Raw genomic sequence first — 112,261 nt, 5'->3', positions numbered from 1 at the left:
TCGGCACCGTAGAGCAGGCCGATCACGGTGGATACGTTCGGGCGTAGCGGCGCCAGATCGATCGGTCGACCGTCGCCTCTGCGCGATGACGTTGCGTCGGCCGCCGTGAACCGTGCCTCGCCGTCGTCGACCTCGTATTGGTAGGAGATCGACATCCCGGGCTTTCCGGGCATGGGCCGGTTGAACAGTGCGTACTCGGGATACACGTTGAGGGTGTCGACCGAGGAGTCGCCGAACTCCCGCTGGATCTCGTCCAGCAGTCGGCCGAGCCCGGCGGCCGTGGTCAGGCGCGCGGACGTCGGGGAGGTCGCCGCACTGTCGGCGCCCGTCGAGCCGCCCCACGGATGGGTCGCGACCGTAAAGACCCCGGCCGCGGCGACGGCCGCCGCGGCGAACACCGCGATCCGGCGCACGTTCCGCTCCCGCGGTGGGGTCGGGGCCGAGCCCTCGAGGTCTCCGAGTTGGCGCGGAATCCCGCGACGAGGGTCCGCCACGGTCAGCCGTCCGCGCGCGACGGGGCCGAGGTGCCGGTGACGACCCCGTCGAACGTCGCGTAGAGGTGACCGGAGCGCAACGAAGTGTCCTCTACGTAGATCAGGATCTCGGGCTCGTCGGTGATCGGGTCGGGGCGGACGATGATGTAGTCGATCCGACCTCCCGGCAGTCCCACGGCCGACGGAGCGTCCCTGATGAGGTCTCCCAGCTTGTCGATCCGGATCCCGGCGAGGTCGACCGTCGCGTCGGTCGAACGGCGGCCCGGTGACCCGCTGGGATCGAAGCCGCGGTAGTAGTCCCAACGCTGGACGCGATGCGCCTGCTCGGGAAGCATCCGGTTGAAGGCGGCGTAGCTCTGCGCGAGGTACAGGTCGTCGACGATCCGATCCCCGAACTTCCCCTGGAACTGCCGCAGGAACTCCTCGATCCCCTCGGCGGTGGTCGTGTCGATCGGGTCGACCACGATCGCCTCGGGCTCGCCCGGAACCGGTGCCGGTGCGGGTTGCGCGGGGGCGGCGACCTCGCGAACGGAGTCCGGCTGCGGGCCCGGGTCGTCGCCGCGTGTGACGACGGCCACGAGACCGATCACGACGGCTACTGCCGCGACGGCCGCGGCGATCGCCGGACCACGTCGCTTCCGCGGGGGCACGGTGGCCTCCCGGACCGCCGTCTCGGCGAGATGCGCCGGAATCTGCAGATCGGATACCAGCGCATCGAGTTCGCCGAGCGTCTTCGCCTTCATCGCGGCGGCGGTACGGGCGTCGTACTCGGCCTTTTCGAGCTGGCCCTCGCTGTATCCGGCGTCGAGCAATCCACAGGTCTGCGCGCGATCGATGTCGCGCGCACGGGTACTGGAGGAGGGCTGCCCGGACACGGTTGTGAGTCTAGGTAACGGCCCGTGGCAGCCCCTTGCGCCGCCCCCTTCCCACCGCCCGTCGCATGTCAAGACCTTGTGTTCGTCCCCACGTGCGGTCACTCCCGACCCACCCCGCCGACGGTGGACGCACGTACTCTGGTCTCCGTGCGGATACAGCGGCAGGTCGTGGACTACGCGCTGCAGCGCCGGTCCCTGCTCGCAGAGGTTTTCTCGGGGCGGACCGGCGTCAGTGAGGTCTGCGATGCGAGCCCGTACCTGCTGCGTGCGGCCAAGTTCCACGGCCGTCGCAGCGAGGTGATGTGCCCGATCTGTCGTAAAGAAGAGTTGACCCTCGTATCTTGGGTGTTCGGCGACAAGCTGGGTCCGGTGTCGGGCTCGGCACGGACACCCGAGGAACTGGTTCGTCTGGCCGCGACCGAGGAGGAGTTCTCGGTTCACGTCGTCGAGGTGTGCCGCACATGCAGCTGGAACCACTTGGTCCAGTCCTACGTTCTCGGTGCGGTGCCTGCACCGAAGCGGCCGCGGAGGTCTTCGTCCCCGCGCCGCCGCACCGCGAGCGAGTAGGGATCCGACAGCTGTGCCCACCGACCGACGCAACCGAGGACTGCCCACAGTCACCCGATTACTGGAGATTCGTACGTGAGTTCCCCCAACAACCCTCAGGGTCGAGCCAACGGACCTAGACGTCCCAACGGCCCGCAGCAGAGTGGACGACCGGCCGGGCAGCAGCCCGGCCGACCTGTGGGTGGCCCCGCGCCGCGCCGCAATCCCGGCCCGCCGCCCGGGGGTCGCCCCGCACCGCGGCAGCCGCAGGGCGGACGTCCCCCGCAGGGCGGCCCGCGCCCGGCCCAGGGCGGTGGCCGTGGACCCGGTGGGCGTCCGCCGGTGGGACCGCCGCCGACGGCCCGCAAGTCGGGTGGGGGTTCCGGCGGCGAGCCGCCGAAGGGACCGAAGAAGACCAAGGCGAGCAAGTGGAAGATCGCGCGCCGTGTCACGGCCGCAGTGGTCGCCGTCGGCCTGATCGTGCCGATCCTCGGCTTCATGGTCGCGTACATCTTCGCGGACGTTCCCCGTCCCGGTGACATGAAGACCAACCAGGTCGCGACGATCCTCGCGTCGGACGGAACGACCGAGATCGCGCGCGTCGTGCCGCCCGAGGGCAACCGCACCGAGGTCGGCATCGACCAGATCCCGGTCCACGTGCGCAACGCGGTCCTCGCCGCGGAGGATCGGGACTTCTACTCGAACCCCGGCTTCTCCGTGACCGGTTTCGCACGCGCCGCGCGCGACAACGTCCTCGGCCGCGACAGCGCCGGTGGTGGTTCCACCATCACTCAGCAGTACGTCAAGAACGCGCTCGTCGGTTCGGAACGCTCGCTGACACGCAAGATGAAGGAACTGGTCATCTCGTCGAAGATGGCCAAGCAGTGGTCCAAGGACGAGATCCTGGCCGCGTACCTGAACACCATCTACTTCGGTCGCGGTGCGTACGGCATCGCCGCGGCGTCCCAGGCGTACTTCGGTAAGCCGGTCGAGGAGCTGACCGTCGCCGAGGGCGCGGTGCTGGCCGCGGTCATCCAGCAGCCTTCCGGGCTCGATCCGGAGTTCAACCCGACCGGCGCCCAGTCGCGCTGGAACTACGTCCTCGACGGCATGGTCGGGAGCGGCACGCTCAACGCCGCCGACCGCGCCGCAGCCCAGTTCCCGCAGGTGATTCCGTCCGCCGAGGTCGACAACGGCAACGGCGGCGGCGGCCCCGAGGGCCTCGTCAAGCAGCAGGTGCTGAAGGAGCTGTCGGCGTCCGGGATCAGCGAGCAGGACCTCAACACCGAGGGCCTGCAGATCACCACGACGATCGACCCGAAGGCCCAGCAGGCGGCGATCGACTCCGTCGAGACGTACATGGAGGGCGAGCCGTCCGAGCTGCGGACCGCCGTCGTGTCGGTCGATCCGCGCAGTGGCGCCGTCCGTGCGTACTACGGCGGCACCGACGGTACCGGCTACGACTTCGCCCAGGCCGGCCTGCAGACCGGCTCGTCGTTCAAGGTGTTCGGGCTCGCCGCGGCACTCGACCAGGGCGTCCCGCTGTCGCAGATGTACGACAGCGGCCCGCTCACCGTCAACGGCATCTCGATCGGCAACGTCGAGGGTGAGTCCTGCGGCACGTGCACCATCGCCGAGGCACTCAAGCGGTCGCTCAACACGAGCTTCTACCGGCAGATGCTGTCGATCGACAACGGCCCGCAGGCCATCGCCGACATGGCTCACAAGGCCGGTATCCCCGAGAACATCCCCGGCGTCGGCGAGTCGCTCACCGAGCCGGGCGGCGTCGGCCCCAACAACGGCATCGTGCTGGGTCAGTACCAGTCGCGGCCCCTCGACATGGCGTCCGCATACGCGACACTGGCCGCGTCGGGCGTGTACCACGAGCCGTACTTCGTGCAGAAGGTCGTCACCGCCGACGGCACCGTGCTGCTCGACCGCGGCACGCCCACCGGTGAGGAGCGCATCGACCCTGCCGTCGCCGACAACACCACGGCCGCGATGATTCCGATCGCCGCGTACTCCCGCGGACACGGTCTCGCAGGGGGACGTCCCTCGGCCTCGAAGACCGGCACCGCTCAGCTCGGTGACACCGGCGCCAACAAGGACGCGTGGATGGTCGGCTACACGCCGTCGCTGTCGACGGCCGTCTGGGTCGGCACCGAGCAGGGTCTGCCGCTCGAGAACAGCTACGGCGGCATGATCTACGGCTCGGGTCTGCCGTCGGACATCTGGAAGGGCACGATGGACGGCGCTCTCCAGGGCACCGACGTCGAGAAGTTCCCGACGCCCAAGCCGATCGCCGGTGTCGCGGGCGTGCCCGCGTACTCGGCCCCGGCAGCGCCGAAGACGACGACCGAGGCGCCGGCGAGCACCTCGGAGACGACGACCACGCGCCCGCCGCTCGAGATCACCACGAGCAACATCGAGATCCTGCCGGGCGTGACGATCCCGATCCCGGGTATCGCGCCGGGTCGGACGACGGAACCCACGCCGACGCAGTCGCCGGGCGAGTCGACTCCCGAGGAGCAGGAGCCGCCCGCCGCGGGTGGCAACGCTCCGCAGGGGCAGCAGCGACCCGTCCCCCAGCCCGCGGGATAGCGGTTTCCCGGTAGCCTCGCGGAGTGGCCGACAAAACCGCGGGCAGCACCGAGGACAGGATCGGCGGCGAGATGGTGTCTCCGGCACCACTCGCCGCCGATCGTCGTTCCGCCGACTGGCGGGACGTGCCCGGTCACACGGATCCGCTCACGTCGCGGCTGGCGTCGACGATCGGCGGCCCGGTGGGTCGGCACGCACTGATCGGTCGGACGCGCTTCTTCACCCCGATGCGGGTGATCCTGCTGCTGGCCGTGGTGTTCCTCAGCCTCGGCTGGTTCACCAAGGCCGGCTGCATCCAGCAGGCCCCGGTGGGCGAGAACGGTGTCCTGGGCCTGGACTGGAGCGGCAACCGTCAGTACGTCGCGATGTGTTACTCGGACACGGTCCCGCTGTACGGCGCCGAGCACCTCGACGAGGGCGCCTTCCCCTACAAGAAGTGGTGGGAGGAACCGAGATCCGACGGCTCGATACAGCAGCGGTACATGGAGTACCCGGTGCTGTCGGGTCTGTACCAGTACGGCTCGATGGTGGTCGCGAAGGCGTGGGACGCGACGCCGTGGCTGCCCGGCGGTCTGCAGGTGGCGATCTACTTCAACGTCGTCGCGTTCGGTCTGGCGATGGCGTGGCTGGTGACGGTGTGGGCGAGCGCCCTGCTGGCCGGCAGACGGGTGTGGGACGCCGCCCTCGTCGCGTGCTCACCACTGGTGATCGTGCACGCGTTCACCAACTTCGATCCACTCGCGACGGCGTTCGCGATGGGTGGCCTGCTGGCGTGGGCGCGTAAACGCCCGGTGCTCGCGGGCATCCTGCTCGGGTTGGGTGGCGCCGCCAAACTCTTCCCGCTGATGCTGCTCGGTCCCCTGCTGGTGTTGTGCCTGCGGTCCGGGCGCATGCGCGACTGGACGCGGGCGACGCTCGCCGCGGCCGCGGCGTGGCTGGTGGTGAATCTGCCGATCGCGCTGCTGTTCCCGCGTGGTTGGGCCGAGTTCTTCCGGCTCAACTCCGAGCGCGGCGCGGACCCCGACTCGATCTACAACGTCATCACGTCGTTCACCGGATGGACCGGATTCGACGGCCCGCTCGCGCCGGGTGAATCACCGTCGGTGCTCAACGCCGTGACGCTGCTGCTGTTCGCCGCGGTCTGCGTCGGTATCGGCTACGTCGCGCTCACCGCGCCGCGCCGCCCGCGCCTGGCGCAACTGTGCTTCCTGCTGGTCGCCGGGTTCCTGCTCACCAACAAGGTGTGGAGTCCGCAGTATTCGCTGTGGCTGGTGCCGCTCGCCGTCCTCGCCCTGCCGCATCGTCGGATCCTGTTGGCCTGGATGACGATCGACGCGCTCGTGTGGGTGCCGCGGATGATGTACTACCTCGGCGTCTCGAACAAGGGACTGCCCGAGGAATGGTTCACCGGCGCCGTCGTGGTGCGCGACCTGGCCGTCGTCGCCCTGTGCGTTCTGGTCCTGCGTCAGATCTACCGCCCGACGGAGGATCTCGTACGGTTCGGCTTCATCGACGACCCCGCGGGAGGCGTCCTCGACCAGGCCGAGGACGCGCCCCCGCGGTGGCTGCCGGCGTGGCTGCGGCCGCAGCCGGTGCCCGAGCGCATCGAGGAACCCGTTCCCCTGCGGTAGAGGGGTATCGGTTCCCGGGGGTCAGACGCGCAGACCGGTGAAGGGTTCGAACGGGAGATTCCTGATCACGAACCACACCGCGAGGATCGCGGCGGCGGCGAGGGGAGCCCATCGAAAACGCTGTCGGCGTCCGGTTCGGTGCCCGCGCGCCGACCGGAGCGTCCACGACGCGTACGCGGCCACGAGGAGCGCTGCCGCGACGACTCCGACGGCGTTGTACCGCAGTGCTCCCGGCAGATCGAAGTGCAGCAGCGCGTAGAGCATTCGCGAGGTGCCGCACAGGGGGCAGTCGATCCCGGACAGCGCCTTGGTCGGGCAGGTGGGGATCGGACCGCCGGGGGTGGTGGGATCTGCCCACACGACGAGGCCGCACACCGCACCCGCGGCGGCCGCGACCGCCGCGGGTGCGACGAGGCGGTGCAGCCGTTCGGGCGCGGGCGTGGCGGTCACGCGATCCAGTGCACCACAAGGTCGCACGGCGACGAGGTGCTCTGTCACCCGGAACCGGTGGAGGTGGCGACCGCGGACCGCTCCAGGACCGCGCCGACCGGGCCCGCCGGCGCGCGGGCTCCGCCGGTGTACCGGCGCAGCGGTACCCGCGCGAACAGAACGAAGAACACCGCCAGCAGCGCGGCCTGACTCCACACGCCGAGTTCGACGAGGAACCGCGCGGCCGCACCGTCCGAATCGGTGGCGAGGGCGTCGAACCAGCGGAACACCGCGATCCCGAGCACGGCGTCGGCGACCAGGAACGTGCCGACCAGGGACCACGGGATGCGGAGCAACACCAGGAACGGCAGCAGCCACAACGTGTACTGCGGTGAGTGCACCTTGTGCAGCAGGACGAAGGCGCAGAGCATCGACGCGCTGACGCCGATCCACGGGTAGACGCCCTCGCGCGCGTACCGGCGCCACCCCAGCCACAACGCCAGCGCCAGCGCGGCCGCGAGCAGCAGCGGCGACAGCGTGCCGACGAGTGCGTGGTACGACGGGCTCCCCCGCAGTCCGGCGCCCATGAGCGGGCGCAGCCCCCAGTACCAGATGCTGTTGCTGGTGAGGTCGGCCTCGCGCAACTGCTGGAACGTGAACGACGCCCGCCAGCCGGCGTAGTCGTGCACCGCGAACGGCAGATTGATCGCTGCCACCGTCGCCGCCGCCGACCCGAGCACCGCGACGGCGCCGCGGACGTCGAGATCGTGGCGCGGCCGTCCCCGGGTGAGGACGTACAGCGCGAGCGGCAGCACGAACAGCCCCGGATAGAGCTTGAGGCAGAAGCCCACGCCCAGCAGCACCGCGACCAGCACCCCGCGGGTGCGGACCGACCACCGGTTCGTGGCCATCACCGCGACCGCTGCCACCGTCGTCGCGACCACGGGCAGCTCCCAGTTGTGGAAGGCGTACAGCAGCAGCGGCGGGGTCGCGGCCCACAGCAGCGCGGCGCGCCCGGTGAGCCGGCTCAGCATCCACGCCGTCGCCAGTCCGAACGGCGCCAACAGCAGCACCGAATGCTGGAGGAACTCGGCGTCGGTGTGGGCGCCGGTCGCGCCGAGCCACATCAGCAGACCGCTCAGCACCGGGTATTCGACGGTGCCGCCGGTGAGCAGGCCGTCCGACGTGATGCCGCCGGTGTAGGGAAACAGGTGCTGGTCGATGCCGCGTCCGAGCCACAGGAGCTGGATGTCGGAGTAGCAGACGTCGCGGTCCTTGATCCGGTCGAAGATCAGGCTGCGGCCGTCGGCGCCGAACGGTGGGCCGATGCAGCGGGCCTTGTCGAGGTAGCCGAGCGCCAGGGTCAGCAGGCAGGCGGTGAGGACGGCGACGGTTGTTGCTCCGGCCCGGATGTTCCCCGTCGCCCGCATGAAATCCAGCGTAGGGCGATCTCGCGGGTTCGTGGGATCAGCGAGCCTCCGCCGGAGCCGACCGCGGGGTCAATTTCGCAGGTCAAAGGGCACTCGTGTACCCTGCAAAGGTTGCTGACGCAACGACCCTCCTGCCACGGACAGTCCGTGGCCGTTTCACAGTCCATAGGAGGTGATGAGGTCTTATGCGTCATTACGAATTGATGGTCATCCTCGACCCCAGCCTGGACGAGCGCACCGTCGCCCCGTCGCTGGATACGTTCCTCAATGTCGTCCGTAAGGACGGCGGCAGTGTCGACAAGGTCGATGTCTGGGGCAAGCGCCGTCTCGCGTTCGAGATCGCCAAGAACGCCGAAGGCATCTACGCGGTCATCGACATCACCGCCGAGCCGGCCACCGTCAAGGAGCTCGACCGTCAGCTGGGTCTGAACGAGTCGGTGCTTCGCACGAAGGTCCTGCGCCACGGCAAGTGATTCCCGTCTGATCCAGGCGCGGAGCCGGTAGTCAGTACCAGCACCTAGGCTCTGGACCAACAGGAACTCCACACACAGCAGGAGGAACCACATGGCAGGCGACACCGTAATCACCGTCATCGGAAACCTGACGGCTGATCCCGAGCTTCGTTTCACCCCTGCGGGTGCCGCGGTCGCGAACTTCACCGTCGCGTCCACGCCCCGCACCTTCGATCGTCAGTCCAACGAGTGGAAGGACGGCGAAGCGCTGTTCTTGCGCTGCAACATCTGGCGTGAGGCTGCGGAGAACGTTGCGGAGAGCTTGACCCGCGGCTCGCGAGTGATCGTGAGCGGTCGGCTCAAGCAGCGCTCGTACGAGACCCGTGAGGGCGAGAAGCGCACTGTCGTGGAGCTCGAGGTCGACGAGATCGGCCCCTCGCTCCGTTACGCCACTGCCAAGGTCAACAAGGCCAACCGCGGAGGCGGTGGCGGTGGTGGCTTCGGTGGTTCTTCCGGCGGATCCGGCGGCGGACGTCCGGCGTCCAACTACAACAGCAGCCCCGGCGGAGAAGATCCGTGGGGCAGCGCGCCGCAGGCGGGCTCCTTCGGGGGCTCCCGCGGCTCGGACGACGAACCGCCGTTCTGATCCGTACCCGATCGGAACATCCAGAAAACGGAGATAGACATGCCGAAGCCGCCGCTGCGCGACAAGGTTATGAAGAAGAAGGTCTGCACGTTCTGCAAGGAAAAGAACACGCAGATCGACTACAAGGACACGGCGCTGCTGCGTAAGTACGTCAGCGACCGCGGCAAGATCCGCGCCCGCCGCGTCACCGGCAACTGCGTCCAGCACCAGCGGGACATCGCAGTTGCCGTGAAGAACTCGCGTGAGGTCGCCCTGCTGCCTTACGTCTCGACGGCTCGCTAAGGAAAGGGAGGGACGACATGAAGCTGATTCTCACTGCTGACGTGGACAACCTCGGTGCGCCCGGCGACACCGTTGAGGTCAAGGACGGCTACGGCCGTAACTACCTGCTCCCCCGCGGCCTGGCCATCGTCGCCACCCGTGGCGCTCAGAAGCAGGTCGAGGGCATCCGTCGTGCGCAGGAAGCGCGCGCGGTCCGTGGTCTCGACCACGCCAAGGAGCTCAAGGCTGCCATCGAGGGTCTCGAGGGTGTGTCGCTGTCGGTGAAGACCGCCGGTGACTCGGGCAAGCTGTTCGGTTCCGTCACCGCGGCCGACGTTGCAGGCGCCATCAAGGCTGCCGGCGGCCCGGTCGTCGACAAGCGCAGCCTGGAGCTGCCGAAGGCCCACATCAAGGCCACCGGCAAGCACCAGATCGTGGTCAACCTGCACCCCGAGGTTGCTGCCAAGTTCCACCTGAACGTCGTCGCCGCCTAGTCGACACGTTCGGTCGAAGGGCCCCGCGGACTCCGGTCCGCGGGGCCCTTCGTGTTCCTGGGGACGGCTTGTGGATAGATTCGCCACCCAGTGCCGTTTTTATGACCTGAGTCATACTCCCGTTGGACGTTCGTTTACCCAACACGCCCGGGTTGTCAATTTGGCGACACGCCGTGGGATCCTCAATCCACAGGGCTGTGAAAACAAAAACCGCCTTCTAGCAGGGATTTGTCGAGTGTGATGTTCATCGATCCACAGGTTGTCCCCAGATTTCCCCAGCCGGTTAACACTCGAGGGTTTCGCGTCCCCAATTCATCCACAACCCTGTCCACAGCTCGGTTTGATATGGGCTCCTCGAGACCCCTAACGTCGCTGCGAGCATGTCTCTCGAGGCGCCCGCGGGGCGGCCGAGATTTGTCGGGGGACGCGGGTACAAAGAGAGTGCAGGACGCCGTTCGGGCATCGTTCCGGGCGGGCTGCAGGCTCGTCGTGGGGAAGGACGGTCGCGTTGGCGGTTGTAGATGATCGAGGCCATTCCGAGTACCCGGGACCCCCGGAGGAGCCCAGCGAGGAATTCGGCCGGCAGCCTCCGCACGACATGGTCGCCGAACAGTCGGTGCTCGGCGGCATGCTGCTGAGCAAGGACGCGATCGCCGACGTCCTCGAGGTGCTGCGCCCCGGCGACTTCTATCGCCCCGCCCACCAGTCCGTGTACGACGCGATCCTCGACCTCTACAGCCGCGGTGAGCCGGCCGACCCGGTGACGGTGTCCGCCGAACTCGACCGCCGCGGCGAACTGCGCCGCATCGGCGGCGCCCCCTACCTGGTGACGCTCACCCAGACCGTGCCCACGGCCGCGAACGCCGCGTACTACGCGGAGATCGTCGCCGAGAAGTCGATCCTGCGTCGCCTCGTCGACGCCGGCACCCGCATCGTCCAGTACGGCTACGCCGGCTCCGACGGCCAGGACGTCGCCGAGGTGGTCGACCGTGCGCAGGCCGAGATCTTCGAGGTCACCGAGCGGCGCACCACCGAGGACTTCATGCCGCTCGAGGAGCTGCTGCAGCCCACGATGGACGAGATCGACTCCATCGCCAGCCGCGGCGGTATCTCCCTCGGCGTGCCCACCGGGTTCAGCGAGCTCGACGAGATCACCAACGGCCTGCACGCAGGTCAGATGATCATCGTCGCGGCGCGCCCGGGTGTCGGTAAATCGACGATCGGGATGGATTTCATGCGCTCGTGCTCCATCAAGCACGGCATGGCCAGCGTCATCTTCTCGCTGGAAATGAGCAAAACCGAGATCGTGATGCGTCTGCTGTCGGCGGAGGCCAAGATCAAGCTCTCGGACATGCGCTCGGGCAAGATGACCGACGACGACTGGACGCGTCTCGCGCGGCGGATGAGCGAGATCAGCGAGGCCCCGCTGTTCATCGACGACTCCCCCAACCTGACGATGATGGAGATCCGCGCGAAGGCCCGCCGACTCAAGCAGAAGCACAACATCCGGTTGATCGTGATCGACTACCTGCAGCTGATGTCGTCGGGCAAGAAGGTCGAGTCCCGTCAGCAGGAAGTCTCGGAGTTCTCGCGAAGCCTCAAGCTGCTCGCGAAGGAACTCGAGGTTCCGGTGATCGCGATCTGTCAGCTCAACCGTGGCCCCGAGCAGCGAACGGACAAGCGCCCGCAGGTTTCCGACCTCCGCGAGTCCGGCTCGCTCGAGCAGGACGCCGACATGGTGATGCTGCTGCACCGCCCTGACGCCTTCGAGCGGGACGACCCGCGTGGCGGCGAAGCCGACATCATCCTCGGCAAGCACCGTGGTGGTCCGACAGCCACCATCACCGTCGCGCACCAGTTGCACTACTCGCGGTTCGTGGACATGGCGCGGGGGTAGTTCGCGGCGGCGGCCGTGTAGACAACCGATTATTAACGTCGTCGGCATGGTCGCCCGCCCGTCCGACTTCGGGCGGGACGCATTCGATCCCGCCCCACTGGCCTGTCTGGTTGCTCAGCGCTGGGCCGGGGATGATGGGGAGGTGCCGGACAGCGATGTGGACCGATATCTCGAAGCCGTCGTGGAGGCTGCGCGGGAGGTGCTCGGTACGGAGTTCGTCGGAGCGTACGCGGCCGGGTCGCTGGCTCTGGACGCCTTCCAGCCCGGCCGCAGCGACATCGACATCGTTCTGCTCTGCCGTAACCCCTTGAGCGAGGCTGTGAAGCGGGAGTTGATCGCTCGACTGCGGCACAGCGCCCTGCCGTGTCCGGCCCGAGGGTTGGAACTGGTGGTCTACACCGTGGCTACGGCGCAGTCGGGCACCGGGAAACCGGGATTCGAGCTCGAGCTGAACGACGGCCCGGGCATGGCCTTCCGGCAGACCCTTCGACCCGCGGACCGCCCGACGGCCGACGGGACGTTCTGGTACGGACTGGACCGCAGCATCCTGCACAAAAGCGGCCGGGTGTTGGCGGGACCGCCGGCCTCGGAGGCTTTCGCCGAGCTACCACCGGAGGAACTGCAGAGCCTGCTGGTCGACTCGCTGCACTGGTGGATGGCGCTGCCCAGCCAGGCCGACGACCGACCCGCAGCCGGAGCCGATGACGCGGTCCTGGGGGCCTGCCGCGCGCTGGTCCGATCCCGCTACGGGAGGTGGCTGTCCAAAGTCGACGCCGGCCGCCGGCTACTCGGGGTCGGCTACGAGCCGGCCGAGACGATCGAGCAGTCCATCGCAGCACGCTCCGGTGAGCCCCCACCCTCAGGTCGGCAAGCACGGACGTTCCAGGAAGGCGTTCTGCACGAGCTCCTGGCTGCGACCCAACGGCCCACATGACCTGCCGGTCACCGCTCATCCGACAGGGCTCCGACGAAGCGCTCCAATCGGATTCGAGGAGGGTGTCCGCAAGATGGTGGACGCAGTCGGCGACGGCGTCGGCGGGGTGAGGCGCGCTGGCCCAACTGCGAGACAACCTTGCGGCCGCACCCGAACAGGGCGTCGCGGCACTCGTCGAAGCCGACTTCGCAATATGTCGGAGGCCGCCGATCTCGCCGTCCACCAGGACCTTTCCGATCTGGCGAAACGGACGCCAGTCACGCGATCGGCCCCGCACGCTCGCCGTGACTGCAGCGCGTCTCCGGTGCGGAGGTGTTCGAAATCCGCTAGCGGGGATCGTTGGCCCGTGTTAGTTTGGGTCGTCCTTGATTGACCTGGAGTGCGAGAGAATGGGGGTGAGTTGATGTTTGCGGTGAAGACCGCTGCCGTGCGCAGCGCCCGGACCATCCTCATTTCCCGGGCCCCGGTCTAGACCCGATACCCCTTGCCGGTAGTTGCCGTGAGCTGCGCTCACGGTGTCGCTGCCGGGTGGTTCTCGCGTTCGAACGGGGCTCCTACACCAAGGGTCTCATCATGCATTCATCTCACCACTCTTCGTACTCTTCACCGTCCTCACGAGAGCTGTCCGCGCTCGGCTGGGACGAGACGTTCGCGGCGATGTTCGCCGAACACGCCGCCGCCGGGCTCCTACCGGCCCGCATCGTGCGGGTCGACCGCGGCCGATGTGACACCCTCACCGCGTCGGGGCCGGTGCGCGCCGACAGCAGTGCGCTCAGCGGCGCGGACCGTGAACAGATGGTGTGCACCGGCGACTGGGTCGCGCTACGCCCGGGACCGCAACCGCAGGTGGTGGCGTTGCTGCCGCGCCGTACCGCGATTGCGCGCGCGTCCTCGGACCGCACCTCCCACCGGCAGGTGCTCGCGGCCAACGTCGACACCGTCGTCATCGCGGTCTCGCTGGCGGCACCGGTCAACGCGGGCCGCATCGAGCGGTTGCTGGCGCTGACCTTCGACAGCGGCGCCCGCCCGGTCATCGTGCTGACCAAGGCCGATCTGGCCGAGCGCGCCGGCGCGGACGAGGCCGCGGTGGCCGCCCTGGCACCCGGCGTCGACATCCTCACTACCAGCGCCGCTACCGGTGTGGGCCTCGAGCAGATGGCCGCTGCCGTGACCGGGACCGCGGTGCTGCTGGGGCCGTCGGGGGCAGGCAAATCGAGTTTGGCCAACGCGTTGCTGGGCCGAGAACGCATGGACACCAACGAGGTTCGCGAGGTCGATGGCAAGGGCCGCCACACGACCGTGCATCGCGAGTTGTTGGCGTTGCCCGCTGGTGGGGTGCTCATCGATACTCCGGGTCTGCGGGGCATCGGCGTGCAGGATGTCGCCGACGGGGTCGAGCAGGTGTTCGCCGAGATCGAGGCCTATGCCCGCAACTGCGCCTTCGGCGACTGCGAACACCGCAGCGAACCCGGGTGTGCGGTGCAGGACGCGGTCGTGGCCGGCGAGTTGGACCTGGGCCGGCTCGAGCGGTATCGCAAACTGATGCGGGAAAGCCAGTGGGCGGCCACCCGCGGTGATGCCCGTCAGAGCGGCAAACGCAGCAAGACCGTCAAGGCGATCACGCGGGATCTGCGCGCCACCTACCGATTCCGCGACCGTCAGCGCTGATGCCGGCGTGCCCGGCCACGCGCCGGCGGGCGCACCGGAGACGCTGGATCGCCTGGCTGACAACATCATTCATCACAGAAGGACAACCATCATGAACTCCCGTACCGACTGGACCACTCGTGCCGAGACCAGCGCTGATATCCCCGCGATCCGCGAGATCAACCTCGCCGCGTTCGACACCGCCGAGGAGGCCGACCTCGTCGAGGCGTTGCGTCAGGACCCCGCGTGGATCGACGGTCTGTCGCTGGTCACTCTCGACGATGCCGGCGCCCTCGTGGGCTATGTACTGCTGACTCGCGCGCACATCGGTGATACCCCGGCGCTGTGCCTGGGACCGTGCGCGGTCCTGCCGCAGTATCAGAAGACCGGCGTCGGATCGGCCGCGATCCGTGCAGCCCTCGCCGCCGCCGAGGTGAGGGGTGAGCATTTCGTCACCGTCCTCGGACACCCGGAGTACTACCCGCGTTTCGGGTTCACCCGCGCCAGTACCCACGGCGTCACCATGAAAACGCCGGTCCCGGACGACGCGCTGATGGTGCTGAGCCTCGGCACCGAGCCCCTGCCCAGCGGCGTCATCCGTTACGCGGCAGCGTTCGGCGACATCTGAACACTCCCGTTCCGCTGGTAACCCCGGGGCTCGTCTGCGTACTCGCAGGCGAGCCCCTGCGGTATGCCGCGACATGAACCTGAGGGTCGTCCATCACCCACGTCCATAAACCCATGGGACTGTTCGATCAGGGAACCCGATGAATTCCGACTTCGCGACAGGTCTGTCTGTGGGAGCGGCCATGCGGGTCGGGCACTGCCCGGACGGTACAGACAGGATGCAGTCGCCATGATGAAGTACACGCTCGACTTCGGCAGTCCGTTGCCGCCCGGCTGGACGGCGCTGGACGACCAGCGTCGGTACTGGGACCGGTTCACCGGGCGGTTCGGGTTCCGTCCGGGCATCACCGAATCGACCTGGCCGGCCATCGCGGAACCGACGCCGTCGATCACATTCGATCTCACCGCGCCCGCCGGTGTCGCAGATCCTGGGCAAGCCGTTTCGATGCGGTGAACGCGGAGGCGTTGCGCTGTTTCGTGGGCGAGTTCGCAGATGACCCGACCTTCGTGGTGCTGGACTGGCAGCACCCGGGTTACCGACTCGATGCCGCGGTGCATGCCGCCACGCCCGACGCGGAGTGGCGAATTCCCGTCTGCCCGAACAGGGACTACTACATCTTCCTGCGCGACGACCTCAGTGCGAGCGCCGGGACAGTGCCTTGTTGTTGATGCCGCCCAACAGGACTCGGCCTGACAGCGGCGGCGTTCCTGTGTCACCGGGCATGCTCAGTCGGTGGTGCCCGCCGGGGGCTCAGCCTGGCTCGGATGGTGTTGCGCTTGGCGGAGTTCGGTGTTGATGCGTTGGGCTCCGGCGAGTTGGTCTTCGAGGATGATGATGCGGCAGGCGGCCTCGATGGGGGTGCCCTGGTCGATGAGTTCGCGGGCGCGGGCGGCGATGCGGAGCTGGTAGCGGGAGTAGCGGCGGTGGCCGCCTTCGGATCGCAGCGGGGTGATGAGTTTCGCGGTGTCGAGGCTGCGGAGGAAGGCTTGGGTGACACCGAGAAGTTCGGCAGCACGGCCCATGCTGTAGGCCGGGAAGTCCTCGTCGTCGAACCGGCCTCCTGGGCTGCTGGCTTTCGGGCTGCTGTTTTCTGGGGTCGGCGGAATGTGCGTGTCGCCTTTCGTATGCACGGACGTGGGCCCCGGCGCCTGTACGGCGCCGGGGCCCGAGGGGATTCACTTACCCGGACCGGCCGTCAGGCCGGCATCCTTACTTGTTTCCCGCCTCGGCGGACGGGACGCGATCGTGTTACAGCTGACCGTGCACCACCTCCCAGTCGGGGATCTTCCTTCGATTTTCCGGGACGGCGATCTCGCTACCACCCCGGGTGCGGCACCCAACTCGCCGGCGCCGCAGGTCCTGCAACTACCTATTCCCTGCACTTCTCTACCGAGGCGATCTAGCTGCCCGGTAGATGGCGGGACGCATCGAGTACTTCCGAAACACATCAACACACCTTCTCGACGCGTCCCGCCCTACTTACCAGCTCTTTCCTTCATGCAGGTAGTTCGTCCTCTACCTGCCTTCTCGGATCCTTCTGTATCGACAAGAGAAACAGTACAACGGGCAATCAGGATTGTCTACAGTCGCCACTACAGACTTTTCGTGACGGTGGTCACTCACGTGAATGTGTCAGGTCACGGCATCGAAACCGGTTCTGGCGGGTGGCGTATTCGCAGAGTTGGATGGACCGCAGATAACCCGCCTCCGGTTCGCTCTGATCAACCGCTCACTGACACAATGGAACCCATGTCACTCACCCTTGATGCAGCGTTCTGGCGCCGCGTAAATGCGGATCGACGACGCGTGCACGACGAGCGGGAGCGGGTTGCCCGGACAGGTAGACGCCGGCCGCTCGAGGAGGACGCGGTGCGGGCGGTCCCGCTCAGTCATGCCGCCGCAATGAACTCAGCGCGGGCGGAGTTGGCCGCCGTGGCGCGGGCCGTGGAGAACCTGCACGAGGTCGTTCACCCCTGAACGACGCTTCACCCCTCGAGGTTCGCGACGCCGCAATGGCCCGGGAGACAGTCCGCGCCTGGAGCCGGGCAGTCCGCGTGGGGGCCGTCTATCAAGCCGGGTGGCACGAGATGCTGCGTCGGTGGAGCGCGCGAGTCGCGGCGGGTGCGGCATCTCGGTTGCCGCGCAGCTGTCCGGGGTGGGCCTGCGGGCGATCCGGCTGTATCAGCGGCGGGCCTGATCTAGCCCACCCACACGGTGGGGGAACCCGCCGCTACAGGCTGAACGACCTGCGGCGACTGGAATGGATCAGCGAGCCCGTCGGCTCGGGGGTCACCTCACCGGCATCGCCCGCATCCTCGAACACGAAGACACCCACGCACGCCTAGTCGAGGAAGAACACGCACCTAGCGAATTCGGTTGCGCAGCTAGAGTGTTCCCGATTCTCGAAAACACGTCGGGCCCCGCCCCCTGTAAGGAGGGCGGGGCCCGACGCTGCCTCACATCCCCCAAGGGGGAACGCGGGGTGGATCAGATTACGGTGATGCCCGTCGCCTGGGGGCCCTTGGCGCCCTGGCCGATATCGAACCGCACCTGCTGGTTCTCTTCGAGGTTGCGGAATCCGCCGCTCTGGATCTCCGAGTAGTGCGCGAAGACGTCAGCGGACCCATCCGAAGGTGCGATGAAGCCGAACCCCTTCTCGGAGTTGAACCACTTCACGGTGCCTTCTGCCATGTGTATTTCCTCTTCTCATGCTCAACAGCTCTACCGAAGATGGGTAGGGCTGGGCCGGTATCGCACGACGAGAAGATTCCTGACAGGAGATCCATCCGCCCGCAACAAGGATTTGCGAGCGTGGCGAAACGCGAACAAAAACTACGACCAAACACAGTCAACCACACATGCGGCGGGAAGTCTCGCATTCGGCCGGAACGCCGCTGTGGTCGGACGCGAGAGAGGTGGCGACAAGTGTTGCCGCAGAGGGCTATCGGGTGCTGAAGAGTGCGCGATGGATCTCTGCGCTGCTTCTCGACACCGGGCTGGAAGCCGTGTCGACGATACTGGTGAGCTTTTCGGTGGCCGTGTGGTTCGCGTCGCTGTCGCCCTCCCCTTCGGCCCGCGGGTCGTAGAAGAGTCGTCCGTTGACCGGATCATGCTTGCTGTTCACGTGTGTCCTTGTCTGTGGGTATCGCACGAAGCGGGGGCGCCCGGTCGACCGGGCGCGGCTTCGCGCGAGGATGTCGATGGCCGCCGCCGACGCAGGTATACGTCGCGGCTGACTTCGTGTGCTCGATCACCCAGCTCACTGTCCTCCGCGCCACCTCGGAAGGCGGCCGGGATCCTCGCCGGACCTGCCGGCGCTTCCCGGCCCCGATCACTTCCTGCGGGTGAACCTGCGTGCTTTTGCGCGGGCCTCGGTGTGTGCACGCAGTGCCGAGGCCAGCCCGTGGAGGCGCCCGGTGTCGGCGTCGGTCCGCAGTGCCTCGGCGATCCGCGAACCGTTCGCGTGGAACTTGTGTTCCGACGACGTCTCCGGTGCGTCGTCGGGGGTCCGTGTGAGGAAGCGGTCCGGCAGTGCCAGCTTGTGGATCGTCCGGAGCGCCAGCAGGTACTGCCTGCTGAGCGGCCCGGTGGTGTAGGGCAGGTCGTATTTGGCGCAGAGCGCACGCACGCGCACCGCGATCTCGGGGTACCGGTTGGACGGCAGGTCCGGGAACAGGTGGTGCTCGATCTGGTAGCTGAGATTGCCGGTCAAAAATCCCATGACCGGGCCCGCGTCGATGTTGGCGCTGCCGAGCATCTGCCGCAGGTACCACTGCGCCCGCGTCTCGTTCTCGAACTGCTCGACGGTGAACTTCTCGGCCCCGTCCGGGAAGTGCCCGCAGAAGATCACCGCGTACGCCCACAGATTCCGCACGAGATTCGCGGTCGCGTTCGCGGCCAGCGTGTGCTTCCACGCCCGGCCCGTGAGGGCGGGGAACAGTACGAAGTCCTTGCCGACCTGACGGACGACCTTGAGTGCAAATTCCTTGTTGGGTGCCGAGTTCCACTGCATCGGGTCGACGCCCTCGCGCTTTTGCTGCGCCTCGAGGTCGTGCAGGGCGATGCCCCACTCGAACGTCGCGGCCAGGATCACGTTCGCGATCGGCTGCAGCAGATTGATCGGCTTCCACTTCTCGTCGCGGGTCATCCGGAGGATGCCGAATCCCACGTCGTCGTCCATGCCGACGATGTTGGTGTAGGTGTGGTGCGAGTAGTTGTGGGCGCGTTTCCAGTGCTCGGACGGGCCGGTCTGGTCCCATTCCCATGTCGTGGAGTGGATCTCCGGATCGTTCATCCAGTCCCACTGCCCGTGCATTACGTTGTGCCCGAGCTCCATGTTCTCGATGATCTTCGCCAGCGAGAGCATCACCGTCCCGGCGACCCACGCGGGCTTGCGTCGGCTGCCGAGGAGCACTGCGCGCCCGCCGAGTTCGAGGGAGCGTTGCAGGCGGATGACCCGCCGAATGTAGCGGGCGTCGCGTAGGCCCCGGGAATGCTCGACGTCGCGACGGATCGCATCCAACTCGCGTCCGAGGGCGTCGACGTCGGCGTCGGTGAGGTGAGCGAACGCGTTGATGTTGGTGATGGCCACCCAGGGGTCCTCCGTTGGGGTAGATCGGTTCACCGGCGTCAGCTGTCGACGCAGGTCACTAGGTTCCAGGGTATGAGAAGCCGGGCTGGGCTGCGGTGTGACCGAACCAACGTCACCCAAACGGCGTGCACCCGAGTAACATCCCAGAACGCAGCCGCGGCAGCAGAAAGGCACGTCCGGATGCACTCGCTCCTCGGGGCGGGCGCTGTTCCGCCGCCCACAGGTGGCGACAAATCGAAAGCGAGCGCAATCACATGCGGCAGGCGGCTCCTTGGCGGCTGCCGAACCGCATCCGAACACCGGTGGTCAGAGAGGTCGAGCCCGGAGCAGAACCGGAACGTTGCTGCGGGTGCGAACCCATTTTCGGATGCCGGGTGTCGATTCAACCGAAGACCGCTGCCGAGTGCAGCGTCCGGGCCATCCTCACTCCCGGGCCCCAGTCTATACCCGATGCCCCTTTCCGGTAGTACGGGTGGGGAGCCCGAGGGAGATCCGAAGGATGCAGTCGCCATGATGAAGTACACGCTCGACTTCGGCAGTCCGTTGCCGCCCGGCTGGACGGCGCTGGAAGACCAGCGTCGGTACTGGGACCGTTTCACCGGGCGGTTCGGGTTCCGTCCGGGCATCACCGAATCGACCTGGCCGGCCATCGCGGAACCGACGCCGTCGATCACGTTCGATCTCACCGCGCCCGCCGGTGTCGCAGGTTCCTGGGCAAGCCGTTTCGATGCGGTGAACGCGGAGGCGTTGCGCTGTTTCGTGGGCGAGTTCGCCGATGACCCGACCTTCGTGGTGCTGGACTGGCAGCACCCGGGTTACCGACTCGATGCCGCGGTGCACGCCGCCACGCCCGACGCGGAGTGGCGAATTCCCGTCTACCCGAACGGGGATTACTACATCTTCCTGCGCGACGACCTCAGTGAGGGAACGTTCGGGCACCCGTGGGAGCAAACCCTGTGCGTCTTCGGCGAACGACTTCTGGGCACACTCGGACGCACCCTCGCCACTTGGCTGCCGATCAAGCGCATCGACGGCCGACGACCGCCCCTCGCCTAGCGGCGCTGAATCTCGGTGCCCTCCCCGGCGCCGCGTGGGTGCCGCCGGGTCAGGGCACCCTGAACAACGTCGTCATCCGAATCGTGTCGATGTAGAAGCTGCTGAGTGTCCCGGTGGTGACGGTGAGGCCCGATCTGCCGGATCCGAGCGGGATCTGGGCCCGGTCGGTCCAGCGACCCGCCGGTGCGCCGAGGCCGCTGGACTCGTTCGTCAAGCGGATGGGAGTGACGCCGTGCCAGCCGGTGTCGTTGTTCCAGGCGCTGACGTTGGCCGTGACCGAGCAGGGGCTGGTGAAAAACGGTGTCCACGACAGCGTTACCCACGCGGTGCCCGGCTGGTCGTGCGGCGTCTCCAGGCTTCCGGTGATCTGACCGGCACACGGGAGCGAGTGACCCTCGCCGAGCGTGTACACGGTCGGGAGAGGTAGGCGCTCCGGATGGTGGGCAGCGGCGGTGGGGGTCGACAGTGCCAGCGTCGTTGCCGCCAGGGCCACCGGAACCATTGTTCTGCGAATCCATCTCGTCACCCGGCGAGAATACGGTGTCGTGGCCGGGGACGGTTCTACTCGCGGCTCAGCGTCGCCTCCTCGAGGTCGAGTTCGCGCAGCACCTGACGCAGCACGTCGTCGTCGATGCGTCCGGTGTCGCGTTCGGCGATGAAGACGCCGCGCTCGGTCTCGAGCATCTGCAGGCGCAGCGATCGGAATGCGGCGGACGGGCTCTCACCCAGCTCGGCGTCGCTGCGACCGAGGCGTTCCCACGCCGCGTGGGCGCGATGCTCGCTCCACGTGCGCAGGATTTCCGCCGCGCGCTGCCGGACGGCGGCGGGGTCCCCGTCGGTGTTCGCGACCAGTTCGTCGAGCACCTCCGTCGCGGCCCGTGCGGCCTTGTCCTGTGCGGCGGCCAACTCGACTGCATCCCTGCGACGTTCGTCCGAGTTGTCGACGCCCAGCCGCGTGATGAGCCACGGCAGCGTCAGCCCGTGCAGCAGCAGGGTGCCGACCACGACGACGAAGGTGATGAACAGGATCATGTCCCGTCCGGGGAAGGGTTCCCCCGAGTTGACGGTGAGCGGAATCGCGAAGGCCGCGGCCAGCGAGACCACACCGCGCATACCGGACCACGCGAGCACGAACACGGCCCGCCGACTCGGGGCCGCCTCCCGCTCGCGGATCCGTCCGGACATCAGTCGCGGCAGATAGGCCGCGGGGTAGACCCACACCACCCGGACGAGGATCACCGCGGCGAGCACGGCCGCGGATGCGCCGACGACCTCGGCCACGCTGCGGTCGTGCAACCCCCGTAGGACGCTCGGCAACTGCAACCCGATCAACAGGAAGACGAACGACTCGAGCACGACGTCGACGGCCTTCCACACCGCGGTGTCCTGCAGGCGGGTGGCGTAGCCGGCGCTGGTCGATCGCTGCCCCAGATACAGGCCGGCGACGACGACCGCGATCACTCCGGAGCTGTGCACCTCCTCGGCCGCCAGGTAGGCGACGAATGGGACGAGCAGCCCGATCCCGCTCTCCATCACCGGATCCGAGAGCCGGGACCGGATCGCGGCGACGGCGATTCCCACCGCGAAGCCGATCAGGGTGCCGCCGATCGCGGCGCCCAGGAAGGTGCGCACCCCCTCCGTGAGCGTCACACCGGTGCCGACCGCCGCGGCGAGCGCGACCCGGTAGGCGGTGAGCGCGGTCGCATCGTTGAGCAGACTCTCCCCGCCGAGCAGTGTCATGATGCGGCGGGGCAGGCCGAGACGCCGTCCGATTGCGCTGGCGGACACCGCATCCGGAGGGGCCACGACCGCGCCGAGCACCAACGCGGCGGCGAGCGGGAACTGGGGAATGGTGAGGTAGGCGACCAATCCGACGACTGCGGTGGTGGCCAGCGGTAGCCCGATCGCGAGCAGGCCGATGGGTCGGGCGTTGCGGCGCATCGCCAGCGAGGAACTGTCCAGGGCGGCCGAGTAGAGCAGCGGCGGCAGCACCGCGAACAACACGAGGTCCGGATCGAGCGCGGTGTCGGGCAGCCCGGGAATCTGAGATCCGACGAGGCCGACGAGAACCAGCAGCAGCGGCGCCGACCAGTTCATCCGGCGGGCGAGGGCGGCGGTGAGCAGCGCCACCACCGCGACGGCGAGCAGGGCCACGTTCACGGGCGGTCTCCGTCCGACGTTCCGGTATGGATATCGCTCTCTGAAGCATGCAGGATGGGAGGTGATGAAGAGAGCCTTCCGGCGCGCGGTCGATGCGATGCGAGTCGGATCCACGGATCCGGTCGCGACAGCGGCGTGTGCCGAGCTCGCGGAAACCGCCGGCCCGGACCCCGAAGCGCGGACGCCGGGTCGCTGCGAGGACTGCGAGGCCCTCGGTGAGCAGAACTGGGCGCATCTGCGCATGTGCCTGTCCTGCGGGCACGTCGGATGCTGTGACTCGAGCCCCCACCGGCACGCGACCGCGCACTTCGAGCAGACCGGGCATCCCGTGATGCGGTCGCACGAGCCGGGCGAGTCGTGGCGATGGTGCTACCGGCACGCCGAGATGGGCTGACCCGGGATTCGAGTGATCAGCAACCCGCAACCGATTGTCGAGGAGTGAGCGATGACCACGATCCATCTCCACGAGAAGACCACCGCGACGCCGGAGGAGTTCCTGGCCGGTCTCACCGATTTCGGGCCCGGTCGGGGGGAACTGTTCGGCAACAGCACCGACAACTACCTCGAGGTGCACAACCAGGGCCCGCACGATGCCGACGTCACCGAGGGCTCGAGCGGCATCTGGGAGCGCCTGCACTACGACTGGACCGACCCCCATCGCGTCGTGATGACGACGACGGACTCCAACCTGTGGGGTGGCGCCTCGGGTCACGTCTACACCCTCACCCAGGAGCCCAACGGCGAAACCGACGTGGACGTCGTCGTGGTCCGGGACGGCAAGAACCTGCGGGGGCGGCTGCTCGCGGGCGTGCTGGGTGCGTTCGGTTCCCGGGTCCTGGGCAAGCAGTTGAAGAAGTCGATCGAGGCCATCGAGGCACGCAACCACGGCGCGGGTGGGTCGGGCACGCCGCCGTCGGGCAGCTGAATCAGACGACCCGGCTGTCGCCGGTCGGCTCGCGTGTCTCCGTCCGCCCCGGCAGCAGGAGGGGGGTGGCGAGCAGTAGGATTCCGGACACCGTGATCGCGGTCAGCGGGCTGGTGACGGTGGCGAGAAGGCCCCCGGCCGCGACGAGGGCGGCCTGGACGAGTTTGCTGCTGACGCTCCACGCGGTGAGCACCCGAGCGGCGTGATCGGTCGGCGTGCGCTGCAGGCGTTCCGTCGCGCTGATCGGGTTGAAGATGCCCATGCAGACGATCAGCAGGCTCTCGACGACGATCACCGTGAGCAGTCCGCCGACACCGGGCTGGGTGAGGGCGAGGCCGAGCGGAAAGATCGAGCGTAGCCATCCGGAGGTGACCATCACACGGTGCCGGCCGTAGCGGGCGACGAGGCGCGTCGAGAGCCGGGCGCCGACGTATCCGCCCAGGGCCGGCAGGCCGAATGCGAGACCGTATTGCCAAGCCGGGAAACGGTATTCGCCGAGCAGCAGGACGGCCAGGAGCGGGACGGAGGCCATGATCAGGCCGCTGACCGTCACGGAGTTGAGGAACAGGCCGCGCAGGATGCGGTCGTGGAGGATGAGTCGCCAGCCGGCGAGCAGGTCGGTGGCCCGCAAACCTGCGCGGGCGCCGAGGGGAGTCGTGACGTCGTCGCCACGGATCCGGAGCACGGCGGACGCGGACAGCAGAAAACTGACGGCGTCGACGGCGACGGTGACGACCGGGCCGAACAGCCCGACGAGTGCGCCACCGAGGGGCGGCCCCGCCGCTGTCGCCACCCAGTTGGTGCTCTCGAACCTGCCGTTCGCGACCAGGAGACCATCGCCGCGCACGAGGTGTTTCAGGTAGGCGCCCGAGGCGGCGGAGAAGACGATCCCGGCCGTTCCGGAGACGATGGAGACGACCAGCAGTTGGCCGTAGGTGAGCAGGCCGAGGACATACGCGACCGGAGCACTCGCGGTCGCGACGAAGCGGCCCAGGTCCGCCGCGACCATCACGGGCCGCTTCGCCCGATGGTCGACCCACGGCCCGAGTGGGGCCGCTGCGAGCGCTGCCACGGTGAGCCCGGCCGCCTCGAGCAGCGAGACGGCGAACGCCGGCGAGTGCAGCGCCTGCACCGCGATCAGCGGGAACGCGCCGAACGCGATCCAGGAGCCGTAGGTGCTGACGGCGTACGCCGCCCACAAACGGCCGAAGTCGGGACCCAACTGCCCGCGCATTCTGCTCCTCCGCGACAACCGATGTTCGGGTCTCGCATCACAGCAGTCGCATCGGTCCAGCATCAAACAACCGGCCTCCCCGAGTGCCACAACTATCGGTTGCCCGGGCATAGGCTCTGCCGATGGACACCGAGGCACTGCGTTCGTTCGTCCGGGCCTCCGAGCTCGGGCAACTGCGGCACGCGGCGGACGAGTTGGGGGTGACGCAGCAGGCCGTCTCCAAGCGGATCGCGAGCCTGGAGCGGGAGCTGGGCGTCCGGTTGTTCGCCCGTACCTCCCGTGGTGTCGAGCTGACCCTCGACGGCCAGGCGTTCCTTCCGCACGCGCGCAGCGTCGTCACGGGTGCGGACCGGGCGGTCGCCGCGGTCAGGCCCGGGTCGCGCGCCCTCCGGATCGACGTGCTCGGTCTTCGATCGGCGCAGGCCGTTGTGCTGCACGACTATTGGCGGTCGCACCCCGAGCTGGACCTGGACGTGGTGACCCTCAAGGTCGACGATCCCCGGGCCGCGGTCGCGGCCGTCGAGGCGGGCGAGATAGACGCGTCCTTCCGGTCGGTCACCGACCCGGCGACGTTGCCGCGCGACGTGCAGATGATCCCCGCGTTCGACTCGCCACTGGAACTCCTCGTCGGACCGGGACATCCACTCGCATCGGCACGAGCACTGACGCCGACGCAGCTGCGACGGCATCGAATCTGGGTGCCCGGCATCGTGCCCCGCAGCGAATGGGCCGATTTCTACGACCAACTCGTCACCGAGTTCGACCTCCGCATCGACGCGGCCGGCCCCAACTTCGGCAACGAGGTGCTGCTCGACACCCTCGCGGATTCCGCGGACGTCGCGACCCTGATCGCCGCGCGCGACCGGTACCTGTGGCCGGTGCACTACGACCTACGGCGCATCCCCATCGTGAATCCGACTCTCGCGTACCCGATCTCGCTCCTCCTGCGGAGCTCGAATCCGCATCCGGGACTTCGCGGGATCATCGACCACCTGGGCACCCTGGCGGCGCTGCCGCAGGGGGCGTGGCGTCCGTCCTGGGCGTCGACCGGACCTCCGGGCTGATCAGGAGGGTCGGGTACGGCTGCGCAGGAGCGCCGTCGAACCCCGAAGCACGGACCTCGAGGACTACCTCCGCCCCTGCCGCCGCACCATTTCGTCGATCCAGATCGGCGCGTAGGGCGAGGTGCAGCCGGGCGATGTCGGGTAGTCCTTCAGGACCTCGAGTTCTTCGCCGATTCCGATCGCGCGGGCTCGGTGCTCGGGGTGATGGATGCCGATGGTGGCGAGGGATTCGTTCATCGCCCACTGCAGGCGATCCGGTGCGTCCTTCATCTGGGCCTCGATGGTGTCGAGAAGCCCGGAAAGATCGAGGCCGTCGGAGGATTTCGCGACGAGATCGCTGGTCAGTGCCCAGCCCGCGCCGGCGACGACCGGGTCGGGATCGGCGAGCCAGGCGGTGCGCAGTTCTTCGACGTGCGGGCTCTTCTTCACGATGTAGCTCACGAGCCAGGCATGCACCTTGGGGACACGGGCGTCGCGGAGCATGGCGTCGAGCTCCTCCGCGCTGTACGCCTTCGGCCGACTGATCAGGATCGCGACCAGACGCGCTGCGGTGTCGCCGGTCCCCCACAGCTGACCCGCGAGTTCGTGCTGCGTCTTCAGGCGCTTGGCGACCGCCCGCAGTTCGGTGAGGTTGACGCCGTGGTCGTCGCCGTGGCGTTCGTTGACCGCGCGGATCTTCGGGTCCTCCAGGGCCGCCAGTTCCGTCAGGACGTCGTCGACCGTCGCCTGGGATGTCGTCGCCACAGCTACCTCCTTCGCCTCGCCTCGAGCGTACGGGTCGGCATGCGGTGATTGCGGCGATTGCCTGGGCCACGGGCGCGACAGTCGATACCGTGGACACGGCGGGCGAACGGTATCCCCGACCGACAGGGAGGACCGACCGTGACCAGGCGCATTCTGCACGTCGTCAGCAACGTCGCGCACTACGACGATCCGTCCGAGCCGACCGGGCTGTGGCTGTCGGAGTTGACCCACGCCTACGAGGTGTTCGAGAAGCACGGGTTGGAGCAGCGCATCGTCAGCCCCAAGGGAGGCCGCTCGCCGCTCGAGCCGCGGTCGCTCGCGTGGCCGAACATCGATGCGACGGCGAAGGCGTGGCTGGCCGACGACGCCCGCATGGCGCTGCTGGCGAACACGGCGCGACCGGACGAGATCGACACCGCGGACTTCGACGCGATCTACCTCACCGGCGGCCACGCCGTCATGTGGGATTTCCCGGACAGCCTCGGCCTGCAGCGGCTCACGTGCGACATCTGGGAACACGGCGGGATCGTCTCGTCCGTCTGTCACGGCTACTGCGGTCTGCTGAACGCGAAGCTCTCCGACGGCACGCTGCTGGTCGACGGGCGTCGGCTCACGGGGTTCTCGTGGCGGGAGGAGGTTTTGGCCAGGGTCTCCAAGAAGGTCCCGTACAACGCGGAGGAGGAGATTCGGCAGCGCGGTGCGCTCTACGAGAGGGGCGTGCTGCCCTTCACCTCCAAGGTGGTGGTCGACGGGCGCCTTGTGACCGGTCAGAATCCGCAGTCGGCCAAGGCGACGGCCGAGCAGGTCGCTGCCCTGCTCTGACGCCCTGCTCTGACGCTCGGACGATAACGCCCGGACGGATGACGAGAGATCGGACTACCCTGCCCGACATGGCCATCGACCTCTGTGTGCTGCTGTGGGCGCGTCCGGGGCAGGAGGATGCCCTCGTCGCCTACGAGGACAAGGTGCTCGCGCTCGTCGCCGAGCACGGCGGCCGGGTGCTGCAACGCGCCCGCACCGACGGCACGGGGGACCGGCCGTTCGAGGTCCAGATGTTCAGTTTCGAGTCGCAGGCCGCGATGGACGGCTACCTGGGCGACGAGCGCCGGCTGGCTCTCGCCGACGAACGTGACCGTGCGGTCGCGCGCACCGAACTGATGCACGTCACGCTCGCCGAACCGGTTCCCGAAAAATAATTCTCCCGGCCTGTCGATCCGTCGTCTTCCCGTTCGACGTCGTGGATGAGAGGGTCGATTCGCGACCCTGGACGAAGGAGCGGACACATGAAGTACATGCTGATCATGCGCGTCACCGACGAGGCGATCGAGGCATCGAAGGACATCCCGTTCGAGCAGATCATCGAGGACATGGGCAAGTACAACGAGGCCATGATGAAGGCCGGGGTGCTGCTCGCCGGTGAGGGTCTCTCCGACGCCGCGGAGGGCTTCGTCGTCGACTTCACCAGCGAGACGCCGCTGGTCACCGATGGCCCGTACGGAGAGACGAAGGAACTGTTCAACGGCTTCTGGATCCTCGAGGTCGCGTCGAAGGAGGAGGCCGCCGAGTGGGCCAAGCGCGCCCCGCTCGGGCCGGGCACCAAGCTCGAGGTGCGCCGGGTCACCGGTCCCGAGGACTTCCCCCAGGACAACGAGTGGATCGAGAAGGAAGAGGGCTGGCGCGAGGAACTCGAGAACCGCAAGGCCTGACCGCGTGCCCGACATCCCGACGGAGCGTCGCCCGGATCCGACGGAATCCGCGCGCCGCTCCGTCGCGGCGGTGTGGCGCATCGAGTCCGCCCGCATCGTCGCGACGCTCACCCGGATGGTCGGTGACTTCGGCCGGGCCGAGGATCTCGCGCAGGAGGCGCTGGCCGACGCGCTCGCGCAGTGGCCCGGGTCGGGTGTCCCCGCCAACCCCGGCGCGTGGCTGACGGCGGTCGCCAAACGCAGGGCCATCGACGGCTGGCGCCGGCAGGAGCGGTACGACGAGCGTCTGGCCGCGATCGCCCATGACCTCGAGACCCGGGAGGACGCCGTCCCGGGCGAGTTGCCGTGGGATCCCGACCGGATCGACGACGACGTCCTGCGACTGGTGTTCGTCTCGTGTCACCCGGTGCTTTCCCGCGAGGCGCGGGTCGCGTTGACGCTCAAGGTGGTCGGTGGTCTGTCCAGCGAGGAGATCGCCCGCGCCTTCCTGGTCCCGACGTCCACCGTGCAGCAGCGCATCGTGCGGGCCAAGAAGACGCTCGCCGCCGCCAAGGTGCCGTTCGCGGTGCCGGACCGTGCCGAGTTCGGCGAACGACTCGGCGCGGTGCTGGGGGTGCTGTACCTGGTGTTCAACGAGGGGCATGCGGCGAGCGCCGGCGACGACTGGATGCGCCCCGAACTCAGCCGGGAGGCGCTTCGGTTGGGGCGCATCCTCGTCGAACTCGTGCCCCGGGAACCGGAACCGCACGGACTGGTCGCGCTCATGGAGCTCACCGCTGCCCGGTTCCCGGCGCGGCTCGACGCGAACGGCGACCCGGTGCTGCTCGCCGACCAGGATCGGCGCCGCTGGGACCGGGGTGCCGTCACGCGGGGACGCGAGGCGCTCGACCGCGCCGATGCGCTCGGCCGCGGACGGGGCGCCTACGCGCTGCAAGCCGCGATCGCGGAATGCCACGCCGTCGCGCCGTCCGTCGACGACACCGACTGGGAGCGGATCGTGCTGTTGTACGAGGCGCTGGGGCGGCTCGCCCCGTCCCCCGTCGTCGACCTGAACCGGGCGGCGGCGGTGGCGATGGCGTCGGGTCCCGGCGCGGCACTCGACATCATCGACGGTCTCGTCGCGGACGGACGGCTCGCGGGATACCGGTTCCTGCCCGCCACCCGGGGCGAGCTGCTCGCGCGCCTCGGCCGCACCGAGGAGGCGCGGGCCGAGTTCGAGGCGGCGGCCCGGTTGACGGCCAACATCCGGGAACGGAAGCGGCTGGAGGACAGGGCGTCCGAACTGCCGTCCCCGTGATTCGCCGCCGATCTGCACCCGGCGTGTAACGAGTCCGGTCGACTGCCCGACTTTCTCCATGATGTGACGCGCGGACCGGTGGGTTGTCCACGTGTCGTCCGTGAGTCGGGTTTGGGGAGTGGGCATGGCTAGTCACGGTTTTCTGGCGCGGCATCGGATCGCGCCCCGGGTGATCACCCCGATCGCGCTGGGGGCGGCGCTGCTGGTGGTTCTGGCATGGGCGCTGTGGTCCGCTCCGCCGCGCACGATCGACACCGCACTGACGGCGTCGACCACCGACTGTCACGACATGGTGACCTTGTCGATCGCCGGTCGCAGCGACACGCCGCGTCCGGGCACCACGAAGATGCTCGTCGACGCCGACGGCCGGGAGTTGCCTGCGGCCTCGGCCGACGACTACGTGAGCGCGTGGATCGATCAGGCGTCGAACGCGCCGCTGAAGGCGGTCGCGCCGGGTTCGTACGCCGCGATGTACATCGCGTACCCGGCGGACATGTCGAGCTACGAGAAGTCCGTGAACACCGGTGTCGCGAACACCGAATCGGTGATCAAGGCGATTCGAGCGTCGTGCCCGGACACCAAGTTCGCGATCGTCGGCTACAGCGAGGGTGCGGACGTGGCTCGTCGCGTCGCGATGAACGTCGGTCACCAGGAAGCGGATGCCACCGGCGGGTACGGCATCGTCGATCCGGCGAACGTCGTCGGGGTCGTGATCCTCGCCGACGCCGGCCGCGCCGCCGGACAGGGCCCGTTCCCGGGCGCGAAGAACCCCTTCACCAACCCCGACGGCTTCGATGTGAAGTACCAGAACGGTAAGAACCCGGTCCCCGGTCAGGGCGTGACGCCGGACACCGGCGGCTCCGACTTCGGCGCGCTGGCCGGCCGCATCGCGTCGTTCTGTTCGGACGGCGACATCACCTGCTCTGCGCCGCAGAACATCTCGCTGCTGCAGCTGGTGGTGAACGTCGGGCGGCAGTTGAACGTCGATGCGCTCGAACGGGAACAGCTGACTCTGGCGACCGGCATCGACGTCGCGACCGTCCTCTCCCGTATCGCGCTCGACGCGTTCGCGGACATCCGCTCGCAGCCGGACTGGATGCAGAGCGACGAGACCTTCCTCGACGTCCTGCTGAAGGTGTCGGACCCGTCGTACACGCCTCCCACCGCGACGCCGACGACGTCCCCGACCGGCGCCGCCGGCGCCACCGATGCGCAGTCGCCCTCGGACATCTCGACTCCCGCTTCGGGACAGAAGGATTCGATCGTGACGGAGAAGATGTCTCCGCTCGCGTACCTGCCGCAGAAGCTGTTCAGGGAAATCGTCGGTTTGATCGTGACGAACCAGAACACCATCCCGGTGATCATGAGCGATCCGTACCAGTTGACGCTGGCCAAGGACGTCGGGCATCACTTCGACTACTGGCGGGACGCCGACCAGGCGAACGGCAAGCCGCTCACGTCCGCCGACTACGCGGCCGCATGGTTGACGTATCTCGCGAAGCAGGCCCAGAACGGGCAGCAGGTGAATCCGGAGGCGAAGCCGAGCGCGGCGGAACTGTCGGCCGCCCTGAGCGAGGTCACGTCCTCGGCGGCGGCCCCGGCGGGCGCGTCCTCCACACCGGCGAGCGACCCGTCGACACAGCCCACGTCGGGCCCGGCCGGCGACTCGCCGGTGGCCGTCGAGCCCGCGTCGCCGAGCCCGCAGGCGCCCGCACCGGCTACGACACCGAACGCCGCGGCGACCGACGTTGCGACCGAGGTCACGACCGCGCCGACGGAAGCCGCGTCGCCGCAGACGAGTACGTCCACCACGGCGCCGCGGACCACGACCGCGGCCCCGACCACGACGTCCTCCGGCGCGGTGCCGACACCGAGCGGCTAGTCCGCCCCGCCACCGGACGACAGGCCCCGGCCGCTCACACCCGAGCGGCCGGGGCCTGCGTCGCGGTGACCAGCCCACCGTGCGTGGACTCGTCGAACGCCACGAGCGCCACCGACAGGTGCAGCGGCTTCCATTCGCCGTCGAGTCCGCGAACCCGGATCACGCCCTCGACGTTGCGACGTACGAGGTCCCTCGCCATCTCCCGGGCGATGGGCAGATCGTCCGGATGGATCGCCGGTTCGGGTTCGCCGACGGCGTTTCCCCAGGCGATTCCCGGCATCGGCTGATTGCGCCACTTGATCAGCGTCAAGCGCTTCAGATCTACGTACGCGTGATACTGGCCGGGGGCGAGCACCGCGTCGAGCACCCGGTGCTCGAGGATCACCGGCGGTGGCGCCGACGGGACATCGTCCGCCGGTCCGATGTCGTGGGTGACGCCGCGCAGGATCACCACGCGGTTGCCGGTCGGCTCCGGCCGCTCGTCGAGCATGCGGCACGAGAAGTGTGCGGCGCGTTCGGCGCCGTCGTCGCGCCGCACCTTCCAGACGGCCTGATGCTCGGTTCCGGGCGCGGATTGCACGATCTTGGCGAGCGCCTGGCCTTCGTCGTGGTTCGTCACCAGCCGGTTGAAGGCGCCGGACAGCGCCGCCTCGGATCGGCGATCCTCGGGCGCCACGCCGTACAGGTCGAACAGGTCCTCACTGCCGCTGGCCGTGCCTGCGGACAGATTGAAGTGCCACGCACCGACCGGATCGCGGCGGGGCGGCTCGACGGTGATCGGGCCCCGCCAGAGGTGGATGCCGTGCAGGCGGGTCTCGGAGTTGAGCAGCGGCACCGCCACTATCCGATGGAGGCCGTCGTCGGACTCCCGGTCGATCGGCCGGTGGTCCGGATCCGCCATCAGGTCCAACACCGCCGACCGGACGTCGTCGAGTGACCGGTTCCGTTGTCCGCGACGTGCTGTGAAGTACCGATCGAGCGCGACGAAGGATTTGGGTGTCGCACCCACACCGATCAACGAGGGCTCGGCTCCCCCGAATGTGGCGATCAGTAACCAGTCCGGTGCCATACGAATTCCACCCCCGAATGTGAACCCGCTCCGGACGGAGCGACGAATTGTTTCGGCTACCGCGAGGCGAGCCGCTTGGCCGCGGGCAGCAGCCACTGATATGCGGGCCCGAGGACACGGGTCGCGACGTCCACGACGCGCGCGTCGGGACCGACGAGAACTCGGGGCCGTCCGCGTTCGACGCCGCGCAGAATCGTCCTGGCCGCATCGGCAGGATCGGTTCGCGCGATCCGCTGCTCGAACGACTCGACGACGTCGGCTCGGTCGACACCCACTGCGGTCCGCGCCGTGCGGGCAATCGACGTTCGCACCCCACCCGGATAGACGCAGGTGACCTTGACCCGATTTCCGGCGCTCTCCATCTCCTGACGGAGCGATTCGGTGAAGCCACGCACCGCGAACTTCGCGGCGTTGTACGCGGAATATCCGGGTGCGGCCATCAGGCCGAACGCCGACGACAGGTTCACGATGCGTCCGCGGTCCGACTTCATGATGTGCGGAAGAAATTCCTTGGTGCCGTTGACAACACCCCAGAAATCGACATTCACGACGTGTTCGAGGTCCGCATAGTCCGAAGCGACCACGTCGCCGGAGAAGAGGACTCCCGCGTTGTTGACGACGCCGTCGACCCTGCCGAATCGAGCGACGGTGTCGGCGGCGAAGGCCGCGACCGCAGCCCGATCGGTCACGTCGAGTGCCGTGGCCGTCACGTCGGCGCCGAATCCGCGGCACTCGGCTGCGGTGACCTCGAGCGGATCGGACGAGATGTCGGCGAGTGCCAGGGCCGCTCCCGACTGCGCCAGTTGGATCGCCAACTCGCGGCCGATCCCGGATGCCGCGCCGGTCACGGCGAACACGCGACTATCGAAATACCCCAACGAACTCCCCCGTCCCGACGTGTCCTGCCCCTGGTTGATTACCAGACGGTCGTCGGCCCCGCACCTCGGGCGCTGCCCGTTCCGGGAAGTCGACCCACCGGACGAGCGATCCGCGTCGGGGTGTCGGATCGCTCGCCCGGCGGCCGGACGGCTCGATCAACCGCACGTGAATGCGGCACGAGCCGAGTCGGGTGGGCGTTCCGTTCGATTCGCGTGCACGGCGAGACCGGGAGAACGCCGGTACGGCGATGTGCCGACGGCTGAGTGCGCTACGAAAGCACTGTGTGCTCCGAAGGCGCTGTGCGCTACAAGCAGACCCGACGCGGACAAGGCTGCAGGAGACCCGGGAGGGTGCGCGCCTCGCACTGTAGGCGAGCGGCCGACGGTATGGCAACGACGAGCGGCGGCGTGTCGGTGACCCCGGGTTCGGGTAGTGGCGCCGAACGGGATCGGCGCCACCACCCGGCCACGGCCCGCCAGGTCGGGGGTCCGGGAGGCCGTGGTCCGTCCGACGAATCGGCCGGTACTTGTGAACGCTAGTGCGGTGTCGTCGCGGGGCGTAGGGGGATTTGCCCCGTGGCCGGAGGGGGAATCGTCGTGGGGGTCCCCGGCACCGCGTCAGCTCTTCGGGGTGGCGTCCGGCTCGGGCGCGAGGGCGAAGTAGTTCTCCTCCTCCTGCACGAAGTGCAGTCGCAGCAGTGCGTGCAGTCCGTACAGGCACGCGAGCAGGTCGTCGACCTGCTCCGCGGTGATGCCGCCGGCCCCATCGGCGCGGGCGAGGTGCGTGCGCAACCGCCGGGCGAGACGGTCGATCTCGGCGTGCATGCGACTCATGGTGGCGGTGGCCTCCGCGTTGCCGAGGGGCGTGGCGAGCGCCGGGTACAGCTCGCGGTCCTCGGCCTCCTCGTGCGGCAACAGGGTGTCGAACAGGAAGGCGTCGACGCGGCGCAGCGCCGCGTGGGCGGAGGTGAGCTCACCGGCCGCGAGCAGGCCCGCGGTGTCTCGCAGGATCGTGAGCTGGTCGCGCAGTTCGTCGTGCTCGGCGGAGAACCGGTGCAGCATCGCCTCGGTGTCGTCGGGTAGCGGGATCTCGTCGGCCCGGGCGCCGCGCAGGGCACGCAGCGCGTTGAGGATCACCGCCACGTCGATGCCCTCCTGCAGCAGCGCGCCGGCCGCGGGCGGTAACAGGCCGAACGCGGCAAACCCCATGGCCACCAACGACAGCCCCATCCCGACGGTGGCGCTCTGAACGGCGATCCGGCGAGAGCGGCGCGCGATCGCCATTGCGTCCGCGAGGTGGTCGAGACGGTCGGTGGTGAGCACGACGTCCGCCGCCTCGGACGTCGCCGTCGAGCCGCGGGCGCCCATCGCCACACCGACGGTCGCCGCCGCCAGCGCGGGTGCGTCGTTGACGCCGTCGCCGACCATCACGGTGACCGCTCGCTCCCGTTCGGCACGCACCCCCGCCACCTTGTCCGCGGGCGACTGCTCGGCCCGGACGGCGTCGAGACCGAGGACGGCCCCGATCTCCTGGGCCGGCTCGCGGCGGTCCCCGGTGAGCATCACCAGTCGGTTCAGGCCGGCCGCGCGGAGGCGTCGGAGGGTGCGGGAGGCGTCCCGGCGCACGGGGTCGATCAGCAGGATCGCGCCGGCGAGGGTGTCGTCGACGGTCACCCACGCGATCGCGGCGCCGTCGAGCACGGCTCGTCCGTGCGCCGACCGCGCCCATCCGGGAGCGTCGTCCGGCAGGTTCAGCGTGCCGACGCTCACCCGGTGGCCGTCCACAGTGGCGGTGACACCGGTGCCGGCCTCCTCGCCCACGTCGGTGGGCAGGGACAGGTCGAGTCCACGTATCTTCGCCTCCTGCACGATGGCCTCGGCGAGTACGTGCGGCGACAGTTGATCGGCCGACGCGGCCAGTCGCAGCACCTCGGTGGGGTCGCCGCCGGGCGCGGTGAGCACGTCGGTCCCGGTGGGGCGTCCGGTGGTGAGGGTGCCGGTTTTGTCCATCACCAACGTGGTTGCGTGGCCCAGGTTCTCGAGCGCGCCACCGTTGCGGATCACGACGCCCAGGCGCGACGCTCGGGACAGGCCCGACACGATCGCGACCGGCGCCGCCAGCAGTAGCGGGCACGGTGTGGCGACGACGAGGACGGCCACCGCACGGGTCGCGGAACCGCTGAAAACCCATGCGGCCCCGGCCACGGCGAGCGCAAGGGGAAGGAACCAGCCGGCAATGCGGTCCGCGACACGGACGACGGGAGCGCTCTCGGCCGCGGCGTCCTGCGCCAGTCGCACGATGCCCGCGTATGTGCTCTGCTCCGCGGTGGTGCGCGCCTGCATCTCGAAAGCGCTTCCGGCGTCGACTGTTCCACTGCGCACGGCCTCGCCGCGGCGGCGCTGCACAGCGAGTGGTTCACCGGTGAGCACGGACTCGTCGAGAACCGCCGCCTCCGACATCACCCAGCCGTCGACGGGCACCACCTCGCCGGGCCCGACGACGAGGACGTCACCGGCGGCGACATCGTCGAGGGGAACGGACTCGACGGTGTCGCCGTCACGGCGGCGCGCGGTCCGCGGCGCGTGCTCGAGCAGTGATCGCAGGTCCTTCGTGGCGCGCCGCTCCGCGGCCGCGTCGAGGGCCTGACCGGTCGCCAGCATCACGCCGATGAGTGCGCCCGCGAGATACTCCCCCACCAGGAGCGTGCCGATCAGCGACAGCACGGCGATGAGGTCGACGCCGACCCGGCGGTGACGGAGCGCGTCGACCACCCACCAGGTGGCGGGCACGATCGCGACGGCCGTCCCGGTGATCCAGCATGCGTCGGCGACGTCACCCGCATCCGCGAGCCACGCGATTCCGCCGGCCAGGAGCGCGGCGAGCGTGACCGCCAGAAGGGCGGGTTCCCGCAGGCGGCGCACCAGTGCACGCCGCCTGGTTCGTGCATCGGACGCGGCATCCACCTTGACGCTCCCAGGCTCTCGCGGTGTCACCTCGACGGTACCGCCGCTGCCTCCTCCGCCGGAGCCGACCGGTCAGTCGGGGCTGACGAGGTCGCCGTCCGGCCTCGTCGGCTTCGGTTCGACGGTCGAGAACGTCAGGGTGCCGTCGTCGACGGGTGTGTCCCGCAGGACCACGACATCCTTGTAGTAGTCCATCTGCAGGTTCCACGGGTCCTTGGTTCCGGCCCGCGGCCACAGGTCCAACGAGCGCTGGATGTAGCCGGACGCGAAGTCGAGCAGTGGCCGGGTGTCCATGCCCTCCTCGCGGTTCTCCGCGACGACGACGTCGGCGCCGCGGCGATCCATCTGACGCAGTACGCGACAGAGGAATTCGGCGACGAGGTCGACCTTGAGCGTCCAGGGCGCATTGGTGTAGCCGACCGCGAACGAGAAGTTCGGAATGTCGGAGAGCATCGTGCCCTTGAAGGCGAGGCGCTCGGTGATGTCGATCGGTTCGCCGGCGATCCGCAGTTCGATGCCGCCGAGTGCCAGCAGGTCGAGTCCGGTTGCGGTGATGACGATGTCGGCGTCGAGGTGCCCGCCGGAGGTGAGCGCGATGCCGGTTTCGGTGAAGGTCTCGATGGTGTCGGTGACCACCGACGCCTTTCCCTCGCGGATCGCCTTGAACAGGTCGCCGCCGGGCACCACGCACAGGCGCTGATCCCACGGGTCGTACCGAGGATTGAAGTGGGTGTCGACGTCGAACCCCGCGGGTAGGAGCCGCTTGTCGAGTTGCCGGATCACCGCCCGCACCTGCTTCGGGAAGCGCCTCGACAGCTTGTAGATCCAGACGTTCTGCGCGATGTTCTTCTTCCGGGTGAGCCGGTAGCCGCGGCGATCGCCCAGGACGCGCCGGAACAACCCGGAGAGGGCGTCCTCGGCGGGCAGCGGGATGACGTAGGAAGGCGAGCGCTGGAGCATCGTGATGTGTCCGGTGGCGTCGGCCATCGCGGGGATCAGCGTGACGGCGGTGGCGCCGGATCCGATGACGACGACCCGCTTGCCGACATAGTCCAGGTCCTCGGGCCAGTGCTGCGGATGCACGACCCGGCCGCCGAAGTGCTCGATGCCCGGGAACTGCGGGGTGTAGCCGTTGTCGTAGTTGTAGTAGCCGCTGGCGCAGAAGAGCCAGTTCGCCGTGAACGTCGTGGTCTCCTCGGTGTCGCCGATCCGCGCCACCACCGTCCATCGGGCGTCGGTCGGAGACCAGTCGGCACGGACCACCTTGTGGTGGTAGCGGATGTGCCGGTCGAGGTCGTACTCGCGGGCCGTCTCGCGGATGTAGTCGAGGATGTCGGCGGCGGGCGCGAGTGCCTTGCGTCCCTTCCACGGCTTGAAGTCGTACCCGTAGGTCTGGACGTCCGAATCCGAACGAATGCCCGGGTAGCGGAACAGGTCCCAGGTGCCACCGGACGCACCCCGCGCCTCGAGGATCACCACCGAGCGGTGCGGCTGCTCGGTGTGGAGGCGGGCGGCGGTCCCGATGCCCGACAGTCCGGCGCCGATGATGACGACGTCGCGGTGCTCGGGTCGCGGGGTGCTGTCGGCGCTCATGAATCCTCCGGATGCGTGTGACGGCGAATCACGTCTGTAATGCACGGTATCGCTTCCGGACGGGTCGGGGCGAGGAAAATGGTGGTGAGACGAGACGAGGAGGCGTGAACATGACCCTGCCACCCGAGATCGATCCCGGTGTGGGCCCCAGCGGGGCCGGATGCGTCGAGTGCGACGCGAGCGGAGGATGGTGGTTCCACCTGAGACGGTGCGCTGCCTGCGGCCACGTCGGATGCTGCGACTCCTCCCCCGCGCAGCACGCGAGCGCGCATGCCGCGGCGGCCGGGCACCCGATCATCCGCAGCTACGAGCCCGGTGAGGCCTGGTTCTGGGACTACCGCACCCAGGATTTCGCGGAGGGGCCGGAACTGTCGCCACCACAACATCATCCGCTTGACCAGACGGTGCCGGGGCCCGCCGATCGGGTGCCCGAGGACTGGGCGGACCGGTTGCACTGAGGCACGCACCGCTACGGTCGGGAGGTGATCGAGGTTCCCGAGGCGCTCGTCGCTGCACAGCACAGGTACGGCGGTGTGGCCGGACGGGCCTTCGTCGCCGCCCTTCCCCGGATCGCCGACGAGATGCTCCAACGCTGGGATCTGCACCCCGTCGGCGCGCCGATGCACGGCATGGCGGCGCTCGTGTTGCCGGTCCGTGCCGGCGACGGTAGGGACGCCGTCCTGAAGTTGCAGGCGGTGGACGAGGAGACCGTCGGGGAGTCGGTGGCGTTGCGGATCTGGGACGGCGACGGCGCCGTCCGTCTCCTCGCACACGACGCCGAAACCGGCGCGATGCTGCTCGAGCGGCTCGACACCTCCCGGCACCTGTCGAGTGTCGCGGACACCCGTGCCGCGGTGCAGACCCTCGCCGAACTGCTCGCGCGGCTCACCGCCCACACGGCACCGGACGGTCTGCGCCGTCTCGACGACGTGGCGACCGCGATGCTGGAGCAGACGCCGTCCGCCGTCCCGCTGCTCGACGATCCGGACGATCGGGATCTCCTGACGGACTGCGCGGCGGCGGTCCGCGACGTCGTCGCCGAGTCGGGAAACAGATTGCTGCACTGGGATCTCCACTACGACAACGTCCTCGCGTCCGATCGCGCACCGTGGCTCGCGATCGATCCGAAGCCCCTCGCCGGTGATCCCGGATTCGATTTGCTGCCCGCCCTCACCGATCGGTTCGACGCCGCGGACATCGCCTGGCGGTTCGACCTCATGACCGACGTCCTCGACCTCGATCGGGATCGCGCGCGGGCCTGGACGCTCGGCCGCGTGCTGCAGAACGGCCTGTGGGACGTCGAGGACGGTGAGCGGCGGCTGTCGCGGGACCAGGTCTCGATCGCACGAGTTCTGCTGCGCTGATCTACCATCCCCGCATGATCAGACGAATTGTGGGGATTGCTGCTTCGGTGGGGATCCTGGTGGGCCTGGGTAGTCAGGCGGCCGCCGCCGCCCAGCCGGTGCCGGTGGACGACCTGACGGCGGTCCGGACCGCGTTCGGTGCGGGACTGCCGGTCGGCACGCTCACGGCACAGTCGGCGCTGGAGACCCTCGGGAGGGTCGCCGCCGGGGTGCCGAGGGCTTCCTACTTCCCCCGTTCGGCGCACCTGGTCGAGGGCGCGGTCCAGCCGTTCCTGTACGACACGTCCGCCTCGGACTGTCTGCTGCCCGCGGCTCTCGGTGACGACTCGATCGGTGTCGCGCAGGCCGTCGCCGGGCCGGCCGTCGACACCAGCCTGCCGACGCCGGTCATTCCGCCCGGCACGGTCAACGTGCTGTTCTCCGGGCTGGGCACGTCGATGTCCTCTCCGCACCGCGGCGACCCGATGACGGTGTCCTGGCTGAATCTGAACACGATGCGCTCAGGCACGGCCCCGCTGTACCAGGAGCGCCCCGCGGACAGTCCGCGAACGCTGTCCAACACGATCGAAACGGGCCGGGGCACGGTCGTTTTCCTGATATCGGGCAGCATGCTCGACAACACCAGCCGGGACCTGCCGGCGTGTGACTTCGCCCCCGTGGTCGGGGTCGTGCAGGCCTGACGAGCCCGCTCCGCCCGCCGTCCACTCGACGGCGGGCGAACCCGGCCACATACTGAGGGTGCGTTCGCAGGTGCGTTGTCCACGTCCTCGGTCCGCGGCCGAGGTGCCCACGGAGGTGACCGTGTCATGACCGTGTACCGACAGCGACTCGGTGGCGTCGCGTACGAGTTCCTCGGCCTCGTGGACCTGCTCGCCAAGGCGACACCGCGGCGCTCCGGCGACGAACTCGCCGGGTGCGCAGCACATTCGGATGCCGAGCGGGCCGCCGCCCAGTGGGCGCTCGCCGAGGTGCCGCTGCGCACGTTCCTCACCGAGGTCGTGGTCCCGTACGAGACCGACGAGGTGACGCGGCTGATCCTGGACACCCATGACGCCGCGGCGTTCGCCCCGGTAGCGCACCTCACCGTCGGCGGCCTGCGTGATCATCTGCTCGCGGTGGCGGCGCGCCCGAACTCGGCCGAGGTGCTCGCGGCCCTCGCCCCCGGACTCACCCCGGAGATGGTGGCGGCCGTCAGCAAGATCATGCGGAATCAGGACCTCATCGCGGTCTCGCGCGCGGCAGTCGTGACCAGTGCGTTCCGCACCACGATCGGCCTGCCCGGGCGGTTGGCGACCCGGCTGCAACCGAACCATCCACTCGACGATCCGCGGGGAGTCGCCGCGGCGATCCTCGACGGGCTGTTGCTGGGGTGCGGCGACGCCGTGGTCGGGATCAACCCGGCGAGCGATTCCCCGCACGCCGTCGCCGAGTTGCTGCACCTGCTCGACGACATCCGCCGGCGGTTCGAGATCCCCACGCAGTCCTGCGTGCTCACCCACGTGACGACGACGATCGACCTCGTCGAGCGGGGCGCCCCCGTCGACCTCGTCTTCCAGTCCGTGGCCGGGACCGAGGGCGCCAATCGGGCATTCGGGGTCGACCTGACACTGCTGCGGGAAGGCAACGAGGCGGGCCGGGCGCTGCGCCGCGGCACGGTCGGCGACAACGTCATGTACCTCGAGACCGGCCAGGGCTCGGCACTGTCGTCGGGAACCCACCTCGGAACCGGTGACCGGCCGGTGGACCAGCAGACCCTGGAGGCCCGCGCGTACGCGGTGGCGCGGGACCTGCAACCCCTGCTGGTGAACACCGTCGTCGGATTCATCGGACCCGAATATCTCTACGACGGTAAGCAAATCGTGCGGGCCGGGCTCGAGGACCAGTTCTGCGGCAAACTGCTCGGGCTGCCGATGGGCGTCGACGTCTGCTACACCAATCACGCCGAGGCCGATCAGGACGACATGGACACCCTGCTGACGCTGCTCGCCGTCGCCGGCACGGCCTTCGTCATCACGGTGCCCGGCGCCGACGACGTCATGCTCGGCTACCAGTCGCTGTCGTTCCACGACGCGCTGTACGTGCGAGACACCGCGAACCTGCGGCCCGCACCCGAATTCGAGGCGTGGCTGCGCCGACTCGGGATGGTCGACGACGCCGGACGGATCCTTACCGTCGACGTCGCGGCGTCACCGCTGCGGGCTCTCGGCGGCGCCGCATGAGCGATCCGTGGAGCGATCTCCGGCGCCACACCCAGGCGCGGATCGGGCTGGGCCGCAGCGGGAACGGTGTGCCGACGCGGCGGCAGCTAGAATTCGTCGCCGCTCACGCCGCGGCACGGGATGCAGTGCACACGGCGCTGGACGTCGAGGCGTTGGCGGATCGGATCCGCGACGTAGGTCTCGGGAATCCGTCGATCGTGCGCAGTGCTGCGGCCGACCGGTCCACGTATCTGCGCCGACCCGACCTCGGTCGCGTTCCCGAGCGGGGAACGAGGCTCGAGCACAACGGGTCCGACATCGGTATCGCTCTGTGCGACGGGCTGTCCCCGACGGCGCTCGCGGCGCACGGTCCCGCCCTGGGCGCCGCGATCGTCCGCGCCCTGCCGCAGCTGACGGTCGCTCCCCCGGTGATCGCGACCCAGGCGCGTGTCGCGTTGGGAGACCACATCGGAGAGCAACTCGGCGTGACGACGATGCTCGTGCTCATCGGGGAACGCCCCGGTCTGTCGGTCGCCGACAGCGTCGGCATCTACCTGACCCACCACCCGCAGCCCGGTCGCACTGATGCCCAACGCAATTGCGTCTCGAACATCCATCCGCCGGACGGGATGGCGTACGACCATGCGGCCCGGGTCGTCGCCGCCCTCGTCGACGGGGCGCGGCGCCTCGGGGCCTCCGGTGTCGCGCTCAAGGATTCGTCGCGCGATCCTGCCCTCACGGACGCGGAACGGCCCGCGCTGTAGAGCGCGGGCCGTTGCGAAGAGCTACGAACGTCAGCTGCTGAGCTTGGCGATCAGATCGGCGCGCTGACGGGCGCCCAGGCCGGAGACGCGGCGCGTCTCGGCGATGCCGACCGACTCGGCGATGTCGCGAGCCTTGATCTTGCCGACCTTCGGCAGGGATTCGAGCAGGTACAGCACCTTCGTCTTGCCGACGAGCTCGTCGGTGTCTGCCTTGTCGAGAACCTCCACCAGCGTCAGCTTGCCCGACTTGAGGCCTTCCCTCAGTTCGGAGCGAGCCTTGCGGGACGCTGCAGCCTTCTCGAGGGCGGCGGCGCGCTGCTCGGGGGTCAACGTGGGCAATGCCATGATGTGCCTCTCTTTCGCGGTACCCGGAATGGACCTCAGGCTAGAACGCAAACGGGTTCCGCGCGCGCCAAGTTGGTCCCGCGTGTCGAGAAACTGGGGGTGTTCGTCTCATTTGCCCGTCCATGTCGGCTTCCGCTTCGCGAGAAATGCGCTCATCCCCTCCTGTGCGTCGCACGTGACGGCGTTGTCGGCCATCGTCTCGGCCATCAGCTCGTACGCCTCGTCCTGCGGCAGGTCGATCTGGCGGTAGAAGGCCTGCTTGCCGATCGCGAGCGTGAGCGGGCTGGACTCGGCGATGCGTGCGGCCAACTCATCTGTACGAGCGTCCAGTTGGTCCGGTGCCGCAACGAAATTGACCAATCCCCACTCCGCCGCCGTCGCCGCGTCGATGGTGTCGCCGGTGAGCAGCATCTGCATCGCGCGCTTGCGCCCCACCGCGCGACTGAGCGCGACCATGGGAGTGGAACAGAACAGCCCGATACGCACGCCCGGAGTGCCGAACACCGCGGTCGACGACGCCACCACGAGGTCGCACGACGCCGCCAACTGGCAGCCGGCGGCGATCGCCGGTCCCTGGACGGCGGCGACCACGGGCTGCGGGATCGACTGGACGGCATCCATCATCTCGGTACACACTTCGAAGATCTCGCGCTCGTCCTCGAGGCTGCGTCCCACCATCTCCGACAGGTCGTGGCCGGCGGAGAAGGCGGAGCCGGCCGCGGACAGCACCACGACGCGGACGGTTGCGTCGTCGCCCAGTTTACGCAGTGCGGCCGTCACCGCTCGCATCATGCTGGTGGACAGCGGGTTCCGCTGCTTTGGACGGTTCAGGACGAGGTGCGCGATCCCCGTCTCGTCGTCGACCTGGGTCGTGATCGGATCGTCCATCTCGCACCTCTTCCCGTGAGCGCTCGCAGCCCGATGCTACGACGCCCCGCGCGCACGTGCAGGCGCCCGTCCACGCGGGTTGGCCGGACGCACCCCGGACGGTTCCTGCGGCTGGCAGGATCGGTGGCGTGAGTATCGCGAATCTGACCCGCTCCGAGACCGCCGCGCGATCGGCGGCCGTGACAGTCCGTGCATATCGGGTGGAACTGGACGTGACGGACGCCCCCGACGAGACCGAGGCGGGGTTCCTGACCACCACGACGGTGGAGTTCGACGCCACCGCGACGGAGACATGGCTCGATTTCCTCGGTCTCGAGGTGCGTTCGGTGATCGTCAACGGTCAGTTCGTCGACGTCGAGTACGACGGGGCCCGCATCCCCCTGCACGGCCTGCGCAGGTCGAACACCGTCGTGGTCAGCGCGGTGGGACGGTACAGCCGTTCCGGCGAAGGGCTGCACCGATTCCGGGATCCGGTCGACGGTGCGACGTACCTCTACACGCAGTACGAGCCGTCCGACGCGCGTCGGGTGTTCGCATGTTTCGAGCAGCCGGACATGAAGGCGCCCTTCACGTTCTCGGTCACGGCGCCGTCCGGCTGGGAGGTGGCATCCAACCGACCCGCCGCGATCGTCGAGGACGACGGCGACCGGCAGTCGGTGGAGTTCTCTCCCACCCTGCCCATCTCGACGTACATCACCGCGATCGTTGCGGGTCCGTATCACCGTGTCGAATCCGAGTGGCGGCGAGGCGATCTCGACGTTCCGCTCGGGGTGCTGTGCCGCGCGTCGCTCGCCCGGTACCTGGACGCCGACACGATCTTCGAGGTGACCCGGCAGGGCCTGGACTTCTTCGCCGAGAATTTCGACTACCCGTACCCGTGGGGCAAGTACGACCAGGTGTTCGTGCCCGAGTACAACCTCGGTGCCATGGAGAACCCGGGCTGCGTCACCTTCACCGAGGCATACGTGTTCCGCGGCGCCGCGACCGCCGCGCAGTACGAGGGGCGTGCCAACACGATCCTGCACGAGATGGCACACATGTGGTTCGGTGACCTCGTCACGATGGTGTGGTGGGACGACCTGTGGCTCAAGGAGTCCTTCGCCGACTACATGGGCGCGCTCGCGAGCGCGGAGGCCACCGAGTGGACCGACGCGTGGGTCGCGTTCGCGAATCGGCGCAAGGCGTGGGCATACTCGCAGGACCAGTTGCCGACAACGCATCCGATCGTCGCCGACATCGTCGACCTCGAGGCCGCGAAACTGAACTTCGACGGGATCACCTACGCGAAGGGCGCCAGCGTTCTCAAGCAACTCGTCGCGTACGTCGGCCGGGATGCGTTCTTCGAGGGATCACGCCGCTACTTCCGCGCGCACGCCTTCGGCAACACCACGCTGGGGGACCTGCTGTCGGAACTGTCGGAGGCGTCGGGCCGCGACCTCGCGACCTGGGCGCACGCGTGGCTCCGGACCACGGGGATGTCGACGCTCACCCTCGAGCGCGGCGCCGGCGGCTACGAGATCGTGCAGACCGATCCGAGACCGCACCGGATCGCGGTAGGACTCTACGACTTCGACGATTCGGGCGCTCTGGTCCGACGCGATCGCGTCGAGCTGGATCTCGGGAACGAACGTACGCCGGTCGACCTGCCGGAAGCGCCGCTGCGCCTGCTCAACGACGGAGACCTCACGTACGCGAAGGTCCGGCTCGACGCCGGCTCGCTGGACACCGTGGAGCGCTCGCTCGACCGGGTCGTCGACCCGCTGGCCCGGGGGTTGATCTGGTCGGCGCTGTGGAACGCCACCCGCGACGGCGAGCTCTCCCCCGAACGCTACCTGGCGATGGCCCAGGTCTTCGCACCGTCCGAGACCAACACGGCACTGATGGCGGCGGTGCTCGCGAACGCCGGGTACGCCGTCGCGCACTACCTTCCGGATGCGGCTCGTGACGAGTGGCGCGGTCGGTGGCTCGAATCGTGCAGGGCGGCCCTGTGGGACGCGCAGCCGGGTTCGGGCGGCCAGCTGGCGTGGGCGCGGGCGGTGGCGTCGGCGGCCGCCGTCGACGGTCGCTTCGCGCCGCAGATCCGCGCGTTGCTCGACGGCACCGGACCGGCGCCCGACGGCCTGCCGCTGGACCCGGACCTGCGCTGGGCACTGTGGACCGCGCTCGCCGCGACCGGGCATGCCGACGCGCCGGATCTCGCCGCCGAACTCGGCCGTGACGACACCGCGTCCGGCCGCACCGCCCACCTGCGCGCGCTCACGGCCCGCCCACTGCCGGAGGTCAAGGGCGAGGCGTGGCGAGCGGCCCTGGAGGATCCCGGGCTCAGCAACGACCAACTCGACGCCGTCATCGGCGGCTTCCGGGCCGGCGAGCGCCGGGACCTGATCGCGCCCTACGACGACGCCTATTTCGCGGCGATCCGCGACGTGTGGGCGACGCGGAGCATCGAGATCGCCCGCCGCATCGTGCTGGGCCTGTTCCCGGCGGCGGATTCCCTCGATGCGGTGGATGCCTGGCTGACGTCCAACGCGGACGCTCCCGGCGCGCTGCGGCGCCTGGTGATCGAACAGCGCGATCACCTGGCCCGCGATCTGCGTGTCCGGGCCCTCGGTGTTAACGACGTGTGACGCCGTTTTTACGCCCGTGCGCTCGAGCGTTTCCATTCTGTAATGGATTGCGATTCAAGGCTTTCACCGCTTGGAATCCGTTGTCGCAGTCCGCTACACATGCAGTGGCGCCGAGAACGGCGACTGAGACGAAGCACCAGCTTCACGGGAACAAAGGGGAAGACAATGGGTTCTGAGGAGTTCGCTACGGCTCTGGGTTCGGTCGACTTCGATCAGGTTGTCGCAGGTGCGGAAGCGGTGGGGGCTTTCGCCGGTCTGATTGCCGCCCTCGGGGCGTTCGCCGCGCTGCTCGTCTAGCGAGTGTGGCCGGGAACCGGCCGACTCGTGTGGGGCCCGAAGTCGCTCGTCGGCTTCGGGCCCTACACGTGTTCGACCTCAGGTGCGTTCGACCAGCCGCTCGTACCGCTGCCGTGCCGCCTGGGTGCTTCCGAGGCCCAGTCCGAACGCAATTTCCCGCCAGGTCATTCCGCGCTGACGGGCGATGCCGAGGAACAGTGCCTCGAGCTGATCCATCTCGGCGCGGGCCTTCGGGAACAGCCCGAGGGCCGCGGTGATGTCGGCGTCGTCGATCTCCGGCTCGCCCGGCTCCGGCGTGTGGACGCCACCCGCGAGTGCCGCCACCACCCGGATCGCTCCCAGTGGTTCGAGGATCTCCGGATGCGACTGACGCGCCCGTTGTTCGGGAGTGGCGCCGTGCCGCTCGGCGATCCGGAACAGGGCCGCGTACTCCCGGTGGGCGCGTTCCCGGCTGGGGTTGGGTGGGGTGAAGTCCTCGGAGGTCATGCTTCGAGAGTCCGCCTCGCCCACCGTGCTGTCAACGGAATATTGACAACAAAATATTCACACCTCGGTTCGACGTCGTGTCGGCTCTCGTGGGGAGTCGTGTCCGGCCCGCATGCTCGCGACCGCGTTGACGGCGAGCAACACGAGGAACGCTGTGACCGGTGCGGCCCAGGATCCGGTGGCGTCGTGCAGGAGCGAGGCCAGGATCGGTCCGGTCGCCGCGATCAGATAGCCGCCCGTCTGGGCCACCGTCGACAGTGCGGCCACGTGGTCGGGTGTGTGGCCGCGCCGGGCGTAGAGCACCCCGGCGACGGCCTGACCTCCACCGAGTCCGACACCGAGGATCAACGCCCACACCACGGGCGCGGTGGCGGGTGCGATCAGCAGGCCCGTGAAGCCCGCGGCGCACACGACCACGATCGCCAGGATGTGGGGGCGCTGATCGACGCTCGCGGCGGCGAGGATCGGCGCAACCAGGCCGCCCGCGGCCACGCCGACGATGAACAGCGCCTGCATGTTCCCCGCGGTCCCGTCGGCGACTCCGGCGGCGACCAGGATCGACGGCAGCCACGCGAGCGTCGCGTAGAACAGCAGGGTCTGGATGCCGAAGAAGATCGTCAGGCTCCACGCGGTCCACGTACGCAGCACTTGCGGACGGTCGTGGGCCGCTGCGCCCGGGTGGCCGTCGGGCCGACTCGCGTGTCGTAGCTGCGGGACGGTGCCGACGAGTGCCAGGAGTGCGGGAATTACCGCGAGTCCGATTGCGGGTGGCCAGGATTCGCCCGTTGCCCGAAACACGGGGACCATCAGCGCCGCGATCACCGCGGATCCGGCGCCCATCGACATCGCATAGACGCCCATCATCACGCCCGTCCGCTCGGGCGCGAACCGCTTGCGCACGAACACCGGCACGAGCACGTTCACGACCGCGGTCGCACTGCTCACGACCACGGTGCCGACGATCAGTCCGGGCATCCCCACCATCCGGACCAGCGCACCGACGAGGAGCAGGGCGCCGGCGGCGAACAGGGCGCGTTCCTCGCCGAGGCGTCTGCGGGCGACGACGGCGAGCGGCGCGAACAATCCCATGACCAGCGGCGGGATCAGTCCGAGCAGGGTGACGGTGGAGGCGTCGAACCCCGCGACCGGGGCCAGCGGGCCGATCTGGCCGAAGGCGACACGGGTGTTCGCGCTGATGAGAACGAAGCCGGCGACGAGCAGCACTGCCGAGGCGCCGACGCGTGCGTGGGAGGTCGCGGCCGGTGCGGTACCGGTCTGCAGAGACTGCACTGAGCGTTCCTTTCCGAGGAGTAGGCTCACAGCGTCCACACTCAAGTGGGCTTGAGTGCAAGTCGGAGGTGTCGTATGCCCGACGACCTCTGCTCCATATCCGACGTCGCACGCGCCTTCGGGCTGTCCGTGCCGGCGCTGCGGTACTACGAGGAGCGCGGTCTCATCGAGGCGTCCGAGCGTCGCGGCCGAGTCCGCTACTACAGCCGCGACGACCTGGGGCGGCTCGCCTACATCCAGTTGTGGCACGAGGACGGCATGCTCTCGCTCGCCGATACCCAGGCGATCGTCGAATCGGACACGGTGGTGGACCGCAGCCGGTTGATCGAGGATCAGGCCGCCCGGATGCGTGAGCGCATCGGCAACCTGTCCCGCGCGGTCGCGGTGCTCGAGCACATGCTGGGCTGCCGCACCGACCGGGCGCGCGACTGCCCCATGACCGGCGGGTACATCCGGGCCCGGGTCGACGCGGCCCTGTCCGGTGAGGACTTCGCGGACGACTTCCTGCCGAAGGCCTCCGAACCGTGAGCAGTTCGCTCGCGAACCCCGGCCTCGCACTGTTCGTCCTGTGCGCGGTCATGGTGGGGCTTGCCGCCGTCGTGTACCGATTCGCCGGACTCGGCAACCCGCTCACGGCGCCCTGGGCCGCGGCACGTGGTGCGCTGCAACTGGCCGCGGTGTCCGTGATCCTGGCGGCGGCGCTCGCGCACCTGTGGTCGTCGTTGCTGGTGCTCGCGGTGATGTTCGGGGCTGCGTCCTTCACCGCGGCCCGTCGGTCGCGCGCCGGACGGTCGGCGGTGTGGCTGGCGTCGGCGTTGGCCGTCGGCGTCGGGCTGGTGGTTCCGCTGATGCTCGTCAGTGGGGTGGTGCCGCTCGAGGGCGTGGCGCTCGTGCCGATCGGCGGCATTGTCCTGGGCAACGCGATGACAGCCACCTCCCTCGCCGCCAAACGCGGCCTCGACGCGATCGAGCAGCGCTGGGGCGAGGTGGAGGCCGCGCTGAGCCTGGGGCTGAGTACGCGTGACGCCCGGATGGAGGTGGTGGGGTCGGCGGCCACGGACGCATTGCTGCCGGGTCTGGACCAGACCCGCACGGTCGGACTGGTGACGCTGCCCGGAGCGTTCGTCGGCGTGCTGCTCGCGACCGGGTCCGCGGTGCAGGCCGGCGCGGTGCAGATCCTCGTCCTCGTCGGACTGTTGCTGGCGCAGACGTGTGCGGTGGCCGCCACGATCGAACTCGTCGCGCGCGGAGCCGTCCACCGTCCCTGACCCTCCCGCGTTGTGCGCACTTGTCGCGCATTCCGGGGCGTTTCCGGCGCGCTAAGTGCGCGAAACGCGAGGAGGAACAGTCGATGAACGCTCGGTACATCGCCCGATCCCAGTTGAACATGCGTCCGAATTGCGTTGTGATCCGGTGGTGTTCGAGAACAACGACATCGCTGGTGTGAGTCGCCGCGGGGTGCTGCGCGGCTCGATGGTGCTCGCGGGCGCCGGGATCGCGGCCGCAGCGGCGGGCCGGGCATCGGCCGCCGCACCCGTCCCGGGTTTCGTCCACGGTGTGGCGTCCGGTGACCCGCTCCCCGACCGGGTGATCATCTGGACCCGGTTCACCCCCTCCGCCGAGGCCCTGCCGGGATCCGAAGTGGGGACGGCAGTTTCGGTCACATGGCAGGTTGCCGCCGATCCGAGCTTCGCGACGGTCGTCCGCAGCGGAACCGTCGCCACCGGCCCGGACGCCGACCACACGGTGAAGGTGGACGTCGACGGTCTGCGTCCCGGCACCGTCTACTTCTATCGGTTCACCGGACTCGGGATCGTCTCCCCCGTCGGGCGAACCCGCACGGCACCGGCCACGGACGCCGACGTCGCACGCCTGCGGTTCGGCGTCGTATCGTGCTCCAACTGGGAGGCCGGGTACTTCGCGTCGTACCGGCACCTCGCCGAGCGGGAGGACCTGGACGCGATTCTCCACCTCGGCGACTACATCTACGAGTACGGTCGCGGCGAGTACGGCGCGCGCGGTGGCTCGGTGCGCCTGCACGACCCGGTACACGAGATCGTCTCACTCGCCGACTATCGAATTCGGCACGCGCAGTACAAGACCGACCCCGATCTCCTGGCCCTGCACGCGAAGCTGCCGTTCATCGCGACGTGGGACGACCACGAATCGGCCGACAACTCGTACGACGGCGGCGCCGAGAACCACGATCCTGCCACCGAGGGCGACTGGGGTGCTCGCAAGGCCGCGTCGACCCGCGCCTACTTCGAGTGGATGCCGGTGCGCGTGAATGGGTCCGGATCCGACGCCGCGCTGTACCGACGCTTCCGCTTCGGCTCGCTGGCCGAGCTGTCGATGCTCGATCTGCGTACCTATCGCGACGAGCAGGCGTCCGCGGGCGCCGGATGGCGCAAGGTCGACGCCCCGGATCGGACGATCACCGGTCGTGCGCAGATGGATTGGCTCGCCACCGGCATCGTCACCGCGCCGACGCAGTGGAAGATCGTGGGCAATCCGGTGATGATCGCGCCGTGTGTGTTCCCACCCCTGGACAACCGGACGATGGGTGCGATCACGGAGATGGTCGGTGTGCCCGACGCCGGTATCCCCTTCAACACCGATCAGTGGGACGGCTACACCGCCGACCGTCGTCGCCTGTTCGACGCCATCACCACGAACGGGGTCCGCAACACCGTGTTCCTCACCGGCGACATCCACACGTCGTGGGCGTGCGACCTGCCGGTGGACGCCGCGAACTATCCGGCCGCCGGCACGGTCGGCACCGAGTTCGTGGTGCCGTCGGTGACCTCGCCGAACATCGACGACATGTTGAAGGTGCCCCCGCGCACCGCGACCGTGGCCGCCGAAGAGGCGTTCAAGGCGTTCAACCACCACGTGCGGTATGTCGAGCTGGACTCCCACGGATACGGCGTGTTCGAAGTGAACAGGTCCGGGGCGCAGATGGATTGGTTCTACGTGTCCGATCCGACGGATCCCCGCGGCCTCGCCCGCCACGCGATGAGCTACCGCGTCGCCGACGGCTCGCAGCAGGCGCACCCGGTCACCGGCCCGCTCGCCCCCTGACCCGTCAGCTCCCGCAGGGGATCCCGAACTGGCGCGCCCGATGCAGCACGGCCTTGGCCGCGGCCAGCCGCGGGACGTCGGCGCCGGAAGCGACACGTTCCCCGTTCTGCCCGAGTCTCTCGATCATCGCTGTCGCGGAAGCGATGTCGGCGGCCGACGGTGACAGCGCGGCGTTGATCACCGCAGCGTCGGCGGCCCGGACCGCGAGCCTGCCGGTCATGCCCAACTCGGCGGCATACCGGGTATCCGGAGAGACCGAATCCTCCTGTGCGCTGGGCCCGTCGATCGGTCCCGGCAGGCCGGCGGCACGGCTGGCCACCACCAGCTGGGAGCGTGCGTGGGTCAACGCGGCCGGGGTGTTCGCGACCCCGGTGTCGTGCCGGAAGTCGCCGACGCCGAAAGCCAGGCGAACGGCGGGCGCCACGGCCGCGATCTCCACCGCGCGGGTGAGCGCGAGCGCGGACTCGATCATCGGCACGATCGGCAGGCCGGGCAGTTCGCTCGCCGCCGTGTGCACGTCGTCCGCGGACTCGGCCTTCGCGAGCATTACCCCGAGCACGCCCGGCTCGTCCCGCAGGGCCGCGACGTCCAGCACGTGCTGACTCGATCGGACGTCGGAGATGCGCACCCAGGACGGGTTGTCCCGCAGCCACTTCCGCGCGATCTGCCGTGCCGGGCTCTTGTGGACGAACGGCACCCCGTCCTCGAGGTCGACGATCAGGCAGTCCGCTCCCGCTCGGGCGGCGGCGGACAGCGCTTCCGCGTCCACCGCCGCCGCCAGGAGCCAGGATCGTGCTGCCGAGGTGCGTGATTCGGAACTTCCCACGGCCAGGGTCACAGTGCGACGTACTTCGTCTCGAGGTACTCCTCGATGCCCTCGGTGCCGCCCTCGCGGCCGAAGCCCGAGTGCTTGACTCCGCCGAACGGGGCTGCGGCATCGGAGAGGATGCCGCGGTTGACCGCTACCATGCCGCTGTCGAGAGCTGCTGCGACGCGCACGGCCCGGTCCAGGTCGCGTGTGTAGAGGTAGGACGCCAGCCCGTACTCGGTGTCGTTCGCGGCGGCGACACCTTCCTCCTCGGTGTCGAACCCGGAGACGGTCGCGACGGGACCGAAGATCTCCTCCCGCAGCACACGAGCGTCCGCCGGGATGCGGTCGAGCAGAGTCGGTGCGTAAAAGTAGCCGGGACCGTCCGGGGCGAAGCCGCCGGTACGGACGCGGGCGCCACGCTCGACGGCGTCGGTCACGAGTTCGGTGACGACGTCACGCTGGTCCGCGTTGACGAGCGGTCCGACGTCGGTGTTCGGGTCGAGGCCCGGTCCGGTGCGCAGCGAGGAGATGCGGGCGGCGAGCTTGTCGGTGAATTCGTCGATGACCGCGTTCGCGACGTGGAACCGGTTGGCGGCCGTACAGGCCTGGCCACCGTTACGCATCTTGGCGGCCATCGCGCCGTTCACCGCGGCATCGATGTCGGCGTCCTCGAACACCACGAACGGTGCGTTGCCGCCCAGTTCCATCGACGTCCGGAGGAGCTCGTCGGCAGCATTGCGCACCAACAGCTTTCCGACCGGGGTCGAACCCGTGAAGGTCACCTTCCGCAGCCGCCGATCCTGCATGAGGGGCCCGGACAGTGCGGACGCCTGCGACGTCGGCAGGATCGACAGCACGCCCTCGGGCAGACCTGCCTCGGCGAACACCTCACCGAGCAGCAGCATCGTCAGCGGCGTCTCCTCGGCCGGCTTGACGATGATCGTGCATCCGGCGGCCACCGCCGGTGCGATCTTGCGAGTTCCCATGGCCAGCGGGAAGTTCCACGGGGTGATCGCCAGCACCGGGCCCACGGGAACCTTGGTGACGAGGATGCGACCGTCGCCGCCCGGTGCCGTGCCGAATCGTCCACCGACGCGGACGGCCTCCTCCGCGAACCAGCGTAGGTATTCGGCTCCGTACGCGACCTCGCCGCGCGCCTCGCCGATCGCCTTGCCCATCTCGAGTGTCATGACCGTCGCGAAGTCCTCGCTCCGCTTGCGCACCAGCTCGAACGCGCTTCGCAGGATCTCGGCGCGCTCCCGCGGCGCGGTGGCCGCCCACTCCTTCTGGACGGCCGCCGCCAGGTCGAGGGCACGGAGGCCGTCGTCCGGGCTCGCGTCGGCGACGTGCGTGAGGACGTCCCCGGTTGCTGGATTGTGCACCGGAAAAGTGGCACCGGAGGAGGCGGAGGTCTGACGGCCGCCGAGCCACAGATCGGTGGGAACGGAGTCGACGATGCTGTCGGGGGTGGTGAGGGTCGTCATCGAGTCATCTTTCGAGAGGTCGCCGGCGGCGGAACGGGGGCTCAGTCCACGGACGCGGTGGTGCGGGAACCGGCCGGGGCGACGGACGCGGTCTCCTCGAGCGGGCGTCCGGCGGTCTCCGGAGCCCACGCGTAGCACGCGGCGAAGCCGGCCAGGGTGATCAGAGCGCCGAAGCCCATCGTGGCGCCGATGCCGAAGTTGTCGATGCTGATCGGCAGCAGGTAGGTGCCGGTGGCGGCGCCGATCCGGCTGATGCCGACAGACACGCCCACGGCGGTTGCCCGGATCTCGGTGGGGAACAACTCGTTCGGGTAGACCCACTCGAGGATGCTGGGGCCACCGGATGCGAAGGCGTAGGCGCAGAACGCCACGACGACGAGCCACACAGGGGCATCCGGGACGAGCCACAGGAAGATCAGCGGGAAGGCCATGACGGCGAACGGAATGATCGACATCTTGCGGCGTCCGATCGTCTCGACCCACCGCAGTGCCGGGATGGAGCCGATCGCGAACAACAGGATGATGACGGTCTCGACTATCAGGCCGGCCGAGCCGTCGCTCGATACCGCGAAGCCGGCGAGGATGACCGGAAGGAAGGTCAGCATCGCGTACTGCGGGGTGATCTGCGCGAAGTACAGGGCGCCGCACATAAGGGTGCGCTTGAGGTAACCGCCGCGGACGATCGCCTTGAACGACTGGAGCATCGTCATGCCGGAGTCGTCGGCGGCGGGCGCCTCGTCGGTGAGGTCGAGCTTCTTGCCGTACACGTCGAGGATGACCTGCTCGGCCTCGGCGACACGTCCCTTGCCGAGCAACCAGCGGGGCGATTCCGGGATTCCGCGGCGGGCGAGAACGACGACGACACCCAGGATCGCCGAGGTGGCGAGCATCCAGCGCCAGTGGTCGTGGCCGCCGCTGACACCGACGAACAGCGCGCCGACGATGTAGGCGAACCCTGCACCCAGCGACCACGACAGACCCGTCACGCCGATCATGAAGCCGCGCTTCTTCGTCGGAGTGAACTCGGTGAGCAGTGACGTCGCGATCGGGTAGTCGGCACCGATCGCGAGGCCGATGACGAACCGGAGCACGATCAGTTGCCAGGCCTCCTGGACGAAGGCACTGAGGGCGCAACCGATGACCAGGACCGTGAGGTCGAGGGCGTACATCTTCTCGCGGCCGATGCGGTCGGTGAGCGCGCCGAAGAGCGTCGCGCCGAAGAAGATGCCGATCAGTGAGGCGGCACCGATGAGGCCGACCTCGGCGCTCGACGGCAGCAGATCGGCCTTGATGCCGACCAGTGCCACGCCGATGATGCTGAGGACGAATCCGTCCAGGAACGGGCCGCCACAACAGGCGATCAACAGTTTCCGGTGGAAGCGCGATGTGGGCGCCTCGTCCATGACGTCAAAAGATTTCATCGTGAGTGTCCTCGAAGTGTCGCAGCCGCGGCCTGGAGATGGATCAACGCGGAACTGATCGCTCGAAACACTAGGAGAACCCTCGACCGGTGTGAACTGTACGACAGGACGTAACTCGTGGTCGATTCTATCCACTAGTACAACCCCCTGTTCTCGGAGACGGCGTGGTGTGGCTGGTTCGAACGCGTGTTGCCTGTGGTGCGGGAACGTGTCGCGAGGGACGTACTGGCGTACGGGAAAACGCGCAGATTACAGACTTCGGTACGAGTGTTTGCGTTCCGCTCGTGTGGAACAGTCGAGGCGCCCGACCGAAGCAATCAGCACGCCCCAGAGAGGTCTCCCATGTCGACCGCGATCGAGTTCCCGTCGTTGTTCAGCCCCCTCGCGCTCGGTGGGACGACACTGAAGAACCGGATCTTCTCGTCGGGCCACGACACCGTCATGGTGCACGACGGCGAAGTCACCGACCAGCTCGTCGCCTACCACCGCGCGCGGGCCGAGGGCGGAGCCGGGATGATCATCATGCAGGTCGCCGGCATTCACGAGACGGCGCGCTACACCTCACACGTCCTCATGATCACCGACGACAGCTGCATCCCCGGCTACCGCCGGGTGGCCGAGGCGGTGCACGAGCACGACTGCAAACTGATCTCCCAGATCTTCCATCCGGGCCGCGAGATCATGGAGTCCGGCGACGGCGCGCTGCCCGTCGCGCTCGCACCGTCCGCGGTACCGAACGAGCGCTTCCACGTCATGCCGCAGGCCGTGAGCATCGACCTTCTCCAGGAGATCATCACCGGATATGCGGAGGGCGCGGTGCGTCTGCAGACCGCCGGCCTCGACGGAGTCGAGATCGTCGCGAGCCACGGCTACCTTCCCGCGCAGTTCCTCAACCCGAACCTCAATGTGCGCGAGGACCGGTACGGCGGCACCCTCGAGAATCGGATGCGCATGCTGCGCGAGACGGCACAGGTGGTGCGCGAGGCCGTCGGCCCGGATTTCGTGGTGGGTGTGCGTCTTTCGGCCGACGAGAACACCTACGATGCCACCGGCGAGAGCGACACGGTCGCGCTGTGCAAGGCGCTCGACGCGGACGGCTACATCGACTACCTCAACGTCACCGAGGGCACGTCCGCCAGCACCGGTGGCTCGACCCACATCGTTCCGCCCATGCACTACGACGCGATGTACACGGCGCCGTCGGCGGCGAAGATCAAGAAGCAGGTGTCGATTCCGGTGCTCGTCGCCGGCCGCATCAACCAGCCGCACGAGGCGGAGATCGTGCTGACGTCGGGGCAGGCCGATGCGTGCGCGATGACCCGCGCCCTCATCTGCGATCCGGAGATGCCGGCCAAGGCCGAGACTCGGCGCACCGAGGAGATCCGGGCGTGCATCGCATGCAACCAGGCGTGCATCGGGCACTTCCACATGGGATACCCGATCTCGTGCATCCAGCGCCCCGAGACCGGTCGTGAAATCCAGTTCGGCCGAACCGTTCCCACGGCTGTGGCGAAGAATGTGATGATCGTGGGCGGCGGACCGGCGGGCATGAAGGCGGCCGTGATCGCCGCACAGCGCGGACACCACGTCACGATCTACGAGGCTGCCGGACGCGTCGGCGGCCAGGTGCTCTTGGCCGAGCGGTTGCCGCACCGCGCCGAGTTCGGTGGAGCGGTCACGAATCTGCTGTCCGAGATCGACCGGTACGGGGTGGAGGTGCGCACCCGAGTTCAGGTCGACGCCGCACTGGTCCGCGAGGTGAATCCGGACGTCGTGATCGTCGCGACCGGCGCCACCCCGTACCGACCGCCGCTCGAGCTCGACGACGCGCTGCCGGTGTTCGAGTCGTGGGACGTCATCAAGTCGAACGGCGCCGATCTGCCGAAGGGCCGGATCGTGGTGGCGGACTGGCGCTGCGACTGGATCGGCCTCGGTGTCGCGGAGATGATCGCGCGCAGCGGCGGCCGCAAGGTCACACTCGCCGTGGACGGTTACGCGCCGGGTGAAACCATCCAGCAGTACACCCGCAACGCGATGCTGGCTGCCGTGTACGAGGCGGGAGTGGAGATCGTCACCAACGCGCGACTGTACGGCGCCGACGACGACACCGTGTACCTCCAGAACACCCTCACGTCACAGCCGGTGATTGCGGAAGATGTTGCAGCACTCGTGTTGTGCCTCGGCCACAAGCAGGAGGACGGCCTGTTCCACGAGCTGACGTCGCAGTTGAGCGGCACCGAGACCGAGGTGTACGCGATCGGGGACTGTCAGGCGCCGCGCACCGTCGAGGAGGCGACTCTGGAAGCGCTACGGGTGGCCAGCAGAATCTGAGGCCCTTGCCAATTGGCTGTGACGCGGTGTCTGGCTGGCTGAGACGCGGTGTCTGGTCGGCAGAGACGTGTTGTCCGATCGGCAGTTTCGTCACGGTGCGGGTGACCTCACCGGACCGGGGCATTCCCCGCGCACCCCGCTGTGGCCGGCACCCCCACCGGGGTGTCGGCTACAGCGCTATGCGGCTTGTGGTCCTGCGCGGTTGTGGGCGGGGACGGGTTTCTTGAAGGGGTCGACGGTGCTCGGCGGCGTGAACCACGGGTGGCGGTCGGCGTCGATTTTCACTTGCCAGTGGCTGTGGTGGAGGAGCCTGTGGTGGTAGCGGCAGAGTAGGACGAGGTTGTCGAGGTCGGTGGGTCCGCCGTCTGCCCAATGTTTTATGTGGTGGCCTTCGCAATGTGCGGGTGGTGCCCCGCAGCCGGGGAAGGCGCAGCCGTGGTCGCGGGCGATCAGGGCGCGGCGTTGTTTCTTGGAGACGGTTCGGCTGGTGCGGCCGAGGTCGATAGGGACGCCGTCGTGCATCACTATCGGGGTGAGATGGCAGTCGCAGGCGAGTCTGCGGGCGGTGGCGATCGACAGTGGTCCCATCCAGGGCATAGTGGCAACGTCTCTGTCTCCGAACAGGTCCGGCTCACCATCCGGATGGGCCGACTCGTGATCCGACTCGCTGCGCGCAAGGTCGGCGGCATTCACATGCAGGGACAGGTGGGGCCGTTCGCCACCCTCGACCGGCGCCTCGCCGGAGTCGAGGTAGCGGCGCAGGATCTCGGCGAACGCGTCCGCGCGCTTCTGCGCCGGGGTGCGCGAGCCGGCGGGGTCGTCGACCGGATTCCTCGGCTTGGTCAAGGCAGACAACGCCGTCAACAGCATTTCCCCGGTGACGGCATCGAGATCGCCCTTCACGGCGACGCGTCCGTTCAGGGTTTTCGAAGCGTGGAACTCGTTGCGTTCGGTGTCTTCGCTGGGCGGTAGTTCGTCGGATTCGAAGATCCGCTCGAGCCTCGCGATGCAGGTGCGCACGGTCATGGTGGTCGCGGCAGGGCCAGTGGCGGCGTCCAACAACACTTTCCGGCACGCACCCAGCGCCTCTACAGGCATGCCGCGCGGCGGGGTTTCGCAGAATTTACCGATCAACGCGGCATGCTCCGCCGAAATATCACCGGTGTTGAAGGCGTCGGCAATCTCGGGTTGCCGGCTCAGCATTTTGCCCAACGCGAGGATCCGTGCCGCGGCCGGTACCTCCAGCAATGTGTTCGCAGCCAGCCACTGCTTGACGCTGCGGAACCCGAGGGTGTCGAACGAGACTGCGCGCGCGTCGATTTCAGCGACGGCAACCACCCGTAGGGTGTCGAGTTGTTCCATTGCGTGGAAGATGTCGAGCGTGGTCTGCAGCAGTGTGATTTCGGGCAGCGCTCCTATGTCCTCGGGACGCGGTGCGGTTACTGCGATGCTCGGATTGTTGAGTCCCCCCGGATTCATGAAGCTAGTTTAGTTCGAACTGATGTTCTAGTCAATGCTTTTCCTTGTACGCCAGGGTGTGGCGGGGCTCGGCGTCTATGATCCGGGCACTGGCCGCGAGGGGCGTGTGAGCAGGTCACGGCAAACGAATATCCTGGTCGAGGTGAAGATGAGGGTGGTGCCGGTTGTCCCGGGGAGATCTCTGGTGCGGCGGCTGTCCGCCAGCATGGAGTGGTGGGCATGTCGGTCGATCGGACATGACCCGGCATCACTCGTGCTCGTCGCCGGCAATGGCCCCTGCTTCCGAAGCGGCACGCTCGCACAACTATTCACTGGTTACTTCCCGCTGCAACGCCACGCTCGCACCGAATGCCTCAGCAGAGACAGCCGCACTCGAGGCTCCATGAGGGAACGATCGGCGACAACGCGGCCGCGTGATTCAAGCCAGCAGTGCCGACAGGGCTCGTGCGACGACGCCGAACCCAGCGGGAACCGTACCGCCGCGATGCAGAATGCTCGGGCCTTGGTGATCCACGCTGTATACCCCCGGATACGTGGTTGGCGTTCGCGCCGCCCGCCTCAGCAGGGAGGCTCGCTCGGTCACCAGGACCTGTCCCGACGGTTCGGTGCGGAAGTTCAACCACAGATTGCGATCCCACACCAGACATCCAGTGAGGGGCGTTTGGCCAGTCACATCAATGTAGTCGGGGACCATTGTGGTGAAACCACGCCCGAGATGTGCGATACGCTCCGTCCGCCCGTCGATCGTCACCTCGTCAACGATCGCGTTGACGTCACTCACCATCTCGGCCGGTAGCTCCATTGCATCGGGTGTGGTCCAGTAGGTGGTTGGTTCGCACAGCTCCCCGACTCCAGGGGCGTCCGGGAAACTCGAGGTCTTCGATCATCCACTGCGTCGTCATAGATGAGGTCACCGAATCGCGGTGACATGAAGGTCCATGCCGCGGCAGTCTAGGTGCCTCACCTAAAGCAGAACGGCAGGTGCGTAAACAGGATTCGAGTACGTCGGGCTCATCGTCACCACACGATCCCGTTCTCTGCCGTTCTGCTCAATCATCTTCCGTCGACATCATCTTCCGTCGACATCATCTTCCGTCGACATCATCTTCCGTCGACCGAAACCCGCAACGGCCTGGCGCGTACGCTCCCGAAGCATTCCAGCACGACGCCGGGAAGCGCCGGGGGCGGGGGACAGCACTGTGCCCCGGACGCGCTCGTCCGGGGCACAGGCTTGGAGCTGTAGCGGTTACGCAACTGGTGGAGTCGGGACCCCACCACCGGAGCCGCTGACCTGGAAACCGGAAGAGCCGGCCGAGAAACCCAGGTTCAGGATGAAGGTGAAAAAGTCGCCCACGCTGGAGAACATTGGAACTCCTTCTCTGTCGGTCGAACAGAAACGGTTGGTACGAGTTGAACGTTATCAACGGATTGTGAGGTCTGCATGGCAGCAGTTTCGGGTGCTGAAGGGCGGGCCTCGGCGCCCTGTGTTCCGGTTCCGCCGCTCGTTGTTCGGCGAGGTACGTACAGTGCGCGATGGGGGAGCGGGTTCCGTGGAGGGGGCGTATGAGGGTGATGAGGTTGACCGGCGTGCTCGGGACGCTGGTGCTGGCGGCCGGCTGTGGCGTCGACCGAGCTTCGCCCCCGTCGGACCGCTCCTTCGTCTCCACGCCGGCCGACCGGACCGGACGAATCGACGTCGGGTCCATCGCCCCTCCGCGGTCCACGCTCGAACTCGTGCCGGACGGCGATGTCCTCTCGATGATCGGCGTCGTCTCCACCGCTTCGGTGAAGGACGTGCGAATCGACTCTGATGTGGAGGCTGGTACGGATCGAGTCGTGTACTCGTTCACCGGGTCCGGAGTGCCGTTCTGGAAGGTGGGCTACGTCGCCGAGGCCGTGCCGCACCGTGGTGGTTCGCCGGTGCCGCTTCCCGGACGGTCGATCGTGCAAGTGGACATGATGGACACCGCGCCACCGGCCCGACATCTCTACGCCACCGCAACACCACTGGCGGGTCCGGAAGGCTCCCGTGTGGCCCAGCTCTACCTGCTTCCCGACGTCCGGGAGGGCGGGGGAATCACCCAGTCCTTCATCGGTTTCCGGGAGGATCCCGCACCATTCGAGGTGAATGTGCTCGACGATCCACCGCAGCTGGTCATCGAGTTCGGGTAGCGGGACTACTCGCTACCGCCGCGACTGATCCGCAGTGCGATGAGTGCCATCCAGAAGGTCGAGATGTCGGCGGAGCTCTTGGTGCTGCGGCCGGTGATGGCCTCGATTCGCTTGAGCCGGTATGCGAGTGTCTGACGGTGGATCATCAGCTTCTCGGCGGTGGCCGACCAGCTCCGGTCGAGAGTCAGGAACGTGTCGAGGGTTTCGACCAGCTGGGACTGGTTGGCGGTGTCGTGGTCCATCAGGTCGCCCAGCACGGCGCGCGCAGCGAAGGTCGCCTCGCTGAGAGTGCGGGGAAGGAACAGCGGTGACGCCGTGGAGTACTCGGCAACTGCGCTGCCGTCGGCCCGTGCGGCCTGCAGCGCCCAGCGGGCCTGCCGGACGCTGTCCTGGAGGCGCTGGATGGTCGAGGTCGGGGCCGAGACGCCGAGGTGCGGGATCCGGCCGGACAGTAGATCGACCGTGGCGCTCATGTCGTCGGCGGCGGTCATCAGATATCCCTCCTCGCCCACGACGCACGTCAGGTTCGGCAATGCGCTGTCGCCGAGATAGATTCGCGCTGCTCGGAGGTGCTGCGAGTCGAGTGCGAGGACAACCCACTCGCGGTCGGCGAGCCCGCTCTGCTCGAGCCGGGGTTGCGCCGCGTCCGAGCCGAGTGAGCCGTCGACGATCTGTTCGAACAGCAATGCGCCTGAGGCATCGTCGCGTTCGCGGTCGCGGGTGGCACGTTCCACCTCGATCCCGATGAGGCTCTGGGCGTGCAGCAGGCCGAAGGCATCCATGTCGATGTCGGAGGCGCCGTCCACGACGAGCATGCACTTGCGGTGCGTCGACAGCGCGAAGGCCGTCGCGACCAGTTCGTCGCCCACCGTGACGGCCTGCCGGGCGGGCAGGCGTTCGAGCTTGCCGCCGACCCGCTGGCGCAGCGCCCGGATGGTCTCGACGGGCATGCGTCCCTGCCGACCGAGGACCTCGGTGCCGAACTCGACATCGACGACGTGCAGGGGATGCCCCAGCTCGGTGGACAGTCGGTCCAGCAGCGACGAGTCGGCCAGCGTCGCGGACCTTGCCACCTCGTACAGCCGGCTGAGGCGCGCGATGCGGCTGATCTGCTCGCTCTGTGTCGCGACCCCCACCGTGCGACCGATGGCCGAGAACGGGGTGGAATGCGAGACGCTCAGGATCGGCAGGGCCAGCGTGTCGGCGGCGTCGAGCATCGCATCGGTGAGCGGCGGCGCCTTGAGGTCGTCGCCGATCGCCATGCCGGCGATTCCCGCCTTGTGCAGGCGGCGGACCAGCTCCACCTGCAGCGCCGCGTCGGCGGGCACGCACATGCCGGTGGTCATCAGCAGTTCGTCGGTGGCGACCCAGTTCCACGGGTCGTCGAGTTCGCACGAGTGAGCCCACACGACCGGTCGGTCGAGTCCTCCCGCCCCGGCGATCGTCCGGCAACCCAACTGGCGCATGGCGACGAGATCGCCCACGGTCAACTCGGACATTGTGCTTCCTACCGACGTTCGTGAATGAGGACTGCACTATACGGCGGTACGTAGATTCCGGGGAAGTCCGTACGGCAGTACGTGCCTCTCTGGTGGCCGTCTGTGGCAGCCTCGATGACGGTAGCGGCCCGCTCTTTCCTGTTGCGGTAGTGGCTGTTTCGTAGGCCCGTCATGTCGCTGCCGGGTATCGGAGGGAGAGTCGGATGTCGAAGGAAACCAAGGTGATCGAGGTCCGCGAGGCGCCGTTCACGTGGGCGAAGACGGCGGAGTACAGCCAGGCGGTCAAGGTGGGCGACGTCGTCTACACCGCGGGGATCGGTGGCTTCGACGACGCCGGTGAGCTGGTCGACGGCGGTTTCGTCGAGCAGGCCCGGCAGACGTTCCGCAACATCGAACTCGCGCTGCGCGCGCACGGTGTCGGCCTCGAATCGATCGTGAAGATGTCGGTCCACGTCCCGAACGTCGCAGACTACGACCTGTTCAAGCAGGTGCGTCCCGAGTTCCTGCAGGCGCCGTGGCCCGCCTCCATCGCGATCTCGTCGGGCTTGCTGGTCGAGGGCATGCTCATCGAGATGGACGCCGTCGCGGTCGTCGACGGCAAGCGGGTCTTCGTCGACTGACGCCCCGAAGAGCTCTGCTCTCGGTGAGGCCACCCGATCGTCGTCTCGTCTCCGGCTACATTCGAGGGCATGAGCGCACAGCCGGCCACCCGTCGTCGACGCCTCGCCATGTGGATCGCATCCATAGCTGCGGTGCTGGTGTTGGTGGCGGGCGCCGTCCTGTGGTGGGCGCCGCCGCGCTACCTGCCGTGGGACACGGCATCGTTCCCCGACGTCGACACCACCGCCCTGACGCCCACCCAGGCCAAGGTCGTCGACCTCCTGGAGAACGAGCATCGCGAGCAGCGACCCGGCACGTTCTACTCGGAGGGCGTCAAGGAGCCGTGGTGCGCCAACTTCGTCAGCTGGGTCATGCGCGAGGCCGGTGAGCCGTTCTCGAACCCCAACTCCGGATCGTGGCGCATTCCCGGCGTGTACACGCTCCAGGAGTACTACGAATCCCAGGCCCGGTTCGAGCCGATCGGCAACGGTTACCGCCCCAAGACCGGAGATACGGTGCTGTACGACAACGAGTTCCGCATCGGTCAGCACACCAACTTCGTCGTCGCGGTGGACGGTGACACCGCGACCACGGTCGGCGGCAACGAGCTCGGCAAGATCCGGGTGCACGATCTCGATTGGCTCTCGGACGGCGCCGTCGTCGGATTCGGCCGGCTGGATTCCTGACGGCTCACCGGGATCGGGGCGATGGCGAGGTCTGTCAGAACGCCCACCGCAGCGCCGCGACTATCTCCTCGTCGCTCGCGTCCGCGAACCGTGTGATCTCCGCGCGGTGGACGTCGACGATGGTCGCGGACAGTTCGGTTCCGAAGGCGTCGGTGAGCATCGCGTCCGCCTCGAAGGCGTCGGTCGCCTCGGCGAGCGATACCGGCAGACGGCGGATTCCGCGACGGCGGCGCTCCTCGTCGGTGAGTGATGCCGGGTCGACGTCCACCAGTTCGGGCAGGGCGACGCCCGCGCGGATGCCGGCCATTCCGGCGAACAACAATCCGGCCATGCACAGATACGGGTTCGCGGACAGATCCAGCACCTTCACCTCGAGGTTCGAGGCGCTGTCCTCCTCTCCCGTGCTTCCGGTGATCAAACGCAGTGCGGCCTCGCGGTTCTCGTGGCCGCATGCCTGAAACGGCGCTGCCCACTGGCCCGGCACCAGACGGAGGTAGCTCGCGGGCGACGGCGCCCCCACCGCGAGCAGGCCGGGCAGGTGTTCGAGGATGCCGGCGGTGAACGCCTCGGCCGTCGCAGTCAGCCCGCAGGGTCCGTCGCCGCCGCTGTGCAGATTCCGTCCGTCCCACCACAGCGACAGGTGCACGTGCCCACCGTTGCCGACCCCACCGGCGACGACCTTGGGCGAGAACGACGCCTGCATGTCGTGGCGGAGTGTGATCGCCCGGATCGTTCCCCGCACCAGTGTCGACGTGTCGGCCGCCGCGAGTGGATCCTCCGCGGCCACCGACAGCTCGAACTGTCCCGACGCGTACTCCGGGTGGATCTGCTCCACCCGCACACCCTGCGTTCGCAGTGCCCCGACCAGATCGACCAGGTAGTCGGATTTCTCGGCCAGCCGGGTGAATCCGTAGGCGGGGCCGCGGGTGGCGGGTGCGAAGTCGTCTGCATCCTCCGCGACGACCCACTCGATCTCGAACGCCGCCTTCGCCGTCAGGCCCTCGTCGTCGAGTTTCGCCACAGCCCGGCGCAGGACCCCGCGGGCATCCTGCGGGTGCACCTCGCCGTCCTGCGTGTACCGGTCGACGGGCGCCCACGCCCACCCGGGTTGCGCGGCGAGAATCGTGACCCGATCGAGGTCCGGTAGCAGCCGTAGGTCGCCCACGGGTCCGCCGGCGTAGCGTCCGGCGACGATCGAGTCGTCCGGGGTGTACGCGTCGAACACCGGCGAACCGCCCACGCCCCACGCTGCCGCCCGCTCGAAACGGTCGATGGGGACAGCCTTGGTGCGCACCACCCCGCTGTTGTCGACCCACGGCAACGCGACGACCAGCACCCCGGCGTCGGCAAGTTCACCGGCCAGTCGGGCGGCCACGAGGGCCCGGCGGTCGCGTTCGTGCCGATCCATCGCAACTCCCTTGCACCGGGGCCGGTCGGCGGCAGAATGGCAGGGTGGCGTTCTCACCGGACGATACGCCGCCGGACCCCGGCGGAGACTCGATTACGGAGATGGTCGACCTCCTTCCACTCGTCGACCATCACTGCCACGGTGTGGTGCGCGAACGGCTCGACCGGGCGGCGTTCGAGTCGCTCCTGTGCGAGGCTGCGGCGCCCGGACGGTGGCACGGGCGCCTGTTCGACACCCAGGTCGGGTTCGCGGTGCGCCGGCTGTGCGCGCCGGTGCTGGGCCTCGAAGCACACGCGGCCCCCGACGAATACCTCGACCGGCGAGCCGAACTCGGCGTCGACGAGGTGACCCGTCGGCTGCTCGCTGCGGCCGGCATAGCCGAATTCCTCGTCGACACAGGGTTTCTGCAGGGTGCGCTGACGACGCCGGACGAGTTGGCAGCGTTCTCGGGTGGCGCCGCGCACGAGGTGGTGCGGCTCGAATCGGTGGCCGAGGACGTGATCTCCGGCCACAACGCCGCCGCGTTCGCCCCGACGTGCCGCGCTCGGTTGGTCGCCGCGTCCCGCACCGCGATCGCGTTCAAAAGCATTGCGGCCTATCGGGTCGGGCTGGGGCTGGAGGCGGACAGGCCGTCCGATGCCGCGGTTTTCACGGCAGCAGCGCGCTGGTCCGCGGAGGTCGCAGCGGGGAAGCCGGTCCGACTGCACGACGAGACCCTGGTCCGTTTCTTGATCTGGACCGCCGTCGATCTCGGTCTCCCGATCCAGTTCCACGTCGGCTTGGGGGACGCCGACACCGATCTGCACCGAGCCGACCCGCTGCTGCTCATGCCGCTGTTGCGGGCGACGGCGGACCGCAACGTTCCGATCATGCTGCTGCACAATTACCCGTTCCACCGGCACGCCGGTTATCTGGCGCAGGTGTTCGACCACGTGTTCGTCGACGTCGGGCTCGCGTTGCAGAACGTCGGCGGCGGGGGAGCGGCCCGCGTCCTCGCGGAGTTGCTGGAACTCGCGCCGATCGGGTCGGTGCTCTTCTCCACCGACGGCTGCGGGCTGCCCGAACTGTTCCACGTCGCCGCCGTGCGATTCCGCCGAGCCCTCGCGGTTGTGCTCGACGCCGAGTCGGCTGAGGGCAACTGGTCCCGTGCGGATGCCCGGCGGGCCGCGCGGATGATCGCCGGCGGGAACGCCCACCGCGCCTACCGGCTCGGACCCAGCGCTCCACCGACCGATTAGTCCGAAACGCCAGGAACCGGGGGTCTGTGATCCGGGTCTCTCACATGGCATAGTTTCGGCCCACACCGGCACGCCGCATGCGGCGTGGATCGAGCGAGGAGCCGTGAATGCTTAGTACGATGAATGATTTACCTCTTTCCATCGCGCAGCTGTTGCGGCACGGTAGTACCGTTCACGCGGACGCCGAGGTGGTCACCTGGACGGAGTCGGGTCCGCGGCGTCGGACGTATGCGGAGGTCGGGCGCCGGTGTGCGCAGTTGGCGCATGCGCTGCGTGGGTTGGGTGTCGAGGGTGACGATCGGGTCGCGACGTTCATGTGGAACAACGCCGAGCATCTCGAGGCGTATCTTGCGGTGCCGTCGATGGGGGCTGTGCTCCACACGCTCAACATCCGGTTGTTCCCGGAGCAGTTGGTTCATGTCGCCAACCATGCCGAGGATCGGGTGATCATCGTCGATGCGACGCTGGTCCCGCTGTTGGCGCCGCAGCTGCCGCAGCTCGAGACTGTCGAGCATGTGATCGTCACGGGCGAGTCGGCGGCCGGGCTCGAGGCGCCCGAGGGCATCACGGTGCACACCTACGAGGGCCTGATCGCCGGGGAGTCGACCGAGTACGACTGGCCCGAGCTCGACGAGCGTGCCGCGGCGGCAATGTGTTACACGTCCGGCACCACGGGTGACCCGAAGGGCGTCGTCTACTCCCACCGGTCGATCTATCTGCATTCGATGCAGGTGTGCATGAGCGACGGGCCGAACCTGAGGCAGGGTGATCGGGCGCTCGCGGTGGTGCCGCAGTTCCATGCGATGTCGTGGGGACTGCCGTATGCGGCGTTCATGATCGGTGCGTCGTTGATCATGCCGGACCGGTTCCTGCAGCCGGCGCCGTTGGCGGAGTTGATCGCGTCGGAGCGGCCGACGTTCGCGGCCGCGGTGCCGACGATCTGGCAGGGTCTGCATCTGCATCTCGAGCATCATCCGCAGGACATCTCGTCGATGCGTGAGGTGCTGATCGGCGGGGCGGCGGTGCCGCCGTCGCTGATGCACGCGTTCGACACCGATCACGAGGTGTCGGTGTTGCATGCGTGGGGGATGACCGAGACGTCGCCGCTCGGGTCGGTCGCTCGTCCGCCGGCCGACGCGAAGGGCGAGGAGCGGTGGAAGTACCGGTACACGCAGGGCCGGTTCCCGGCGTCGGTGCAGGCGCGTCTGATCGACGACGACGGCAACACGGTGCCCCACGACGGCGTCGGGATCGGTGAGCTCGAGGTTCGTGGGCCGTGGATCACCGCGTCGTACTACGGGGTCGAGGCGCCGGACAAGTTCCGCGACGGTTGGCTGCGCACCGGTGACGTCGGATCCATCACCGCGGACGGGTATCTGACGTTGTCGGACCGCACGAAGGACATCATCAAGTCCGGTGGTGAGTGGATTTCCTCGGTCGACCTCGAGAATGCGGTGATGGGGCATCCGGCCGTGGCCGAGGCCGCGGTGATCGGTATTCCGGACGAGAAGTGGGACGAGCGTCCGCTGGTGGCGGTGGTGCTGCGCGAGGGCAGCGACACCACCGTCGATCAGGTGCGGGACTTCCTGGCCGACAAGGTCGCCAAGTGGCAGCTCCCGGAGAACTGGGCGCAGATCCAGGAGGTCCCCAAGACCAGCGTCGGCAAGTTCGACAAGAAACGCCTGCGCGCCGACTTCCACGACGGCAACCTCGACATCACCCGGCTCTGACCCGCAGGACCTGCCACGCCGGATCAGGGGGCGCCCCGGTCCACGCGCGCAGTAGCGCGTCGCTCGCGGGAAAGAGCGGGCGCGGCAGGTCCGCCGGGTCGGCCCAGATCCACTCCGGAAAGATGTGCGGTTCACCGGGTCCCGTCGGGGCACCGGTGCTCCGCGCATGCACACCGAACACGACGCCGCCCCGCGGAGAACCGGAGTCCACCACGGCGACATACGTGGTGGCGTCGGTGGAGTCGGCGATCCCGGACTCCTCGAAACACTCCCGCCGGGCGGCCTGTTCGACCGTCTCCCCGGCCTCGAGGTGACCGCCGGGCAGGCACCACGTCTCGGGCTCGGCCGGTTTGACGCGGCGGCCCAGCAGGATTCGGCCGTCCGGCCTCTCGACGATGATGCCGACACCGACGACGGGGCGCTCCGCAGTCATGCGCGTTCGAGGTCGGTGTCGCTGGTGGACTCGCCGGCCCCGGACCACTTCGGGGCGGGCGGGGACCACGTCGTCATGGCGGTCCGAACGTCGTCGAGGTCGGTGGCGACGAGCAGAGCGTCCCGCTGGTAGGCGCCCACGAACCCGGCGTCGACGAGGTGCTCGATGAGTGCGACGAGGGGCTGCCAGAAACCGCCCGCGTCGAGGAGGAACACCGGCTTGCTGTGCAGCCCGAGCTGCTGCCAGGTCCAGATCTCGAAGAATTCGTCGAGCGTTCCGGCGCCGCCGGGCAACACCACGAAGGCGTCTGCGAGTTCGGCCATGCGCTGTTTGCGGGCGTGCATCGATTCGACGACCTCGAGTGTCGTCAGTCCCGGATGCGCGATCTCCTTGTCCGCGAGATGCCTCGGAATGACGCCCACGGTCTCGCCGCCGCCGGCGACGACCGCGTCGGCCACCGCACCCATGAGCCCGACGCGCCCGCCGCCGTAGACCAACCCGATCCCGGCCGCGGCGAGATCGCGGCCGAACTCGCTCGCCGTCTGCAGGTGGGCGGGGTCGTGGCCGGTGGCCGACCCCATGAACGCGGTGATCCTCATTCCACTCCCTCGAAATACAACGCAACGTTGCGTTGCATTCTATCGAGTGGCAGCATGCCCGCATGCCGGTATCCAGTGCCGAGCCGCGACGCGGCGGCCCACGTAAGCGCGACCTCGTGCTGCAGACCGTCGTCGACGAACTGACGGTGACGCCCTACGCGCAGCTGACGGTCGAGCGCATCGCGGAGGCCAGCGGTGTGCACAAGACCACGCTGTACCGCTGGTGGTCGGGCAAGCCCCAACTCGTCGCGGACGCGCTCGCGGCACTGATGGACACCGGGCCGGTGCCCGACACCGGCAGCACGCGCTCCGATCTGGTGCAGTGGCTGACCGGCACCGTGCGCAACTATGCGGAGACACCGCTCGGGGTCGCGATGCCCGCCCTCATCAGTGACCTCGCCCGGACGCCCGAGGGGCTCGGCGCGTTCCGGGGCGCGTTCCTCGCCGAACGCCGGGCCAACTGCGCGGCGGTGATCGAGAGGGGAGTGGCGCGGGGAGATCTCCCGGACCATCTCGATGTGGACCTGTTCATGGACACGCTCGCCGGTGCGGTGTTCTACCGCCAGGTGGTCACCGGTGGCCTGGTCGACGCCGACCTCGCCGAGCGCGTGGTCGACCTGCTGCTACCGCCGGCGGGTGGCGCCCGCGAGTAGGGCCGCCGCCACGAGAACGGCTGCGGCGCAGACGAACGCAGCGCGGAACCCGTCGCCCAGCATCGGCGCCACGACGAGCGGCCCGAGGATCTGGCCGAGCCCGTAGATTGCCGTCAGCGCGGCCGCCGCTCGCGGAATGCCCAGTCCGAGGCCCGAATCCATGGCCAACAGCGTGATGCCCATGAACGTTCCGCCGAACAGCACGGCGGCCACCACGGCCGCGACGGGGCCGTCGACCAGTGCGGGCAGCAGTGCCGACACCGCCTGGAGCAGCAGCGCCACGGTAAGAAGCGATTCGGCCGACCAGCGTCGTAGGGCGCGCGCCCACAGGAGCGGGGACGGCACCGCGGCGAGTCCGACCACCACCCATGCGGCGGGGCCGGTCCACGCCTCGCCGCCCATGGACACCGCCGCGACCAGGAAGGTGCCGAGGATGATGTAGCCGAGGCCCTCCAGGAAGTAGGCGGCGCCGAGCGTCCACCAGCGCACCGACGGTGATCGGCGGGGTGGGCGTCCGTCGTGAGTCGGCGGCGGGGAACCCGGCGGCAGGGTCCACGCGACTGCGGCGTAGCCGATCGTGGTCGCCGCGGCGACGATCCACAACTGGTTCCACGACACCACCGGCCCCAGCACCGCGACCAGAACACCGGACGTCGCGATGCCGACCCCGACGCCGGTGAACGTCACCCCGGCCGACGGATGGCCGGCCACCGCCGTGGCGCAATAGACGAAGACCGCGGCGCTCGCTACCCCCGCCACGACGCGCGCGAGCAGCCACACCCGCACGTCCGTTCCGGAGGCCATCGCGAGTTCGCTCGCGACGAGCGCGACGATCGACGCACAGAAGACGATGCGTGAGCGCGCACCGGCCGGGTACACGGCCAGCGCGATCGCACCCAGGAAGTAGCCGAGGTAGTTGGCGGTGGCGACGAGCGCGGTGTCGGAGTGCGAGACGGCGGTCTGCTCCTGCATCAACGGGAGCAGAGGGGTGTACACGAATCGCCCGACCCCCATCGCGGCGGCGAGCCCGGCGGCAGCGCGCACCACCGTCGCGCGGGTGTGGCGGGTGGGAGTCCCGCTGTCGGTTCGCACGGGCGCGACCATGTCTTCCCCCTTCGTCGCTTCGACGCTATGCGGCCCGGTGATCGCGCGGAAATGCCCTTTCGTCCGCATCTATGCTTGACAGTTATGAATGTGGAGTTGCGGCATCTGCGGGCGTTGGTCGCGGTGATCGACGCCGGAACCTTCACGGCCGCCGCCGAGCGACTGAACATCACGCAGCCGGCGCTGACGCGCACCATCCAGCAGCTCGAGGCGACGCTCGGGACCCGACTGCTGGAGCGGACGTCGCGCTCGATGGTGCCCACCGAGGACGGGTGGGGGTTCGCCGAACGCGTTCGTCACGTGCTGGGCGATCTGGACGCCGCGATCGCATCCGCGCAGAGCCATCGGACGGTGCGGCTGGGTTTCAGCTGGCTGCTCCCCGACCCGTGGGCGCACGACACGATCGCCGCGTGCGAGGAACGCTCGGGTGCGCGCGTGCTGCTGCAGCGGTGCGACGACCCGGCCGCGGCGCTGCGGGACGGCGTCGTGGACGCCGCGGTGATGCGCGGCGAGGTGCACAGCGGCGCCCTCGCCGTGCACCACCTGTTCTCGGAGCCCCGGATCGCTGCCGTCAGCGCCCGCTCACCCCTCGCGGAGCGGGACACGGTGACGTGGGACGAGTTGGGGCGGTACCCGCTGGTGGTCAACACCCTGACCGGGACGACCCGCGCCGATTCGTGGGCCCAGCCCGACCCCGGCCGGGAGATCGTGACCTGCACCAACTTCGACGAGTGGCTCGAGCTGGTCGCGACCGATCGAGGCGTCGGAGCCGTGCCGATCGCGGCGAGACGTCGGGTGCACCATCACAACGTCCGCTTCGTCGACATCGAGGACGCCGCGCCGACGGCGGTGAGCCTGGTGTACGTCGCGTCCCGGGTGACTCCACTTCTGCGCGTCCTGCTGGACTGTGCGCTGACCGAGGCTCACCGCATACGGCGCTGAGGCGCGACGTGTCAGCCGGTGCCTGCTACGACGCGCTGCCGAACCCGAACGGCGACGGTGTCACGTCGAACTGCATCGTGGTGGTCGCGGTGTCGTTCGACGGCGGCGCGAAGGTGGCGACCGCCGTGTAGCGACCCGGCTCATGGACCCGGACGACCTGGGTAGCGCCGCCCAGGGTCAGCGGAATCGTGAAGCTGTTCGTGTCGCCGTCGGGTTCGGTGAGTTCGAGAATCACCGGGGTGGTGGCGTCGGCGCCCGACGGCACGGGGCCCACGAGCACCGCCAGGGTCGTGATCGTGCCGCCGAAGACGGTGCCGATCGGGGGAACGACGGTGACCGCGTAGGTCGTCGCGGCGGACGCGGTGGGAGCGAAGGCCAGGCAGGCCGCCCCGGCGAACGCTGCGAGGGCGACGGACCTGCGGGGGAGGCTCATGCGAATCCCTTCGTGTCGACAGCGATGGATCATGCGACGCCACCACGCTATCGGCTCGGGCGGACGGCGGATTTCACCCGCACCGGGTGAAATCCGTACTCAGAAGCCCCATCCGAGCACCGCCGGACGCTCCGCGCGGAACGCCGCATCGAAGTGCGCCAACTCGCGGTCCGACGCCGCCTGCACGCGTCCGGCCGCCGCGAACGGGCGGGCGTGGTAGCCACCGAGATACAGGCTGCCCAGCACATCGAGACCGAGTGAGATGCGGGGCGACGCATCGGTGCGCCGGCACTCCGCGTGCCCGTCCCGCACCGTCAACGCGTACGTCCCCCCGGCATCCAGGTACGGGTCGCGGACCTCGACGACGGTGTCGAGGTCGAGGGCGTACGTGCGTGCCTCGAGGGCCGCAGGTACATCCATGACGCGCAGCCAGAGGTCGTCGACGACCCGGGTGGTGCGCACCAGACGAGGATCGGTGAGCATCCATCGGAGGGGGTCCTCGGCGTGCATGCTCGCCTCGATCCGGACCGTCAGGTCCAGACCGCACAGGGCCCGCCAGAGCGCGGCGTGGGCATCGTCGGTGACCGCGACCAACTCCTCGACGACCGCGGTACGGGCATCGCCTTCACCGCGCCGACGGAACATGGCGTAACCGTCGGGGTGCAGCAGGAAGAACAACGCCGTACCACCGCCGCGACCCGACTCCGGATCGGTGAACGTGAACTCCCAGTGAGGTTTCGGCCGCTCCTGAGCCCCGGGCGTGATGCGTCGCCAGCGGTCGTAGACGTCGGGCAGGTGCCGCGCGGCCGTGTCCGCGTCCACCACCCGGACGCCGCCCGGGTCGGGTGCGTCGTCGCGGAAGCGCGCGAAGCGGCGATCGATCGTCACGTCGGACACGACGGTGGCCGGGCCGTAGCCGAACCGGCCGTAGATTCCGGCCTCGCTCGCGGTCAGTGCGGCCAGCGACACACCGGTGGCCGCGATCTCCCGATGCAGGTGGGTGAACATCGCACGGAGCACGCCGCGACGCCGGTGGGTCGGCGCCACCGAAACCCAGGAGACGCCGCGTGTGGCCGACCGGTGTCCGCCGGGCAGCGTGATCTCGAGCGGCAGGTGGAGCGCGACACCGACCGGGTTGCCGTCGTCGGTGGCGAGGACGATGTCATCGATCCGGTTCAGTGCCCTACCGAGGGACCGATCCGGCTCCGCCGGGTGATAGCCGAACCCGACGGCGTCGAGAAGTTCGATCGCCGGCCAGTCGCTCTCGGTGGCGGCGCGGACCCGGATACCGTCTGCAGACATCATGATTGCCGATGTTGGCAGGAATCCGTCGCGAACGCCCGTCATTTTCGACCGGGGGCGGTGCGACGGCGGCGCTCAGCGCTTCTTGCCGAACCGCAGCTTCCACGGCACCAGCGCCGACTCGAGCTGGACCCCCAGGCTCATCTTCGAGACGCCCTCGATGCGCTCCTCGAAGCGGATCGGAACCTCGGCGATCCGCATGCCGCGACTCGTGGTCCGGTAGTTCATCTCCACCTGGAACGAGTACCCGTTGCTGTGGATCGACGCCACGTCGATCGCCTCGAGGGTGCGCGCGTGCCACGCCTTGAAGCCCGCGGTCGCATCCTTGACACCGAGCCGCAGGATCGCGTTGACGTAGAAGTTCGCCCACGCCGACAGGGCCTTGCGGTGCCACGGCCAGTCGCTCGCGACGGCGCCGCCCGGCACGTATCGCGAACCGAGGACGACCGCCGCGTCCGTGGTGGTCAGTGTGCGGATCATCGTCGGGATCACCTCGGCGGGGTGCGACAGGTCGGCGTCCATCTGCACGACGATGTCGGCGCCCTCGGCGAGCGCGCGGGTCATGCCGGCCACGTATGCGCGGCCCAGGCCGTCCTTCTCGGTGCGGTGCAGCACCCCGATGGGGAGGGAAGAGTCGATCGCGAGCTTCTCCGCGACGTCGCCGGTGCCGTCGGGGGAGTTGTCGTCGACGACGAGCAGGTGCAGGTTCGGGACCTCCAGCGCCGCCAGCAGCTCGACGAGCTTGGGCAGATTGTCGCGTTCGTTGTATGTAGGTACAACGACGGTCGTCTTCGGCGAGCTGCTGTCCATGGGACCTTCCTGATCACGCTCTGTCGTCTAGGCCAAAGGCGAGTGTGGTCATGAATGGAGTCGATAGCAACTCACCTGGAGTTTTGTTGCGGTCAGGACGCCGGTTCCGTGATATTCACCATCCACGAGATCCCGAAGCGGTCGGTACAGGCGCCGAACGTGTCGCCCCACATCTGCTTCTCGAGGGGCACGTCCACGGTGCCGGACCCGGACAGCGCGGTCCAGTAGCCGCGCAGTTCGTCGGCGTCGTCGCCGCTCAGGCTCACCGCCATGTCGGTGCCGTGCGTGCGTTCCATACCGGGCGGAATGTCCGCGCCCATGATCGTGAAGCCGCTGCCGGTCTCGAGCGTGGCGTGCATGATCTGGTCCTCGGGGGCCGGTGCCCCGAACTCCCCGAAGGTGCTCATGTTCAGGGTGCCGCCGAAGACGTCCTTGTAGAACTCCATCGCGTCACGCGCGGTGCCGGGAAAGCTGATGTACGGGTTGAGACGAGATGCCACGGGATGCTCCTGAGGGTCGCCGGTACGTACTCGATCGGTATCGCAGCATCGACGCTACCGCCGACGGGCCCGGGCGCGGATAGGTTCGGTCGGTGAAGATCATCGACCGCCTCGGCCCGGCCCTCGCGGCCCTCGTCGGCGCGTTCGTCGCCGGGTTCGCGATCCTCGAATCGGAACCGAACGACACGCTCGTGCTCGAGGGGGCCGGCGGCATCTGGTTTCACACGACGGTGCAGTGGGCCGCCTCCGTCGCCGCGGTGATCGCGGTGCTGGTGTGCGCAGCGTTGCGGGCGCGGGCGTCGACGGCCGCGACGGTGTCCACCGCGGTCGCGGCGGTGTTCGTGCTGGCCCTGCCGGCCTGGGTGGACGTGACGACCGCGCAGTCGGTATCGCTCGTCGGGCTCGGAGCGGCGCTGGTCGCGACGGCTGTCATGGCACGTCGGCGCACAGCGGTACGTAGCTGAACTGGATCGGAGCTCGGACGGTCCCGATCGGGGGCAGGACCGGCCGAGCTCCGAGGTTTCGGTCGGGCTCAGGCCCGCATCTTGGTTGCCAACTCGACGATCGTGAGCGGGTCGAGGCCCAGACCCTCGGTCAGGTAGCCGTCGATGCTTCCGTAGTCGGACATGACCTGCGCGAGTCCGGCTTCGAGGAAACCTGCCTCGACGCCGAGGACCGGCGTCAGGTTGAGCGCAGCCTGCTCGCCGAGCGCGCCGCGGATCTGCGCGAGCGTTCGGGCGTTCACGTCCGCCAGATAGTCGTTGCTCTCGAGGTAGTCGGCCATGACGGTCTCGGCGGACGCCCCGCCGAGCCGCTGCAACAGTGCCGCCACCCAGCCGGTGCGATCCTTGCCCGCCGAACAGTGGAACACCACCGGGCCGGAGGCGTGCGCGATGTCCGTCAGCACCTGCTTGAATGCGGCCCGCTTGGCCGGGTCGGTCACGAAGCTACGGTTCGCGTCCACCATGTACTGGCGCCCCTGCTCGGGCGACTGGATGGTCTGCGCCAACTGCACCAGATCCCCGAAATCGATGGGGATGTGGGTGTAGTCGGCGCCCGCCGGGATCCTGTCGGGGCCACCGACGAACGGATTGTCGATCTCCGACTGGCCGCGCATGTCGAGGACGGAGATCAGGCCGAGGTCCGTCAGTGTCTGCAGATCGGCGTCGGTGGCCGACGACAGGGCGTTGGCCCGGTACACGACTCCGCGCTGCAGGTGCCGCCCGAAACCGGTGGCGTACCCGTCCCCGTCGTTACCGCCGACGTCGCGGAAGTTCGCGATCGACGCCAGGTGTGGCGTCGGGGCAAGGGGCGCTGTCGTTCCGGTGTCGAGGGAGCCGAGCGAGCCGGACGCGAGCGAACCGAGATCGAGCGCGGTGGCCGCACCGGTCCCGGCGAACAGCAGTCCTCCGGCGAGGAGAACGGTGGTGGCCGATGTGGCAGTCCGCACGAGCACACGTGAGGAAGCGATCCTCATGACGGTTCCTTTCGGGGGTGGGAAAGCGGCGTGGGTGGATCAGTTCGCGACGTCGGCCATTCCGGTGAAGCCGTACCGGTCGTACGGGCCGATGATGCCGACCTCGAACAGGCCGGAGCCCACGGTGCTGTCACCGTCCTCCACGAGCGTGAACCGCGCGAGGTTGTCGACGGGGCAGAACATCTTCTTCCACGCCTCGATGTCGGCGACCTTCTCGCGGACACCCTGCACGACGAGTTCGCCCTGCCACATGCCGTGCCGCCAGTCCTGCTCGAGGCCGTACCCGGTGCCCACACCCAGATAGTGGGGAAGGAGGGGTTCGCAAGCGACGGTGAGGATTCGATCGGGCTTCCCGTATCCGTCGGGTCGGTGGAACGTCAGCGTGGCCGACGCCACCTCACGCCCCCCGGGGACGAACGTCAGGTCGTGTTCGGGTCGGCCGAGCCACTCGGGTTCGCGGGTCCGGTCGGCCCACACCCGCGTCGCGTCCTGCACGATCCGGCGGCCCTGCCGGTCCTCCTGCATGATCGCGACGATCGAGAAGCCGTCGAACTGCATGATCGTGTAGATCCAGAAGAAGTTCTGTTCGCCCGCGATCGCCGGATCGGCGCGCCGTCCGGGCGGTTCCGCCTCGCCGACGGGCCGCACGCCCCACGAGCGGTCGCGGTTGCCGCGCCACGTGTCCGGGGTGACGTCGATGGTCTCGCCGTCGACGGTGAGGGTTCCGCTCCAGCGTCCGGTCTGTACGAATCGCTGCGTGTCGAACGTGACGCGCTCGAGCTGTCGGTGGAAGTGCCTGGCCTCCAACGCTGCCGGCACATCCGACTCGAAGACGAGATCGAACGACAGGTCGGGTGCCTCGGGGGTGGGCTCGAGGACGACGCGCAGGCGGTGCAGCCCCTCGAGGACCTCGATCCGCAGCGGTCCCACCGAGACGTCCATGCGGTCCGATCCGAGCGCCTTCGACGCGCGGGCCACGATGTGGTCGTTGCCGCGGCGCAGCACCGCGAAGCCGTCCGTCACACCGAGATTGGGATACTGCCCCAGGCCGATGATGAGGAACAAAGGTTCCCCGTCGTAGTCGAGGCCCGGGTGGCAGTTGAAGTAGTAGCGGTCGTAGAAGTTGCGGTCGGACGTGCCGACGTGGCGGATCGGTTCGGCGATCTGGTGGACCGGGTAGTCGTCCATCGGTGAGAGCATCACGCCACTCCTTCGCTGTCGATGCGGGGCCAGTAGACGCCGTCGAGCATCTCCTCGAGCGTCTTGCGGTGCAGGATCATGTCGTCCGGGTCCGCGGGCGCCTCGGCCTGGCCGAACGCGACGGCACGACTCTGCACGCGGAACATGATGATCGCGTGCCGGAGTGCGGCGTACAGCGTGTAGAACTCGAGGTCGCGGGCCTCGTGACCGGTGAGATCGCGGTAGGTGGCCGCGACGTCGTCCCGGCGCAGGAACTCGGGCAGTCCGGGCAGCCCGGCCATCGTGGCCAGATCCTCGAAGAACCTGTGGATGAAGATCATCCAGGCCAGGTCCATCTCGCGCGGGCCGAGCGTGGCCATCTCCCAGTCGAGCACCGCGACGGGTTCGAAGTCGCGGTAGATGATGTTCCCGATCCGGGAGTCGCCCCAGCACAGCACGGCGGGGCCGCTGACGTCGGGCCAGTGGGCGTCCAACCAGTCGAGACCGCGCTCGATCAGCGGCGAGCGCGGACCGGTCTCGGTTGCCCACTCGTAGTAGCGGCGCTGGCCGTCGACGTGCGCGCGGAGCGCGGCATCCGCGGTGACTGCCTCGGCGGAGCCCTCCGGTACGAGGCTCGGAAACAGCTGCGCCGGTGTGGCTATCGCGTGCAGTTCGGCGAGGATACGAACCGACGCGTCCTGCAGGCGCCGCCGGTCGTCGGGGGAACCCGCGAACAGCCAGGAATCGCCGAAGTTGTAGGGCATCACGTCCGGCGGGACCTCGCCGTCGAGGCGTTCCATCACGAAGAACTCGCCGCCGAGCGCGTCGGGCGAGGTCTCGGACCAGTACACCCGCGGCACCGGCACCGGGGAGTGCGCGCCGACCGCCTTGATCACCTCGAACTGCTGGTCGAGGTCGTACGACGGGAAGATCGGTACTCCCGACGGTGCGGGTGCGATGCGGGCCACCAGATAGTGGTGGCGTCGTTCGCCGTCCTCGTGCCACACGGCGTCGAACAGGATCGTCTCGTTGGACATGCCGTTCGCGGCCGGCACCTGGACGTCGGTCACCTCGGGCTCCGCGTCGGAAGGCAGTTTGGTGCGCAGCCAGCCCTGCAGGCGAGTAGCCAACTCGGCGGGATCCGTACGGGATTCGCCGGGCCTGGCCATCTCCGAGTAGTCGCGGTCGTCGGTCGTGTACTCGAAACTCATGGGCGACCCTTCGATGGTCGGGAGGCGGTCGTCGCCTCGCAGTCGTTTCTGAAATGCGGGGGTGCTGCGGTGGAACGGTCCAGCGGCAGATCGGTCGACGGCCCCGGGGTGTCGGCGGGGCGCGGAAAGCTCTAGTCGATACATTGCGTATCGACTACGACGTGACACAATGTAACGGCCATCACACTTCGACGCAAGGGGTTCATTCGATGTCCAGGCAGCGGCAAGCGCAGCACCGGCTTGGGCCGCAACGGAACCCCGCGATCGACGAGGCCGTGCTGCAGGCGACGCGTGAGCTCCTGGTCGAAAACGGCTATGCCGGAACCTCGATCGACAAGATCGCCACCCGTGCCGGCGTCGGGCGACCGGCGATCTACCGTCGTTGGCCGTCGAAGGCGCACATCGTGCACGACGCCGTGTATCCGGTCATGGAGTCGGAGAACGTGTCCGACCTGGAGATCGCCGAGGAGCTGGGTCGGCTCACGTACGGGGCGGTGGCACTCTTCGGCGGCCCCGCCGCGCGAGAAGCGGTACCCGGGCTGATGAGCGAGGGGCGCAGCGATCCCGAACTGCGCAAGGCGCTCATCACCGATCAGCTCGAGGTGATCCGCGAGGAACTGGGCAATCGGCTGTCCCAGGCGGTCGAGGCGGGGGAACTGCGTGCGGGCGTCGATCCGGACGTCCTGCTCGACGTCATCGCGGGCACCGCGATCTTCGCGCAGTCGGTGCGTGACGCGCCCGACCCGGGGAAGCTCGCGGCGTCGCTGGTGGACATCCTGCTGAACGGCGTGCTGCCGCGGTGATTCGCCGGCTCAGCCCGCCAGGTCGTCGGGGCCGATCGCGTCCGCGCGCCACTCGCGCGCGCTGAGTGGCCCGTCGAACCGCAGCCGACGCCAGGTTGCCCAGGCGCCGGCCGCGATCGTCAGGACGAGTGCGAGGCGGCGAGCGGAATGCATGCCGCCATTGTGCCCGTTACTGCCGATCCCACTCCACCGGTAGCGAATCGGGGCCGCGCAGCGCGACACCGACCTGGCTGGTGACTCGGGCCTGCTCGGCGGCACCGTCCTGCAGGCGCAGGCCGGGGAGGCGATCGAGCAGGATCGTGAGTGCTGTGTTCAGTTCGGCGAGCGCCAGCCAGCTACCGGCGCAGCTGTGCGGGCCCTGCCCGAAGGCGAGCATCGAAGTGGCACGGCGGGTGATGTCGAAGCGATGTGGATCCTCGTGGACCGCCGGATCACGCAGCGCGGCGTTGATCGAGAAGATCATCGGCGTGAGCGGCGGGATGTCGATGCCGTGCCACGTCGTCGCCTCCGGGCAGGCGCGCGGCAGCAGTCCCACCGGCGGTTCCCAGCGCAGGCCCTCCCAGATCGCCCACTGCACGTGCTCGGCCGGATCCGAGCGCAGCAGGTCCAGCTGCTCGGGATGGGTCAGCAACGCGGACAGCGTGTTTCCGAGCGCGAGCATCGTGGTGTCGGCGCCGGCCGGGAACAGCAGACGCAGGAACGCGAGGATCTGCTCGTCGTCGAGCGTCTCGCCCTCCGCGGATTCGGTGACGAGCATCGAGATGAGGTCGTCGCCGGGGTTGCGGCGCCGCTCCGCGAGGATCGGAGTCACGTGGGCGGTGAACTCCTGCGACGCGCGCATCGCAGCCTCGGGATCCATCGGGAAGTAGAACAGGTCGTGGGCCCAGCGGTGGACCGTCGCCTCGTCCTCGACCGGCAGGCCGAGCAGTCGGCTGATGACGAGGACCGGGTAGCGCGTGGTGAACTCCGCGACCAGGTCGGCGGTGCCCCGATCGGCGAACCGATCGATCAACTCGTGCGCGAGTGGCTCGAGCACCGGCTCGATGTACTCGCTGATCCGGCTGCGTCGGAACGGCGGGGACACGATGGCGCGGTTGACGCGGTGTTCGCGGCCCGCCATGCACTGCAACGTCTTTCCCAGCACCGGGCCGGTGGTCATCGAATAGACGGCCGACGCGGGGAAGGTGTCCTCGTCCTTGAATGCCGCCGACACCAGCTCGTGGGTGAGGAGCAGGACGGCCTTGACACCCGCGAACGGAACGACGGCATAGGGCTTCTCGGCGCGCAGGCGCTCGAGGATCGCATGGATCTCGGGGGAGTCCTCGAAGGCGAAGTCGACCCCCTCGATGTCGACGTGGTCGAGCGTGGTCGGAGCGGTCATCGGCGGGGTCCTCCCGAGGAAAACTGCGAGACGAATATTCGTGTCGCAGTCGACGAATATCGGTTACTGTGGCGAGGGTAGGAGGAAACATGGACCGTGACAAGGGTGCAACCGGATCTCCGCCCACCGATCGGGTGGTGGCGGTCGTCGAACTGCTGGCCGGACGCGACGAGGCGTGCACCATCGCCGAGGTGGCCGACGCGCTCGGCCTCAGCCGTTCGACGGTGGGTGCGGTGTTGGGATCGCTCGACGCGCACGGGTGGGCGCACCGCGACGCGGACCTGCGGTACCGCCTGGGGTCGCGTCTGGCGGGGGTGGCCGAGGCCGCGCGCTCGGCGGCGGGCGTGCCCCCGGGGCTCGACGCGGCGCTGGCCAGGCTGGCGGCGCAGGTCGACTGCGGTGCGGCGCTCGGTGTCGTCACCTCCACGGAGATGACGTTTCTCGGGGTGGATGCGGGCCGGGGTCGGCTGCCGGCGGGCATCACGGTGGGCACCGGGCTGCCACTGCGAGCTCCCGCGGGGGCGGCTGTCATCGCGTTCGCCGACCAGGCCCGCCGGCGCGTCTGGCTCGACACCCTGCCCGCCGAGCTCCGCGCGGAGACCGCCGAGACGCTCGAGCTGATCCGCACCACCGGTGTCGGCGTGTGGGGGATCGGCGCCGCCGATCCCGGCATGCTGGATGTGCTGGCGGAGGTGGTCGAACACCTCGGCGACGACCCCACCCGCAACGCGTTGCGCGGCCGCGTTCTGGACCTGCTGGGCGGAATCAGCGGAAGACCCTACGGGGCAGCCGATCTCACGAGCGACCGGGCACTTCCGGTGAGCTACCTGGTGGCGCCGGTCTTCGGCGCCGACGGTCGCGCGGCGTGGGAGCTGCAGATCGGCCCCCTGCGCTCCGCCGTCACCCGGGACGAGCGGGCGCATTACATCGAGAGCCTCACCCGAACCGCTCGGGAACTGGATGCGAGAACAGGAGTGAATGCATGAGTAGTGCTGCCGAGGATCTGGTCACCGAGTTCTGCGCGCTGTGGGCCGATCCGGACCCCGCGGTGATCGCCGGCTACTTCACCGAAGACGCGGTCTACCACAATATTCCGATGGATCCGGTGAAGGGCCGGGACGCGATCGAGAAGTTCCTCGAGGGCTTTTTGGCGATGTTCGAGGGGATCGACTTCCAGATCCACAAGCAGGTCGAGTCGGGCGGGATCGTGATGAACGAGCGCACCGACGTGCTCCGCGGACTCGGCAAGCAGACTCCGCTGCCGGTCATGGGCGTGTTCGAGGTGGTCGACGGCAAGATCGCCGCGTGGCGGGACTACTTCGACATGGCCGCGATCACGGCCGCGTTCAGCGGCTGATCGCGGAGCGGGGGTGCGAAACTACACAACTGCTGCGCGGAAAGAAACCCCTTACGCAATAGTTGGACGTCCTATAACCTGCGTCACATGAGTGAGGACCCGCGCATCGACACCGTGGACGGAGTGCTCCGTCGGACCGCCGCGAGGCAGCCTGATCGCACTGCTCTGACCTTCGACGACCGCCGCTGGACGTACCGCGAACTGGACGACGCCGTCACCCGCGCCGCCGGCCGCCTGCTCGCGCTCGGGCTGGCTCCCGGTGACCGGGTGGCGGGGTACGGCGTCAACTCCGACGCGTACGTCATCGGCTTCCTGGCCTCCGCCCGCGCCGGCCTGGTCCACGTTCCGGTGAACTACGCGCTCACCGGCGACGAATTGCAGTACCTGCTGGCACAATCCGGAGCTCGGGCGGTACTGGTCGACCCTGCGCTGCAGGGAACCCTCGATTCGGTTCGGGCCGATCTCGGAGTCGAACACGTTGTCGCGCTGCGGGGCGAGGACGGTTCGCTGCTCGAGTGGGCGCGGGGCGGCGACGTCCCGGAGGTATCCTCAGCAGCCACGGGCGGCGACCTGGTCCAGTTGCTCTACACGTCGGGGACGACCTCGAAGCCCAAGGGCGCCATGATGACCCACGGCGCTCTGGTCCACGAGTACGTGTCGTCGGTGATCGCGCTCGGCCTCGGCGCCGACGACAATCCGCTGATCTGCATGCCGCTGTACCATTCCGCCGGCATGCACGTGTTCATGCTGCCCTACCTGTCGGTGGGAGCGACCGTGCATCTGATGCAGACGCCGGATATTCCGGAGATCCTGCGCCGCATCGAGGTTGATCGGATCGGCTCGTTGTTCCTCGCGCCCACCGTGTGGGTTCCGCTCGCAGGGCACCCGGATCTCGAGACGCGCGACCTCTCGTCGCTGCGGAAGGCGCAGTACGGCGCGTCGATCATGCCGGTGACGGTGCTGAACCGTCTGCGTGCCCGGTATCCGGACCTCGGCTTCTACAACTGCTTCGGTCAGTCCGAGATCGGTCCGCTCGCAACGGTGCTCGGGCCCGACGAGCACGAGCAGCGGCCGTCGTCGTGCGGCCGTGCGGTCTACTTCGTCGAGACCCGGGTGGTCGACGCGAACGGCGACGACGTCCCCGACGGCGAGCCCGGCGAGGTTCTCTACCGTTCCCCGCAACTGTGCCAAGGGTATTGGGACAATCCGGAAGCCACGGCCGAAGCGTTCCGGGACGGCTGGTTCCACTCCGGCGACCTGGTGACCCGCGACGCCGAGGGGTACATCACCGTGGTCGATCGAATCAAGGACGTGATCAACACCGGCGGCATCCTGGTGGCCTCCCGCGAGGTGGAGGACGCCCTCTACACGCACCCGGGTGTCGCCGAGGTGGCGGTGATCGGCGTGCCCGACGAGAAGTGGATCGAGGCCGTGACGGCCGTCGTCGTGCTGCGCGACGACGCCGACCCGGACGCGGTGACGGCACAGGTGCTCGTCGACCACGTCCGGGAGCGCATTGCACCCTTCAAGGTGCCCAAGCGAATTCGATTCGTGTCGGCGTTGCCGCGCAACCAGAGCGGCAAGCTGCTCAAGCGTGAGCTGCGCGGCGAACTCGACCCGGTGTGAACCGGGGCCCGGTCACCAGGTGACCGCGACTCCGCTGTCGTGCAACCAGATCAGCGGATCCACCTGGTAGCCGGCCGGGTTCCAGACCTCGAGGTGCAGGTGGGGTCCGGTGGACTGACCGCGATTGCCGACCGTGGCGATCAGCTCACCCGCGAGGACGGGCTGGCCGACGTTCACGACGAACGTGTCGACGTGGCCGTAGACGGTGATGGTGCCGTCGGTGTGCTGGACGCGAACCCACAGTCCGAACCCGGATGCCGGGCCCGCGTTGATGACGACGCCGTCGGCGGCCGACAGGATCGGGGTGCCGAGGTTGGCGCCGATGTCGATGCCGTTGTGGTGAGTGCCCCAGCGCGGGCCGTAGCTCGACGTCAGGAATCCCGCGACGGGCTGGACGACGGGCGGGGGCGGCGGTGGGAGCACGGGGGCAGGCATCGGTGCCGGCACCGGTGCGGCCTCGGGGGCGGGCAGCGGATCGGGCATCGGTGCCGGAATCGGCACGGACTGCGGCTCCGGTGCCGGGGCGGGTGCCTGGAGCTTGGGGGCCGGCTTCCACCAGGTTGCCGACGTCGGCGTCCACTGGTGCGGTCCGGCGTCCGAGGCGTCGACGAGCGACGGGACGTTCAGTCCGGGCAGGAATTCGCCTGCGGGAAGCTGTAGTTGGACGTTGTCGACGGCGGGCAGGCGCAGCGGAGCTGCGGACGCGGTGGCCGCACCCACCTGCACACTGCCGGCGAGCAGCGCGCCCGTCATGGCGGCGACGGCCGTGGCCTTCAGGGTTCCGCGCCCGAGTGTGGCGGCGGAAGTCGGGACTCCGACGCTGTACGTGCTGTGGTTATCGGCCACAGTGGATACCTCATTTGTGGTCTCTGGTCGGTCCCGGTGGACGGCAACCTCGGATCTTTCGTCACGGAAAAGTAACAAAGAGGTATCGACTCGTCCACCGTGATGCTGTCGTTACCTTCATGGGATAAGAACCAACCGGTTCCGCGGGAAGCTGCAGGTCAGGCGCCTCGACGGGTCGCGACGGCCCTCGGGCGGACACCCGTTCGTCGTCGAACAGACCATCGAGTATGAAGTCCGAGCGGGCTGTATGCCGAGGTCGGACGGTCGGTGGGCCACTCGTTCACCCGAATTACGTCACTGTGACTACAGGTCCCCTCCGTGCCCGGAAGCGACCGGCGATATCAAGATCGAACGGTGGCGCGAACGGACGGTCCGTACGGTCGCTTTGTGTCAGCGATCTCAGCGATATGCCGCCGTGGGGCACCGAAAGTCGGCTCCACGCCGCGGCCCGGGGCGCCTCGTTCACTTCGGCGCCGGCGGTGGCGCGCGTGCGAGCGGCCGTACCATTGGCCTCGGCGCGGACCCCGAACGGCGGGAGAGATGATGTCGACAGCCGGGGAGCGGCAGTGCGTGGTCGTGATGGGTGTCTCGGGGGTGGGCAAGACTGCGGTCGCACGCCGTGTCGCGGAGCGACTGGACCTGCCGTGGATCGACGCCGACGACCTGCATCCGCCGGGGAACGTCGCCAAGATGGCCCGGGGCACCCCGCTCGACGACGCGGACAGGCAACCGTGGCTCGAGGCGGTCGGCGCGTGGTTGCGCGAACACAGCGGCGCGGGCTCCGGGGGTGTGGTCGCCTGCTTGGCCCTCACGCGCAACTACCGTGACGTGCTGCGCCGCAGCGCGATCGGTGTGGTCTTCGTGCATCTGACGGCCGAACCGGTGGTGATCGCGCACCGCATTGCCCAGCGCACCGGCCACTTCATGCCGGCGTCGTTGCTGAAATCCCAGTTGGCTCTGCTCGAACCGCTCGGTCCGGACGAAATGGGAGCGCGCGTCGACGCCGGGCGGGACCTCGCCGAGGTGGTCGATGCGGCGGTGCGGCTGCTGCGCGGGGTCGGTCGGGGCGAGTGGGACTCGTGAACCCGGCGAACACAGCGCACGCGGCGCTGACGAGGAGTGCCGACTAGCCCTTGAGTTTCTTCATCGTCAGGTGCGACTCGATCTTGGAGATCGCCGGCTGCTCCATCAGTTTGGTTCGCAGGAACACCTCGAACGCGTTGAGGTCGGCGACGGCCACACGGATGAAGTAGTCGGGCAGCCCGATCATCCGGCGGAACTCGACGACCTCGTCGAACGCGCCGACCTGTGACTCGAAGGCCTCGACGGTCTTCCGGTCCTGCGAGACGATCTCGGCGTTGACGATCACCTCGCAGCCGCGTCCGACGGCGTCCGGGTCCACGACGGCCTGGTAGCCGACGATCACCCCGTCCGCCTCGAGGCGTCGTACTCGGCGCAGGCACGGTGATGGGGTGAGGCCGACGCGCTCGGCCAATTCGGCGTTGGTGAGGCGTCCGTTCTTGCGCAACTCGCGCAATATTGCGCGATCGAGATCATCCACAGCAGAATATTGCGCGCATGGCGGGTGAGAGGCAATCTCTGGCAATCACCTGCTGCGCAATGAGCACTATTATTGCCGCGTGACCAGCGCGTTTACCGATCAGGGCCCAGGCGTCTCGGCCGGCGACTCGCGCCGGTCGGACCTGCGGGCCGCCTCCCGTGACACCGTCTCCGTCGGTTTCGGGCTGTTCCCGCTGGGTCTGGCGTTCGGCCTGTTGCTGGTGCAGTCCGGCTTCCACTGGTGGTGGGCGCCGATCTTCTCGCTGACCATCTACGCCGGATCGCTCGAGTTCCTCGCGATCGGTCTCGTGCTCGCCGTGACGCCGCTCGCGTCGATCGCGATGACGACGTTGCTCGTCAACTTCCGACACGTCTTCTACGCGCTGTCCTTTCCCCTGCACCGCGTGCGCGGCAAGGGGGCGCGTCTCTACAGCATGTACGCGCTCACCGACGAGGCGTACGCCGTGGCCGCGACGAAGGATCCCGAGGCGCTGAGCAGTCGCCGGGTGATCCTCGTCCAGGTGTTCTGCCAGCTGTACTGGGTGCTCGGCGGTGTGGTCGGTGCGCTCGTGGGCAGCGCCCTCCCGATGCAACTGTCCGGGCTGGACTTCGCGCTCACCGCGCTGTTCGTGGTGCTGGCGGTGGACGCCTTCCGCGCCCGGCGGGATGTCCCGACCCCGATCCTGGCGCTGCTGAGCGCGCTGATCGCGCTCGTCGTCGCCCGCGATCAGATGCTGGTGGTCGCGATGAGCCTGTTCGTCGTCTCCCTGCTCGCCCGGTTCCTGTGGCAGCGCCGCCGGGGGGCCGTCGATGCCTGACGTCTCCTACCTGCTCGCCGCCCTGGCCGTGATCATGGGCGTGACGTTCGCATTGCGCGCGGTGCCGTTCGCGGTGATCGCCCCGCTGCGCTCGTCGGCACTCGTCCACTATCTCGGCGCCCACATGCCGGTGGGCATCATGCTGATCCTCGCGATCTACACCCTGCGGGACGTGTCGATCGCGCCCGCCTCGCTCGTGCCGGCGGGGGTGGCACTTGCCGTCACGATCGGTCTGCACCTGTGGCGCTCGCACGCGTTGCTCAGCATCGTCGGCGGCACCGCCACATACATGGTTCTTGCAAACTGGGTCTTCGGTTGAACTGGTGAATGCTGTTCGTCGCGGCAACCGGCACGCTCGTCGCACGAATCGGTCGGATCACCGACGTCGAACACGCGACCAGGAGTGAAAGCTGCATGTCAGAAGCATTTCGGGTGCTCGTGGCCGGCAATTCACCGGCGTGTCGAGAGTTAGCCTTGTCACTGTGACGCACGTGGATGAATCCGGATCGCAGTCGACCTCGACACTGGGCTCGACGCGAATCCGCAGCTCGGTGTTCCGCAGCAAGGTGACCTCCGCCGCGGAGGCCGTCGAGTTCATCCACCCGCACGACACCGTCGCGATCAGTGGTTTCGCGAGCGCCGGCACGCCGAAGGCGATCATCCCGGCCCTCGCCGAGCGCATCCACGCCGTCCGCGGGGCCGGGTCGAACTTCACCATCAATCTGCTGACGGGGGCGTCGGTGTCGGCGGGTACCGAGCGCCTGCTCGCGGAGGTCGACGGCATCTCGCTGCGCATGCCCTACCAGTCGGAGCCGACCGCACGCCGCAGCATCAACAACGGCCGCATGGACTACGTCGACATCCACCTGTCGCACGTCGCGCAGCAGGTCTGGGAGGGCTACTACGGCGACGTCGACGTCGCCGTAGTGGAGGTCGCGGGCATCACCGAGAGCGGTGAACTGATCCCGTCGGCGTCGATCGGCAACAACAAGACCTGGCTCGACGTGGCCGACAAGGTCATCCTCGAGGTCAACTCGTGGGTGCCCGAGGCGATGTCCGGCATCCACGACGTCTACTACGGCACCGCGTTGCCCCCGTACCGCAAGCCCATCCAGATCACCTCGGTCGAGGACCGCATCGGGCAGCCCACCCTGAAGGTGGATCCGAGGAAGGTGGTCGCGGTCGTCGAGACCGACGCGCGCGACAGCGCCAGCCCGCTCGCCCCGCCCGACGAGATCAGCCGGGCCATCGCCGCGCACGTGCTCGACTTCTTCGAGTACGAGGTCTCGAAGGGGCGCCTGCCGGCCGACGGTCTCCTGCCGCTGCAGTCGGGTATCGGCAACGTCGCGAACGCGGTGCTGCAGGGCCTCGACGCCGGCCCGCACAAGGGACTCACCTGCTTCTCCGAGGTGATCCAGGACGGCATGCTGCACCTCATCAAGCACGGCACGGTGCGGTACGCGTCGGCGACGTCGCTGGCGTTGTCGGAGGCCGGCATCGACGAACTGGTGTCGAACATCGACTTCTATCGCAAGCACATCGTGTTGCGGCCACAGGAGATCAGCAACCATCCGGAGGTCGTCCGACGGCTCGGTATCATCGCGATGAACGGGATGCTCGAGGCCGACATCTACGGCAACGTGAACTCGACGCACGTGATGGGCACCCGGATCATGAACGGCATCGGCGGCTCGGGCGACTTCGCCCGCAACGGTTACCTGTCGATGTTCCTGAGCCCGTCGACGGCCAAGGGCGGTGCGATCTCGTCGATCGTGCCGATGGTCCCGCACGTCGACCACACCGAACACGACGTCCAGGTGCTCGTCACCGAACAGGGACTCGCCGACCTGCGGGGGCTGTCGCCGCGGAAGCGCTCCCGCGTCGTGATCGACAAGTGCGCGCACCCGGACTACCGGGCGATGCTGCTCGACTACGTCGATCGCGCCGAGCACGCCCCGTCGTCCGGGCACACCCCGCACCTGCTCGGCGAGGCGCTCTCGTTCCACCAGCGCTTCGAGGAGACCGGGACGATGCGCCGGAACTGACTGCCCTGCAGCCCGTTCCGTGGCTTCAGGAGGGGAGCAGTCCGGCGACGAGGGCGTCGACGATCTCGTCCGTCGAGGTGTCGGGCACGAGCGGTGTCGTCAGTCGGTCGAGGAGCAGTCCGTCGACGGCGTAGTGGAACAGCGCGATCTCGCGTGCGCTGCCGGGTAGGCCCGCGGCGGTGTTGAAGGCCACGTCCGCCTCGAAACCCCTTCGGCTCCAGTCGGACATCATCGCGGCCACGTCCGGGTTGCGGGTGCTCTCGAGCCGGAGCTCGAACAGGGCGACCGTCACCTCGCGGTTCTCGGTGAGACGCCGGACGATGTCGCGCACGTAGTCGGCGAACAGCTCGCGACTCGGTTCCCGGGAGGACAGTGCGGCCAGCACCGTCTCGTCCGGCGTCAGGCGTTCACCGATCCGTTCCACCAGCCCGGCCATCAGTGCGTCGCGGCTGCGGAAGTAGTTCGACGTCGTGCCCGGGGGGACGTCGGCCTCGCGGTCGACCGCCCGGTGGGTGAGCCCCCGGGCACCCTGGTTGGCCAGCACTGCCAGGCCGGCGTCGGCGAGGACCTGGCGGCGCTCATCGTTACGAACCATGTCGACATGCTAGCCGAACCACTACATGTGTTGTACATTGCCAATCACAACAGTTGTAGTGATTGGAGTGGGAATGCGTGAACTCGTGTACTACGTCGCTGTCAGCCTCGACGGTTACATCGCCGGTCCCGACGGGCAGTTCGATGCGTTCGATCTCGAGGGCGACCACATGGCCGACCTCGCTCGTTTCGCCGACGCGCTGCCCACCGACGGCGCCGCGCACCTCGGTATCGAGCAGCCACGCACCGGGTTCGACACCGTCCTGATGGGGTGGAACACCTACGCGGTGGGCCTGCCGGCGATGGCGAGCCCGTACCGGCATCTGCGCCAGATCGTGTTCTCGCGCAACAACTCTGCGAAGGCAGAGAATCTGGTCGTGACGGACGCCGACCCGCTGGAGCTGGTGCGGGAGCTGAAGGGGCGGCCCGGCGCCGACATCTGGCTGTGCGGGGGCGGCGTACTCGCGTCGCTGCTCGTGGACGAGATCGACCGCCTCGTCGTCAAGCGTCATCCGGTGCTGTTCGGCAACGGCATCCCGATGTTCGCGCCTGGTACGTACCGCCCCGGTGCGTTCGACGCGGTCGACACCCGCTCGTTCCGCTCCGGGGTGGCGGTCACGGAGTACGCGCGCCGGCGTTGACGGGCAGCTCGACGACGTCGTCGGCCCACGCGCGCAGCAGTGCGTGGTCGTGGCTGACGGCGAGGACACCCAGACCGGTGCGCGTCTCCTCGCGCAGCACGGCGACGACGGCCGCGGTGGTTGCCGGATCGAGCATCGCGGTCATCTCGTCGCAGATCAGGTAGCGCGGACGTTGCACCAGAGCCCGTGCAAGACAGGCGCGTTGCAGTTGTCCGTCGCTCACCTGATGCGGTCGCCGGGTCAGCAGGTCGGCCGTGAGCCCCACTCGTGCGGCCGCGGCGTGCACGACGTCCGAGCGTTGGCGCCGCGGCACCCGCGCGATCAGGAGGGGTTCGGTGACGATCCGCTCGAGCGTCAACCGCGGCGACGTCGACTGACGCGGCGACTGGAACAGCATCGCGATCGCCCGCCGCGTCTCGGGCGGCGCCTCGGCGCGGCCGGACACCACGGCGCCGTCCACGCTCACCCGGCCCGACCAGGGCCGGTGCAGCAGTGCGCACACCCGGGCCAGGGTCGTCTTCCCCGCGCCGGACGGTCCGGTGAGCCCGATCGTGCGGCCGCGCGGAATCTCGATCCCGACGTCGTCGAGGACGGGGATGTCCGGTCGGTGTCCGGCCCGCAGATGCTCGGCGGTGAGGCTCACGATCCACCTCCGACGCGGGTGCGGACCACCCGTGCACCGGTCCGGACGAGACGTGTCGGGCCGCCCGAGAAGGCGGTGCCCGGGCGCCGCAGGTGGTAGACGCAGTCGTCGGGCAGATCGGTCAGTTCGGGTGGTGTGCCCGGCATGGGGCGCAATCCGTTGCGGGGCAGGGCGGCCATCAGATCCTTGGTGTAGTCGTGCCAGGGGTCGTCGAGAACATCTGCGGCCGGACCGGATTCGAGTATCCGTCCGGCGTACATCACCGACACGGCGTCGGCGTGACGCCGGGCGGCGGTGAGATCGTGCGTGATCAGCAGAACGGAGGCCCCGGCGCCGGCGCACCCGTCGAGCAGGGTGAGGATCCGTTCGGTGAGGTCGGGATCGAGGCTGGACGTCGGCTCGTCCGCGACGATCACCTCGGGATCACCGGCGATCGCGAACGCGATCGCGGCCCGCTGTGCCATTCCGCCGGACAGCTCGTGCGGGTACAGCGTTCGGCACTCGGGATCGAGCCCGACGCGATCGAGGAGTTCGGCTACGCCGTAGCGACTTTCGAGGTGACGGAGCGTCTCGCCGAGCTGCGTCCCGACGGTACGCACCGGTGTCAGGTACGTGGCGGCAGACTGCGGGACGAGGGCGATCCGGCGCCCGCGGACGGTGCGCAGGAGTCGTTCCGGGGCACCCACGATCTCGACGTCGTCGCTGCCGGACGTCAGCCGGACGGATCCGGACACACGCGCGTTCGGCGGCAGCAGCCCGCACGTCGCGGACGCGACGATCGACTTGCCGCAACCGGATTCGCCGACGAGGGCGTGCACGCGTCCGGCCTCGAGTACCAGGTCGACATCGGTGGCGGCGTGCACCACGGCGGATCCGACCGGAATCCGGACGGTGAGCGCGTCGATCGTGAGCGTGACGGTCATCGTGGGGTCCTCTCCAGGGTCGGTGGACTGATCCGGTCGCGCAGCGCGGCTCCGATGCCGGCGACGGCCAGGGTCGCGGCGACCAGCAGCAGCGACGGGAACAGCAGGGTCCACCACCCGCCGAGTAGGAGCGTCGAACGTGCTTCCTGCAGAAGCGTTCCCAGGGACGGTTGGTGCGGCGGCAGGCCGAGGCCGAGGAACGACAGTGTCGTCTCGTGCCAGATGGCGTGCGGCAGCAGCAGCACGACGGCGATGAGCGCCTGACCGGCGGCGGCCGGGGCCAGATGGTGTCGCATCACGTGCCACCGTCCGGCCCCGGCGAGGTGCGCGGCGTCGATGTACTCGCGGCCGCGGACGCCGAGGACTTCGGAGCGGGCGATGCGGGCCACCTGTGTCCAGTGGGTCAGCGCGATGGAGGCGATGATCGCCGGGATGCTGCCCCGGAACAGCGCCACGATGACGATGCCCAGCAACAGGTGGGGGAGTGCGTTGACGCCGTCGACCGCCCGCATCACGATCCGGTCGGTCCAGCCGCCGAAAGTTGCGGCAGCCATGCCGATCCCGACACCGAGCACGGTGGAGGCGACCGCGCACACCGCGGCGATGAACAGCGAGACCCGCAGCCCGGCCGCGACCCGGACGAACAGGTCGCGTCCCGCGTTGTCGGTGCCGAACCAGTGCTCCGCGCTCGGAGCCAGCCGGGCGTCGGCGAAGTCGGTGAGGCGGTCGTCGACGCCCGCGAGCCATGGCACCAGGAGCGCGTACGCGACGATCGCGGTCAGCACGACCGTGGACACGAGTAGGCGTGTGTTCCTACCCATCGGCGCTCACCCGCGGATCGAGCAGCGTCAGCGCGACGTCGGCGAGCAGCGAGCCGACCAGCACGATCAGCGTCGTGCCGACGGTGAGCGCCGCGAGAAGCGGGAAGTCGAGTTCACGCGCGGAGGTGACGACGGCGCCGGCGATCCCTGGCCACGAGAACACCTCCTCGACGATCGCCGCGCCGACGATGATCTCCGGCAGCCGCAGACCGATCACGGTCACGAACGGCCCCAGGGCCACCGGGACGACGTGCCGCAGCAGGATCGTCCGTTCGGGGATGCCACGGGCCCGGGCGCCGCGCACCGCGTCCGACCCGATGGTGTCGCGCACCGACTGCCGCACCGACATCGCCAGCCACGGCGCCTGCGACACCGCCAGCACGGTCACCGGCAGTACGAGGTGCTCGGCCACCTGACCGAACGTCGGATCGCTCCCGGCGTCGGTGAGACCGGCGACGGGCAGCCATCCCAGCGAGAGCGCGAACACCGCGACCGCCCCGAGGGAGAGCACGAACGGCGGGGTGGCTTGCACGACCGAGGCGAGCGGTGCCACCAGTCGGTCCACCGGGCCGCCCGGCCGCGCACCGGACCACACGCCGAGCGCGAACGCCGCCGCGATCGCCAGGCCGAGCCCGAGGCACGTGAGCAGCAGGGTCCACGGCAAGCGCTCGCCGATCACCGTCGCGACCGGCTGCCCGAAGCTGCGGGAGACGCCGAGGTCGCCGGACAGCAGCCCGCGCACCCAGTGCCCGTACGTCGCCCACCACGGATCGTGCAGGCCGAGTTCGTCGGCGAGACGGGCGCGGTCGGCGTCGCTGGTGGTCGTGTAGCGGTCGCCGAGATAGCCGGCGAGAGGGTCGAACGGTGAGCGTGACGCCAGCGCGAACAGCGCCGCTGACACCACGACGAGCAGTGGCACCGCGAAGGCACCCCGGCGCAACGCCATTCGGGCCACCTCGCGGCGCCGGGTGCGGGGACTGCGCCGCGGGGTGGCGGTCGCGGTCTCCGCTGGTGCGGCGTCCGTCGTCACGAACGGGTCCAGTCCCGCAGATTCCACCACGGTCCCCAGTTGACGCCGTGGCTGTGCGGCTCGAGGATCGGCGCCGAGCCGGTCCAGTCGCTGCCGCGCACCACGTAGGTGTGGTCGAGGAACACCAGCATCACGTAACCGGGGTCGGCGACGTAGGCGGTCTGCACCGCGCGGTAGTCGGCGGCCCGGGCCGCGGGATCGATGCTGCGCCGGGCGTCGTCGAGGGCGCGGTCGATCTGCGGGTTCACGTAGTTCGAGGCATTGTCGTAGCCACTGCCGACACCGGGGCGCGCGTACGACGAGTGCAGCGTCGAGTACAGCTGCGTGTCCGGGTCGTACGGCAGGTCGCCGCCGCCGAGCAGGCCGGCCTTGGCGGTGAGCTGGTCGGGGAAGACGCTGCGATCCACGGCCTCGACGTTCACCCGCACCCCGATCTTCGATGCGTCGGAGGCGAACGCCTGCGACAGGTCCCGGCGCAGCGTGTCCTGCGGGAAGTACATGACTGTGAACTCGGCGCGGACCCCGTCCTTGGCGCGCACCCCGTCGGGGCCCGCCGCCCAGCCGGCGTCGGACAGGATCTGCTCCGCCCGGTCGCGGTCGAACGCGAACACGGCGTCCGCCTCGTAGGAGTCGCCGTACACCTCCGGCACCGGGGTCGACGCGGCCCGGCCGTGACCGCCGAGGATGCTCTCGACCATCGCGTCCCGGTCGACCGCCAGGTTGAGCGCCATCCGCATCGCCGGGTCTTCAGTGACCGGGTTGTCGGCGGGCAGCGTCACCCCGCGCCAGTCCGCGGACGTGTTGGCGACCACCTCGTAGCCGTCGCGTCCGGTGAACGTGTTCGCCAGGAGCGGTGGAACGTTGGCGCCGTCGAGTTCGCCGGCCGCCATCCGCTGGGCGCGGGCGTTGTCGTCCGGCACGTAGACCACGGTGAGCTTCTTCACCTGCGGCGCGCCGTCCCAGTAGTCGTCGTTGGCCTCGAACACGGCCTGGTCGGCGCGCAACGACACCAGCTTGTACGGCCCGGTGCCCACCGGTGCGCTGTTGAGCGGCGACTGCTCGGCGGGTCCGCCGGTGAGCCGCTCGGACGGCGCGATCCCGAGCAGCAGCTTGGTGGGCCACGGCGCGTACGGGTATGCGAGCCGGAACTCGACGGTGTCCGGGCCGGTGGCCTCCACCGACTCGAGCATGTCGTACGACGTGGCCAGCGGCGACGCCGACGCGGGATCGAGAATCGCGCGATACGTGGCGACGACGTCCTCCGGGCCGAACGTGGTGCCGTCGGTGAAGCGGACCCCGTCGCGGATCCTGACGGTCCACACCTTCGCGTCGGCGTCGGGTACCGGCATCTCGGCCGCGAGCGCGGGCTCGAGTGCCGGGATTCCGGTGTCCTGGCCGCCGGTGAGCCGGACCAGGCCGTCGTAGACCTTGGCCTCGCCGGCCTCGCCGAAGCCGGCGACGGGGTTGTAGTTGCCCAGTTCGTAGCCGTCGGCGAGGACGAGCGTGGCGTCGCCGCCGTCGGCCTGGGAGGAGGCCGGCGCGGTGCATCCGACCAGGGCAATCGGTACGAGTGCGAAAAGGGAAAGAGCTGGAACGAGTTTCATGATCCTCCCGAGGGTGGATGTGGAGAAGGGGGAACGAGACCGACATATGCGCGGTTGTTCAGATGAGAAGGTAGCAGTGCCGCGCAAGTCGGTTCGTCGAATTCGACTCGGTACGGCCACATTCCGAACGCGGGGTGGTGACGGCTACCCCTCTCAGCAGGCTCTTCCCTCGGAAAGGGCCGAGCTTGATAGCTCGGCGCGAATCTGTAAGATGTTGGGCACCGCCAGATTCCAGGAATCGACGCTGCTGCACGCGCTCGCGACGGATCGCTCCGCTCGCTCCCCCTGGTTCGCGGCACCCACCAACGAGACATCCCTCGGGATGAGAACGGACAGTGCTCGCCATGAACCTCAGTCCCCGCGAAATGGACAAGCTGTACATCCACGTCGTGGCCGACCTCGCGCGGCGCCGTCGTGACCGGGGACTGCAGCTCAACCACGGCGAGGCCGTCGCGCTCATCAGCGAGGCAATCGTGGAGGGTGCCCGGGACGGCCGCACCGTCGCGGAGTGCATGCAACTGGGGCGGCAGGTGCTGACCAGCGGCGATGTGATGCCGGGTGTTCGCGACATGACCCAACTCGTGCAGGTGGAGGCCACCTTCGTCGACGGCACCAAACTGGTCTCGTGCCACGACCCGATCGGCGGGTGAGCAGGTGGCCGCCGTGAACGTGATCCTCGTGTGCGGGCACGAGTGCCCCGACCCCGACCACCTGCGGTCCGTCTCGTCCGACTGGACCGTCGTCGCAGGTGGTCGTGCCCTGACCGCCGCGATCGACACCGCGCTGGCGGCATCCCCCGACCCCATCTGTGTCGTGCCGATGACCCTCGGGCGCGACCCGGGCCTGGTGGCCGACGCGGCACGCGCACTGAGTTGGGCACGCAGGGAATCGAATTCGTCCCCCCTCGTGTTGTCGTCCCCGCTGGGGGAGGCAGACCACCTGGTCGGGTGGTTGCGCGGCCGGGCCGCGGCGACGTCGTCGGACGCCCTGTTGGTGGTCGCGCCGAGCGGAACTCCGTTCGAGGACGCCGAGCTGTTCCGAATCGCCAGGCTGGTGCGACAATTCGGCTCCTCGGGTCTGGTGGAGGTGGCCCTGCTGGGCGGAGACCCCGACCTCGACGATGGTGTCGACCGATGCCGCCGACTGGGTGCCCGGCAGATCGCGGTTCTCCCGGCCTGGCTCGGCGCGGGACCGCCGCTACCGTCCGGGGTCGCGGACGGCGGCCCCCTACTCACCGGTGCGGCGTTGCGTGGGGTGGTCGAGGCCCGGGTGGCCGCTGCCCTGCACGATCTGGCACACGGCCACGACGGAATTGCAGACGGACTGGACGCCGAGCACGGGCACGGCTTCGCACACAGCCACGGGCCCGGCCACGGCCACGGCCACGGCCACTAGACACCACCGAATACCACTCACCGACTCCCGGACCTCCGGGAGTCGGCTTCTTCATTCGTTTTCGCAGCGGCGGGTAGGACCCGCAGGAAAGGACACGACACCACATGACGGAGGGAGCAAAGTACCTGTACGCCGACGAACCGGTGCCCCTCAATGCCGGTCGCCGGCGAGTCGTGGTCACCGTGTCGAACATCGGCGACCGCGCGGTACAGGTGGGCTCGCACTACCACTTCTTCGAGGTCAACCGGGCGCTGCGGTTCGATCGAGCCGCCGCGTACGGGATGCACCTGGACATCGCGTCGGGCACGGCGGTCCGCTTCGAGCCGGGGGACACCCGCACCGTGACACTGTGCGGGTTCGGCGGCACCCGTGAGCTCGCCGGGTTCGCCGGACTGGTCCACGACGGCGGTGACCGCGTCGTGGCGCTCGACGACCCCGACGTCCGCGCCGGGGTGTTCCGGCGAGCGGTCGAGCGCGGTTTCCTCTCCGCCGCCGACGATTCGGACGGCGACCGCGCCGCCGATCGTCGTGAGCCGGAGCCGGCCGTCCTGCCGCGCCGCACGTACGTGGACCTGTTCGGGCCGTCCGTCGGCGACCGGTTCACGCTCGCCGACACCAACCTCGTCGTCGAGGTCGAACGCGACTGCAACGCCGGTGCGTTCGGTGACGAGGCGGTGTACGGCGGCGGCAAGGCCATCCGCGACGGCATGGCGCAGGATCCCGCCGCGACGGCCGCGTCCGGGGCTCTCGACCTGGTGATCACCAATGTGGTGGTGCTGGACGGGGTGCTCGGGGTCGTCAAGGGCGACCTCGGTGTCCGCGACGGGCGCATCGTAGGAATCGGCAAGGCCGGAAATCCGCGCACACAGGACGGGGTGGACGCGGACCTGGTGATCGGTCCTGGCACCGAGGTGATCTCGGGTGAGCACCTCATCGCGACCGCCGGCGCCGTCGACACCCACGTGCACTTCCTGGCGCCGCAGCAGGTGGAGGAGGCGCTCACCAACGGGGTGACCACGATGATCGGCGGTGGCACCGGTCCGGCCGACGGCAGCAAGGGCACCACCTGCACGCCGGGGCCGTGGCACATCGGCCGGATGTTGCAGGCCGTCGAGGAACTGCCGGTGAACGTCGGGTTACTGGGGAAGGCGACGTCGTTGCCGGAGGCGATGGCCGAACAGGTCGCGGCGGGCCTGTGCGGGATCAAGATCCACGAGGACTGGGGTGCCACGCCTGCGACGATCGATGCCGCGCTGCGGGTCGCCGACGACATGGACATCCAGGTGGCGATCCACGCCGACACACTCAACGAGTCGGGCTTCTACGAGGACACGCTCGCCGCGATCGACGGCCGGACCATCCACACGTTCCACACCGAGGGCGCGGGCGGCGGACATGCCCCGGACATCCTGCGTATCGCCGGCGAGTCGAATGTGCTTCCGGCGTCGACCAACCCGACCCTGCCGTACACCGTGAACTCCGTCGACGAACTGCTCGACATGGTGATGGTGTGCCACCATCTGCGGCACGACATCCCCGAGGACGTCTCGTTCGCGGATTCGCGGGTGCGGGCGGAGACGATCGCGGCGGAGACGGTGCTGCACGACGACGGCGTCATCTCGATCTTCTCGTCCGACTCGCAGGCGATGGGCCGGGTCGGCGAGACGTGGACGCGGGCGATCCAGACGGCCCACCACTGCAAGGATCAGCGGGGTCCACTGCCCGAGGACACCGCGCCGGACGGGACGTCGCGCAACGACAACAACCGGATCCTGCGGTATGTCGCGAAGACCACGATCAATCCGGCGCTCGCGGCGGGCGTCGCCGACCACGTGGGCTCGCTCGAACCCGGCAAGCTGGCGGACATCGTGCTGTGGCCGGTCCATTCGTTCGGCGCCAAGCCGAGCCTCGTGCTCAAGGGCGGGCTGATCTGCTGGTCGCTCATGGGCGACCCCAACGGCTCGATCTCGACGCCGCAGCCGGTGCGGTACCGCCCCATGTACGGGGCGCTGGGTGCCGCGATGCGCGCGACCCGGCTGACGTTCGTGTCGCAGGCGGCGCTCGACGCGGGGGTACCCGAGCAGTTGGGCCTGCAGAGCCCGGTCGTCGCGGTGCGCGGCTGCCGTTCGGTCGGCAAGAAGGACATGGTGCGCAACACGGCGACGCCGCACATCACCGTCGACCCGGACACCTACCACGTCCGCGCGGACGGCGAGACCGTCACGATCGCTCCGGCGCAACGCCTTCCGCTCACCCAGCTGTTCTACATCGTGTGAGGCCGGCATGACCGACGTGGCAGCTCTGCTCGTGACACTGCAACTCACCGATTCGGCCTTCCCGGCCGGGTTCTACACGCTCTCGCACGGGCTCGAGGGGTACGCACAGGCGGGATCGGTGACGCCGGAGACGCTCCCGGATCTGCTGGTGGATCTGTTGCGGCATTCCGTCGGGCCCGCCGACGCGACGGCACTGGCGCTCGCACACAACGCGGTCCGGGACGGCGACCGGGAGGCGCTGCACCGAGTGGACCGCCGCCTGCACGCCACCAAGCTCAACCGGGAGTTGCGGCGTGCCTGTACCCGGACCGGCCATCAGATGCTCTCGGTCGCGCGGGAGACGTTCGGCCGTCCCGGCATCGAGCGGTTCGGCGAGGACGTCGCCGCCAAACGTTCCCCCGGGACCCAGCCGGTCGTCACCGGGGTGGTCGCGGCGGCGTGCGGGGTGGACGTCGCACAGGCGGTGGCCGGTGACCTGTTCGCGTTCTCGGCCAGTCTCGTCGGTGCCGCGCTGCGGCTGCGACTCACCGATCACATTCGAGCGCAACGAATCCTCGCCGACGCCGCCCCGGTGATCGGGGAGGTGACCGCGGCCGCACTGAGCCGCGACCTGAACGATCTCGGCGGGTGCACGCCCGTCGCCGACGTCATGTCGGCCGGACACGAGCGGGCCGACGCCCGCCTGTTCGTCAGCTGACACCACAGGAAGGAGAAGACATGACCGACGTTCTGCGGGTCGGGATCGGTGGCCCGGTGGGTTCGGGCAAGACGGCGCTGATCGAGGCGCTGGTTCCGGTGCTGACCGCACGGGGGCACCGTCCGGCGGTGATCACCAACGACATCTACACACAGGAGGACGCCGAGCACGTCCGGCGCACGCTCGACGGGATCCTCGATCCGGCGCGCGTCGTGGGCGTGGAGACGGGCGCGTGCCCGCACACCGCCGTGCGGGACGACCCGACGATGAACCTCGCGGCGGGCGCCGAACTGCTGGAACAGTTTCCGGACGTCGACACGCTCCTCTACGAGTCGGGCGGCGACAATCTGACACTGACGTTCAGTCCGGTGCTGGTCGATCTGTTCCTGTTCGTCCTCGACACCGCCGAGGGCGAGAAGATGCCGCGCAAGCGCGGACCGGGCATCACCGAGTCGGATCTGTTGGTGATCAACAAGATCGACATCGCGCAGTACGTCCGCACCGACGTGGCCGTCATGGAGTCCGACGCGTACCGGGTCCGTGACGGGCGTCCGGTGCAGTTGACGAACTGCCTGACCGGGCAGGGTCTCGATGCCATCGCGGACTTCCTCGACACGTTCAGGAAGCAACCGTGACCGGGGGCGAGAACGGCGACGTCCCGGAGATCGTGGCCGGTTACGCGGGGACACCCGAGACGCTGCCGGCCGGCAGTCCCGGCAAGGACGGCGTCCTCGAGCTCGGTTTCGTCCACGTCGGTGGCCGGACCGAGCTGTCGCAGCACCGGCAGCAGCCGCCACTGCAGATCATGCGGCCGCTGTACGTCGACCCGGAACGTCCCGACCTGCCGGTGGTGTACCTGATGTCGACCGGCGGCGGCCTGGTCCAGGGCGACCGGATGAGACTCGACATCGACTGTGGCCCCGACACCTCCGTGCACCTGACGACGCAGGCCTCGACCAAGGTGCAGCGGATGGACACCGACTACGCGACGCAGACGGTGACGTTGCGGGCGGCCGCCGGTGCGTTCGTCGAGTACCTGCCCGAGCCGCTGATCCCGTTCGGTGGTGCGCGGCTGCACCAGCGCACCACGGTGACCGTCGACCCGTCGGCCACCGTGATCCTCGGGGAGACGGTGCTCGCCGGACGTCTGGCCCGCGACGAGAAGCACGAGTACGACGTGTTCGCGTCGGATCTCGAGGTCGTCCGCCCCGACGGTGCGCTGCTCGCGGTCGACACGATTCGGCTGCAGCCGTCGGACGGCGGCGTGACCGGGCCTGCCGTCTTCGGCGATCACGACGTGATGGGCACGCTGTACGTGATCACTCCGCTCGCGCACGCCCGTGCCCTCGCCGACACGGTGCACGGCGCGATCGAGGGCACGCCGGAGGGGATCAGGGCGGGGGTGAGCGTCCTGCCGGAGGACTGTGGCGTGTGGCTTCGGGTGCTCGGTCCGGAGACCGAGGCCGTTGCCGCGGTGGTCCGCCGCTCCTGGGACGCGGCCCGGCGGCTGCTGATCGGGGTCCCGGCGCCGCACATTCGCCGAACCTGACGGGTCACGGCCGGTGGCCGTCGCCGCCGACCGACGTGCGGGGGAGCCGTCCGGTCCCGAAGAGCGCGGCGACCGTCAGCAACGCCGCGAGCCACAGCGCGGACTGCAGGGCCTCCAGCCTGGCATCGGTGTTCGCCGACACGACCGCGTCGGCAACCGTCGGCTCCACCCCGGCCTCGTCGAGGGCCCCGGACAGCTGGGTGTCGCTGAGGAACGGGACACCGCTCGCGAGTTCCGTGGTGGCCTGTTCCTGGACGGTGTCGGGCACCCGCGGGTCGTCCTGTATCCCGGCGACGATCGACGCGCTCAGGGTCGCGATGAGCACCGAGCCGATGAGCGCGGTTCCGAGCGACGCGCCGAGGTTGGTCGCGGTGTTCTGCAGTCCACCGACCTCGGCGCTGCGCGAGTCCGGCACCGCGGAGACCGTGACCGCGCCGAGCTGGGACGCGAGCGCACCCAGTCCGAGACCCATCAGCAGCATCGGTACCGCGACGATCCCGGCATTCGCCCCCGGGTCCATCCCGGCGGCCAGGATGGCGATGCCGACGGTCATCGACGCCAGACCCAGTCGCACGACCCGACGTGGATTCGCGTGCGGCCACAGCTTCGGGATCCCGACCGCGGTCAGCAGTAGGGCGACCGACAGTGGCAGCAGACGTACGCCGGTCTGCAGTGCGCTGAGCTCGAGCACGACCGACAGGAACAGCGGGACGGTGAAGAAGACACCTGCCTGAATCATGAACTGTGCGAAGAACATCGTCAGTCCGCCGGACAGCTGCCGGTTGGCGAGCAGACGGGTGTCGAGCAGGGGTTCGCCGCCACGGTGGGTCAGGCGCGACTCCCAGCGGGTGAACGCGTAGACCACCAGCAGGCCTGCGAGGACGAGCCAGCAGACCGGGGACAGGCCCAGCAGTTCGGGACCGCCGGGGCGGCTGTGCAGCCAACCCCACTCGCCGGACCGCAGCACGCCGTACACCACCAGGCCCAGGCCCACGACGGACAGCAGCGAGCCGACGAGGTCGAGGCGGACCCGCGTCGGCGGGGCATCCTCGATCCGGCGCAGAACCGGCAGGATCAGGATCACGAGGACCACCTCGCCGGCGAACACGTACCGCCACGACGCGAACGTGGTGACGGCGCCGCCGATCAATGGGCCCGCGGCCACCGCGACAGCACCGGAGGCGGCGATGAGTCCGTAAGCGCTCGAACGCTTCTCGGGCGGGAAGTTGGCGGCGACCAGGGCGACGATCGCGGGCATGATCAGGGCGGCGCCGAGGCCCTCGAGCAGGGACCACCCCAGCAGGAGCACGCCCAGGTTCGGTGCCAGCGCGGTCGTGAGCGAACCCGCGCCGTAGACGACGAGACCGATGCCGAACGCCCGTCGGCGACCGATGATGCTGCCGATCTTCCCGCCGGTGATCATCAGCGTCGCCATGACGAGCGTGTACAGCGTGATCGCCGTCTGGATGCCGGTGATCGTGGTGCCGAGGTCGGACGCGACCATCGCCATCGACACGTTCATGACGGAACTGTCGAGCGTCATCAGGAACTGGCCTGCCGACAGTGTCGCCAGGATCAGTGTGGCCCGGGATCCCGTCGGGCGTCCGACGCTTTCAGGCATACCCGATTGAAGCAGGGCGGGGGCACGCCGCGCGGCCGATCGGCCTCAGTCGATGAGGCCCGTCCGGTAGGCGATCTCGAGGGCTTCCTCGCGGGAGTGCGCGTCGATCTTCCGGTAGAGCGTGCGCAACTGGCTCTTGACCGTGTTGGTCGACACGAACAGGGTGCGGGCGATCTCGAGGGTCGACAGGCCGCGGGCGAGTTCGGCGAGCACCGCTCGTTCCCGTTCGGTGAGCTCCACGTGATGGACTGCGGCCGGGAACACCTCGCGGGCGTCCGAGGCGAGCAGAGCGGCCACGGCCGTCGACGGAGTGCGCGCCGACGCGTCCAGCTCCGCGAGCAGGGTGCGCGGGACGGTCGCGAGCGTCGAGAGCAGCCCGGTGCGGTCCGCGATCGCGGTGGCCTGTGCCCACGACTGGGCGGCCGCGGCGTACTCGCCCAGCGCGTGGTGCGCCGCCGTCTCGATCAGCAGGGCGTCGAGTTGGCTACGGGTGAAGGTGTGGCTGAACCAGTCGCACTTGCGGCACAGCGCCAGGGCGGTCGCGGGATTGCCGGTGAGCAGGTGGGTACGCGCGGCGGCGATCAGCAGGATCGGATGCGTGAGTTCGCGCTCCGCCAGCATCCACAGGGCCCGGTTGCCCTCGCCGAGGGCGAGGCGGAGTTCGATCTCGAGCGCTGTCATCGCGGCGGCGACCGTCGATCCCTCGCGGAGGATGGCGGAGTGCGACGCGATGGCCCGCTGCAGCACGGCCATGCCAGCGTACGACTGGCCGGTCGCCAGGGCGTGGCGGCAGTGCGCCAAAGTGATGAAGGGCCACAGTTCTTCGCGCTCGGAGGCCTCGCCCAGCTCGTCGAGCCAGCGGTCCGCGGCCGCGATGTCGAGGCGGTCGAGCGCCACGACGGTGCGGGCCACGAGGCCGCCCACCTTGACCATCGGTTCGAGCCAGCCGTCGGGGTCGGGGTGCGCGTTCTCGAGTTCGATCCACTCCTCGGCGCGTCTCGGTTCGCCGATCACCGCCCAGTTCATGGCGGAGTTTCCGGCGGCGTTGCGGGCGACGAAGTCGATGCGCTGAGCCAGGGCCCCACGGTGGGCCAGACGCAGCTCCACCGCCGATTCCGCGAACGCCCCGGCGAGTTCGTAGGTGATCCCCCATTGGAGGCGCATCACGGGTAGCTGGTCGGCAATGTCGTCGGGGCGGGTATCGAGCGCGCCGCGGACCAGATGAGCGAGCCGGCGGGTCATTTCGGCGGCGCGCTCGTGCTCACCGCCGAGGCGCAGCATCAGGGTCTGGACGCAACCGACACTCAGGGCGTCGCGCGCCTGCTCGGTGGTGCCGAGCTGCTCGAGCGCCGCGGGCCGGCTGGGCAGGGCGTCGGCGGGGATGGTCGGCTGCGCGCCCAACAGGGTGAACAGGTCGCGCCCGGCCTTGATCGCGGGATGGGCGTCGAGGTGTTCCGCGGGCAGGTGGCTCAGCGTCGAACGCAGGAGCCCGAAGTGGCTGTCGATCAGTCGCACCCAATGGGTGGCCAACAGATCGAGCACGACGTCCCAGTTCTTCGCTTCGACCGCGTAGCCGAGCGCGGACGCGACGTTCCCGCGCTGCAATTCGTGGCGGGCCAGCGCGGTGAGCTTCTCGTCTCGGTCGATGCCCACCTGTCCCTGCGTCGCGAGGAGGCAGTCGCGGACGGCCGGGGCGAACTCCCAGGCGTCCTCGGCCGCTGTCTCGCAATGGTTGACGATTCCGGCGGTTTCGAGAATCTCGAGGCGGCGCACGGCGTCGTCGACTCCGGTCAGCAGCCGGGCGGTCTCCTCTGTGATGATTCGCGCGGTGGCGACCGCGATGACGAAGTCGCGGCTTTCGTCAATCGAAGGGTGTTCGAGCACAGTCGATTGCACGTATCGCGCGATCGTTCCGTCGAGGCGGCGCGCGAGCAATTCGCGGCGTTCCGGCGTGTCGGGGAGATTCTTGGCGACGACGAGTGCGATGCGCATCAGTGCGGGCAGCGATCCGACTCGTCCACGGATGTAGTCCAGTTCGCCCGGCTCGAGCGAGATTTGGGCGTGATCGAATAGTTCCGCCGCGTCGTCGCGAGTGTAGAGCAGGTCGCGCGCCAGGATCAGTTCGTGCGTCGGTTCCATCGCGACCGGGTCGCCGAACAGTGACCTGTCACAGGCGGTCGCGACGATGTTCACGTTGTGGCAGCGATCGAGGAGGTGCAGGATTTCGTCCTCGATGCGGACGTCGTGCACCAGGTCGACACGAACCAGAACGAGCAATACCGGTGCCCCGCAGTGGGCGAGGCACTCTCGAACCTTCTCTGCTGCGGGCATTCCCTCCGGCCACGGATCGGCCTCTCCCGCAATGATGCCCGCCGCCCGCAAGCGCTCCATCGCGGACTGCCAGAACTCCTCCGACGTCGTCGGTTCGGTGGGCGCGGAAATCCACAGCACTGCACGATATTCCGATCGCGCAGACTCCAGCCACGACACCACGAGATCGACCTTGCCGAAGCCGCGCGGGGCGCGGATGACCGTGATCGGCGAGTTTCGGTCCAGGCGGGCGAGCAGTCGCTTGCGGGCCGGAGCCCACGCCGAGCTACGGCTCGGCATCGGACCTGTAATACCGTTCTGTCGGCGCTCTCTCATCTGAAACACCCCCCGGCCTCGGTTCGCACGATTCCCGCGACGACGGCGGCGGGCTTCGAGACGTCTCTCCACAAACCTCTTTCGTACGATCATTGCAAACTGCACCGGATCGGACATTCGCTACCCTCTACTTTCCACCCGTTGAGACCCGCGCTTGATCGCTGCGTACGGCATGGGGCACGGTCGATCCCATGAGTGAGAACTCCCCGGATCCCGCGTTGCACGGTTGCGTCCGCGGGCCGCGCGCCGACGTTCCTGTCGTTCGACCGGGCTCGCTGCGGCTGGTCTCCCGTCTCGACCTGTCGCGTCCGGACGGTGCGGAAGGCATGCTCGAATTGAGCGGGCGGGCGTGGGAGTTCGAGATCGACTCGGAGGGCGCGGTGTCCACGCGGTCGACCGCGGCTCTCGACGGGGCCGTCGACTATCACGGCGGCCGGACCCTGACCCGCATCGCGACGTCCCCCGACCTGCCAGGACTTCAGACCCTCGTCGGTGCGTCGGCGATCGCCGGATTCCGGGGTCGGGTCGGCGCCGTCGTCACCGGACACACCGGCACGGTGGATGCGCCGCTGGCGCAGTTGCTCGACGACGTGCCGCTGGGGACGCTGATCTCCGGGCATGCGGTGTCGGCCGAACGCGCGCTGGATCCGCTCGCCGGCGCGGGCGGCACCGGCTACGTTCCGGTCGGCGACCAGTGTGCCGGCTACGTGGACGGGGGCGCGCTCATCACCACGATCGCCGTGCGGGGCCGTAGCCCGGTCGCGGACGGTCCCGTCGCACCCCCGCTCGACGACGCCTTCGGGCGCACGCCCCCGCCGCTCGGCATCCACGCGATGCGCCGCCGCCGGAGGATCGATCGCCGGACCGGGCACGGCGAAATTCGTTTCGACGCGATGTTCCGCGACACCTACGTCCGCGCCGACGGGGTCGAGACGGTGATCCACGAGTACGAACTCACGGTCACCGCCGACGCCGCGACCGGTGTCGTCCGGGAGGCGACGGCCACGCCCCGGGTGTTGCCGTGGTCCGACTGCCCGGGGGCCGTGGCCAGCGCCGGGCGGCTCGTCGGGACCGCGTTGAGCGACGTCGAGGCCGACGTGCGCCGCGGCTTCCGTGGCCCCGAGACGTGCACGCACCTCAACGACCTGCTGCGAAGCATCGCTCACTGACCGAATTCGTCCGATTGTCGATACTCGGCTGCCACGGCGCGTCATGATGCGAGTGCTGGTGGGAGAGGTCGACGGTGCAGCAGCCGAGTCCCGCCGCGTCGCATCCGATCGTTCGAGAAGGAGCGCCCGTGGAAATCGGTGGAAGAGGTCTGCTCGCAGGGAGGGCCGCGGCGCCCGTGTGTGCCGCCCTGGCGGGGATGCTGGCATTCGCGATGCCGGCATCGGGTGAGCCCGTCGGCGTCCCGGGGACGCCGACGGAGGAAGTGTCGACAGCCGAGGCGGAGGACTGTACTGCCACCGGATCGGCGTCGTCCGGGTCGCTGTCGACGGGCCTCGGGTCGGAGTGGTCTACGCCGGTGTCGTCCGCGGCCTTCGGGCTGTCGTGCAGCGGGTCGGCGGTCCTGCTCGATCTCGGGTCGTTCGGGGCGTTCGTGGGTAGCTGACGCTACTGGGTCCGGACGAACGCGAACTCGTCACCCGCGTGGTAGCGGGCCAGTGACTCGGACACCGAGCGCCGCGACGGAGGGTGAAATGCGAAGGCATGGATCGCCGCGGCGAGGTACGCGATGTCGGGCGACTTGATGAAGGCGATGCCGCCGAGCGATTCGATGGCGACCGCGGTCGCGCGGACCAGGGCCTCACGGATGGATATGCGGCACAGAAGTAACCGGACCGAGATGTCCTGGCCGCGCTCACCGGCATCGACCGCCCGTGCGATGCTCTCGACGGCTGCCATGCCCGCCTCGATGTCGGCGGCAGCACGGGTGTAGCCCTCGAAGTCGCCCTTGTCGGCGGCGAGCAGTCGCTCGAGCAGCGCGCTCGCCGCTCCCAGGTAGTTCGCGCTCACCAGCATCCCGAACCACAGGTAGCCGGTCATCTCGTGGCGACCGTCCGGGTCGTCGGCGCCGTTGAGGAGCACGAAATCCGCAGGGACCTCGACATTTTCGAGGACGATCTCGTCGCTCTCGGCACCGGCGAGTACAGGACTGTCCCAGAACGGGCGCACCGTGATCCCCGCCGCGCCGGCGGGAATCAGAGCAATCGCACGTTCCCCGGAATCCACCGCGACGCTGGCCGTGAGCAGGTCCATGGACGCGGACAGGCTGCACGGCTTCTTGCTGCCGTTCACCACATAGGTGTCGCCACGGCGCTCGGCGCGCATCGTCGGGACGAAGACGCTGCCGCCGGTGACGCCCTCGGAGAAGCCCGACGCGATCACCGTCCGCTGTTCGACCAGCGAGCGGACGAGTGCGCGGTCCTCGTCCGTGGACTGGCGCGCGAACTCGCCGAGGGTGGCCAGCGAGAGGTGGTGCATCGTGCCTGCGGCGCCGAGCGACGGTGAGCGGCTTCCGATCGCCCGCTGCGCGCGAACCGCCTCCAGCGCCGATGCGCCCAGTCCGCCCTCGTCTTCGGGGATGGTCAGTGCGGTGCCTCCGCTGGCACGGAACTGTCCGATGATGTCGCTGCCTCTGCGTTCGAGTTCGAGTAGCGGGGTGCGGTCCAGGTAGTCGACGAGACCGGGCAGGTACGACTGCAGTGTTTCGCGTTCGCGGCTCAACAGGCGGGTCATGGCACTCCTCTGCGGTTGGGGCCGGACTTGTGGGTTCATCCGGTCGGCGGATCGTGCACCCGGTGATTCGGAGCGGCAGCGAGGGCGGATGGGTCGGCTCCAAGCTTGTCGCGCGAAATCGTCTTGCTTTCCTCGTGTTTCGGACATCGCACACAATTCACGCCGTTTCCTGCGTCAGGCAATCCGTGTGTGCTCGTCCTCCGAATCACTCGCCGGAGCAGCACTCGGGAACCAGACGACTGTCAGGAGATTCGAAACGATGGTGACGAACCGTTTGATGCGGCGATTGGATGACGATGAGCGGGTGGACCTGTTGCGGGCGGCCCGCGACTCCGACGTGAATCCGTATTTCCGGGTGATGGAGTCGGCGGCCGGGCCCGTCGTGCGGGTCGAGGGCGCCGATCGGATCATGCTCGGCTCGAACAACTACCTGGGCCTTGCCGATCATCCGGCGATCCGGCAGGGAGCGCAGGATGCTCTCGACCGGTTCGGCGGTGCCGTCACCGGGAGCCGACTCCTCAACGGCACCATGGATCTCCACCTCGATCTCGAGGCGGAGATCGCCGACTGGCACGGAACCGACGGGGCGGTGGTCTTCACGACCGGCTACCAGACCAATCTCGGGACCATCAGCGCGATCGCCGGCAAGGGCGACGTGATCGTCGTCGACGCGGCGGCGCACGCGTCGATCCGGGACGGCGCCGTGCTGTCGGGTGCGACGGTCCGCAAGTTCCGGCACAACGACGTGGCCGATCTGGAGAGCGTGCTCTCCGAACCCGTCGAGGGCGGCGGAGCGGTTCTCGTGGTCGTCGACGGGTTGTATTCGATGGAGGGCGATCTGGCGCCGCTCGGAGAGATCGCGGCCACGTGCACGCGTCACCGCGCGGCGCTCATGGTCGACGAGGCCCACAGCCTAGGTGTGTTCGGCAGCCGGCGCACAGGCGCCGCAGAACTGTTCGGGGTGGCCGAATCCACCGACATCCGGATGGCCTCGCTCTCGAAGAGTCCCAGTTCCACGGGAGGATTCATTGCCGGGTCGCACGATCTGCTGGATTCGCTCCGGATCCATGCGAGGGCCTTCCTCTTCACGACGTCCGGCGTGCCGGCCGCGGTGGGTGCCTCGCTGGCGGCGGTGCGGTTGATCCGCAGCGACGAGGGCGCGCAGCGTGCCGATCGGGCACTCGCGAACGCGTCGACGTTGCGGAGCGGCCTCGCCGCTGCGGGCCTCGACGTCGGGGCGGAATCGGCCCTGCCGGACGGGACCGGAACCGTCTCCCCGATCGTCGCGCTGCACGTCGGTGACGAGATGGAGGCGATCGCGTTGTGGCGCAGACTCTTCGATCGCGGCATCTTCGCGAGCGCGGCGCTGCATCCTGCGGTGCCGCGGACCGGGGCGATGTTGAGGCTGTGTGTCATGGCCTCCCACACCGACGCCCAGATTCGTTCCGCGGTGGACGTCATCACACAGACCGTGGCGGAGGGTTCGTCGTGAGTCTGCGGATCGCCGTCACCGGGGCGACGAGCGACTTCGCCGCCGTGATCCTGCCGGTCCTGCTCGCCGATCCGGACGTGGAATCGGTTGTCGGAGTGTCTCGTAGCGCGCCCAGGATCGTGAACGCGAAGCTCGAGTCCGTACGCATGGACATCCGCTCGGATCGGCTCGTCGAGCTGTTTCGAGGGTGCGACGTGGTCGTGCACCTCGCGTTCGTGGTGGAGGAGATCCGCGACAAGGCCGAGACCCATGACATCAACCTTCGCGGCTCCCGCAACGTGATCGACTCCGCGTACCGTGCCGGCGCCCGACGGGTCGTGGTGGCATCGAGCGTCAACGCGTACGGACCCGAGATGAGGCCGAAGCCGGTCGACGAGAGCGTCTATCCGTCGGGTGATCCCGATCGCTACTACTTCCACGACAAGGCCGAGGTGGAGCACTACGTCGAGTGGTGGCTGCGCCGCCATCCCGGCGAAATGGCCGTCTCGTTGCTGCGGTCCACGTACGTGGTCGGGCCGAACTTCTCGAATGACGGCATCGATCAGCTCACCGCGTCGGTCGGCGCGTTCCCCCGTGCCGACGAGGCCGCCTACCAGTTCCTGCACGAGCGCGACCTCGCTGATGCCTTCCATCGAGCGGTCAAACACGACCTGAGTGGGCCGTTCAACGTCGGTCCGGACGGGTGGGTGATGGTGCGTGACCTCGCGGCCATGCAGGGCCAGCGCCTGTTCGACGTGCCCGAGCGGCCCGCGATCGTCGCCGCTGACCTCGCGTTCCGGTTGGGACTGAGCCGTTTCTCCGGGCAGTGGGTGACCGCCGGCGAGACGGTGGTCAGTTCGCGGCGATTCGCCGCCGCAACGGGGTGGCGGCCGACGTTGACGGCCCGTGAGGCGGCGGCGGTGATGATCCTGCTGCGGGGAAAGGCGTTGCTGCGCGGTGTGGACGCGCCGCGGCGTCGGGTTGCGTGTGAGGCCGCACTGGAACCGGCCACCACGTTCACGGCCGCCGACACCGGACGGCTCGAGCACGCTCACGTCGGGCTCCGGGACGGCTCGGTGCACCTGGAGGTTCACGCCGCCGGGCCGGATCGTTCCGGGCGGACCCTGGTGGTTCCGGTGCCGCCGGGGTTGCACGCCCGCTACCTGACGGACACGGCGGCGGCGCTGGCACGCGAGGGATTCCACGTGGTGCTGCTCGACCTTCCGGGGCACGGGCTGAGCACCGGCCCGCGTGGTCGACTGACAGCGGAGACCGTCGCGGAGGCCCTCGAGGCAGCGGTGTCGTATGCCCGGGACTGGTTCGGCGGGAATCCGGCGGTGCTTCGGGTGCCGGGAACGGCCGCGGGACGGAGGGGCCGTCGGATCACGCGCCTCCGGGCACGGGTCACCGGCCGCGTTGTCCGCTCGCCGGTCAACCCTGCCGATCCGCTGCTGCCCCGTGTGCTGCGTGGGGTAGTCGAACCGTGAACGTGTTTCCCGTGGAACCAGACGTCACGGTGATCGTTCCGCCGTGCAGCGTCACGTTCTCCTCGGCGAGGGCGAGACCGATTCCGCTGCCGTCGGTCCGGCCGCGCGATGCGTCGGCCTTGTAGAACCGCTCGAACAGGTGCGCTCGCACGTCCTCCGGGATGGGTGCGCCGTGGTCGGTCACGGCGATCACCGCGGCGGCGCCGTCGAGGTACACGGCGACCTCCACGGGCGGATGTCCGTGCGCGAACGCGTTCGCCACGAGATTCCCGACCACGATGTCGATGCGTCGGCGGTCCACCCGGCACGGGACTGCGCCGTCGGCCCCGAGTAGTACCCGGGACTCGAAACCCCGGGTGGACAACGACTCCCGGACGACCTCGACGAGGTCGTACGGTTCGCGGACCAGATCGGCCCGGCCGGTGTCGAATCGTGAGATCTCGATGACGTCCTCGGTGAGCCGGGAGAGCCGTTCGGTGCCGCGGCTGACGATACGGGCCGCGCGAGCGGTGTCCGGCGCCATCGAGTCGGCGTCCTCCTCGAGGACCTCGGCGACCGCGACCAGCGCCGCGAGCGGTGTGCGGAGTTCGTGGAAGACGTCGGCGACGAACCTCCGCGCGTCGGCCTCCTTCGCGGCGAGATCGGCGACGGTGCGATCGAGTTCGGCCGCGGAGCGGTTGAAGGTCGCCACCAGCTCGGACAGTTCGTGGCTGGCGCC

General features: G+C 68.9%; 112 protein-coding genes (2 of these 112 running past the window's edge). 61 read left to right on the top strand and 51 right to left on the bottom strand.

The features are described 5' to 3' along the window. Positions 1-494 carry the 5' portion of a hypothetical protein gene (locus ABEU20_RS07130; RefSeq protein ID WP_420163694.1) on the bottom strand. Its footprint begins 169 nt before the window's first position, so only the first 494 of its 663 coding nucleotides appear in the window; it begins with the start codon at positions 492-494; its stop codon lies off the left edge, out of view. A gap of 2 nt (positions 495-496) precedes the next feature. Next, complete coding sequence (locus tag ABEU20_RS07125) at positions 497-1,369, bottom strand: DUF1707 SHOCT-like domain-containing protein (RefSeq protein ID WP_420163693.1); 873 nt, start codon at positions 1,367-1,369, stop codon at positions 497-499. A 147-nt stretch (positions 1,370-1,516) separates the two neighbouring features. Here ABEU20_RS07125 and ABEU20_RS07120 point away from each other — a divergent pair, with 147 nt between their 5' ends. From ABEU20_RS07120 to ABEU20_RS07110, 3 genes are all read left to right on the top strand, one after another. Continuing rightward, positions 1,517-1,936, top strand: a complete 420-nt coding sequence (locus tag ABEU20_RS07120; protein ID WP_420163692.1) for a DUF5318 domain-containing protein — start codon at positions 1,517-1,519, stop codon at positions 1,934-1,936. A 321-nt stretch (positions 1,937-2,257) separates the two neighbouring features. Further along, entirely contained in the window at positions 2,258-4,516 is a 2,259-nt protein-coding gene (locus ABEU20_RS07115; RefSeq protein WP_420163691.1) for a transglycosylase domain-containing protein, read from the top strand. Positions 4,517-4,587: 71 nt separating this feature from the next. Then, the gene (locus ABEU20_RS07110) at positions 4,588-6,147 is read left to right on the top strand and encodes a glycosyltransferase family 87 protein (protein WP_420163919.1); all 1,560 of its coding nucleotides are present in this window, start codon (positions 4,588-4,590) and stop codon (positions 6,145-6,147) included. 21 nt (positions 6,148-6,168) lie between these two features. Here the strand turns inward: ABEU20_RS07110 and ABEU20_RS07105 are convergent, their stop codons facing one another. Then, positions 6,169-6,597, bottom strand: a complete 429-nt coding sequence (locus ABEU20_RS07105) for a DUF2752 domain-containing protein (protein WP_420163690.1) — start codon at positions 6,595-6,597, stop codon at positions 6,169-6,171. 44 nt (positions 6,598-6,641) lie between these two features. Next, on the bottom strand, positions 6,642-8,006 hold the full coding sequence (locus tag ABEU20_RS07100) for a hypothetical protein (RefSeq protein WP_420163689.1): 1,365 nt from the start codon (positions 8,004-8,006) through the stop codon (positions 6,642-6,644). Between the two features lie 185 nt (positions 8,007-8,191). On the opposite strand from ABEU20_RS07100, the gene rpsF reads away from it, so the two are divergent. The 10 genes from rpsF to ABEU20_RS07050 all read left to right on the top strand — a co-directional run bounded on the left by rpsF (position 8,192) and on the right by ABEU20_RS07050 (position 15,633). Further along, positions 8,192-8,479, top strand: a complete 288-nt coding sequence (gene rpsF, locus ABEU20_RS07095; protein WP_031936843.1) for a 30S ribosomal protein S6 — start codon at positions 8,192-8,194, stop codon at positions 8,477-8,479. Positions 8,480-8,570: 91 nt separating this feature from the next. Further along, positions 8,571-9,104, top strand: a complete 534-nt coding sequence (locus ABEU20_RS07090) for a single-stranded DNA-binding protein (protein WP_420163688.1) — start codon at positions 8,571-8,573, stop codon at positions 9,102-9,104. A 39-nt stretch (positions 9,105-9,143) separates the two neighbouring features. Further along, the gene (gene rpsR, locus ABEU20_RS07085) at positions 9,144-9,386 is read left to right on the top strand and encodes a 30S ribosomal protein S18 (protein ID WP_005516769.1); all 243 of its coding nucleotides are present in this window, start codon (positions 9,144-9,146) and stop codon (positions 9,384-9,386) included. A 17-nt stretch (positions 9,387-9,403) separates the two neighbouring features. Then, a complete protein-coding gene (gene rplI, locus ABEU20_RS07080; protein ID WP_420163687.1) occupies positions 9,404-9,859 on the top strand; it encodes a 50S ribosomal protein L9 in 456 nt (151 codons plus the stop codon). Between the two features lie 508 nt (positions 9,860-10,367). Then, complete coding sequence (gene dnaB, locus ABEU20_RS07075; RefSeq protein WP_005516772.1) at positions 10,368-11,756, top strand: replicative DNA helicase; 1,389 nt, start codon at positions 10,368-10,370, stop codon at positions 11,754-11,756. 46 nt (positions 11,757-11,802) lie between these two features. Then, positions 11,803-12,690: a nucleotidyltransferase domain-containing protein gene (locus tag ABEU20_RS07070; RefSeq protein WP_420163686.1), complete on the top strand. Its 888-nt coding sequence runs from the start codon at positions 11,803-11,805 to the stop codon at positions 12,688-12,690. A 573-nt stretch (positions 12,691-13,263) separates the two neighbouring features. After that, positions 13,264-14,358 (top strand): ribosome small subunit-dependent GTPase A, encoded by a 1,095-nt coding sequence (gene rsgA / locus ABEU20_RS07065; protein WP_420163685.1) that lies wholly within the window; start codon positions 13,264-13,266, stop codon positions 14,356-14,358. A gap of 91 nt (positions 14,359-14,449) precedes the next feature. Next, positions 14,450-14,965 carry a GNAT family N-acetyltransferase gene (locus ABEU20_RS07060; RefSeq protein ID WP_420163684.1) on the top strand — a complete coding sequence of 172 codons (516 nt, stop codon included), beginning with the start codon at positions 14,450-14,452 and terminating at the stop codon, positions 14,963-14,965. A gap of 228 nt (positions 14,966-15,193) precedes the next feature. Further along, complete coding sequence (locus tag ABEU20_RS07055) at positions 15,194-15,418, top strand: DUF2716 domain-containing protein (RefSeq protein WP_420163683.1); 225 nt, start codon at positions 15,194-15,196, stop codon at positions 15,416-15,418. Between the two features lie 23 nt (positions 15,419-15,441). After that, positions 15,442-15,633 (top strand): DUF2716 domain-containing protein, encoded by a 192-nt coding sequence (locus ABEU20_RS07050; RefSeq protein ID WP_420163682.1) that lies wholly within the window; start codon positions 15,442-15,444, stop codon positions 15,631-15,633. A 57-nt stretch (positions 15,634-15,690) separates the two neighbouring features. On the opposite strand, the gene ABEU20_RS07045 is transcribed toward ABEU20_RS07050, so the two are convergent. Then, positions 15,691-16,095: a MerR family transcriptional regulator gene (locus tag ABEU20_RS07045; RefSeq protein WP_420163681.1), complete on the bottom strand. Its 405-nt coding sequence runs from the start codon at positions 16,093-16,095 to the stop codon at positions 15,691-15,693. 619 nt (positions 16,096-16,714) lie between these two features. On the opposite strand from ABEU20_RS07045, the gene ABEU20_RS07040 reads away from it, so the two are divergent. Next, on the top strand, positions 16,715-16,942 hold the full coding sequence (locus ABEU20_RS07040) for a hypothetical protein (RefSeq protein ID WP_420163680.1): 228 nt from the start codon (positions 16,715-16,717) through the stop codon (positions 16,940-16,942). A 510-nt stretch (positions 16,943-17,452) separates the two neighbouring features. Here ABEU20_RS07040 and ABEU20_RS07035 read toward each other — a convergent pair. From ABEU20_RS07035 to ABEU20_RS07025, 3 genes are all read right to left on the bottom strand, one after another. Next, positions 17,453-17,656: a cold-shock protein gene (locus ABEU20_RS07035; RefSeq protein ID WP_114720079.1), complete on the bottom strand. Its 204-nt coding sequence runs from the start codon at positions 17,654-17,656 to the stop codon at positions 17,453-17,455. Between the two features lie 250 nt (positions 17,657-17,906). Beyond that, complete coding sequence (locus ABEU20_RS07030) at positions 17,907-18,089, bottom strand: hypothetical protein (protein ID WP_420163679.1); 183 nt, start codon at positions 18,087-18,089, stop codon at positions 17,907-17,909. A 207-nt stretch (positions 18,090-18,296) separates the two neighbouring features. Beyond that, positions 18,297-19,556 carry a fatty acid desaturase family protein gene (locus ABEU20_RS07025; RefSeq protein ID WP_420163678.1) on the bottom strand — a complete coding sequence of 420 codons (1,260 nt, stop codon included), beginning with the start codon at positions 19,554-19,556 and terminating at the stop codon, positions 18,297-18,299. Between the two features lie 510 nt (positions 19,557-20,066). Between ABEU20_RS07025 and ABEU20_RS07020 the strand changes: the two genes are divergently transcribed. Next, on the top strand, positions 20,067-20,612 hold the full coding sequence (locus tag ABEU20_RS07020) for a DUF2716 domain-containing protein (protein ID WP_420163677.1): 546 nt from the start codon (positions 20,067-20,069) through the stop codon (positions 20,610-20,612). A gap of 49 nt (positions 20,613-20,661) precedes the next feature. Here ABEU20_RS07020 and ABEU20_RS07015 read toward each other — a convergent pair whose 3' ends face one another. Beyond that, on the bottom strand, positions 20,662-21,138 hold the full coding sequence (locus ABEU20_RS07015; protein ID WP_420163676.1) for a hypothetical protein: 477 nt from the start codon (positions 21,136-21,138) through the stop codon (positions 20,662-20,664). Positions 21,139-21,173: 35 nt separating this feature from the next. Further along, on the bottom strand, positions 21,174-22,772 hold the full coding sequence (locus tag ABEU20_RS07010; protein ID WP_420163675.1) for a Na+/H+ antiporter: 1,599 nt from the start codon (positions 22,770-22,772) through the stop codon (positions 21,174-21,176). A gap of 64 nt (positions 22,773-22,836) precedes the next feature. On the opposite strand from ABEU20_RS07010, the gene ABEU20_RS07005 reads away from it, so the two are divergent. Both ABEU20_RS07005 and ABEU20_RS07000 read left to right on the top strand, forming a co-directional pair. Next, entirely contained in the window at positions 22,837-23,166 is a 330-nt protein-coding gene (locus ABEU20_RS07005; protein ID WP_420163674.1) for a UBP-type zinc finger domain-containing protein, read from the top strand. 51 nt (positions 23,167-23,217) lie between these two features. Further along, the gene (locus ABEU20_RS07000) at positions 23,218-23,697 is read left to right on the top strand and encodes a hypothetical protein (RefSeq protein WP_420163673.1); all 480 of its coding nucleotides are present in this window, start codon (positions 23,218-23,220) and stop codon (positions 23,695-23,697) included. Between the two features lies 1 nt (position 23,698). Here the strand turns inward: ABEU20_RS07000 and ABEU20_RS06995 are convergent, their stop codons facing one another. Further along, positions 23,699-24,931 (bottom strand): MFS transporter, encoded by a 1,233-nt coding sequence (locus ABEU20_RS06995; protein WP_420163672.1) that lies wholly within the window; start codon positions 24,929-24,931, stop codon positions 23,699-23,701. Positions 24,932-25,053: 122 nt separating this feature from the next. Between ABEU20_RS06995 and ABEU20_RS06990 the strand changes: the two genes are divergently transcribed. Then, positions 25,054-25,995 (top strand): LysR family transcriptional regulator, encoded by a 942-nt coding sequence (locus ABEU20_RS06990; RefSeq protein WP_420163671.1) that lies wholly within the window; start codon positions 25,054-25,056, stop codon positions 25,993-25,995. A gap of 63 nt (positions 25,996-26,058) precedes the next feature. Here the strand turns inward: ABEU20_RS06990 and ABEU20_RS06985 are convergent, their stop codons facing one another. After that, a complete protein-coding gene (locus tag ABEU20_RS06985) occupies positions 26,059-26,739 on the bottom strand; it encodes a DNA alkylation repair protein (protein ID WP_420163670.1) in 681 nt (226 codons plus the stop codon). A gap of 138 nt (positions 26,740-26,877) precedes the next feature. Between ABEU20_RS06985 and ABEU20_RS06980 the strand changes: the two genes are divergently transcribed. From ABEU20_RS06980 to ABEU20_RS06960, 5 genes are all read left to right on the top strand, one after another. Next, positions 26,878-27,561, top strand: a complete 684-nt coding sequence (locus ABEU20_RS06980) for a type 1 glutamine amidotransferase domain-containing protein (RefSeq protein ID WP_420163669.1) — start codon at positions 26,878-26,880, stop codon at positions 27,559-27,561. A gap of 68 nt (positions 27,562-27,629) precedes the next feature. Continuing rightward, entirely contained in the window at positions 27,630-27,935 is a 306-nt protein-coding gene (locus ABEU20_RS06975) for a hypothetical protein (protein ID WP_420163668.1), read from the top strand. Between the two features lie 87 nt (positions 27,936-28,022). Beyond that, the gene (locus ABEU20_RS06970) at positions 28,023-28,445 is read left to right on the top strand and encodes a YciI family protein (protein WP_420163667.1); all 423 of its coding nucleotides are present in this window, start codon (positions 28,023-28,025) and stop codon (positions 28,443-28,445) included. A 4-nt stretch (positions 28,446-28,449) separates the two neighbouring features. Next, entirely contained in the window at positions 28,450-29,742 is a 1,293-nt protein-coding gene (locus tag ABEU20_RS06965) for an RNA polymerase sigma factor (protein WP_420163666.1), read from the top strand. Between the two features lie 124 nt (positions 29,743-29,866). After that, entirely contained in the window at positions 29,867-31,624 is a 1,758-nt protein-coding gene (locus ABEU20_RS06960; RefSeq protein WP_420163665.1) for a cutinase family protein, read from the top strand. A gap of 34 nt (positions 31,625-31,658) precedes the next feature. Here ABEU20_RS06960 and ABEU20_RS06955 read toward each other — a convergent pair whose 3' ends face one another. The 4 genes from ABEU20_RS06955 to ABEU20_RS06940 form a co-directional block, all read right to left on the bottom strand. Beyond that, positions 31,659-32,693 carry a GAF domain-containing protein gene (locus ABEU20_RS06955; RefSeq protein ID WP_420163664.1) on the bottom strand — a complete coding sequence of 345 codons (1,035 nt, stop codon included), beginning with the start codon at positions 32,691-32,693 and terminating at the stop codon, positions 31,659-31,661. A 56-nt stretch (positions 32,694-32,749) separates the two neighbouring features. After that, a complete protein-coding gene (locus ABEU20_RS06950; RefSeq protein WP_420163663.1) occupies positions 32,750-33,571 on the bottom strand; it encodes an SDR family NAD(P)-dependent oxidoreductase in 822 nt (273 codons plus the stop codon). Between the two features lie 618 nt (positions 33,572-34,189). After that, the gene (locus tag ABEU20_RS06945) at positions 34,190-36,535 is read right to left on the bottom strand and encodes a heavy metal translocating P-type ATPase (protein WP_420163662.1); all 2,346 of its coding nucleotides are present in this window, start codon (positions 36,533-36,535) and stop codon (positions 34,190-34,192) included. A 72-nt stretch (positions 36,536-36,607) separates the two neighbouring features. After that, a complete protein-coding gene (locus ABEU20_RS06940) occupies positions 36,608-38,128 on the bottom strand; it encodes a flavin-containing monooxygenase (protein ID WP_420163661.1) in 1,521 nt (506 codons plus the stop codon). 110 nt (positions 38,129-38,238) lie between these two features. Between ABEU20_RS06940 and ABEU20_RS06935 the strand changes: the two genes are divergently transcribed. The 5 genes from ABEU20_RS06935 to eutC all read left to right on the top strand — a co-directional run bounded on the left by ABEU20_RS06935 (position 38,239) and on the right by eutC (position 42,454). Beyond that, positions 38,239-38,586, top strand: coding sequence for a UBP-type zinc finger domain-containing protein (locus tag ABEU20_RS06935; protein WP_420163660.1), 348 nt, complete (start codon positions 38,239-38,241; stop codon positions 38,584-38,586). Between the two features lie 24 nt (positions 38,587-38,610). Further along, positions 38,611-39,492 (top strand): aminoglycoside phosphotransferase family protein, encoded by an 882-nt coding sequence (locus ABEU20_RS06930; RefSeq protein ID WP_420163659.1) that lies wholly within the window; start codon positions 38,611-38,613, stop codon positions 39,490-39,492. A 14-nt stretch (positions 39,493-39,506) separates the two neighbouring features. Continuing rightward, positions 39,507-40,172: an Rv1157c family protein gene (locus tag ABEU20_RS06925; protein ID WP_420163658.1), complete on the top strand. Its 666-nt coding sequence runs from the start codon at positions 39,507-39,509 to the stop codon at positions 40,170-40,172. Positions 40,173-40,298: 126 nt separating this feature from the next. Next, positions 40,299-41,711, top strand: coding sequence for an ethanolamine ammonia-lyase subunit EutB (locus tag ABEU20_RS06920; protein WP_420163657.1), 1,413 nt, complete (start codon positions 40,299-40,301; stop codon positions 41,709-41,711). After that, a complete protein-coding gene (gene eutC / locus ABEU20_RS06915; protein ID WP_420163656.1) occupies positions 41,708-42,454 on the top strand; it encodes an ethanolamine ammonia-lyase subunit EutC in 747 nt (248 codons plus the stop codon). Before ABEU20_RS06920 ends, eutC begins: the two co-directional genes overlap by 4 nt. Positions 42,455-42,484: 30 nt before the next feature. Here the strand turns inward: eutC and mihF are convergent, their stop codons facing one another. Both mihF and ABEU20_RS06905 read right to left on the bottom strand, forming a co-directional pair. After that, positions 42,485-42,799: an integration host factor, actinobacterial type gene (gene mihF, locus ABEU20_RS06910; RefSeq protein ID WP_005516808.1), complete on the bottom strand. Its 315-nt coding sequence runs from the start codon at positions 42,797-42,799 to the stop codon at positions 42,485-42,487. 108 nt (positions 42,800-42,907) lie between these two features. Beyond that, positions 42,908-43,687, bottom strand: a complete 780-nt coding sequence (locus tag ABEU20_RS06905) for an enoyl-CoA hydratase (RefSeq protein ID WP_420163655.1) — start codon at positions 43,685-43,687, stop codon at positions 42,908-42,910. 128 nt (positions 43,688-43,815) lie between these two features. Between ABEU20_RS06905 and pepN the strand changes: the two genes are divergently transcribed. Together pepN and ABEU20_RS06895 are read left to right on the top strand one after the other, a co-directional pair. Further along, positions 43,816-46,314, top strand: a complete 2,499-nt coding sequence (gene pepN / locus ABEU20_RS06900; RefSeq protein ID WP_420163654.1) for an aminopeptidase N — start codon at positions 43,816-43,818, stop codon at positions 46,312-46,314. A gap of 165 nt (positions 46,315-46,479) precedes the next feature. Beyond that, positions 46,480-46,611: a hypothetical protein gene (locus ABEU20_RS06895; protein ID WP_005516815.1), complete on the top strand. Its 132-nt coding sequence runs from the start codon at positions 46,480-46,482 to the stop codon at positions 46,609-46,611. Between the two features lie 78 nt (positions 46,612-46,689). Here the strand turns inward: ABEU20_RS06895 and ABEU20_RS06890 are convergent, their stop codons facing one another. After that, complete coding sequence (locus ABEU20_RS06890) at positions 46,690-47,097, bottom strand: DNA-binding protein (protein WP_420163653.1); 408 nt, start codon at positions 47,095-47,097, stop codon at positions 46,690-46,692. 57 nt (positions 47,098-47,154) lie between these two features. Continuing rightward, complete coding sequence (locus tag ABEU20_RS06885) at positions 47,155-48,387, bottom strand: MFS transporter (protein WP_420163652.1); 1,233 nt, start codon at positions 48,385-48,387, stop codon at positions 47,155-47,157. Between the two features lie 75 nt (positions 48,388-48,462). Here ABEU20_RS06885 and ABEU20_RS06880 point away from each other — a divergent pair, with 75 nt between their 5' ends. From ABEU20_RS06880 to ABEU20_RS06870, 3 genes are all read left to right on the top strand, one after another. Further along, positions 48,463-48,915 (top strand): MerR family transcriptional regulator, encoded by a 453-nt coding sequence (locus ABEU20_RS06880; RefSeq protein WP_420163651.1) that lies wholly within the window; start codon positions 48,463-48,465, stop codon positions 48,913-48,915. Beyond that, positions 48,912-49,655, top strand: coding sequence for an ABC transporter permease (locus ABEU20_RS06875; RefSeq protein ID WP_420163650.1), 744 nt, complete (start codon positions 48,912-48,914; stop codon positions 49,653-49,655). Before ABEU20_RS06880 ends, ABEU20_RS06875 begins: the two co-directional genes overlap by 4 nt. Positions 49,656-49,860: 205 nt before the next feature. Continuing rightward, on the top strand, positions 49,861-51,468 hold the full coding sequence (locus tag ABEU20_RS06870) for an alkaline phosphatase D family protein (RefSeq protein WP_420163918.1): 1,608 nt from the start codon (positions 49,861-49,863) through the stop codon (positions 51,466-51,468). A gap of 4 nt (positions 51,469-51,472) precedes the next feature. Here the strand turns inward: ABEU20_RS06870 and ABEU20_RS06865 are convergent, their stop codons facing one another. Genes ABEU20_RS06865 through ABEU20_RS06855 form a run of 3 tightly spaced genes read right to left on the bottom strand, consistent with a single transcriptional unit; the run spans position 51,473 to position 55,184 of the window. Then, entirely contained in the window at positions 51,473-52,294 is an 822-nt protein-coding gene (locus ABEU20_RS06865) for an HpcH/HpaI aldolase/citrate lyase family protein (protein ID WP_420163649.1), read from the bottom strand. Positions 52,295-52,302: 8 nt separating this feature from the next. Next, entirely contained in the window at positions 52,303-53,763 is a 1,461-nt protein-coding gene (locus ABEU20_RS06860; RefSeq protein WP_420163648.1) for an NAD-dependent succinate-semialdehyde dehydrogenase, read from the bottom strand. Positions 53,764-53,804: 41 nt separating this feature from the next. Beyond that, positions 53,805-55,184 (bottom strand): MFS transporter, encoded by a 1,380-nt coding sequence (locus ABEU20_RS06855; RefSeq protein ID WP_420163647.1) that lies wholly within the window; start codon positions 55,182-55,184, stop codon positions 53,805-53,807. A 342-nt stretch (positions 55,185-55,526) separates the two neighbouring features. Here ABEU20_RS06855 and ABEU20_RS06850 point away from each other — a divergent pair, with 342 nt between their 5' ends. Then, positions 55,527-57,515, top strand: coding sequence for an oxidoreductase (locus tag ABEU20_RS06850; RefSeq protein WP_420163646.1), 1,989 nt, complete (start codon positions 55,527-55,529; stop codon positions 57,513-57,515). A 177-nt stretch (positions 57,516-57,692) separates the two neighbouring features. On the opposite strand, the gene ABEU20_RS06845 is transcribed toward ABEU20_RS06850, so the two are convergent. Both ABEU20_RS06845 and ABEU20_RS06840 read right to left on the bottom strand, forming a co-directional pair. Next, positions 57,693-58,994, bottom strand: a complete 1,302-nt coding sequence (locus ABEU20_RS06845; protein ID WP_420163645.1) for an HNH endonuclease signature motif containing protein — start codon at positions 58,992-58,994, stop codon at positions 57,693-57,695. 418 nt (positions 58,995-59,412) lie between these two features. Then, positions 59,413-59,796 (bottom strand): hypothetical protein, encoded by a 384-nt coding sequence (locus ABEU20_RS06840; RefSeq protein ID WP_420163644.1) that lies wholly within the window; start codon positions 59,794-59,796, stop codon positions 59,413-59,415. A 761-nt stretch (positions 59,797-60,557) separates the two neighbouring features. Between ABEU20_RS06840 and ABEU20_RS06835 the strand changes: the two genes are divergently transcribed. Further along, positions 60,558-61,166, top strand: coding sequence for an AMIN-like domain-containing (lipo)protein (locus ABEU20_RS06835; protein WP_420163643.1), 609 nt, complete (start codon positions 60,558-60,560; stop codon positions 61,164-61,166). Between the two features lie 5 nt (positions 61,167-61,171). Here the strand turns inward: ABEU20_RS06835 and ABEU20_RS06830 are convergent, their stop codons facing one another. Continuing rightward, entirely contained in the window at positions 61,172-62,665 is a 1,494-nt protein-coding gene (locus ABEU20_RS06830; RefSeq protein WP_420163642.1) for a PucR family transcriptional regulator, read from the bottom strand. Between the two features lie 203 nt (positions 62,666-62,868). On the opposite strand from ABEU20_RS06830, the gene ABEU20_RS06825 reads away from it, so the two are divergent. Continuing rightward, entirely contained in the window at positions 62,869-63,285 is a 417-nt protein-coding gene (locus tag ABEU20_RS06825; protein WP_420163641.1) for a RidA family protein, read from the top strand. Between the two features lie 69 nt (positions 63,286-63,354). Continuing rightward, positions 63,355-63,951 (top strand): CHAP domain-containing protein, encoded by a 597-nt coding sequence (locus ABEU20_RS06820; protein WP_420163640.1) that lies wholly within the window; start codon positions 63,355-63,357, stop codon positions 63,949-63,951. A 34-nt stretch (positions 63,952-63,985) separates the two neighbouring features. On the opposite strand, the gene ABEU20_RS06815 is transcribed toward ABEU20_RS06820, so the two are convergent. After that, positions 63,986-65,359, bottom strand: a complete 1,374-nt coding sequence (locus ABEU20_RS06815; RefSeq protein WP_420163639.1) for a type I glutamate--ammonia ligase — start codon at positions 65,357-65,359, stop codon at positions 63,986-63,988. A 101-nt stretch (positions 65,360-65,460) separates the two neighbouring features. Here ABEU20_RS06815 and ABEU20_RS06810 point away from each other — a divergent pair, with 101 nt between their 5' ends. Next, positions 65,461-66,597 (top strand): amidohydrolase family protein, encoded by a 1,137-nt coding sequence (locus ABEU20_RS06810; RefSeq protein ID WP_420163638.1) that lies wholly within the window; start codon positions 65,461-65,463, stop codon positions 66,595-66,597. A gap of 107 nt (positions 66,598-66,704) precedes the next feature. Beyond that, the gene (locus ABEU20_RS06805; protein WP_420163637.1) at positions 66,705-68,327 is read left to right on the top strand and encodes a long-chain fatty acid--CoA ligase; all 1,623 of its coding nucleotides are present in this window, start codon (positions 66,705-66,707) and stop codon (positions 68,325-68,327) included. On the opposite strand, the gene ABEU20_RS06800 is transcribed toward ABEU20_RS06805, so the two are convergent. Both ABEU20_RS06800 and ABEU20_RS06795 read right to left on the bottom strand, forming a co-directional pair. Further along, positions 68,314-68,760 (bottom strand): nucleotide triphosphate diphosphatase NUDT15, encoded by a 447-nt coding sequence (locus ABEU20_RS06800; protein WP_420163636.1) that lies wholly within the window; start codon positions 68,758-68,760, stop codon positions 68,314-68,316. The two genes, ABEU20_RS06805 and ABEU20_RS06800, sit on opposite strands and share 14 nt — an antisense overlap. Then, positions 68,757-69,359, bottom strand: coding sequence for an LOG family protein (locus tag ABEU20_RS06795; protein WP_420163635.1), 603 nt, complete (start codon positions 69,357-69,359; stop codon positions 68,757-68,759). The genes ABEU20_RS06800 and ABEU20_RS06795 overlap by 4 nt, the downstream gene beginning before the upstream one ends. A 62-nt stretch (positions 69,360-69,421) precedes the next feature. On the opposite strand from ABEU20_RS06795, the gene ABEU20_RS06790 reads away from it, so the two are divergent. Beyond that, positions 69,422-70,012 (top strand): TetR/AcrR family transcriptional regulator, encoded by a 591-nt coding sequence (locus ABEU20_RS06790; RefSeq protein WP_420163634.1) that lies wholly within the window; start codon positions 69,422-69,424, stop codon positions 70,010-70,012. Here the strand turns inward: ABEU20_RS06790 and ABEU20_RS06785 are convergent. Continuing rightward, a complete protein-coding gene (locus ABEU20_RS06785) occupies positions 69,983-71,116 on the bottom strand; it encodes a YbfB/YjiJ family MFS transporter (RefSeq protein ID WP_420163633.1) in 1,134 nt (377 codons plus the stop codon). The genes ABEU20_RS06790 and ABEU20_RS06785 overlap by 30 nt on opposite strands. An 84-nt stretch (positions 71,117-71,200) precedes the next feature. Here ABEU20_RS06785 and ABEU20_RS06780 point away from each other — a divergent pair, with 84 nt between their 5' ends. Then, positions 71,201-72,058, top strand: coding sequence for a LysR family transcriptional regulator (locus ABEU20_RS06780; RefSeq protein WP_420163632.1), 858 nt, complete (start codon positions 71,201-71,203; stop codon positions 72,056-72,058). Positions 72,059-72,083: 25 nt separating this feature from the next. Here ABEU20_RS06780 and ABEU20_RS06775 read toward each other — a convergent pair whose 3' ends face one another. The 4 genes from ABEU20_RS06775 to ABEU20_RS06760 form a co-directional block, all read right to left on the bottom strand. Then, positions 72,084-72,491: a hypothetical protein gene (locus ABEU20_RS06775; RefSeq protein ID WP_420163631.1), complete on the bottom strand. Its 408-nt coding sequence runs from the start codon at positions 72,489-72,491 to the stop codon at positions 72,084-72,086. A 99-nt stretch (positions 72,492-72,590) separates the two neighbouring features. Next, positions 72,591-73,796, bottom strand: coding sequence for a GNAT family N-acetyltransferase (locus ABEU20_RS06770; protein WP_420163630.1), 1,206 nt, complete (start codon positions 73,794-73,796; stop codon positions 72,591-72,593). A 72-nt stretch (positions 73,797-73,868) separates the two neighbouring features. After that, on the bottom strand, positions 73,869-74,603 hold the full coding sequence (locus tag ABEU20_RS06765) for a polyprenol monophosphomannose synthase (protein WP_420163629.1): 735 nt from the start codon (positions 74,601-74,603) through the stop codon (positions 73,869-73,871). Between the two features lie 92 nt (positions 74,604-74,695). Continuing rightward, a complete protein-coding gene (locus tag ABEU20_RS06760; protein ID WP_420163628.1) occupies positions 74,696-75,103 on the bottom strand; it encodes a VOC family protein in 408 nt (135 codons plus the stop codon). A gap of 92 nt (positions 75,104-75,195) precedes the next feature. Between ABEU20_RS06760 and ABEU20_RS06755 the strand changes: the two genes are divergently transcribed. Then, entirely contained in the window at positions 75,196-75,567 is a 372-nt protein-coding gene (locus tag ABEU20_RS06755) for a hypothetical protein (RefSeq protein ID WP_420163627.1), read from the top strand. A 68-nt stretch (positions 75,568-75,635) separates the two neighbouring features. On the opposite strand, the gene ABEU20_RS06750 is transcribed toward ABEU20_RS06755, so the two are convergent. From ABEU20_RS06750 to ABEU20_RS06740, 3 genes are read right to left on the bottom strand one after another with little or no spacing between them, the layout of a single operon-like run. Further along, positions 75,636-76,580 carry a tyrosine-protein phosphatase gene (locus ABEU20_RS06750; RefSeq protein ID WP_420163626.1) on the bottom strand — a complete coding sequence of 315 codons (945 nt, stop codon included), beginning with the start codon at positions 76,578-76,580 and terminating at the stop codon, positions 75,636-75,638. A 39-nt stretch (positions 76,581-76,619) separates the two neighbouring features. Beyond that, positions 76,620-77,780, bottom strand: coding sequence for a hypothetical protein (locus ABEU20_RS06745; RefSeq protein WP_420163625.1), 1,161 nt, complete (start codon positions 77,778-77,780; stop codon positions 76,620-76,622). Further along, a complete protein-coding gene (locus ABEU20_RS06740) occupies positions 77,780-78,970 on the bottom strand; it encodes a phosphotransferase family protein (RefSeq protein ID WP_420163624.1) in 1,191 nt (396 codons plus the stop codon). The genes ABEU20_RS06745 and ABEU20_RS06740 overlap by 1 nt, the downstream gene beginning before the upstream one ends. 209 nt (positions 78,971-79,179) lie before the next feature. Here ABEU20_RS06740 and ABEU20_RS06735 point away from each other — a divergent pair, with 209 nt between their 5' ends. Beyond that, positions 79,180-79,773 carry a TetR/AcrR family transcriptional regulator gene (locus ABEU20_RS06735; protein ID WP_420163623.1) on the top strand — a complete coding sequence of 198 codons (594 nt, stop codon included), beginning with the start codon at positions 79,180-79,182 and terminating at the stop codon, positions 79,771-79,773. 9 nt (positions 79,774-79,782) lie between these two features. Here ABEU20_RS06735 and ABEU20_RS06730 read toward each other — a convergent pair whose 3' ends face one another. Both ABEU20_RS06730 and ABEU20_RS06725 read right to left on the bottom strand, forming a co-directional pair. Next, the gene (locus ABEU20_RS06730) at positions 79,783-79,926 is read right to left on the bottom strand and encodes a hypothetical protein (protein ID WP_420163622.1); all 144 of its coding nucleotides are present in this window, start codon (positions 79,924-79,926) and stop codon (positions 79,783-79,785) included. A gap of 16 nt (positions 79,927-79,942) precedes the next feature. Next, positions 79,943-81,154 carry a cytochrome P450 gene (locus ABEU20_RS06725; RefSeq protein WP_420163621.1) on the bottom strand — a complete coding sequence of 404 codons (1,212 nt, stop codon included), beginning with the start codon at positions 81,152-81,154 and terminating at the stop codon, positions 79,943-79,945. 89 nt (positions 81,155-81,243) lie between these two features. Here ABEU20_RS06725 and ABEU20_RS06720 point away from each other — a divergent pair, with 89 nt between their 5' ends. From ABEU20_RS06720 to ABEU20_RS06710, 3 genes are all read left to right on the top strand, one after another. Beyond that, the gene (locus ABEU20_RS06720; RefSeq protein WP_420163620.1) at positions 81,244-82,140 is read left to right on the top strand and encodes a helix-turn-helix domain-containing protein; all 897 of its coding nucleotides are present in this window, start codon (positions 81,244-81,246) and stop codon (positions 82,138-82,140) included. Beyond that, positions 82,137-82,511: an SgcJ/EcaC family oxidoreductase gene (locus ABEU20_RS06715; protein WP_420163619.1), complete on the top strand. Its 375-nt coding sequence runs from the start codon at positions 82,137-82,139 to the stop codon at positions 82,509-82,511. Before ABEU20_RS06720 ends, ABEU20_RS06715 begins: the two co-directional genes overlap by 4 nt. A gap of 87 nt (positions 82,512-82,598) precedes the next feature. Next, positions 82,599-84,137, top strand: a complete 1,539-nt coding sequence (locus ABEU20_RS06710) for an acyl-CoA synthetase (protein WP_420163618.1) — start codon at positions 82,599-82,601, stop codon at positions 84,135-84,137. A 12-nt stretch (positions 84,138-84,149) separates the two neighbouring features. Here ABEU20_RS06710 and ABEU20_RS06705 read toward each other — a convergent pair whose 3' ends face one another. Beyond that, positions 84,150-84,983, bottom strand: coding sequence for a M23 family metallopeptidase (locus ABEU20_RS06705; RefSeq protein ID WP_420163617.1), 834 nt, complete (start codon positions 84,981-84,983; stop codon positions 84,150-84,152). A 543-nt stretch (positions 84,984-85,526) separates the two neighbouring features. Here ABEU20_RS06705 and ABEU20_RS06700 point away from each other — a divergent pair. Further along, the gene (locus tag ABEU20_RS06700) at positions 85,527-86,066 is read left to right on the top strand and encodes a gluconokinase (protein WP_420163616.1); all 540 of its coding nucleotides are present in this window, start codon (positions 85,527-85,529) and stop codon (positions 86,064-86,066) included. 43 nt (positions 86,067-86,109) lie between these two features. Here ABEU20_RS06700 and ABEU20_RS06695 read toward each other — a convergent pair whose 3' ends face one another. Further along, on the bottom strand, positions 86,110-86,544 hold the full coding sequence (locus tag ABEU20_RS06695) for an Lrp/AsnC family transcriptional regulator (protein ID WP_420163615.1): 435 nt from the start codon (positions 86,542-86,544) through the stop codon (positions 86,110-86,112). 79 nt (positions 86,545-86,623) lie between these two features. Between ABEU20_RS06695 and ABEU20_RS06690 the strand changes: the two genes are divergently transcribed. From ABEU20_RS06690 to ABEU20_RS06680, 3 genes are all read left to right on the top strand, one after another. Beyond that, on the top strand, positions 86,624-87,361 hold the full coding sequence (locus tag ABEU20_RS06690; protein ID WP_420163614.1) for an AzlC family ABC transporter permease: 738 nt from the start codon (positions 86,624-86,626) through the stop codon (positions 87,359-87,361). Then, positions 87,354-87,680 carry a branched-chain amino acid transporter permease gene (locus tag ABEU20_RS06685; protein ID WP_420163613.1) on the top strand — a complete coding sequence of 109 codons (327 nt, stop codon included), beginning with the start codon at positions 87,354-87,356 and terminating at the stop codon, positions 87,678-87,680. The genes ABEU20_RS06690 and ABEU20_RS06685 overlap by 8 nt, the downstream gene beginning before the upstream one ends. A 205-nt stretch (positions 87,681-87,885) precedes the next feature. After that, positions 87,886-89,406 carry an acetyl-CoA hydrolase/transferase family protein gene (locus ABEU20_RS06680; RefSeq protein WP_420163917.1) on the top strand — a complete coding sequence of 507 codons (1,521 nt, stop codon included), beginning with the start codon at positions 87,886-87,888 and terminating at the stop codon, positions 89,404-89,406. A 25-nt stretch (positions 89,407-89,431) separates the two neighbouring features. On the opposite strand, the gene ABEU20_RS06675 is transcribed toward ABEU20_RS06680, so the two are convergent. Next, entirely contained in the window at positions 89,432-90,001 is a 570-nt protein-coding gene (locus tag ABEU20_RS06675; protein WP_420163612.1) for a TetR/AcrR family transcriptional regulator, read from the bottom strand. A 73-nt stretch (positions 90,002-90,074) separates the two neighbouring features. Here ABEU20_RS06675 and ABEU20_RS06670 point away from each other — a divergent pair, with 73 nt between their 5' ends. Beyond that, entirely contained in the window at positions 90,075-90,641 is a 567-nt protein-coding gene (locus tag ABEU20_RS06670; protein ID WP_420163611.1) for a dihydrofolate reductase family protein, read from the top strand. On the opposite strand, the gene ABEU20_RS06665 is transcribed toward ABEU20_RS06670, so the two are convergent. From ABEU20_RS06665 to ABEU20_RS06645, 5 genes are all read right to left on the bottom strand, one after another. Next, on the bottom strand, positions 90,616-91,284 hold the full coding sequence (locus tag ABEU20_RS06665) for an ABC transporter ATP-binding protein (RefSeq protein WP_420163610.1): 669 nt from the start codon (positions 91,282-91,284) through the stop codon (positions 90,616-90,618). The genes ABEU20_RS06670 and ABEU20_RS06665 overlap by 26 nt on opposite strands. After that, positions 91,281-92,207, bottom strand: a complete 927-nt coding sequence (locus tag ABEU20_RS06660; protein WP_420163609.1) for an ABC transporter ATP-binding protein — start codon at positions 92,205-92,207, stop codon at positions 91,281-91,283. Before ABEU20_RS06660 ends, ABEU20_RS06665 begins: the two co-directional genes overlap by 4 nt. After that, positions 92,204-93,028 carry an ABC transporter permease gene (locus ABEU20_RS06655; protein ID WP_420163608.1) on the bottom strand — a complete coding sequence of 275 codons (825 nt, stop codon included), beginning with the start codon at positions 93,026-93,028 and terminating at the stop codon, positions 92,204-92,206. The genes ABEU20_RS06660 and ABEU20_RS06655 overlap by 4 nt, the downstream gene beginning before the upstream one ends. Then, a complete protein-coding gene (locus ABEU20_RS06650; protein ID WP_420163916.1) occupies positions 93,021-93,974 on the bottom strand; it encodes an ABC transporter permease in 954 nt (317 codons plus the stop codon). The genes ABEU20_RS06655 and ABEU20_RS06650 overlap by 8 nt, the downstream gene beginning before the upstream one ends. Positions 93,975-94,054: 80 nt before the next feature. Next, positions 94,055-95,662 (bottom strand): ABC transporter substrate-binding protein, encoded by a 1,608-nt coding sequence (locus ABEU20_RS06645; RefSeq protein WP_420163607.1) that lies wholly within the window; start codon positions 95,660-95,662, stop codon positions 94,055-94,057. 344 nt (positions 95,663-96,006) lie between these two features. Between ABEU20_RS06645 and ABEU20_RS06640 the strand changes: the two genes are divergently transcribed. The 6 genes from ABEU20_RS06640 to ABEU20_RS06615 all read left to right on the top strand — a co-directional run bounded on the left by ABEU20_RS06640 (position 96,007) and on the right by ABEU20_RS06615 (position 101,579). After that, positions 96,007-96,312: an urease subunit gamma gene (locus tag ABEU20_RS06640; protein ID WP_420163606.1), complete on the top strand. Its 306-nt coding sequence runs from the start codon at positions 96,007-96,009 to the stop codon at positions 96,310-96,312. Between the two features lie 4 nt (positions 96,313-96,316). Further along, positions 96,317-97,057, top strand: a complete 741-nt coding sequence (locus tag ABEU20_RS06635; RefSeq protein ID WP_420163605.1) for a sirohydrochlorin chelatase — start codon at positions 96,317-96,319, stop codon at positions 97,055-97,057. Between the two features lie 104 nt (positions 97,058-97,161). Continuing rightward, the gene (ureC, locus tag ABEU20_RS06630) at positions 97,162-99,333 is read left to right on the top strand and encodes an urease subunit alpha (protein WP_420163604.1); all 2,172 of its coding nucleotides are present in this window, start codon (positions 97,162-97,164) and stop codon (positions 99,331-99,333) included. 7 nt (positions 99,334-99,340) lie between these two features. Continuing rightward, positions 99,341-100,030, top strand: coding sequence for an urease accessory protein UreF (locus ABEU20_RS06625; protein ID WP_420163603.1), 690 nt, complete (start codon positions 99,341-99,343; stop codon positions 100,028-100,030). 20 nt (positions 100,031-100,050) lie between these two features. Continuing rightward, positions 100,051-100,665, top strand: coding sequence for an urease accessory protein UreG (gene ureG, locus ABEU20_RS06620; protein WP_420163602.1), 615 nt, complete (start codon positions 100,051-100,053; stop codon positions 100,663-100,665). Further along, positions 100,662-101,579: an urease accessory protein UreD gene (locus tag ABEU20_RS06615; protein ID WP_420163601.1), complete on the top strand. Its 918-nt coding sequence runs from the start codon at positions 100,662-100,664 to the stop codon at positions 101,577-101,579. The genes ureG and ABEU20_RS06615 overlap by 4 nt, the downstream gene beginning before the upstream one ends. Positions 101,580-101,583: 4 nt before the next feature. Here ABEU20_RS06615 and ABEU20_RS06610 read toward each other — a convergent pair whose 3' ends face one another. Both ABEU20_RS06610 and ABEU20_RS06605 read right to left on the bottom strand, forming a co-directional pair. Beyond that, a complete protein-coding gene (locus ABEU20_RS06610) occupies positions 101,584-103,200 on the bottom strand; it encodes an MFS transporter (protein WP_420163600.1) in 1,617 nt (538 codons plus the stop codon). Between the two features lie 45 nt (positions 103,201-103,245). After that, complete coding sequence (locus ABEU20_RS06605) at positions 103,246-105,810, bottom strand: LuxR C-terminal-related transcriptional regulator (protein ID WP_420163599.1); 2,565 nt, start codon at positions 105,808-105,810, stop codon at positions 103,246-103,248. A gap of 227 nt (positions 105,811-106,037) precedes the next feature. On the opposite strand from ABEU20_RS06605, the gene ABEU20_RS06600 reads away from it, so the two are divergent. Together ABEU20_RS06600 and ABEU20_RS06595 are read left to right on the top strand one after the other, a co-directional pair. After that, positions 106,038-107,015, top strand: a complete 978-nt coding sequence (locus tag ABEU20_RS06600; protein WP_420163598.1) for a DUF2889 domain-containing protein — start codon at positions 106,038-106,040, stop codon at positions 107,013-107,015. 128 nt (positions 107,016-107,143) lie between these two features. Further along, on the top strand, positions 107,144-107,458 hold the full coding sequence (locus ABEU20_RS06595) for a hypothetical protein (RefSeq protein WP_420163597.1): 315 nt from the start codon (positions 107,144-107,146) through the stop codon (positions 107,456-107,458). Positions 107,459-107,460: 2 nt separating this feature from the next. On the opposite strand, the gene ABEU20_RS06590 is transcribed toward ABEU20_RS06595, so the two are convergent. After that, on the bottom strand, positions 107,461-108,585 hold the full coding sequence (locus ABEU20_RS06590) for an acyl-CoA dehydrogenase (protein ID WP_420163596.1): 1,125 nt from the start codon (positions 108,583-108,585) through the stop codon (positions 107,461-107,463). A gap of 277 nt (positions 108,586-108,862) precedes the next feature. Here ABEU20_RS06590 and ABEU20_RS06585 point away from each other — a divergent pair, with 277 nt between their 5' ends. Next, the gene (locus tag ABEU20_RS06585; RefSeq protein ID WP_420163595.1) at positions 108,863-110,077 is read left to right on the top strand and encodes an aminotransferase class I/II-fold pyridoxal phosphate-dependent enzyme; all 1,215 of its coding nucleotides are present in this window, start codon (positions 108,863-108,865) and stop codon (positions 110,075-110,077) included. Continuing rightward, positions 110,074-111,543, top strand: coding sequence for an NAD-dependent epimerase/dehydratase family protein (locus ABEU20_RS06580; RefSeq protein WP_420163594.1), 1,470 nt, complete (start codon positions 110,074-110,076; stop codon positions 111,541-111,543). Before ABEU20_RS06585 ends, ABEU20_RS06580 begins: the two co-directional genes overlap by 4 nt. Here the strand turns inward: ABEU20_RS06580 and ABEU20_RS06575 are convergent. Then, positions 111,488-112,261, bottom strand: partial view of a sensor histidine kinase gene (locus tag ABEU20_RS06575; RefSeq protein ID WP_420163593.1) — the 3' portion only. The gene runs 639 nt beyond the window's last position; the window shows 774 of its 1,413 coding nt (coding positions 640-1,413); its start codon lies off the right edge, out of view; it ends in the stop codon at positions 111,488-111,490. The two genes, ABEU20_RS06580 and ABEU20_RS06575, sit on opposite strands and share 56 nt — an antisense overlap.

Origin of the sequence: Rhodococcus parequi (assembly GCF_046042785.1) — a bacterium.
GTDB classification, from domain to species: Bacteria; Actinomycetota; Actinomycetes; order Mycobacteriales; family Mycobacteriaceae; genus Prescottella; species Prescottella parequi.
Note: the sequence above shows the minus strand (reverse complement) of the source record. Positions and strands in the feature narration are given on the sequence as shown.

Coding starts and splice junctions, on each gene's coding strand:
- ABEU20_RS06810 (WP_420163638.1), top strand. CDS start 65,461: ATGGTCGACCTCCTTCCACTCGTCGACCATCACTGCCACGGTGTGGTG.
- ABEU20_RS06815 (WP_420163639.1), bottom strand. CDS start 65,359: ATGGATCGGCACGAACGCGACCGCCGGGCCCTCGTGGCCGCCCGACTG.
- mihF (WP_005516808.1), bottom strand. CDS start 42,799: ATGGCATTGCCCACGTTGACCCCCGAGCAGCGCGCCGCCGCCCTCGAG.
- ABEU20_RS06610 (WP_420163600.1), bottom strand. CDS start 103,200: ATGCCTGAAAGCGTCGGACGCCCGACGGGATCCCGGGCCACACTGATC.
- ureG (WP_420163602.1), top strand. CDS start 100,051: ATGACCGACGTTCTGCGGGTCGGGATCGGTGGCCCGGTGGGTTCGGGC.
- ABEU20_RS07020 (WP_420163677.1), top strand. CDS start 20,067: ATGATGAAGTACACGCTCGACTTCGGCAGTCCGTTGCCGCCCGGCTGG.
- ABEU20_RS06650 (WP_420163916.1), bottom strand. CDS start 93,974: ATGGCGTTGCGCCGGGGTGCCTTCGCGGTGCCACTGCTCGTCGTGGTG.
- ABEU20_RS06960 (WP_420163665.1), top strand. CDS start 29,867: ATGGCTAGTCACGGTTTTCTGGCGCGGCATCGGATCGCGCCCCGGGTG.
- ABEU20_RS06785 (WP_420163633.1), bottom strand. CDS start 71,116: ATGGTCGCGCCCGTGCGAACCGACAGCGGGACTCCCACCCGCCACACC.
- ABEU20_RS06740 (WP_420163624.1), bottom strand. CDS start 78,970: ATGAGTTTCGAGTACACGACCGACGACCGCGACTACTCGGAGATGGCC.
- ABEU20_RS06995 (WP_420163672.1), bottom strand. CDS start 24,931: ATGCGCGGGCAGTTGGGTCCCGACTTCGGCCGTTTGTGGGCGGCGTAC.
- ABEU20_RS06820 (WP_420163640.1), top strand. CDS start 63,355: ATGAGCGCACAGCCGGCCACCCGTCGTCGACGCCTCGCCATGTGGATC.
- ABEU20_RS06735 (WP_420163623.1), top strand. CDS start 79,180: ATGTCCAGGCAGCGGCAAGCGCAGCACCGGCTTGGGCCGCAACGGAAC.
- ABEU20_RS06715 (WP_420163619.1), top strand. CDS start 82,137: ATGAGTAGTGCTGCCGAGGATCTGGTCACCGAGTTCTGCGCGCTGTGG.
- ABEU20_RS06850 (WP_420163646.1), top strand. CDS start 55,527: ATGTCGACCGCGATCGAGTTCCCGTCGTTGTTCAGCCCCCTCGCGCTC.
- ABEU20_RS06990 (WP_420163671.1), top strand. CDS start 25,054: ATGGACACCGAGGCACTGCGTTCGTTCGTCCGGGCCTCCGAGCTCGGG.
- ABEU20_RS07000 (WP_420163673.1), top strand. CDS start 23,218: ATGACCACGATCCATCTCCACGAGAAGACCACCGCGACGCCGGAGGAG.
- ABEU20_RS06655 (WP_420163608.1), bottom strand. CDS start 93,028: ATGGGTAGGAACACACGCCTACTCGTGTCCACGGTCGTGCTGACCGCG.
- ABEU20_RS07055 (WP_420163683.1), top strand. CDS start 15,194: ATGATGAAGTACACGCTCGACTTCGGCAGTCCGTTGCCGCCCGGCTGG.
- ABEU20_RS07110 (WP_420163919.1), top strand. CDS start 4,588: ATGGTGTCTCCGGCACCACTCGCCGCCGATCGTCGTTCCGCCGACTGG.
- ABEU20_RS06830 (WP_420163642.1), bottom strand. CDS start 62,665: ATGTCCGAGTTGACCGTGGGCGATCTCGTCGCCATGCGCCAGTTGGGT.
- ABEU20_RS07040 (WP_420163680.1), top strand. CDS start 16,715: ATGTCACTCACCCTTGATGCAGCGTTCTGGCGCCGCGTAAATGCGGAT.
- ABEU20_RS06625 (WP_420163603.1), top strand. CDS start 99,341: ATGACCGACGTGGCAGCTCTGCTCGTGACACTGCAACTCACCGATTCG.
- rpsR (WP_005516769.1), top strand. CDS start 9,144: ATGCCGAAGCCGCCGCTGCGCGACAAGGTTATGAAGAAGAAGGTCTGC.
- ABEU20_RS06780 (WP_420163632.1), top strand. CDS start 71,201: ATGAATGTGGAGTTGCGGCATCTGCGGGCGTTGGTCGCGGTGATCGAC.
- ABEU20_RS06920 (WP_420163657.1), top strand. CDS start 40,299: ATGACCGTGTACCGACAGCGACTCGGTGGCGTCGCGTACGAGTTCCTC.
- ABEU20_RS06935 (WP_420163660.1), top strand. CDS start 38,239: ATGACCCTGCCACCCGAGATCGATCCCGGTGTGGGCCCCAGCGGGGCC.
- rplI (WP_420163687.1), top strand. CDS start 9,404: ATGAAGCTGATTCTCACTGCTGACGTGGACAACCTCGGTGCGCCCGGC.
- ABEU20_RS06585 (WP_420163595.1), top strand. CDS start 108,863: ATGCGGCGATTGGATGACGATGAGCGGGTGGACCTGTTGCGGGCGGCC.
- ABEU20_RS06730 (WP_420163622.1), bottom strand. CDS start 79,926: ATGCATTCCGCTCGCCGCCTCGCACTCGTCCTGACGATCGCGGCCGGC.
- ABEU20_RS06640 (WP_420163606.1), top strand. CDS start 96,007: ATGAACCTCAGTCCCCGCGAAATGGACAAGCTGTACATCCACGTCGTG.
- rpsF (WP_031936843.1), top strand. CDS start 8,192: ATGCGTCATTACGAATTGATGGTCATCCTCGACCCCAGCCTGGACGAG.
- ABEU20_RS06845 (WP_420163645.1), bottom strand. CDS start 58,994: ATGAATCCGGGGGGACTCAACAATCCGAGCATCGCAGTAACCGCACCG.
- ABEU20_RS06795 (WP_420163635.1), bottom strand. CDS start 69,359: ATGAGGATCACCGCGTTCATGGGGTCGGCCACCGGCCACGACCCCGCC.
- ABEU20_RS06675 (WP_420163612.1), bottom strand. CDS start 90,001: ATGGTTCGTAACGATGAGCGCCGCCAGGTCCTCGCCGACGCCGGCCTG.
- ABEU20_RS06840 (WP_420163644.1), bottom strand. CDS start 59,796: ATGGAGCTACCGGCCGAGATGGTGAGTGACGTCAACGCGATCGTTGAC.
- ABEU20_RS06745 (WP_420163625.1), bottom strand. CDS start 77,780: ATGCTCTCACCGATGGACGACTACCCGGTCCACCAGATCGCCGAACCG.
- ABEU20_RS06765 (WP_420163629.1), bottom strand. CDS start 74,603: ATGGACAGCAGCTCGCCGAAGACGACCGTCGTTGTACCTACATACAAC.
- ABEU20_RS06880 (WP_420163651.1), top strand. CDS start 48,463: ATGCCCGACGACCTCTGCTCCATATCCGACGTCGCACGCGCCTTCGGG.
- ureC (WP_420163604.1), top strand. CDS start 97,162: ATGACGGAGGGAGCAAAGTACCTGTACGCCGACGAACCGGTGCCCCTC.
- ABEU20_RS06645 (WP_420163607.1), bottom strand. CDS start 95,662: ATGAAACTCGTTCCAGCTCTTTCCCTTTTCGCACTCGTACCGATTGCC.
- ABEU20_RS06790 (WP_420163634.1), top strand. CDS start 69,422: ATGCCGGTATCCAGTGCCGAGCCGCGACGCGGCGGCCCACGTAAGCGC.
- ABEU20_RS06800 (WP_420163636.1), bottom strand. CDS start 68,760: ATGACTGCGGAGCGCCCCGTCGTCGGTGTCGGCATCATCGTCGAGAGG.
- ABEU20_RS06685 (WP_420163613.1), top strand. CDS start 87,354: ATGCCTGACGTCTCCTACCTGCTCGCCGCCCTGGCCGTGATCATGGGC.
- ABEU20_RS06600 (WP_420163598.1), top strand. CDS start 106,038: ATGAGTGAGAACTCCCCGGATCCCGCGTTGCACGGTTGCGTCCGCGGG.
- ABEU20_RS07100 (WP_420163689.1), bottom strand. CDS start 8,006: ATGCGGGCGACGGGGAACATCCGGGCCGGAGCAACAACCGTCGCCGTC.
- ABEU20_RS07090 (WP_420163688.1), top strand. CDS start 8,571: ATGGCAGGCGACACCGTAATCACCGTCATCGGAAACCTGACGGCTGAT.
- rsgA (WP_420163685.1), top strand. CDS start 13,264: ATGCATTCATCTCACCACTCTTCGTACTCTTCACCGTCCTCACGAGAG.
- ABEU20_RS06895 (WP_005516815.1), top strand. CDS start 46,480: ATGGGTTCTGAGGAGTTCGCTACGGCTCTGGGTTCGGTCGACTTCGAT.
- ABEU20_RS06710 (WP_420163618.1), top strand. CDS start 82,599: ATGAGTGAGGACCCGCGCATCGACACCGTGGACGGAGTGCTCCGTCGG.
- ABEU20_RS06750 (WP_420163626.1), bottom strand. CDS start 76,580: ATGAGGATCGCTTCCTCACGTGTGCTCGTGCGGACTGCCACATCGGCC.
- ABEU20_RS06925 (WP_420163658.1), top strand. CDS start 39,507: ATGATCAGACGAATTGTGGGGATTGCTGCTTCGGTGGGGATCCTGGTG.
- ABEU20_RS06940 (WP_420163661.1), bottom strand. CDS start 38,128: ATGAGCGCCGACAGCACCCCGCGACCCGAGCACCGCGACGTCGTCATC.
- ABEU20_RS06860 (WP_420163648.1), bottom strand. CDS start 53,763: ATGACGACCCTCACCACCCCCGACAGCATCGTCGACTCCGTTCCCACC.
- ABEU20_RS06725 (WP_420163621.1), bottom strand. CDS start 81,154: ATGACCGCTCCGACCACGCTCGACCACGTCGACATCGAGGGGGTCGAC.
- ABEU20_RS07005 (WP_420163674.1), top strand. CDS start 22,837: ATGAAGAGAGCCTTCCGGCGCGCGGTCGATGCGATGCGAGTCGGATCC.
- ABEU20_RS06975 (WP_420163668.1), top strand. CDS start 27,630: ATGGCCATCGACCTCTGTGTGCTGCTGTGGGCGCGTCCGGGGCAGGAG.
- ABEU20_RS06890 (WP_420163653.1), bottom strand. CDS start 47,097: ATGACCTCCGAGGACTTCACCCCACCCAACCCCAGCCGGGAACGCGCC.
- ABEU20_RS06955 (WP_420163664.1), bottom strand. CDS start 32,693: ATGGCACCGGACTGGTTACTGATCGCCACATTCGGGGGAGCCGAGCCC.
- ABEU20_RS06660 (WP_420163609.1), bottom strand. CDS start 92,207: ATGACCGTCACGCTCACGATCGACGCGCTCACCGTCCGGATTCCGGTC.
- ABEU20_RS06855 (WP_420163647.1), bottom strand. CDS start 55,184: ATGAAATCTTTTGACGTCATGGACGAGGCGCCCACATCGCGCTTCCAC.
- ABEU20_RS06825 (WP_420163641.1), top strand. CDS start 62,869: ATGTCGAAGGAAACCAAGGTGATCGAGGTCCGCGAGGCGCCGTTCACG.
- ABEU20_RS06775 (WP_420163631.1), bottom strand. CDS start 72,491: ATGAGCCTCCCCCGCAGGTCCGTCGCCCTCGCAGCGTTCGCCGGGGCG.
- ABEU20_RS06770 (WP_420163630.1), bottom strand. CDS start 73,796: ATGATGTCTGCAGACGGTATCCGGGTCCGCGCCGCCACCGAGAGCGAC.
- ABEU20_RS06670 (WP_420163611.1), top strand. CDS start 90,075: ATGCGTGAACTCGTGTACTACGTCGCTGTCAGCCTCGACGGTTACATC.
- ABEU20_RS06805 (WP_420163637.1), top strand. CDS start 66,705: ATGCTTAGTACGATGAATGATTTACCTCTTTCCATCGCGCAGCTGTTG.
- ABEU20_RS06720 (WP_420163620.1), top strand. CDS start 81,244: ATGGACCGTGACAAGGGTGCAACCGGATCTCCGCCCACCGATCGGGTG.
- ABEU20_RS07070 (WP_420163686.1), top strand. CDS start 11,803: ATGGTCGCCCGCCCGTCCGACTTCGGGCGGGACGCATTCGATCCCGCC.
- ABEU20_RS06605 (WP_420163599.1), bottom strand. CDS start 105,810: ATGCCGAGCCGTAGCTCGGCGTGGGCTCCGGCCCGCAAGCGACTGCTC.
- ABEU20_RS06590 (WP_420163596.1), bottom strand. CDS start 108,585: ATGACCCGCCTGTTGAGCCGCGAACGCGAAACACTGCAGTCGTACCTG.
- ABEU20_RS07035 (WP_114720079.1), bottom strand. CDS start 17,656: ATGGCAGAAGGCACCGTGAAGTGGTTCAACTCCGAGAAGGGGTTCGGC.
- ABEU20_RS06700 (WP_420163616.1), top strand. CDS start 85,527: ATGTCGACAGCCGGGGAGCGGCAGTGCGTGGTCGTGATGGGTGTCTCG.
- ABEU20_RS06905 (WP_420163655.1), bottom strand. CDS start 43,687: ATGGACGATCCGATCACGACCCAGGTCGACGACGAGACGGGGATCGCG.
- ABEU20_RS06970 (WP_420163667.1), top strand. CDS start 28,023: ATGAAGTACATGCTGATCATGCGCGTCACCGACGAGGCGATCGAGGCA.
- ABEU20_RS06870 (WP_420163918.1), top strand. CDS start 49,861: ATGGTGCTCGCGGGCGCCGGGATCGCGGCCGCAGCGGCGGGCCGGGCA.
- ABEU20_RS07060 (WP_420163684.1), top strand. CDS start 14,450: ATGAACTCCCGTACCGACTGGACCACTCGTGCCGAGACCAGCGCTGAT.
- eutC (WP_420163656.1), top strand. CDS start 41,708: ATGAGCGATCCGTGGAGCGATCTCCGGCGCCACACCCAGGCGCGGATC.
- ABEU20_RS06835 (WP_420163643.1), top strand. CDS start 60,558: ATGAGGGTGATGAGGTTGACCGGCGTGCTCGGGACGCTGGTGCTGGCG.